The following is a 115,343-nucleotide window of genomic DNA, read 5'->3' on the forward strand; positions in this document are numbered from 1 at the left end:
CCGTCCTTAGCCCATCCGCGTCGACAGGAATGGGGATGGCAATGCCTCCCGCCGCCACGAAGGCGTGGCGTGCCAGCAGATAGCCGGGGTTCTCGATCACGAAGGGGTCGCCGGGATCGAGCAGCAGGCGCGCGCAAAGGTCCAGCCCCTGCTGCGAGCCATTGACGATGACGATCTGGTTGGTCGTGCAATTGATGCCGCGCGCCCGCCAGAGATAGGCCTGAAGCGCGTCGCGCAGAACGGAAGACCCCTGAGGATCGCCATAGCGCAGCCGCGCGGGGCGCCGCAGGACGGCCTTGCTCGACGCCCGCCGCCAGGCCAGCACCGGGAAGTCCGCCCCGGACAGGTCGCCATAACGGAAATCCGCAATCCTGGCCGGCTGCGCCAACGCCGTCGGAGGCAGGGCCAGCAACCGTCGTGCGAAGGCCGAGAGGTTGCGTGGCGAAGCGGCTGCGACGGGCGCTTCTCCCGACGCCTTCTCCAGCCCGGGAGCGACTATAGCACGCGTGCCATGCCGGATGATCAGATAGCCTTCGGCGTCGAGCTGATTGTAGGCGGCTGTCACCGTGGTTCGCGAGGCACCCCATTCGGCGGCAAAGGCCCGCGTCGACGGCAGGCGGTCGCCCGGCCGATAGGCGCCGCTGTGGATCTGCTCCTTGATCGCCGCGATGATCCGCCGCGCGACGCCGTCCGGCTCCAACTGGACCACACAAAACCTTCAAAACTGGATATTCCAAGCAAGCCAGATATCCGGCATCTTTCCTTTCGACGCAAGGAGCTTTGCCATGTACATCCCGCCCGCCTTCCGTGACGACGACAAAGAGAGCCTCACGGCCACGATCCGCGCGGCACGGCTGGCAATTCTGGTCACCGCCACGACGGAAGGCCCGCTGGCGACGAATTTGCCGCTTCTGCTGGATGAGAATGAGGGCGAGCACGGCGTGATCTACGGCCATGTCGCCAAGGCAAACCCGCATTGGCGTGTGCCTCCGGTCGGCGAGGCCCTTGCGATGTTCATGGGGCCGGACGCCTATGTGACGCCGGTCTGGTACCAGACCAAGCAGGAGACCGGGAAGGTGGTGCCCACCTGGAACTATGTCGCCGTCCACGCCCATGGGCCGATCGAATTCTTCGAGGACGCCGACAGGCTGCTCGAGGTGGTGACCCGCCTGACCAACCTGCACGAAGGCGAGCGCGCCGCGCCCTGGGCCGTGTCGGACGCGCCGGCGGATTTCATCCAGTCGCAGCTCAAGGGCATTGTCGGCCTGCGCATGCCGATCACGAAGCTCGAAGGCAAACGCAAGATGAGCCAGAATCGCAACGCGGCCGATCGCGCCGGTGTCGTGTCCGGCCTTTCATCGAGCGCCCGTCCGTCGGACCGCGAGGTCGCGCCGCTCATTCCGGTGTAAGCGGCGCGAGAGCCGAGCTACTCTCGCAGACGCTGAAACTCCGCAGAAAGGTCAAGTGCAGACCCACTCGCGGACCTTGCACTCCTTCCCCTCGCCTCCGCACTGGGCTGTCGCCTTGTCCTCGGCTTCGCGGCGGGTCGTGGCCGACGCCGCACCCCAGAACGGGGTTGCCGGGCCATGGTGCTTGCCGACCGAGAGCGCAGCGCAGTGCTCATAGGGAAAGCCGGTGCCGTCGTCATCGTCCCAATGGCGATGGTTGCGGAACACTTCGACCACCTGGCAACCCTTGCCGTCCGCATTCTCGCAATGCTTGAGCGCGATGTCCTCCGCTTCCTGCCGCTTGTCGGCACCCCAGAAGAAGCCGTGACGGCCATCGGCCGGCGAATAAGCGATCGCGCCCCAGATGCCCTTTTCCTCGTTCGCCGGCTCTGGCGGCGGCGATGGCGCGATGAGGTCCGCGGCGTTGCTCGCAATCGTAAGCCCGGCGAGAGCCGCAAGCAGCAGGATAGAAAAGCGGGGATTGATCGGCATTCTCGTGCTCCAGATTTGAGCTGTTCAGCAATCCACCTCGGTTCGCGGTGCTAGCCACCCATGCGGGCGACCGAGACGACGATGCAGGTGTTGCCGGTGGGGACCAAAAGGGCCTGGCCGCCATTGTTGGCCAGGTTGAAGAGCATCGTGTTCGAAAGATTGTCCGCCAGAAGGCTGCCCTTCGGGAGCGTCCCGGCGACTTCCTGACAGGAGCGCTGGAACGGCGCCACGCGAACGAAGCCACCCTCGCAGGTCTGACCGACGGGCGAGGCAAAGACGACGCCGGCCGCCTGCGTTTTGTAATCCGGCAGATTGTAGCTCATCCCGGCGAGGGCCTGCACGGCATGCGCATCGGGTGAGGTCTTGTCCCATTGCGTCTGGACCGCATAGGTCGATCCCGCGGTCAGAGCCTTTCCGAGCGTGGCAAAGAGATTGGCGCAGGTGCGGAGGCCTGCCTGGGCGACATGCGCCTGAAACGGATTGTTGTTCGCCGAGGCATCTGCCGGCGCAGGCGCGGCTTGCGCCGGCTCGCCCTGCACGGGCGCTTGCGCTTGCGCGGAGGCCGTGCCCGCGACGAATGTCCCGAGCGCGGGATAGAGTCGGAACGACAGGATCACCGCCGCCGCGACCAGGGCCGCGAACGCGCCGAGCAGCGCCGTGTTTCGCACCAGGCGCCATGCTGGCGAGCGCCGTGGCGGCGAGCCAACCGGCGGCTCGGACAGCGCAACGGGCTCGGCGCGCGCCAGGATTCTGTCCTCGATGGATTGGCGTGTCATCTTGCTAAGTCTTTCTATTTGATGGTCGAAAGCGCGGTCCTGAGCCCCTTGAAAGGAGCATCCAGGCTGACGGTCGCGCCCGACGGCAGGGAATAGGAGACCTGCGCGGTGGTCTCCTTGCCGATCTGCTCGCGGAGCACAGGGCCCACGGGCATATAACCGACGCAGACCGACGCGTTGCAGCCCTGCAATGGAATGTCGACCGCCTGTTTGCGGCCGGCAAATCTGAGCGAAAGCTTGCTGCCCGCGCCTGTCGCGCTCGGGGTTCGCAATATCATGAAGGGTTTGCCTTTCTCGTCGGCCGCGAGCGACCAGCTGAAGACCACGGCCTGGCTCTGGTCGACGAAGGACTGGCTGATGTTGCAGACCTTCTTCCTGGCCTGCAGGTTTTCGTCGCAGATCAGCGTCCAGTTCTCGAACGGGCGCGTGGTGCGCTGATACTGGCCGAGCTTGACGTCCGGAGGCACCGCGACATCCGAAGGCTTTATCCGATAGGCAGACGGGGCCGCCTCCTGTCCGGCCGCGCGCGGGCCGGACAGGAGCAGGCAAGCCATGCAGAATGCGACAGCAGCGACCGCGTGCCTGGGCATGGAGAGACTTATTGTTGGAACGTGATCTTTCGGAAAACCGCTACACACTTTTCGGGATCGCGTTCTAGTTCAACGTAAAGCTGACGCCCGCGCCGACACCCCAGTGCCCGCCGGCCGTCGTGCCGGACAGATTTGCCCGGGCTCTTCCGTCCTCGCTGGTGTAACCGGCGCCGAACGCGACAGCCCCCTCGCCGCGCCAGTAGCCGCCGCCTGCCGCCACGCTCAGCTTGCCGGGACGGTCGTCGTAGCGCAGCGAGGCGGCCGCAAGGCCGATCGCCGCGGCCTGCCGTGCCTCGCCCCGAGCCTCATCCATATCCATGTTGAGCTGGCTGAGCTTGGAGTCGGTGTAGGCATTGGCTTGCTGCAGCGTCGTGGCCGCAACTTGATTGGTATACGTCTTTGAGTTGTCAAACGTGGTCGCCAGTCCTTGATTGAGCTGCTGCACGTTGACCGCATCGGTGTTAGCTGTGCCGGCGCCGACATTGTGGATGACGACAGGCGCGTTGACATCACCGCCGACGAGCGTCACCGAGTTCGACTTCGAGCCGTCTCCATTCTTGTCGTACTGGATGGCGAACTCGTTCAGGTCGCCGACACTCCCCTTCACAGCTTCGACAGCCTGGTTGGTGGCGTAGAGCTGGCTGCCATTGATGGCGTCGGTCGAAGTCTGGCTGATCTGCCCGGCCGCTACATTGGTAATGGTCCGCTCATTGCCGACGCTGCCGACGCTCACGGTGCTCGTCGGATTGGTGCCGGCGAAGGTGTAGGCGACGCCGTTGATCGTCGTGCCGGTGGTCTTGACTGCCACTGCCGTCGTCGAGCCTGCGCCAAGTGCTACGCTGCCAGGTTCGTTGGCCGTGGCGCCGGCGCCAAGCGCCATCGACTGGGCGCCGTTGGCCGTCGAGTTGGTGCCAAGGGCGATGCTGTCGGCCTGGTTGACGGTGGCCGTCTGGCCGATCGCAATGCCGCCGGGCGCCGTCTGCTGGACGATGGCGCCATTGCCCATGCCGATGCCGTTGTCGCCGTTGACGGTGGTGCGCGGACCGATCGCGACCGACTCGGCGCCGACCGCAAGCGAGTCCGAAGCGGTCGAATTGGCATGGAAGTACATGGTCCCTGTCACCGCGAAGGAGCTCAGCGCGCCCTTCAACTGGCGAAGCGTCACCGCGTCCTGGTCCTCGGTGCCGTCGGCCACGTTGATGATCTGGCGGTAGGATGTGGAGGTGCCGACCGAGACGGCGCCGAGCAGGCTCATGTCCGCAGTGTTGTAGGGGATAAGGCCGGTGCCGGAGAGGATCGACCCTGATACCGGCGCCACCGGACGATCCGAGACCGAGCCGGCGCCGAGTGCCACTGAGCCGAGGATGGTGGCCTGGGTGCCGCGGCCGAGGGCCAGCGAATCGCCAGCGGATGCCGTAGCCTGGTAGCCGAGCGCGGAGGAGCCGACACCTTGCGCGAATGCGTCGGTGACCGGGAGCGTGCTGTCATTGGTGCGGACATAGCGGATGCCTTCGCCATTGGCGTCGGTGTAGACGGTCGACGTATCGCCGGCGAAATTGTTGATCGTGTTACCAAGGTTGGTGATGTCGGCGGTGTTGGCGGCGATGTCGGTCGTGTTCTGCGTCACCTGCTGGTTGGTGGCGAAGAGCTGCGAGCCGTTGACGGCATCGGTCGACGAGCCGCTCAACTGCCCGGCCGCGACGTTCTGGATCTGGCGCTCGGCACCCACCGAGCCGACCGAGAACGCACCGGCCGGCGTCCCGCCGGCGAAGGTATAGTTCACACCGCCGATCGTAGTGCCCCCAACCGGGGTCGTGGTGCCGGTTACGGAATTGAGGCCGATCGCCACGTCACCGGCGTTGGTCGCTACGGCATTCGGGCCGATCGCGACCGAATTGACGCCAACCGCCTGAGAATCCGGCAACGTCGAATTGGCGTGGAAATACTTGATGCCCGCGCCGCTGTTTATGTCGGTGATCGTATTTCCGATATTGGCGATGTCGGTGGTGTTCTGCGTCACCTGCTGGTTGGTGGCGAAGAGCTGCGAGCCATTGACCGCATCGGTCGAACCGCCGTTGAGCCGTCCGGCGGCGAGATTGGTCAGCGTCCGCTCCGCGCCTGGCGCGCCGATGCTGACGGTCGAGGTCGGCGTCGTTCCGGCAAAGGTGTAGGCGGTGGTGCCGATCGTCGTGCCGCCGGTGCCGACGGCAGTGGTGGTCACCGAGCCCGAGCCCAGCGCGACATCGCCGGAGCTTGCCGTCGCGGTCGCGCCATTGCCCAGCGCGACATTGCCGACGAAGCCGGCGGCGCCCGCGGTTGAGCCATTGCCCAGCGCCACGGAGCCCTGTCCGATCGCCCTGTTGTTGTTGCCGATAGCGACGGCGCCGGCGGCCTGGTTGGCGGCGGTGGCGGTCGCCGTGCCGTCTGAATTGGCGATGTTGTTGGCGCCGCCGGTGAAGGCGCCGGTGCCGCTGGCATAGCTCGGATCGCCGATGGAGACCGCGCCATCGCCAAAGGCCGTGTTGCCGGAGCCGATCGAGACGGCCTTGCCGCCGGTCGCGACCGCATTCGTGCCCATCGCGACCGCCTCGGCCGAATCGGCCTTGGCGTTGGTCCCGATCGCGGTGGCATTCGTGGCGCTGGCCGCTGCACCCAATCCCATAGCGTTTGCGTTCGCGGCGGTCGCCGTGGCGTTGTTGCCCAGCGCCGTGGCGGAGGTGCCCGTGGCCCGGGATCCAGAGCCCGCCGCGACCGAGCCTACGCCGCTCGATACGGCTTGGTTGCCCAGCGCGAGCGAGAAGTCTGCCGAGGCATTGGCGACGTTGCCGAGCGCTTGGGAGTTCAACCCGGCGGCGCTGGATTGGGTGCCAATCGAAACGGCATTGGTCCCGGCGGCTTTGGCGAGGTATCCCATGGCTGTGGTTCCGACACCGGAAGCAGTTGCCCCGTTGCCGACCGCCGTGGATTGGTTCGCCGACGCTGTGGCGGAGGTTCCGAACGCGCTGGCCCCGGTCCCGGTCGCAGAAGCGGTCGAACCGACGGCGGCCGACCACGCCCCGGTCGAGGTTGCGGCCGTGCCGAGCGCAACGGCCTCGAACGTGAAGCCGGCGGGAGCGGTGCCGCTTGCATTGGCATTCGTGCCAATGGCAACGGGAGAACCGCCGCCCGTTCCGGCGTTGGCCTTGGCGCCGACTCCCATCGCTATCGCGGAACCATTTGAAGACGAGGCGTTGGAGGACAATCCAATGGCCACCGAGGCGCCCCCTGAAGCGCTGGCCGTCGAGCCGAGAGCGAGGGAGTTCGCGCCGTTTGCAGTGGTGTTGACACCAAAGGCCGATGCTCCATCCGCGAGTGCGTGGGCGTTCCCGCCCACGGCAAGGGCATTGACGCCGGTCGCGTTCGCGAAGACACCCACGCCTATGGCGTTGAGGCCATTGACACCCATCGTATAGCCGATGGCGATCGAAGCATTGCCCGTTGCTGTGACACCGGTACCTAACGCCACGCCGTTGTCGCCATTCACTTTGGCACCATCGCCGATGGCGGTTGAGGCGGAACCGGTGGCGGTGCTGGCACAGCCGATGGCTACGCTTTGCCCCCCTGCAGAGGGTGTCGTGCAGTTCGCGACATTGGTCACAACCCCATTGCCAATGGCGACCTGCGCGAATGCCGCCTGCGGGATCATGATCCCCGCGGTGGCAAGCAGCGCTCCCGCCGCCCCGCCGGTTCCCAGCGCGCCCAACCCAAGGCGGCTTCGCTTGAAGCCGAGCACGCGATGCGCGCTGCGCAGCGCCGCCATGAGGCGGCGACGGAGCGAACGGCTGTCGGCGGCGCCGGAAACCCAGTTTCCAGCGAAGCGGGCCGATCCGCGCCTGATGGTTCGTTGCCTGAGAGTCATTGCGAGAGTGCCTCCTTTGGTGGGTCGCGCTCGATAACGGCAGGTTCCGCCGACCCTGCCGCTGAAGCGTGTCTGCTCGAAAATGGAATGACGACGTCGGCACCATGCGCGAGCAGCACATGGCCCTGTTTCTCACCGATCGCCTCGACGCGATCGAGCGTGTTCCCAAGCCAGGCGTCGCCCGCCTCGGGCACGGCCGTGAGCGCCCTCGCGACCCGCTCGTCCGGTATCAGTCGGCCGAGATAGGACCGCAAGGCGGCCAGGTGGACGGCAGGCGCATCACCGGCGTGGACAACGGCGGTGAGGCCGTAGAGATAATGGGCGAGCAGGACATCCTGCTTGGCGAGCGGCACGCTGTTTCCGTAGCGCTTCTCGAGCGTCCTCGACGCCGACTCGAGCCAATAGCCGATCTCCTCGGAAAGGCTTCGGCCGATGGCCGTACCGTCGCTCATGCCCCCTCGCAGCCGCCTCAGAATCCGGAAATAGTCGGACTTGCTGGAGAAAGACAGGTTTTCGGAGTTTCGTATTTCAGCAAATTGCTGTTTATTTAAAAATATACAGCAGCTCGCCCAGAGGTTAACGCAAAATTACTTTAGGAAATTCTTTTATAAGCAGATTTATAATTGAGATATTGCTAAATCAACAATTATCTAACCGGGCTGCGAACGAGCCTGCCTCGCCCGCAACTGTTGCGGAGTCGCGTTGCGATACTTCTTCATCGTCGTGGTGAAGTGGCTCTGGCTCGAGAACCCGCTCAAATCGGCAATGTCCGTGATCGACATGCGCCTGTCGGCAAGCAGCGTTTCGGCAAAGTCCAGGCGAAGAATGAGAATGTATTGATGCGGCGGCACGCCGAACGTCCTGGAGAACGCCCGGGTGAAATGATAGGGGGAGAGATCGCATACCGCCGCCATCTCCGCGAGCGAAAGCTTTCGCGAAAAGTTCTTGCTCAGGAATTGCAGCACCAGCCGGGTGCAACTGATCGACAGCCCGCCTTTGGCGTTCAGCAGCGGCCGTCTCTCGGGAGGGATTTCTGCCAACCAGGCCGGCAGATCATCATTGCGCCGCAACTCGGCCTCCTGACGCTCAGCCCTCCTTGGTTTTCGCTCAACCTTAGAGAGTGCTTTCGGTTCCTTGGCCACGACGATTCGTGATCGCACATGTGATGTCGGCACCACCGGGCCCGGCCTGACGGCAAGCGGCTGCGTAGGTTGCGGCACCAGAGCAGGCTCCTGCTCCGCATGGGCCAGAGAGCGCGATCCAGACGCAATGCAGGGAGATGGTTCCATCTCCGCTTCGGTGATCTGGCTGGCACATTGGCGCCGCAGGACAGCCCAAGCTGTTTCGACCTTCGGGACGACGATGTTGATTTCCGCGAACTGGGTGTCCGAGGACGATCCAACACGCGGCATCGAACGGTCGTCGGAAAGCCCCATCGCGCACCGAATGATTTTTCGCGGCGAAAATGGGGGCATTCGTGGCCGGCGTATCTTGGAAAATACCGGATTCTTTGTAAGAAACTCCGGCCTCCGATCGCCGGGCGGCAAGAGTAGCCGCCTTGCCACACCAGAGCTTCAGCTTTTGAAGGAAGCGGGGCCGGCCTTGGTTGGCGTTCTGCCCCGGTACTTCTTCATGGTGACGGCCAGGTGGCTTTGGTCGGAAAATCCTGCCACGAAGGCGACTTCGGCAATCGTCATCTTGCCATCGGCGAGCAGCTTTTCGGCCAGATCCAAGCGCAGATTGATCAGGTACCGATGGGGAGGCATTCCAAATGTCTTGGTGAACCTCAATATGAAGTGGTTCGGTGAAACGCCCGCCACCGAGGCGAGCTCGGCGATGAGCACCTTTCGCGTGAAACGCTCATCAAGATATTCCCGCACGCGTCGGGCACTGTTGAGAGAGAGACCACCTTTGGGCAACACAGGCTGTTTCCCGCGGCCAGTGTAGGTGCGAAGCATATGAACGCCGAACACCGTCACCAATGAATCCAGATAAAGTTCGTTCGGAGTTGTTTCCGCAGCCAGCTCGGCGGCGATCCTTTGAGCTATGCTGAGGGCCCAGAGATCGACCGTGCCGAACGCGGGCGGTTGGAGCTCAGCGTGGCCGAGATCGAATTCATGGGCGGCCAATTCCGAAAGCGCGTCGGGAGATATGGAGATGATGGCGTTTTCCCTGGTCGTCGACCAAGCGAGGGTGCTGTCGACGCCTGCCGGATTGACGGCAATACAGCCGACCGGCGCATCGTATTCTATGATCCTGTCACTGCCGAGCGAGGCTCTCAATTTGCGTGTGGGCGCCAGCACGATCCCCACGGAGTGCTCCTTGGCCAGGAACCTCTGCGACCCTGGACCGCCACGGACGGAATGTATGACGCTGCCCCGTGCGGTGGCTCTTCTCGGACCCGCATTGTCGGGAATTATGTCCAGGACATGCCGAGCCAACCGATCCCTGTGGGCGCTGCCGCCATCCTGAGCCTCGCCCGCATCCGCCATCGCGCCTTGCCCCAGTCGCTTGCCTGTCGATTCAGTCCCACATCCTGCGAGCAGGCAAGCAGGGATTGAGACCGCAATCTTCCTTTAGCCCGAAGCTTCCCCAAAGTCAGCGAGCTGCGCGCGCCGCAAGTAGAGAAACCACCGCATGCAAAGGAAGAATTATACGTGAGTTAAAAAAAGGGAAATACCGCGATGAAGGAGGTCGGCACAATCTTCGGTTCGCTCAGCGCAGCCTTCTCCACGGGGCTGTCGAATCCGAACCCTCGGTCACCTGGCTTCGCGCTCTATGGCAATCGGCCGTCCGGCAGGTCGGCAGTTCGGGCCTGGTCGCCTCGGAGAAGCCATCCGGCTCGCGGCCGGCTGCTATTGATCAGCGCGACGTGTCTCGTGGAGATCCCATGCAAGTTCCACCAGGGCCAGAAGAACATCGTCGCGGTTCCATCCGGCCGCGACCGCTGCCTCGACGATCTCATTGACCAGAGGCATCAGTCGGCATCGGCATTCAGCCGAGATGTCGGCGGCGCCACTCATGGGCGGCTCATCGAAGCCGAATTTCTCCATTTGGCTTCCCCTCCGCCGTCAGCCAATAGACTACATCGTTAATTTTATTCGCGCTAAAATACAATAAATCTGGAAACGCGGCGAAAGAACAGGTGGCTCGAATCGAACCACAGGGCGATTCTGATCGTTTCGGGCTTGGCGAGCCACCCGATTCTGCTTGTCCCAGTGAAACAGATCGCCAATGTGATCTTCCGAGCGGGGCTGGCGCCTCTACCGTCCCCGCGCCAAGCTCCCCAGGATGCCGCGCACGATGGCGCGGCCGACGGAGGAGCCGACCGAGCGCACCACCGACTTGATGGCGGCTTCGGCCACGGTCTGGCGGTTGGAGGACCGACGGTTGCCTGTTCCCAGGACATCGTCGAAACCGGGAATGGTCCAGCGCGAGCCACCGCTGTTCTGCTGCTTTGCCTGCGCCTCGGCGTCCTGCGCCTCCTTGGTCTTCTTCTGCAGGATCTCGAAGGCCGACTCGCGGTCGACGGCCTCATCATACTGGCCGGCGACCGGGCTCTCGGCGATGATCTTGCGGCGCTCGTCGGGCGTGATCGGTCCGAGCCGCGATGACGGCGGCCTAATCAGCGTGCGCTGGACCATGGCAGGAACGCCCTTGTCCTCCAGCATAGAGACCAGCGCCTCGCCGGTGGCAAGCTGGGTGATCGCGGTGGCGCAGTCGAAATCGGGATTGGGCCGGAAGGTCTCGGCCGCCGTGCGCACCGCCTGCTGTTCGCGCGGCGTATAGGCGCGCAGCGCGTGCTGGACGCGGTTGCCGAGCTGAGCGAGCACCTTTTCAGGGATGTCGAGCGGGTTCTGGGTGACGAAATAGACGCCGACGCCCTTGGAGCGGATCAGCCGCACCACCTGCTCGACGCGGTCGATCAGCACCTTCGGCGCGTCCTCGAACAAAAGATGCGCCTCGTCGAAGAAGAACACCAGCTTCGGCCTGTCGAGATCGCCCACTTCGGGCAGTTCCTCGAACAGCTCCGACATCAGCCAGAGCAGGAAGGTGGCGTAGAGCCTGGGATTCATCATCAGCTTGTCGGCAGCCAGAACGCTGATCGCGCCGCGGCCGTCGCGCGTCGTGCGCATCAGATCGGCGATGCGCAGCGCCGGCTCGCCGAAGAAGTTCGCTGCGCCCTGTTGCTCGAGCACCAGGAGCGTGCGCTGGATTGCGCCGACGGAGGGCTTGGTGACATTGCCATATCGGGCGCTGAGCTGGTCGGAGCGGTCGGCCATGTTGGCGAGCAGCGCCTGCAGGTCCTTGAGATCGAGCAGCAGAAGGCCCTCTTCGTCGGCGATGCGGAAGGCGATGTTCATGACGCCCTCCTGCGCTTCCGTGAGATTCATCAGCCGCGACATCAGCAGCGGTCCCATCTCGGAGATGGTGGCGCGGATCGGGTGGCCCTGCTCGCCGAACAGGTCCCAGAAAATGACCGGGAATTTCTGGAACTGGTAAGGATCGAGCTTCACCTGCTCGGCGCGCTTGACCAGAAAATCCTTGGCCTCGCCCATCATGGATATGCCGGAAAGGTCGCCCTTGATGTCGGCGCAGAAGACAGGCACGCCGGCGTTCGAAAAGCCCTCGGCCAGGATCTGCAGGCTGACCGTCTTGCCAGTGCCGGTGGCCCCGGTGACGAGGCCATGGCGGTTGCCATAGCGCAGCAACAGCTCTTCGGCGCGCTGGTAGGAATCGTCGGGCTTGCGGCTGGCGCCGATGAAGATGCTGGTCTCGTCAACCATATCCGGTCTCCGCAATCTGTTCCGCTCAAGGCCTCAACCCGAGGTATAGTAACGCCAGCCGCATGCGGCAATGCCCGGTATCGATTTTGCGGCACAGCGAATTTGGCCCTTGGCGCTTGCGGATTCCGCGCGTGTTTGGCAATCGATTGGCTGGCCGAGAAAGAACCCGGCCGGATGACGCATTGTGATATACGGTTCCTGACCTTAGATTGGCTGGACCGGCTGATGCGGCCGAGAAGCGAGGAGAGCGATGGGCGCCGGCGCCTTGACCAGGGATGTCGACCTTCCGAACCCGGACGCCAAGCGTTGGCGGGCGCTGGCGGAAAAGGCGCTTGCCGGCGGTTCCTTCGAGGAAAAGCTCGTCTCGCACACCGATGACGGAATCCGCATCGAGCCGCTCAGCCAACGCTCGACCGCCGCCGAGCCATTGCCGCGCACAAATCCGACCGCGCCCTGGATCGTCAGCCAGCGTGTTGACGATCCGGACATCGCCCGGGCCAGCGCGCAAGCCCTGGAGGACATCGCCCAGGGCGCCACCGGCCTGTCGCTTGTCTTCGAGGGCGCGCCGAATGCCTTCGGCTACGGCCTGCCGCGCACCGCGGACGCCTTGGAAAGGGTGCTCGATGGCGTGCCGCTCAACCACGTGCAGGTGCGCATCGACGCGCATCCCTGGAGCCGCGCCGTGGCCGACTGGCTGCTCGCCTTCTTGAGCAAGCGCCGCTCCGATCCGACCAAGCTCAACCTTTCCTTCGGCATCGACCCGGCGGCGATCTTCGCCGGCACCGGGCGGCTGCGCACATCGATCGAGGCGCTGCAGGAATCGATGCCGCAGTCGCTGGCGCATTTCTTCTCGATGGGCGTGCCGGGCGTGCTGCTCGAGGCCGACGGCCGCGTCTTCCACAATGCCGGCGCCACCGAGGCGCAGGAGCTCGGCACGATGATGGCGTCCGTCGTGTCCTATCTCAGGATGTTCGAGAAGGCGCGCCAGCCGCTGGTCTATGCGGCACCCCATATCGGCTTCGCGCTCAGCGTGGACCAGGACCAATTCATCTCAATCGCCAAGGTGCGGGCGTTGCGCCAGCTTTGGGCGCGCATCCAGGAGGCCTGCTCGATTCCGGCCTCGACCGCCAGCATCCATGCCGAGACGTCCTATCGCATGATGACGATGGCGGACCCGGAGACCAACATCCTGCGCACGGCGATCGCGGCGTTCGCGGCGGCAGCCGGCGGCGCCGATTCGATCTCGATCCTGCCGCACACGATCGCGCATGGCTTGCCGGCCGGCTTTGCCCGCCGCATTGCCCGCAACGCCCAGCTCATCATGGCCGAGGAGAGCCATCTCGGCCATGTCGCCGACCCCGCCAGCGGCTCGGGCGCGGTCGAGGCGCTGACCGACGATCTCTGCGCCGCAGCCTGGCAAGAATTCCAGCGCATCGAGGCCGAGGGCGGCGTGCTCGCTAGCCTGCAGCAGGGCTATATCCAGAATCGCGTGCAGACGGCCGCCGCCAAGCGCAATGGCGCCTACCGGTCGGGCGAACGCGGCCTTGTCGGCACGACGCTTTACCGCGTCGGCACGGAACGCTCGGTCGAGACACTGCCGCAGGAGCGGCGCCCGGCGCTGACCGAAGGCGTTGCGACCTGCGAGCCGCTGTTTCCGGTGCGCATCGACCAGTCGATCGGAGCCGGATCATGATCCCGGATTTCAGCCAGATCGGCTGGTCGGCGCCGCGTCGCGCGCCGGTCGAGGTCAAAGGCCAGCGGATGACGCCGGAAGGCATCGCCGTAAAGCATCTTTACGGCCAAGGCGATCTCAAGGGGCTCGCCAATCTCGATACCTATCCGGGCATGCCGCCCTTCGTGCGCGGCCCCTACCCCACCATGTATGTCCAGCAGCCCTGGACGATCCGGCAATATGCCGGCTTCTCGACAGCCGAGGAATCCAACGCCTTCTACCGGCGCAACCTCGCGGCCGGCCAGAAGGGCCTGTCGGTCGCCTTCGACCTCGCCACGCATCGCGGCTATGACAGCGACCATCCGCGCGTCGCCGGCGATGTCGGCATGGCGGGGGTGGCGATCGATTCCATCCTGGACATGCGCCAGCTTTTCGACGGCATTCCGCTCAACGAGATGACCGTATCGATGACCATGAACGGCGCCGTGCTGCCGATCATGGCTTTGTACGTCGTCGCGGCGGAGGAACAGGGCGTCGCGCAGAAGGATCTGGCCGGCACCATTCAGAACGACATTCTGAAAGAGTTCATGGTCCGCAACACCTACATCTATCCGCCGAAGCCTTCGATGCGGATCGTGTCGGATATTTTTGCTTACGCCTCGCACAACATGCCGAAGTTCAACTCGATCTCGATCTCCGGCTACCACATGCAGGAAGCCGGCGCGACCGCCGATCTCGAGCTCGCCTATACGATCGCCGACGGCATCGAATATGCGCGCGCAGGCGTCGCCGCCGGCCTCGACATCGATCGCTTCGCGCCACGCCTGTCCTTCTTCTGGGCCATCGGCATGAACTTCTTCATGGAGGTCGCCAAGCTCAGAGCCGCAAGGCTCCTCTGGTCGAGCCTGATGAAGAAGAATTTCGCGCCGAAGGACGAGCGCTCGCTGTCGCTGCGCACCCATTGCCAGACGTCGGGCTGGTCGCTGACCGCGCAGGACCCCTACAACAACATCACCCGCACGATGATCGAGGCGATGGCCGCGACGCAGGGACATACCCAGTCGCTGCACACCAACTCCTTCGACGAGGCGATGGCCCTGCCGACGGACCATTCGGCGCGGATCGCGCGCAACACGCAGCTCATCCTGCAGAAGGAATCCGGCACCACGCGCATGATCGATCCGTGGGGTGGCTCTGCCTATGTCGAGCGGCTGACGCATGATCTGGCGGCGCGCGCGCTCGCCCATATCGAGGAGGTGGAAAGCCTCGGCGGCATGGCGGCGGCGATCGAAAAGGGCATTCCGAAGCTGCGCATCGAGGAAGCCGCCGCCCGCACCCAGGCGCGCATCGATTCCGGCGAGCAGGTGCTCGTCGGCGTCAACGCGCACCGCCCTCAGACCGACATCGAGGTCGATGTCTTGAAGATCGACAATGCCGAGGTGAAGGCCAGGCAGTTGGCGAAGCTGCAGCGGCTCAAAGGCACCCGCGACGTCGCGGCGCTGGAGGATGCGCTTGCTGCCCTTTCCCGCGCGGCCGAGGGCAACGAGAACCTGCTTGAATTCGCGATCCGCGCGGCGCGCGCCAACGCCACGGTCGGTGAGATTTCGCTGGCGCTGGAAAAAGTGTTCGGCCGCCACACGGCAGCTGTGCAGACGATCTCCGGCGTCTATCGCGACGCGCTCGGCGACAACCCGGCGCTCGAGCCGCTGCAGGAGAAGATCAAAGCGTTCGAGACAAAATCCGGCGGCAAGCCGCGCATCCTGGTCGCCAAGATGGGCCAGGACGGTCACGACCGCGGCCAGAAGGTGATCGCCAGCGCCTTTGCCGATCTTGGCTTCGACGTGACCGTCGGGCCGATGTTCCAGACGCCGGACGAGATCGCGAAGCTCGCGGTGCAGCACGACGTCGACATCATCGGCGCCTCTTCCTTAGCCGCCGGGCACTTGACGCTGATCCCCGAGCTCAAGGACGCGCTGAAGAAGCTCGGCCATGCCGACATGCTGATCGTCGCCGGTGGCGTCATCCCGCCGCAGGACTATGACGCGGTGCTGGCGGCGGGCGCCGCGGAAATCTTCCCGCCGGGGACGGTCATCCCGGACGCGGCGAACCGGCTGATGGATCGATTGCTGGCGGCTCGGTGAGCGCCGTTATAATTCTTGTTGTAACGTCCGGCGCTACACGTTATAATTAGCGTTGCAACAGGACGATCCGTCATGAACACCACCATTCGAAAGATCGGCAACTCCGACGGCCTAATCCTGCCGAAAGAGCTTCTCGATCGGTTAAACCTGAAGACCGGCGACAATGTGGTTGTCGTCCAGGAGGGCCAGGAGCTTCGTCTGCGCCGCTTGGAAGACTCTGCCGAAGAGTTCGAACGCAAGATGAAGATCGCGCGCGAACGGATGAAGAAATACGAGGTTGCCTACCGCGCGCTCGCGAAATGACCGAGCATCATTCGCGGGAATTCGTGGAGGCGATGCACGCCGAGCAATTGCGCCTCCACGGCGGAGCGCCGGGGATTCGCGACGAAGGGATGCTGGAGTCGGCGCTCGCCCGACCCCAGCAGAAAGAGGCCTACGGCGAGCCCGATCTTTGCGAACTGGCAGCCGCTTATCTCTTCGGCATTGCGAAGAATCACCCGTTTGTAGACGGCAACAAGCGCACGGCTTTTGCTGCAGCCGACCTGTTTCTCTATTTCAATGGTTTGAGCATCGAAGCTGAGCAGCAGGATGTCATCCAGTTAGTCATGATGGTCGCCGCCGGTGAAATCGACGAGGCTGGCGCTGCGGCCTTCTTCCGCGACCATACCGTCAAGCTCGAAGACTAATTCTCGGCCTTGTCCGAGAGCTTGACGATTTCCCATTCCTTGCCGTTGACGGTGACGACCTCGCCGACCTTCTTGCCGAACAGGGCCACGGCCATCGGCGAGACATGGGAAATACTGCCCTTTGACGGATCGGCCTCGTCCTCGCCGACGATGCGCCAATGCACCTTTTTGCCGTCGTCGCCTTCCAGCGTCACGCCCATGCCGAAGCGCACCACGTCGCTGCCCGGCTCGGGCACGGAAAGCTCCGCGCTCTCGCGCCGCGCGGTCCAGTAGCGCAGGTCGCGGGAAACCACCGCAAGGCGCTCGCGATCGCCGCGCCTCTCGGCTTTGGCCATCACGTCCCGCAGATCCGCCAGATTCTCCTCGATCATCGCAAGGCCGCGCTCGGTCACCAGATTGCGGTGCGTGCTGATCGGCCGTTCACCGACGCCGGCAATGGCATTTTCGCTGTCTTCTTCGCGGGTAAAAGCTCTGCTCATACGCTGAACTTAGGCTTGGCGGGGCCACGGCACAAGCGGTTTGGCAATAAGCCGACCCTGGCACGATTCCTGCGGCAGACAGGGTGAAACGCCAGGACCTGTGCCGATGTTGAACAGACGAACGCTGCTAGCCCGGACCGCCGGCTTCGCCGTTGCCGGCGTCTTTGCCGGCAAGGCTGCGGCGAAGTCACTGCCAGGCATCGAGATGGCCGCGATGCGCGGCTCGATCAACGCTACCGAGATCGGCGTCCAGCCGGGAGCGGTCGACGACCAGAGCAAGGTTTTTGCCAAGATGCTGGCCGAGGCCAGCGACCGTGACCAGCCGGTGTTCCTGCCGCCGGGCACCTATCTCGTCTCGAACCTCAAGCTGCCGGCCCGCGTGCGGCTTTCGGGCGTGCCCGGCGCGACGCGCATCGTCTATGGCGGCAACGGCCATCTGATGATGGCCGAACAGGCCGAGCATATCGAGCTCACCGGCCTGGTGTTCGACGGCGCCAACCGCTGGCTGGCCGATTACGCACAAGGCCTGCTCGATCTGCGCCGCGTCGGCCATCTCGTCATCGACAATTGCCAGGTGACCGGCAGCGGCAAGAACGGGCTGGCGCTCGAGCACGCTGTCGGCCGTGTCGGCCGCTCCGATATTTCGGGCGCCGCGGATGCCGGCATCTATTCGGTCGAGGCCGGCGGGCTGGAGATTTCCGGCAACACCGTGTCCGATTGCGCCGACGGCGGCATCCTGGTGCATCGCTGGCAGGCTGCGGAAGACGGCACCATCGTCAGCGGCAACCGCGTGCAGCGCATCGGCGCACGCAGCGGCGGCACCGGCCAGAACGGCAACGGCATCAACGCCTTCCGCGCCGGCAATGTGATAATCTCGGGCAACGTCGTTTCCGACTGCGCCTTCACCGCGATCCGCGCCAACAGTTCCAGCAACCTACAGATCACCGGCAACACCTGCTCGCGCTCGGGCGAGACCGGGATCTATTCTGAATTCTCCTTCGAAGGCGCGATCCTCAGCAACAATCTGGTCGACGGCGCGGCCAACGGCATCTCGATCGTCAATTTCAACGAAGGCGGCCGCATGGCGATCTGCTCGAACAACATCGTGCGCAACCTCTCCACCACCGGCCCTTACACCGCCGACCCGCCCGGCTTCGGCGTCGGCATCAGCGCCGAAGCCGACACGACGGTTTGCGGCAATGTCGTCGAGAACGCGCCGCTCTATGGCATGCAACTCGGCTGGGGGCCTTATCTGCGCAATGTCGTGGCAACCGGCAACATCATACGCCAGGCAGGCACCGGCATCGTCGTTTCGGTCGTCGAAGGCTCCGGCACCGCCGTCATCTCGGACAATGTCATCGACGGCGCCAAGAACGGCGCCATCATCGGCCAGCGCTGGGCCGATCCGGTGACCGGCGACCTCACTCGGTCAACCGATACCGGCTACGCGCATCTCACCGTGGAGCGCAATAAGGTCAGCTAGACCGAGGCCACGATGATGTGGGCCTGGATCTTGGCGGCAACCTCGCCACGGCCGTGTTTGTCAGCGATCACGGATTCGGCATAGTCGGTCGCGGATGCCAATCGTCCGGCCTCCCTGGCCTCGATCTCGTTGCGAAGCAGGGTGCCCTGGCAATAGGCGACGGCCGGAACGCGCGGCGAGGATGCGCGGCTCTGCTCGGCAATGGTGTCGATCGCCACGTCGGAGAATCCGGCGGCAGCCAGATCGCTACGGATCAGCACCTTGTCGTGATAGCCATGCGGCGTGCGCGCCAGGAAGCGCGGCGGATCGTGCGGAAAGATCGTTGCCAGGGCATTCGTCACGTCGTCGGCGAATATATTCTCCTCGATGCGATCCCAGACGCTGAACAGGAAATGTCCGCCGGGCTTCAGGACCCGCTTTGCCTCGCGATACGCAGCGGGGCGGTCGGGAAAGAACATCGCGCCGAACTGACAGCAGACGAGGTCGAAGGCCGCATCCTCGAAGGGCAGCTTCAGGGCATCCGCCTGGCGCCATGTGATGCGGCTGTCAGGCCCTTGGCGCGAGGCCGCATAGTCGAGCATCGGCTGGTTGAGGTCGGTTACGGTGTAGCTGGCGCCGGGAGAAAGCCGTGGCGCCAGCGCGCGGGTGACAGCCCCGGTGCCCGCGGCGGTTTCCAAAACGGCCAGCGGCGAGAAGGAAGCCGCCCGCCGTACGGTCTCCGCGGCATAGGCCTCGAAAATCAGCGGCACCATATGGCGATCGTAATTTTCCGGGATCGACCCGGCAAACACCTTGTCCGCTTCATGCATGGTCAGCACCCGCCCGTCCCGTTGGATGGTGGGGAGACTAGCAAAAAAATGAACTCGTTGCTGTCCGGTTTTGTCGTGGGCAGCGTTTTTCCGGGTTGTCGGCGGCCAAATCTCGCAGCATTAGATTTAGATACACATTGTGTATGCAAAAATGCTATCGGTGATGGAAGGATTCATCGCCATGGCCACTAAAAACCAGGACAACCACGCTAAGCCCGTCAATCTGCGCATCCGCGAAGACGTCCGCATCCTGATCGACCGTGCCGCGAAGATCCGCGGCAAGACCCGCTCCGACTTCATGATCGACGCCGCCTACCGCGCAGCCGAAGACACGCTGCTCGACCAGACGCTCATCAAGGTCGATGCCGAGAGCTATCAGCATTATCTCGATATCCTCGACCAGCCACCGGGCGGCGAGGGATTTGCCCGGCTGATGAATGCGCCCAAGCCCTGGCGGGACTGATGCTTTCGGCGCCAGCCCTTCTCGCCGATCGTCACGAACTCGACCTTTTTCAAAGCGGGACCGACAGCCTCGACCAATGGCTTCGACGGCGGGCGCGCGCCAATCAAGTCAGCGGAGCGTCCAGAACCTATGCGGTTGCGGAAAGCACGAGGGTCGTTGGATATTATTGCCTTTCATCAGGCGGACTTGACCTCACGGATGCACCCGGTTCGATCCGCCGCAACATGCCTGATCCCGTGCCCATGGCTGTGCTTGGCCGTCTGGCTGTCGATGTGAGCTGGCAGGGCAAGGGCCTGGGCGTCGCCCTGTTGCAGGACGCGGTGCTGCGGACCGGTCAGGCGGCAGCCATTCTCGGCATTCGCGGTCTCCTGGTTCATGCCATATCGGATGAAGCCAAGACGTTTTATGAGCGCTATGGCTTCCAGGCTTCCCCAAAGAATCCGATGACTTTGGTGCTGTCGCTGAAGACGGCTAGTTGAATGCCGCTGTCGGCCGCAGCGAGCCGACCTTGGCGCCGACGCGGCTTTCGACTGGAGGATGGGCGAGTTCGGCGAGCTTTGCCGCAACCGCCTCATCGCCGCGCAGCAGCTTCGTCAGGACCGCGGCGATCATCACCTCCGCACTCCTGCCGGCGCCGTCATCGCATTTGAGCGCAATGCCGAGACCAAGCTCGGGCAATGCCGCGCAGTAGACGCCTTCGGCGCCGGTCTTGACGAAGATGCGGCCGGGCGCGGCCTGCATCAGCGCGACGTCGGCCTTGCCGGTGCCTGCGACCAGGAACGGCTCGGCCATGCAAGCCGAGAGAAGCCGCTTCGCGGCCTTGGCGCGCTCGGGCGCAATGCCCCTGCCCGTCGCCATGCGGGCAAAGCCCAGCGCAAAACTCTTCAACGGCACGGCATAGGTCGGGATCGAGCAGCCGTCGACGCCGCAATGGTCGACGTCATGCGCCGCGCCCGTCACGGATTGCATAGCGTCGCGTACCATCTCCTGCAACGCATGGCCGGCCTTGACGTAGCCGCCATGCGCGATGCCCGAATGGACGCAGGTGCAGAGGAAGCCGGAATGCTTGCCGGAGCAATTGTTGTGCAAGGCGTTCGGCACACCGCCGGCGCGGGCGAGCGCGATGGTGGCCTCATGGTTCGAGGGCCAATGCGCGCCGCATTCCAGCGCCGTCCTGTCGAGGCCTGCCTTGGCGAGCATCGCGGTGGCCAGCTCGACATGGGCAGGCTCGCCCGAATGCGAGGCGCAAGCCAACGCCAGTTCGCGGTCGCCGAAGCCATAGGCGTCGGCAGCGCCCGATTCGACCAGCGGCAAGGCCTGGATCGCCTTCACCGCGGAGCGCGGGAAAACCGGACGGTCGGTGTCGCCGATCTCAAGGACAGGCTTGCCGTCGGCATCGAAGACGCTGACGGCGCCGCGATGGGCACTTTCGACCACCGCGCCACGTGTGACTTCGACCAGAACTGGGTTTGCCATCTTGCCTCCCGCACGCGCGCCCATTGGTGGGCGCGCCGCTTCAATGCGGGCCGCTTCTAGCGAATCCTGTCGAGAATGGAAACGTAGTTGGCGACGGCCGCGCCGCCCATGTTGAAGATGCCGCCGAGCTTTGCGCCCGGCACCTGGATGCCGCCGGCTTCGCCGGTCAGCTGCATGGCGGTGAGCACATGCATCGACACACCAGTGGCGCCGATCGGGTGGCCCTTGGCCTTCAGGCCGCCGGAGGGATTGACCGGCAGGCGGCCGTCCTTCGCCGTCGTGCCATCCAGCGCCAGCCTGGCGCCCTCGCCCGGCTTGGCCAGGCCCATCGCCTCATATTCGATCAATTCGGCGATGGTGAAGCAGTCATGCGTCTCGACGAAGGAGAGGTCGTCGAGCGTGACGCCGGCCTTCTTCAGCGCCTGCTCCCAGGCGCGCTCGCAGCCCTCGAAGGATAAGATGTCGCGCTTAGACATCGGCAGGAAGTCCTGCACATGCTCGTTGGCACGGAAGGTCACGGCACGGCGCATCTTCAGCGCCGTCGCGGTGTCGGTGAGAATGAGCGCCGCGGCGCCGTCGGAGACCAGCGAGCAATCGGTGCGCTTCAGCGGACCGGCGACGAAGGGGTTCTTCTCGCTCTCCTGGCGGCAGAACTCATAGCCGAAATCCTTGCGCATCTGGGCGTAGGGATTTTCGACGCCGTTCTTGTGGTTCTTGGCCGCGATCATGGCCAGCGCATCAGACTGATCGCCATAGCGCTGGAAATAGGCCTGAGCGATCTTGCCGAAGACGCCGGCAAAGCCGGCCGGCGTGTCGCCATCCTCAGGCAGGTAGGATGCTTTGAGCAGGTTCTTGCCGATCTCGGGTCCGGGCGTCGTCGTCATCTGCTCGGCGCCGACCACGAGAACGATGCGGGCGGCGTTGGCGTCGATGGCGCGGATGCCTTGCCGCACTGCCGCCGAACCGGTGGCGCAGGCGTTCTCGACGCGCGTCGCCGGCTTGAAGCGCAGCCGGTCGTCGGCCTGCAGCACGAGGCTCGCGGTGAAATCCTGGGGCGAGAACCCGGCGTTGAAATGGCCAAGCACGATCTCGTCGACGTCATCCGGACCGATGCCGGCATGGTCGAGCGCCTCGACGGCAACCTTGGTGATCAGGCCCTCCAGCGTCTCGCCTTCGAGCTTGCCGAAGCGCGAATGCGCCCAGCCGACGATGCATGCGGTCATGGCAACCTCCATTTGCGCCGCAGCCTAGCACGATCCTTCGCGGCACGTGATTCAATGTTGTTCAACAATGAACCGTTTTCCAGCCCAAGGCATGGGCCAGAACAACACGATCGGTTGATCCCAGCATCAATTTTTTATTGATTGACGCGTCAATAAAAAATAATCTCCCTTCGAAACGGACCCTCAAAATGCCGAAAATCGGAATGGAGCCAGTGCGCCGCAAGGCGCTGATCGACGCAACGATCTCGGCGATCGGCGAGCGCGGATCGCTGGACGTGACCATGTCGGAGATCGCGGGGCGCGCCGGCGTGTCGTCGGCGCTGGCGCATCACTATTTCGGCGCCAAGGACGAGTTGCTGTTCGCGACGATGCGGCACATCCTTGCCGAGCTCAACAGCGACACAAGGCGCGCTCTTCGCCTTGCCGTCACGCCGCGCCAGCGCGTGTCGGCCGTGGTTGCGGTGAACTTCTCCGACGATCAGTTCCAGCCTCAGATCATCGCCGCGTGGCTGGCCTTCTATGTCGAGGCGCAGAAATCGACCGAGCTGCGGCGGCTGCTGCGCATCTATGCGCGGCGGCTCAATTCGAACCTGATGAGCGGGCTGACCGGCATCCTGCGTCGGACCGAGGCCGACCGCGTGGCGGAAGCGACCGCGGCGCTGATTGACGGGCTCTATATCCGCCGCGCGCTGAAGGACGGCACCCCCAACGCGCAGAGCGCCATCGCGCTCATCGAAGACTATCTCGAAACCAAGCTCAACGGACGGAACCTGCCTTGACCACCCGACGACCCAATTTCCTGATCGTCATGGTCGATCAGCTCAATGGCACGCTTTTCCCGGACGGCCCGGCCGAGTTCCTGCATGCGCCATATCTGAAGGCGCTGGCCGCGCGTTCGGCGCGCTTTGCCAATAACTACACCGCCTCGCCGCTCTGCGCCCCGGGGCGCGCCTCTTTCATGAGCGGGCAATTGCCGTCGCGCACGCAGGTCTATGACAACGCCGCCGAGTTCGCCTCCTCGATCCCGACCTACGCGCATCATCTGCGCAGCGCCGGCTATCACACGGTGCTCTCCGGCAAGATGCATTTCGTCGGCCCCGACCAGTTGCACGGTTTCGAGGAGCGGCTCACCACCGACATCTACCCGGCCGATTTCGGCTGGACGCCGGACTACCGCAAGCCCGGCGAGCGCATCGACTGGTGGTATCACAATCTGGGTTCGGTGACCGGCGCCGGCGTCGCCGAGATCACCAACCAGATGGAGTATGATGACGAGGTCGCCTTCCACGCGATGCAGAAGCTCTATGAATTCTCACGCGGATCGGACGGTGCGGCGCGCCGGCCCTGGTGCCTGACCGTTTCCTTCACCCATCCGCACGACCCCTATGTCGCACGGCGCAAATACTGGGACCTCTATGAGGACTGCCCGGCGCTGGAGCCGGAAGTCGGCTTCATTCCCTTCAACAAACAAGATCCGCATTCGAAGCGGCTCTACAAGGCATCCGACTACGACAGTTTCGATATCACGCCGGAACAGATCCGCCGCTCACGGCGCGGCTATTTCGCCAACATCTCCTATCTCGACGACAAGGTCGGCGAGTTGCTGTCGGTGCTGGAGCGCACCCGCATGGCCGACGACACGATCGTGCTGTTCTGCTCCGACCATGGCGACATGCTGGGCGAGCGCGGGCTGTGGTTCAAGATGTGCTTCTACGAAGGTGCGGCGCGCGTGCCTCTGATGATGGCCGGCAAGGGCATCGACGCCGGGCTGATCGAGGTGCCTGTCTCCAATCTCGACGTCGCGCCGACGCTCTGCGACCTCGCCGGCATCGACATGAGCGGGATTTCGCCATGGACGGACGGCCAGTCGCTGCTACCGCTTGCCGCCGGTAAGGGGCGCTCGGCGGCGGTGCTGATGGAATATGCGGCCGAAGGCTCCTATGCGCCGATGGTGGCGATCCGCGAGGGCAAATACAAATTCGTCCATTGCGAGCTCGACCCGCCGCAGCTCTTCGACCTCGATGCCGATCCGCGCGAGCTCGACAATCTCGCCGCCAACCCGGCCCACGCCGATCTGGTCTCGGCCTTCATGGAAAAGGTCCGTGCGCGCTGGAACATGGCGAGCTTCGACGCCGCCGTACGCGAAAGCCAGGCGCGCCGCTGGGTCGTCTACCCGGCGCTGCGCAACGGCGCCTATTACCCGTGGGAGTTCCAACCGCTGCAGAAGGCGTCGGAACGCTACATGCGCAATCACATGAACCTCGACAATCTCGAAGAGAGCAAACGATATCCGAGAGGCGAATGATGGCAGACATTCTCGTCCCTACCCTCGACCACCTGAAACACGCCTATGCCGTCACCTCGACGGCCACGCAGGTGACGCCGCTCCTGGAGTCGGCGGCTTTGGCCAAGGAGACCGGCGCCGCGCGCGTCTTCGTCAAGCCGGAGTCGCTGCAATGGGCCGGCTCCTTCAAGGTGCGCGGCGCCTATTGGCGGCTGAGCCGGCTTTCGGCGGATGAAGCGAGGAAGGGCGTGGTGGCCTATTCCTCCGGCAATTTCGCGCAAGGGCTGGCGGCCGCCGGCCAGGCGCTGGGTATTCCCGTCACCATCGTCATGCCGATCGACGCGCCCGCCGCCAAGCGCGACGCGACGGCCGGTTATGGCGCGCGCGTGGTGCTGACCGACCATGGCGACCGCGCCCGCGAGGAAGTCGCCGCCGCCAAGGCGCGCGAGATCGCCGAGACCGAGCACCTCACCTTGCTGCATCCCTTCGACGATCCGGAGATCGTCGCCGGCCAGGCCGGCGCCGGACTGGAAGCGCTCGACCAGTTGGCAACGAAGAAGGCGCATGCCGACCTCGTGTTCTGCTCGGTCGGTGGCGGCGGGTTGATCGGCGGCGTCTCGCTCGCCTTCCATTACGTGTCGCCCAAGACCGAGATCATCGCGGTCGAGCCGGAGGGTTTCAACGGCATGGGCTCGTCGCTGGCGCATGGCGCGATCGAAACGATGCCGATCGGGCCGAAATCGATCTGCGACGGGCTGATGGCGCGCAAGCCCGGCGACGCGCCCTTCGCGGCGGTGAGTGCTGCCGGCGTGCGCGGCGTCACCGTCGACGACGCCGCGGTGCGGCGGGCGATGAAGGTCGCCTTCGAGCGGATGAAGCTGGTGCTCGAGCCTTCGGGCGCGGCATCGCTCGCGGCGCTGCTCGGCGGCAAGGTGGATGTGGCGGGCAAGACCGTCCTCGTGGTTGCAACCGGCGGCAATGTCTCGCTCGCCGATTTCATCTCGCATATGAACGATGGGCGCATATGAACGATGCTTGAAGCGGATTTCGTCATCATCGGCTCCGGCTCCGCCGGCTCGGCCATGGCCTACAGGCTGTCGGAGGACGGCAAGCATTCGGTGATCGTCATCGAGTTCGGCGGCACCGACATGGGACCGCTGATCCAGATGCCGTCGGCGCTGTCGATCCCGCTCAACATGAGCCTCTACGACTGGGGTTTTGCCAGCGAACCGGAGCCGCATCTCGGCGGCCGCGTGCTGGCCACGCCGCGCGGCAAGGTGCTTGGCGGCTCGTCCTCGATCAACGGCATGGTCTATGTGCGCGGGCATGCGCATGACTTCGACCACTGGGCCGAACAGGGCGCCGCCGGCTGGGGCTTCGCCGACGTGCTCCCCTATTTCAAGCGCATGGAGGATTCCGACGGCGGCGAGGAGGGCTGGCGCGGCAAAGGCGGCCCGCTGCATGTGCAACGCGGCACACGCAAGAACCCGCTCTACGGTGCGTTCATGGAGGCCGGCCGCCAGGCCGGTTTCGAGCTGACCGACGACTATAACGGCTCGAAGCAGGAAGGCTTCGGGCCGATGGAGCAGACGATTCTGGGCGGCCGCCGCTGGTCGGCGGCGAACGCCTATCTGAAGCCGGCGCTCAAACGCAAGAATGTTAGCCTGCTCAAGGGTTTCGCACGGCGCGTGGTGATCGAGAATCAACGCGCGACCGGCGTCGAGATCGAAGCTAACAAAAAGATTCAGGTCGTTAAGGCGCGGCGTGAGGTGATCGTCGCGGCGTCGTCGATCAATTCGCCGAAGATCCTGATGCTGTCCGGCATCGGTCCGGGCGCGCATCTCCAGGAGAACGGCGTCCAGGTGATCGCCGACCGTCCGGGCGTCGGCGCCAATCTGCAGGATCATCTGGAGCTTTATATCCAGCAGGAATCGACCAAGCCGATCACGCTGAACTCGGTGCTCAATCCTTTCTCAAAGGCACTGATCGGCGCGCAGTGGCTGTTCTTCAAAAGCGGGCTCGGCGCCACCAATCATTTCGAGGCGGCCGCCTTCGTGCGTTCGCAGGCCGGCGTCGACTACCCCGATATCCAGTATCACTTCATCCCGGCGGCGGTGCGCTATGACGGCAAGTCGGCGGCGAAGTCGCACGGCTTCCAGGCACATGTCGGGCCGATGCGCTCGAAGTCGCGCGGTTCGGTGAGCCTGCGCTCGCCTGACCCGAAGACGAAGCCGGTGATCCGCTTCAACTACATGTCACACCCGGACGACTGGAGCGAGTTCCGCCACTGCATCCGGCTGACGCGCGAGATCTTCGGCCAGAAGGCGTTCGACGGCTTTCGCGGCAAGGAGATCTCGCCGGGCAGCCATGTGCAGACCGACGACGAACTCGACGCCTTCATCCGCGACCATGCCGAGAGCGCCTATCATCCCTGCGGCACCTGCAGGATGGGCCGCGCCGACGACCCGACCAGCGTCGTCGATCCGGAATGCCGGGTGATCGGCGTCGAGGGCCTGCGCGTCGCCGACTCCTCGATCTTCCCGCGTGTGACCAACGGCAACCTCAATGCGCCCTCGATCATGACCGGCGAGAAGGCATCCGACCACATCCTTGGCCGCACCCCGCTGGCGCCCTCCAACCAGGAACCCTGGATCAATCCGCGCTGGCAGGTGGCCGACAGATAGCGCATGATCGGGCGGGCGCCCTCGCCGCCCGGCGATTACGAACGGAGAAGACCATGCGCGCCCAACCGACGGCATCGCACTACGTCAACGGCCGCTACATCGAGGACGAAGGCGGCGCGCCACTGCCGGTGATCTATCCGGCGACCGGCGAGACCATCGCGACGCTGCATTCGGCGACGCCGAACGTGCTGGAGCTCGCCATCGAGGCCGCGCGAGCCGCCCAGCCCGCATGGGCGCGGCTGAAGCCGGTCGAGCGCGGCCGCGTCCTGCGCCGCGCCGCCGACATCCTGCGGGCCCGCAATGCCGATCTCGCCCGCATCGAGACACTCGACACTGGCAAGGCGATCCAGGAGACGCTGGTGGCCGATGCGCCTTCGGCCGCCGACTGCCTTGAATATTTCGCCGGAGCGGTCGCCGCCTTCAATGGCGAGATGATCGATCTCGGTGGACCGTTCGCCTACACGCGCCGCGAGCCGCTCGGTGTCTGTGTCGGCATTGGTGCCTGGAACTACCCGATCCAGATCGCCGGCTGGAAGTCGGCGCCGGCCTTGGCCATGGGCAACGCCATGGTGTTCAAGCCGTCGGAGAACACCCCGCTGTCGGCGCTGGCGCTGGCTGAGATCTACTCGGAGGCCGGCCTGCCCGACGGGTTGTTCAACGTCGTGCAAGGTTATGGCGATGTCGGCGCCGGCCTTGTCGGCCATGACGTTGTCGCCAAGGTCTCGGTGACCGGCTCGGTGCCGACCGGCCGCAAGGTGCTGTCGCTCGCCGGCTCGAAGATGAAGCACGCGACGATGGAGCTCGGCGGCAAGTCGCCGCTGATCGTCTTCGACGACGCCGATCTCGAGAACGCCATAGGCGGCGCCATGCTCGGCAATTTCTACTCGACCGGTCAGGTTTGCTCCAACGGCACGCGCGTCTTCGTGCAAAAGGGCCTGCATGACCGCTTCGTCGAGCGGCTGGTCGAGCGCACCAAGAAGATACGGATCGGCGATCCGCTCGATCCGGACACGCAGATGGGGCCGCTGGTCAACAGGCTTCAGCAGGAGAAGGTCGTCTCCTACATCGCCGCCGGCAAGCAGGATGGAGCCACGCTCGCCTTCGGCGGCAACGTGCCGTCGCTGCAAGGTTTCGAGGGCGGCTTCTTCATCGAGCCGACGGTGTTTACCGGCGTGACGGACGGCATGCGGATCGCGCGCGAAGAGATTTTCGGGCCGGTGATGAGCGTCTTGAAATTCGACAACGAGGACGAGGTGATCGAGCGCGCCAACGACACCGAGTTCGGGCTGGCCGCCGGCGTCTTCACGCGCGACTTGCCGCGTGCGCATAGGGTGATCGCCGAGCTGCAGGCCGGCACCTGCTGGATCAACGCCTACAATCTGACGCCTGTGGAAATGCCCTTCGGCGGCGTCAAGCAGTCCGGCATCGGCCGCGAGAATTCGCTTGCCGCGCTGGCGCATTATTCGCAGCTCAAGGCGGTCTATGTCGAGACCGGGGATGTGGCGAGCCCGTATTGAGAATTTGACAGATAGCGAACGTCGGCGGGAAGGAATGAGGCCTACGGTCTCTTCTGCTTCTGGCTCACCCCTTCCCTACCGTCCCGTCCAGATACTGCGTCAGCGCGCAGACCAGATGATAAAAAATGCTCGCCGGCACCTCGGTCGCCAGTGAGCGGCCGCGCTCATCGATGCGGTCGATCCAGAGGCCGAGCGGTGCCGGGTCTATGTGCCAGCGGAACAGGCGGCCGACGCGAGCCTCGATCTCGGGCTTGAGGTCCGGGCCGACAGAGCCATCAAGCGCGATCGCCGCCTTGATCGCCTCGGCCTGCGGCCAGCTTCGCGAGACCGTGTTGAGCGGCAGGCCCTGGCGCGAGACCGCGCCATAGGCAAGGCCGGTAGCACGGTTGAGCCCGTTGGCAATGGCCGAGGCATAGAGCTTGCGGGCAAAGGCCGGGAGCTCGCCCTGGCCGCTGCGGGCGGCGAAATCGACCAGCAGCGAGGCCCATTCGAAATGGTGGCCAGGCTCGGTCCAGGTCCCCTTCTCACCCGCCGCCGGCTTCCAGCCCTCGTCGAAATATTCGCCGAGCGCCCAGCTTTCGGCATCGAAGAAATGGCTGCGGAAGAGGTCGATGATGCGCGCCGCGCGGCGCAGATAGGCGCGCTCGCCCGTCGCCTTGTGCCAGGCCAGGAAAGCCTCGAGCAGGTGCATGTGCGGGTTGGAGCGGCGTTCCTCCGCGCCGTCGGAGGTTTCCAGAAAGCCGGTCATGCGGGCGTCTTCCAGATGCGCATCGAGGAAGATGAACGTCTCCTCGCCGAGCCGCAACGCGTCGGGATGGCCTGACATATGAGCGTGCGCGAGCGCCAGAAGCACGCAGGAATGGTCGTAGGCATCCTCGACCGGATCGGCGACCGAGCCGTCTATGTTGAGCGTGCGCACCCAGCCGCCACGCTCGGTGCGGCCCTGCCCCACCATGAAGTCGATGCCGTGCGCGATCAGCCTGTCGGCTGGACCGTCCCAGCCGCGCTCCTTGGCGACCGCGAAGGCATAGACCTGGCGCGCCTGCGTGCGCATGCGCTTTGGCTTCATCAGCGGCGAGGCATCGAAGCCCAGCGCCTCGTGGAAGCCGCCATGGCGCTCGTCGACGCCAATGGTCGACCACAGCGGCAATGTCTCGTCGAACAGCCAGTGATGCACGCGTCGTTGCCAGGCGCCGCTCTCGATGACGCGGTCGGGCGCCGGCGTGAACCTGGTCTCCAACCGGCCGGATTTCTCCAGCTGCTCGACGATCTTCTTGACATGCTGGCTGTGGCTGACAGGGGCGACGAAAGTCGCGTCGGCGGTTGAGACGATCGCCACATCCTTCATGCCGATGGCCGACAGCAGGCGGCCTTCGCTGCGGATATACGAGTTCTCGCAATCTATGGCCACGACGTCCCCAACGATGACATTGCCCTGCCCATCAGACGGGCCGACATCGAGCAGCGACTGCCAGGAGCCGAGATCGTTCCAGCGGAAGCCGGCCGGCACCATGGCGATGTCTTTCGCACGTTCCATGATGGCGTAGTCGATGGAGGTCGACGGGATTGCGGAATAAAGCTCCAGCGGCATATAGAGGCCGGACAGGTCGCTGGTCGCAGCCTTGTAGGCGGCCTCCGTCGCCCGCCAGATTTTCGGCTCGTAGGCTGCGAAGGCGTCGCGCATGGCGCCGGCGCGGAACAGGAAGATGCCGGTGTTCCAGTAGAAGCCGCCGGTGTCGAGATAGGCCTGCGCAGTGGCGAGATCGGGCTTCTCGACGAAGCGCGAGACGTCGAAGACGCCGTCCCTGCCGGCCCCGACCTCGATATAGCCATAGCCGGTCTCGGGCTGAGTCGGCTTGAGGCCGAAGACCACGAGCCGGCCGGCATTCGCCGCGCCGGCGCCCGCCTCGACGCTTTGCCAGAACTGGCCGGGCGTCGATATTTCGTGATCCGACGGCACCACCAGCACCAGCTCGTCGCCATATTCGGAGAGCGTGCGCAGGCAGGCCAGCGCTACCGCCGCCGCCGTGTTGCGGCCCGTCAGCTCGAACAGCGGTCCGCCACCGGCCAGATCAAGACCGGCAAGGTCGGCATGGACGCGCTCGGCATGACGTTCCGCGGCGATCAGGAAAATCGGCGTCTCGCCTTGCGGGCGCGCCGCCAGACGGCGCAAGGTTTTGGCCAGCATCGAGCCGTCGCCCGAGAAGTCGTGGAATTGCTTGGGATTGTCCTCGCGCGACAGCGGCCACAGCCGCGACCCAACGCCTCCGCTCATGACGAAACTGACGATGCGCTGGCTCATGAACGACCCTGTCAAAAGTCCGGCTCCCCAGGGTCGGACTTACGGCAAAAGCCTTTAAGCCCGCCTTTACCCGACAGCCAAATCCTATGCCATTCGGGCAAGCTTCGCGAAAGAACGGAAATGCGACAGAAGTGCTGTCATTGCCGCTTGCAGGATCGGAAAGTGGCAGCTATAAGCCCGCGGTCTGGTCACGGAGTGTAGCGCAGTCTGGTAGCGCACCTCGTTCGGGACGAGGGGGTCGCAGGTTCAAATCCTGCCACTCCGACCAGATCGAAGCTCCCCGACAATCGGCCTCAATCCCTTGCGTTGCAAGGCTTTGCGCATTTCTCGTCTCTGAAACAAGACGAGAACATGAGATGGCCGTGAGACAACGCATTGGCTATTGCCGAAATCTCCTTTTAGGGAATGCTCACGGAAACTATCGCTTCCGCCACGAATTTCTTAACATCGGCGCCGGCGGCGACGAACCGCGTTGGGGATGGCCCGAAGGGTCGGGCAAAGGCCGTGCGGGCGGCTTGGGGGCGGGAGAATCGTGTGGAGTGATGCAACCGATGCAAGACTGGGGTTTGTCATCCTGGCCCACCGCCAACTCGGCCACACCGAGCGGCTGATCCGAGCGATCCGGCGACCGCAGGACAGGATCGTCGTCCACCTCGATACAAGGGTTGGCGCTCCGGCAATTGCCGGCTTCCGGAGCCGGCTTTCCGACCTGCCGAACGTAGACGTGTTCAGCATGGTGGCCTGCCGGTGGGGAGGCTATTCTATCGTCGAGGCGACCCTCCAGGCCCTGCAGCGCCTGCTCGACCACCCATTTCTGTATGGTTCGCTCCTAAGCGGGTCCGACTACCCCGTGCGAAGCATCGACGACTTCGCGACATATCTTCACCAGAACCATGCTCAAGAATACGTCTCGGTGACGCATGAAGGACTGCCGGGCGAAACACCCGACGACCTCAGCAACAGGTTCTCCTGCTATTGGCCATATGAACGGCTGGTATCGTCCCGCCGCAAGCGCCTATCGAGCATTCGCCTGCAAGGCGCGCTGGGCGTCGACCGGAAGCTCCCCGCCGGCCTGCTGCCCACATTCGGTTCGCAATGGTTCACGCTGACCCGCGAAGCGATAGAGACAATCGTGCAAGGGATGCTCGACCCCGAGATCAAGAGGTTCTTCGCGCGGACGGCAATCCCTGACGAGATGGAGCCCCACATGCTTTTGCGCAACAGCAAATACTGGGCCAACCGCGCGACCGATAATCTGCGCTACACCGCGACGGATGAGAAAGGCCGCTTTCCCAAGCTCCTGACCCGCACCGATCTTGCGGATATCCTCAAGTCCAGCGCGTTCTTCTGCCGCAAGATCGAGCACGGGGAAGATGCCGGACTCTGTGATCAACTGGATGACCTCCGGGCGCGCAGCAGAGGATTTGAGGCCGCCAATTGAGACAGACGGGCCCGAGGCGGCTATGCTGAGCCTGTCGCCGTCACCGCGTCGAGCGAGGAGCGAGAATGAAATTCATGCCGACAACGGCCTTGCCGCTCATTTTGACCGCCATTCTGCTGTTCGCGACAGCATGCTCGTCGACCACCGCATCGATCAGCCCGGCGAAATACGACAAAATGACCTGCCCCGAGCTCAACAATGCGGTCGGAGACACCGCCACCGATATTTCACGCACCGCAATCGCTCGCGGCAAGGTCGCCAATACGAGCGTGCCGAACTGGCTGCTCGGCGGCGAGCGTGTGAAGACAGCGGTGGCCAATCGCGAAACCGCCCGGATCGACAGGCTGCAGCAACAGCAGCAGGTGATCGTCGCGACGCGGAGGCAGAGGTGTCCAGCCGCCCAGTAAGCCAAGCGCGGCACGACGGCTTCAGGCACTCATGCGAAACCGTGTCGAATCGATCGCGGCGTTCATCAGCGTCTGGGTGTAGGCTTCGCGCGGATTGTCGAAGATCTCCTGCGTCGGCCCTTCCTCGACGATCTTTCCCTGCTTCATGACGATGATGTAGTCGGCCATGGCGCGCACCACCGCGAGGTCGTGGCTGATGAAGAGGTAGGACAGTTCGTGGTCGGCCTGCAGCTTGCGCAGCAGCTCGACGATCTGCTTCTGGACGGAGCGGTCGAGCGCCGAGGTCGGCTCGTCCAGCACCACCACTTTCGGCTTCAGGATCATCGCGCGGGCGATGGCGATGCGCTGGCGCTGGCCGCCGGAGAATTCGTGCGGGTAGCGGTTGCGCGCATTGGGATCGAGCCCTACCTCCCGCAGCGCCTCGACGGCGCGCTGGTCGCGTTGCTTGCCGGTGAGCGACGGCTCGTGCACCAAAAGCCCCTCGGTGATCACCTGGCCAATGGTCATGCGCGGCGACAGCGAGCCGAACGGATCCTGGAAGACGAGCTGCAGTTCACGCCTGAGCGGCCGCATCGCCTGGCGGTCGGCCTCCGAGATATCGCGGTCGCCGAAGCGGATGACGCCGTCGCTGGGCAAGAGCCTGAGCAGCGCGCGGCCGAGCGTCGACTTGCCCGAGCCGGACTCGCCGACGATGCCGATCGTCTGGTTGCGCTTCAGCCGCACCGATATCTTGTCCACGGCGCGCAGCATCAGCGGCTCGCCGCCGAGGAAGCCACCGCCGATCTTGAAGACGACTTCGACATTCCTGCCTTCGAGCAATACGGGCGAATTGGCCGGCGGAGCCGCCTTGGTGCCGGTCGGCTCGGCCGCGAGCAGCATTTTGGTGTAGGCGTGCTGCGGGTTGGCGAAGAGCGCCTCCGCATCACCCTCCTCCACCACCTCGCCCTGGCGCATGACATAGACACGGTCGGCGAAGCGCCGCACGATGCCGAGGTCGTGGGTGATGAAGACGATCGCCATGCCGAGCTTGCACTGCAATTCGGCGAGCAGCATCAGGATCTGCGCCTGGATGGTGACGTCGAGCGCCGTCGTCGGCTCGTCGGCGATCAGGATGTCGGGATCGTTGGCCAGAGCCATGGCGATCATGACGCGCTGGCGCTGGCCGCCCGACATCTCGTGCGGATAGGATTTCATGCGCCGTTCGGGATCGGGGATATGCACCAGCCTGAGCAGCTTCAGCGCTTCCTCACGCGCGGCCTGCGCGTTCAGGCCGCGATGGCGGCGGATCGGCTCCATAAGCTGGTTGCCGATGGTGTAGAGCGGGTCGAGCGAGGTCATCGGCTCCTGGAAGATCATGCTGATCTTGCGGCCGCGCACCTTGTTGAGCTCGCTCTTCGACATGGTCAGAAGGTTGTGGCCGCGATAGTCGACCTGGCCGGTCGCCTCGCCATTGGAGGAAAGCAGGCTCATCGCCGCCATCATCGTCTGGCTCTTGCCGGAACCGGATTCGCCGACGACGGCGACCGTTTCGCCGGCATTGACCTTGATGTTGATGCCCTTGACCGCTTCGACGGTGCCGTCGAGGGTCTGGAAGCGGACGCGAAGGTCCTTGACGCTGAGGATCGTTTCGGAAGCAGTCATCTCAGCGATCCCCATCTTTATCGATCTTTTGGGTCAAGCGCGTCGCGCAGGCCGTCACCGACGAAGTTCAGCGCGAACAGCGTCGAGACGAGAAAGAAGGCGGGGAACAGAAGCAGCCAGTTGGCGTAGCCGATGTTCTTGGCGCCGACCGAGATCAGCACGCCCCAGCTGGTCATCGGCTCCTGCACGCCGAGACCGAGGAAGGAGAGAAAACTCTCCAGGATGATGACCTGCGGCACCAAGAGCGTCATGTAGATCACCACCGGCCCGAGCAGGTTGGGGATGACGTGGCGCAGCAGGATGCCGCGCTGGCCGACGCCCATGGCTTCCGCCGCCTGGACATATTCCTGCCTGCGGATCGACAGCGCCTGGCCGCGCACGATGCGCGCCATGTCGAGCCACAGCACCGCGCCCACAGCGAGGAACATCAGCACGAAGTTGCGGCCGAAGAACACCACCAGCATGATGACGAAGAAGATGAAGGGCAGCGAGTAGAGCACGTCGACGATGCGCATCATCACCTCGTCGACCCTGCCGCCGGCAAAGCCCGCGGTGGCACCGTAGATGACGCCGATGACGCCGGCGACAACGCCGGCAAGCAGGCCGATGGCCAAGGAGATGCGCCCGGCCATCAGCGTGCGCGAGAGCAGGTCGCGGCCGGTGTTGTCGGTGCCGAAGAAGAAATATTGCTGCTTGATGGCGGAACTCATCGTCATCTCGAGGCCGTCGGGCGACTTGCTTTCAATCCTGGTGTCGTCGAAGGCGTCGGAGCGGTCGAGATAGCGGATGTTGCGGTCGTCGACCGGCTTCTTGGATGTGACGGTCACGATCACGCGGCTGCCATCCTGGTGCCACTCCTTGATGTCGACGCGCATGCGTTTGATGGCGTCGGTGAGCGCGCCCTGGATCATGTCGGGCTTCGGATAGGCCGAAAGGCTCGGCGGCGTGCGCACATAGTCGCCATAGATGGTGGTGTATTCATGGGGCACAACCATCGGGCCGAACACGCTGATGACGGCGATGAACGCCAGATAATAGAGGCTGAACATGGCGGCGCGGTTGCGCTTGAGCCGCGCCCAGGCGTTGCCCCAGAGCGAGCGGCCGACGATCGGCTCGGGCACGGCGACGGCAAGGTCAGTCATAGCGCACCCTCGGATCGACGACCGCATAGAGCAGGTCGACGATCAGGTTGAAGACGATGGTGAAGAGCGCGATCACCACCACGGTTCCCATCACCAGCGTGTAGTCGCGGTTAAGCGCCGCATCGACGAAATAGCGGCCGACCCCGGGGATCGAGAAGATCGTCTCGACGATGATCGAGCCGGTGAGCAGCGCCGCCGCCGCCGGACCGGTGAAGGACACGATCGGCAGCACGGCGCCGCGAAGCGCATGCTTGACCACCACCGACCAGTCGGAGAGGCCGAGCGCGCGGGCGGTGCGGATATGATGCGAGCGCAGGCTCTCGATCATCGAGCCGCGCATAAGGCGGGCGACGATCGCGATCTGCGGCAGAGCGAGCGTCAGCACCGGCCCGACCTTGTTGATCAGGGCACCGTCACCCCAGCCGCCGATCGGCAACAGCTTCCAGGACAGCCCGAAGAGGAGTTGGATCAACGGCGCGGTGACGAAGGTGGGGATGGTGCTGCCGGCGGTGGCTAAAGCGATCACCGAGTAGTCGGCTATTTTATTCTGGTTGAGTGCCGCGATTGTGCCGAGGATCGAGCCCAACAGCAGCGCCAGCACCAGCGCCGAGGTGCCGATCTGCACCGAGATCGGCAGGCCCTTGGCGAAGAGTTCGGTGACGGTGAAATCCGGCAGATTGTAGCTCGGGCCGAAACTGCCGCGCAAAAGATTGCCGAGATAGTGGACATATTGCAGCCAGAGCGGATCGTTGAGGCCGAACTGGGCTTCGAGATTGGCCCTGATCTCGGGGCTCAGGCCACGCTCCTGGTTGAACGGGCCGCCAGGCGCGACGCGGATCAGGAAGAACGCCACTGTCACGATGACGAACAGCGTGGGGATGGCGGTCAATAGCCGCCGGAAGACATAACGCAGCATCGGCGCCCCGCTTCAGCCAGGGCGACAGGCTCTCCAGTCGAAGATCCGTGGCGCGCTGGCATCTCTGATCTTCGCACCCGACCCGACGAAATTAAATCCGACTTTCGGCCCGGCACGACGACAGACCGCGACCGCCGCTCCCAAAAAGAGAAAGCGGCGGCACGGCCAAGGTTGATTGTCAGTCCTTGGAGATGAAGCGGGACGGATGAATGTCCATGACGTTGTCGTCGAAGCCATGCAGCTTCGAGGACACGATGTCGTGGTAGCTGTAGTAGAGCAGCGGGATCTCACCGACATCGTCGACGAGGATACGCTCGGCCGCGGCGAGGTCCTTCATGCGGTCTTCCGGCTTGCCGCCGGCGGCGGCTGCCTTGTCCATCGCGGCTTCATAGGCAGGGCTGTCGTAGTTCGAGTAGTTGTTGCCGCTTGCCTTGCGCGAGATGCCGAGGAACGTCTCCGGATCCTTGTAGTCGGCGATCCAGGCGGCGCGGGCGACGTCGTAATTGCCCTTCTGCTCGAGGAAGCCGTAGTGGGTCTTGGTATCCGTGTTGAGCAGCGTCACCTCGACGCCGAGCGGCTTCAGCTGTTCCTGGATGGCGACCGCCGTGTTCTTATGGTTCTCCGAAGTGTTGTAGCGGATCTCCATCTTCAGCGGATGCTCGGGCGTGTAGCCGAGCTTCTCCAGGATCTTCTTGGCCTCGTCCTCGCGGTCGATCTGCGGCATGTCCGCATATTTGGCCAGCGCTGGCGTGTAGCCCTCGATGCCCGGAGGCACCATCGAATATCCAGGCAGCATCGAGTTCTGCCAGACCTTCTCGGCGAGGAAGTCGCGGTCGATCGCCATCGAGATGGCGTTGCGCAGCTCGACGTTGTTCCACGGCGCCTTGTCGGTCTTGATCGCATAATAATAGGTGCCAAGATACGGCCCCACACGGATCTGGTCGCCGAACTTCGTCTTGAGATCGGCGAGCTGCTCGGTCGGCAGGTCGCCATAGCTGTCGAGCTCACCGGCCTCGAAACGCTTCATCGCCGACGAGCGATCTTCGGTCGGAATGTAGTTGACCACGTCGAGCTTGACGCTCGCAGCGTCCCAGAACTTCGGGTTCTTGACCAGTTTCATATGGTCGTTGGGAACCCACTCCGCCAGCGTATAGGCGCCGTTGGAGACCAGCTTGCCCGGCTTGATCCAATCGGCGCCGAGCTTGTCGATGGAAGCCTTGTTGACCGGATAGGTCGCCTGGTGGGTTAGCATCTCCAGGAAATATGGCGTCGGAGCCTTGAGCGTGACTTCAAGCGTGTTGGCGTCGATCGCCTTCACGCCCATATCCTCTGCCTTGCCTTTCTTGGTGTTGAAGTCCTCGGCGCCCTTCACCGGATAGAGCATCGAAGCGTATTCTGCAGCAGTGGCCGGATCTTCCAGCCGATGGAACGAATAGACGAAGTCGTCGGCCGTCACCGGGCTGCCATCCGACCAGAGACCGTCCTTGCGCAGCTTGAAAGTGTAGACAGTGCCGTCGTCGGAGACAGTCCAGCTTTCGGCGGCGCCCGGAATGAGGTTCGTCTTCTGGTCATGCATGACGAGACCCTGGAACAGGTCGCGTATAATATCGGCTTCGTAGACCGTCGACGTCTTGTGCGGATCGACCGTCTCCGCTTCGGCAGCGGCCCCGCGGTTGTAGACGGTTTCGGCAAAAGCATGCGTGTAAAAGGAGCCTGTGGCCAGAGCCATGGTGGTGGCGAACACCGTCGCCTTCAGCATGTTTTTCAGCATGAAGTTTCTCCCTGTCGGCGCAGCCCCTCAGCCGCGCCTTTTTAAGTTTTGACACCCCGGAACCGTTGAAACGGCCCCGTTTCAGGCGTGCCGCCGGTCCCTTCCGGCGGCTGGTGGCAGGAGACTAGACAGACGGAAATCTTATTTCAACCACTGCCTGCTTGACGCAAAGTGAGCGTCATCACGCTAAAACAGCGAAAACTAAAGCTTAAAGCTTGTCTTCAACTTGGCACACCTGCCGGTTGTTCGACGCGTTTTCTGTTTTTGCAGGCAGGTTTTGGCATTCTCCGCATCATGCTGAAAAACCGAAAATTCCCCGCTTCGTGGTGCCGTTTCCGGGTTGACGCCACGGGCACATCAGCAATCGAATTCGCCATGCTTGCGCCGATCTTTATCCTGCTTCTGCTCGGCATGGTTGCATACGGAATCTATTTCGGCGCCAGCCACTCCGTGCAGCAGATCGCCGCCGATGCGGCGCGCACGGCGATTGCTGGTCTGAATCAGACCGAGCGACAGGCGCTGGTCAGCGATTTCATCGCGCACGACGTCTCGGGCTATCCCTTCGTCGATCCCAACAAGCTGACCGTCAACGCGCAGGACAGCGCCGCCGACGGCAGCCAGTTCGTCGTCTCGGTCAGCTACGATGCGCGCAACCTGCCGATCTGGAACCTGTTCCAGACCCTGCCGCTGCCGGGCACGACGATCCAGAGCCAATCGACGATCCGCGTCGGAGGCATATGATGCGGGCCAAGGGGGGATTGATGGCGGCGACGCGCAAGCTGCTCGCCGACCGCAGCGCGAATTTTGCCGTCATGACGGCGCTATGCACGCCGGTGGCGCTGGCGCTGACCGCTTTCGCGGTCGACGAAGGCTCGCTCTACAACGAGCGCCGGGCAGCGCAGTCGATCGTCGACCTTGCCGCGATCACCGCGGCCGCCAATATCAACAATGCGCAGCAGGCCGTGCTGACGACACTGAAGGACAACGGACTCAATTCAGTAACCGTTCAGCAGCCCGGTACAAACATCGCTCCAACTTCCAGCCAGGCGGTCGTACAGATCGTGCAGGGGCGTTACACGGGCACGAGTTCCATCGCCACCGGAAGCCGGTTCGAGGCCGGCCAACTTCCCTACAATGCCGTCCAGGTTTCGCTGAAGAAGCAGGGCACGCTCTATTTCGCCGGCTCAATCATGTCGCCGCCCACCATCGGCACGACGGCAATCGCCAGCGCGCAACCGCAAGCGGCCTTTTCGATTGGGTCGCGGCTCGCCAGCCTCAATGGCGGGATTCTCAATGCCCTGCTAAGCGGCCTGCTGGGCGGGAATATCTCGCTCAGCGTGATGGACTACAATTCGCTGATTTCCGCTGACGTCGATGTGCTGTCTTTCGTCAGCGCCCTGGCAACGCAATTGAACATCTCGGCGGGTTCTTACTCAGATGTGCTGGCTTCGAAAGCGACAGTCGGCCAGATCGCAACGGCGATGGCCAATGTGCCCGGACTTGACGGCACCAGCAGCCTCGCGCTGCGTTCGATCGCGAGCAAGGCCACCAGCACGATCAAAATTCCGCTCAACACCCTCGTCGACCTCGGTTCTGTAGGCAATCTTGGCCTGGGACAAAAGCCCGCGGGCCTTTCGGTCACCGCCAGCGCGCTCAGCATGCTGACGGCGGCCGCCTCCCTGGCCAACGGCACGAACCAGGCCACGGTCAATCTCGGCGCGACCATACCGGGGCTGACATCGACGACGCTTGCTATCGCGATCGGCGAGCCCATGCAGAATTCGCCCTGGCTGGCGGTTGGGGAGGCCGGCACCGTGGTGCGCACCGCTCAGACGCGCATCAAGCTCAACGCCAGCGTTACCCTTGGCAATTCAAATCTCGGCGGCGGCATCAGCCTGCTTGCCGTCAACCTTCCGCTGAATGTCGAAGTCGCCTATGCGGAAGCCAAGCTGACCGATATCACTTGCCCGACCGGTCCCTCCAGCATCCAGGTTTCGATCGCCGCGCAGCCGGGCGTGGTCGCAGCCCATCTCGCCAACAGCAGCGCAAGCGGCTTCGCGGACTTCACCAAGCCGCAATCCTTCTCCGATGCAGACATTGCGGACGTCAGCCTGAAGCTGCTGCTCATCAACCTCAACCTGCTGCAGGTCACCGGATCGTCGGCCTTCTCGGTCACCAACATGACACCGACCAACCTGACCTTCAACGCCACCGACATTGCCAACAAGGCGATCAAGACGGTGTCGACGAAGAACCTGACGCAGTCGCTGACGACATCGCTGGTCAACAATCTGTCGCTTTCGGTCAATGCGCTGGGGCTCGGCATTGACGTGACCGCCCTGCTCGGCACGGTGAAGCCGGCGGTGACGACGCTGCTCAACGGCGTGACCGCGCCGGTCGACAGCCTCGTCTATAACGTGCTCGGGGCGCTTGGCGTGCGCGTCGGCGAGGCCGATGTGCGGGTGACAGGCGCCACCTGCGGACGCTCGGTGCTGGTCCAGTAAGTCAACGGTCAGCCAATCCTGCCGATAAAACTGCCCAGAGGCGGCAGCGCCACCGCGCTCTCCTCGACGACACCGGTAAGAATGCCGGCGGCGTCCACATCAAAGGCCGTTATCTCAGCCTCGCCGATCTCCGTGGGCAGCGCCCAGCCTGTCGCGTCGGCCGAGAAATTGAAAACACAAAGCAGCCTTTCGCCGTCGCGCTCGCGGAGGAAAGCGAGCACATCGCCTTCGGCATCGAGAAAGCGGATCGAGCCCTGGACCAGTGCCGGATGGTCCTTGCGCAGGGCGAGGATCGACCGATAGGCGGCAAGCACCGATCGCTCCTCGCCATTCTCGACGTCGACCGCCCGCACGCGGTGCGCCTGCGGCACCGGCAGCCAGGGCTTTCCCGTCGAGAAACCGGCATTCTCGGCGCCAGCCTCCCAGACCATCGGCGTGCGGCAGCCGTCTCTGCCCTTCACGCCCGGCCAGAAGCGGATGCCGACCGGATCGCGCAGATCCTCATAGGCCAGTTCCGCCTCCTCGAGGCCGAGTTCCTCGCCCTGATAGAGACAGATCGACCCGCGCAGGCATGACAGCAGCGCGATCGAGAACTTCGCCACCGCGTCCGGGCTCTCGCCGGGTCGTGTCCAGCGGCTGACATGGCGCACGACGTCATGGTTGGAGAAGGCCCAGCAGACCCAGCCGTCCGGGGCGGTCGTCTCGAACGCCTCCACGCAGCCGCGCACATGGGCGGCTGAAAATTGCGGGCCGAGCAGATCGAACGTGTAGCACATCTGCAATTTGTCGCCGCCTGAGACATAGGCGGCGAGCGTCTGCAGGGAACGCTCCTCGTCGCCCACCTCGCCGACCGCGGCGCGGCCCGGATATTCGTCAAGCAGCGCGCGAAAGCGTTTCAGGAAATCGAGGTTTTCAGGCCGCGTCTTGTCGAAGAGATGCTCCTGGAAGGCATAGGTGCTGGTGGCAGCATTGGTGCCGGCGACGCTCGAGGCCAGCGGCGGGTTGTCGCGCAGCCAGCGGTCTTGGACATAGTAGTTGACGGTATCCAGCCGGAAGCCGTCGACGCCGCGCTCGAGCCAGAAGCGCACGGTGTCGAGCAGCGCGTCCTGGACCTCAGGATTGTGGAAGTTCAAATCCGGCTGAGCGGCCAGGAAATTGTGCATGTAATATTGCCGGCGGGTGGCGTCCCACTCCCAGGACGGGCCGCCGAAGACGGACAGCCAGTTGTTGGGGGCATTGCCGTCCGCCTTGGCGTCGGCCCAGACATACCAGTCGGCCTTGGCGTTGTCGCGGCTGGCGCGGCTTTCGACGAACCATTCGTGCTTGTCGGAAGAATGCGAGATCACCTGGTCGATGATGAACTTCAGGCCGAGCCTATGCGCCTCGGCGACCAGCGCGTCGAAATCCTCCAGCGTGCCGAACATCGGATCGACGTCGCGATAGTCCGACACATCGTAGCCCATGTCGGCCATCGGCGACTTGAAGAAGGGCGAGAGCCAGACGGCATCGACACCCAGCGAGGCTATATGGGCGAGCCGCGCGGTGATGCCCTTCAAGTCACCGCTGCCGTCGCCGGTCGTGTCCTGGAAGGAGCGTGGATAGACCTGGTAGATGACGCAGCCGCGCCACCATTCGCTCCCTTGTCCGGAATTGTCGCCAGCCATCACGAGCCCTTCCTGTTGCCCGATCCAGCGGCACGCCGCTCGATCATGAAACCGACACTGCGGCCGGGCAGCGGCCGCGCAAGATCGACCGGCTGCGTCTCGACTGCCGGGAGCCACTCAAAACCTTCCCGCGCGGGCAAGGTGAAGACGCATTGCCGACGATCGCCATTGATCATGATGGCAAGGCGGCCGCCACCGCCATCGCCGAGCATCATCACGAGGCGATGGCGTCCAGGATCGTTCCAGTCGGCCTCGCCGAGCGGCGCGCCGGTCTCGGTCAGCCAGGCCACGTCGGGAATGTCCGACTCGTCGACGGGCTCGCCGGTCAGGAAGCGCGTATCCGCCAGCGCGGGAAAGGCCCGGCGCAGCGTGGCGAGCGACGATGTATATTGCTCGAGCGCGCCATCGCGGCCGGCCCAGTCCAGCCAGGTGATGGCGTTGTCCTGCGCATAGGCGTTGTTGTTGCCTTTCTGCGTGCGGCCGAACTCGTCGCCGGCGGTCAGCATGATGGTGCCGCGCGAGGCAAAAAGCGTCGCGAGCAGCGCGCACTGGTCGTTGAAGCGGGCCCTGGCGATTTCAGCATCGCCGGTCTCGCCCTCGGCGCCGTTGTTCCAGGACAGATTGTCGTTGTGGCCGTCGCGGTTCTGCTCGCCATTGACCTCGTTGTGCTTGCGCTCATAGGCGACGATGTCGGCCAAGGTCATACCGTCATGCGCGGCGATGAAATTGACCGTGCGGCTCGCCGGTTGGCCGTCCCTGCCGAAGACATCGGAGGAGCCGGCAAGCCGCGTCGCGAGCGAGCCGACCGCACCAGCGTCGCCGCGCCAGAAGCGCCTGACATCGTCGCGGTAGCGGTCGTTCCATTCGAGATATGGCGGGCGGAAATTGCCGAGCTGGTAGCCGTTCGGACCGATATCCCAGGGCTCGGCGATCAGCACGCGGTCGGCGAGCACGGCATCGCCGGCGATGGCCTGAAGCAGCGGCGCGTCCGGATCGAAGGCGCCATCGACACGTCCCAGCACCGGCGCCAGATCGAAGCGGAAGCCGTCGACGCCGGCGAAGCGGACGAAATGGCGGAGCGTGTCCAGCACCATCTCGCGCACGACCGGATGGTCGCAGGCGATCGTATTGCCGGTGCCGGTGTCGTTGACCAGCCTGCCGTCGGACTGGTGCCGGTAGTAAGCCTGCGCATCGAGGCCGCGCAGCGACAAAGTCGGCCCGAGCCGGTCGCTTTCGCCGCTATGGTTGAAGACGAGGTCGAGGATGGTGCCGATGCCGGCCTTGCGCAGCGCCGCGACGGTGTCGCGCAACTCCTTGAGGCCGCCGGGAGCGAGGCGCGGATCGAGCGCCATGAAGGTGACGGGATTGTAGCCCCAGGCGTTGCTCAGCCCCAGCGGCGGCAGATGCCGCTCGTCGATCGACGCGGTGACCGGCATCAGTTCGACGGCCGACACGCCGAGACGCTTCAGGTGCTCGACGACAGCCGGATGGGCGAGCGCCGCGACGGTGCCGCGCTCAGCTTCCGGCACGTCCGGATGCAGCCTGGTGAAGGAGCGGACATTGAGCTCGTAGATCAAGCCGCCGGGCCGGAACAGTGGCGGCTGGGGCGGAACCGGCTTGGACAGGGATCGCGCGACCGCCTTCGGCATCAGCGAGGCGGTGTCGGAGCCTTCGTTGCGTTTGGCGGCAAGTCGCCAATGATATTGGTATAGACGGTCGAGCTCGATGGCATAGGGATCGGTGAGAAGCTTGTTCGGGTCGAACCAGAGGCCGCGCTCCGGCGCATAGTCGCCGTCGGCGCGAAAGCCATAGCGGGTGCCATCGGCAAAGCCGGGGACAAGGAGCGCGTGCACGCCCTCGCCTTGCGGGCTCAGCTCCTGCCGGTCGAGTTCGCGCGCGCCGGTATCGTCGAAGATCGAGACCCACAGACGCCGGGCCGATGAGGACCAGACGGCGAAGCGGATGCCTTCGGGGGTGATGGCGGCGCCGAGGGTCATGCGGGCTCCCCCTTCTCCCCTTGTGGGAGAAGGTGTCGCCGAAGGCGACGGATGAGGGGTGCTCCAGCTTGGCGATGCCGGCGATCCGGCCAACACCCCTCATCCGTCTCGGCGCTGCGCGCCGATCCACCTTCCCCCACAAGGGGGGAAGGAAAGGCGCGCGCCACCACCCTCAAGTAATCACGCTCGGCTTGTTGCGGCCGGTGTGGCTCTTGATGCCAGCGATGTCGTCAGCGGCGGCGATGAGATCGGCGAGTGCTTCCTGGGTGTCGAGATCGTGCCTTGCCTTGTCCGGCTCGTAGCGCTCGATATAGACGCGCAGCGTCGCTCCCGAGGTGCCGGTGCCGGAGAGGCGCAGCACGACGCGCGAGCCGCCCTCGAACAGTATCCGGATGCCCTGGTTCTTGCTCACCGAGCCGTCGACCGGATCGTGATAGGCAAAATCGTCGGCCTTGGCGATCTTCAGCCCACGCACGCTGGTGCCTGCCAGCGAGCCTAGCTTGGCGCGCAGCTCATCCACCAGCGCGTTGGCGCGGTCGCTCTCGACCTCCTCATAATCATGGCGCGAATAGTAGTTGCGGCCGTAGGTCGCCCAGTGCTTGGTGACGATGTCCTTGCAGCTCTCGCCGCGCGCGGCGAGGATGTTGAGCCACAGAAGCACCGCCCACAGCCCATCCTTCTCGCGCACATGGTTGGAGCCGGTGCCGGCGCTTTCCTCGCCGCAGATCGTCGCCATGCCAGCGTCGAGCAGATTGCCGAAGAACTTCCAGCCGGTCGGAGTCTCGTAGATGCCGATGCCGAGCTTCTCGGCGACGCGGTCGGCAGCCCCGCTGGTCGGCATCGAGCGGGCGATGCCCTTCAGGCCGTCCTTGTAGCCCGGCGCCAGCTTGGCATTGGCGGCAAGCATCGCCACCGAATCCGACGGGGTGACAAAGATGCCTCTGCCGATGATCAGATTGCGGTCGCCGTCGCCATCCGAAGCCGCGCCGAAATCCGGTGCGTCCGGGCCCATCATCTCGTCATAGAGATGCTTGGCGTGCACCAGGTTCGGATCCGGGTGGTGGCCGCCGAAATCCGGCAGCGGCTTGAAGTTGCGGCAGGTGCCGTCCGGCGCGCCGAGCCGGCGTTCAAGGATCTCCTTGGCGTAGGGACCGGTCACCGCGTGCATGGCGTCGAAGCGCATGCGGAAGCCCGACTTGAAGAGCTTACGCAGCGCCTCGAAATCGAACAGGCTTTCCATCAATTCGGCATAGTCCTTGACCGGATCGAAGATCTCGACCGTCATGTCGCCCGCCTTGACGGTGCCGATGGTGTCGATGTCGATCTCGCCGATGTCGGCGATCTTGAAGCTCTTGATCTCCTTCGACTTGGCAAAGATCGCATCGGTGATCTTTTCGGGCGCCGGGCCGCCATTGCCGGCATTGTACTTGATGCCGAAATCCTCATGCGGGCCGCCGGGATTGTGGCTGGCCGACAGGATGATGCCGCCGAAAGTCTTGTATTTGCGGATGATGTTGGAGGCGGCGGGCGTCGAGAGAATCCCGCCCTGCCCGACCATCACCTTGCCGAAGCCGTTGCCGGCGGCAATCGCGATGGCCTTCTGGATGACCTCGCGGTTGTAGAAGCGGCCATCGCCGCCGATCACCAGCGTCTTTCCTTCAAAACCGTCGAGCGCATCGAAGATCGACTGGATGAAGTTCTCGGCATAGTGCTCCTGCTGGAACACGGGCACCTTCTTGCGCAGACCGGAGGTGCCGGGCTTCTGGTCGGTATAGGGTTTGGTGGGGATGGTTTTGATCATGCCTCAGGCAGCCCTTTTCGAAAGCAGCAAGCGATAGAGTTCAACGTATTTTTCGGCGCTCTTGTCCCAGGAGACATCGGCCTTCATGCCCTGGCGCTGGATCGAGGCCCAGACCGCCGGCCTGGCGTGAACCTCGACCAGACGCTGGATGGCATGCAGCATCGCGCCGCCATTGTTGGGCGCAAACTGGAAGCCGGTGGCGACACCGGCCGACAACGCCGCTTCATTGGCGTCGATGATGGTATCAGCCAGGCCGCCTGTCCTGGCGACGACCGGCACGCAGCCATAGCGCAGGCCGTAAAGCTGGGTCAGTCCGCAGGGCTCGAAGCGGGACGGGATGATGATGGCGTCGCAGCCGCCCTGCATGGTGTGCGAAAGGCCTTCGTCATAGCCGACGACGACGCCGACGCGGCCGCGATGCCGCGCCGCGGCAGCAAGCAGCGTGCCTTCGAGGCCGGCGTCGCCCGAGCCAAGGATGGCGAGGCGCGCGCCGGCGGCGACGATGCCGTCGACGACCGCGGCCAGGATGTCCATGCCCTTCTGCCAGGTCAGCCGGCTGATGACGCAGACGATCGGGCTGCCGTCCGCCTCGAGGCCGAAGCGCTCTTCGACCGCCTTGCGGTTCTTGGCCCTTGCTGGAAGCGTTTCGGCTGAATAATTGGCGACCAGATGCTTGTCGGTCTGAGGATTCCAGATGTCGACATCGATGCCGTTGACGATGCCGTAGAGGTCGCTGGCGCGCATGTTGATCAGCCCGTCGAGGCCCATGCCGAATTCCGGCGAGCGTATCTCCTGCGCATAGGTCGGGCTCACCGTGGTGATCGCCCAGGCCGCCTGCAGGCCGGCCTTGAGAAAGCCGACGCCGCCATAATATTCGACGCCGTCGAGCTGCATCGCCACGCCCGGCAGGCCGAGCTCGCCGAAGATGGCGGCGCCGAACTGACCCTGGAAAGCAAGGTTGTGCACGGTGATCAGCGATGGCACGCCGACCGCCTTGCCGTAGCGCATATAGGCAAGCGTCATCGCCGACTGCCAGTCATGGGCATGCACGATGTCGGGCTGGTAGCCGGAGATGGCGCCGCCCGCTATGTCGCCGCCGGCCTGGCTGAGCGCCGCGAAGCGCCGCCAATTGTCCGGCCAATCGGCGCCGGAGGCGGTGCCGTAAGGACCGCCCTGGCGATCGAAGAGATGCGGCGCGTCCAAAACGAAGAGATCGAGGTCGCCGATCTTGACGGCATGGATCGCAGCCTTGCCGCCTTGCAGCAGCGGGTACTGGTAGACGGGTTTCTTCTTGGCGAAAGCCGCCATCACCACGGGATAGCCGGGGACCAGCGTGCGCATCGCCACGCCCTTCCCGGCCAGCGCGATCGGCAGCGCGCCGGTGACGTCGGCAAGCCCGCCGGTCTTGATCAGCGGGAAGATTTCGGGCGTGACCGACAGAACCTGCATGCGCCTAACGATCCACTGCTAAAGTGACAGGTTGGTGATGCTTGCTGATCAAATTGACAGCTTGTTGATCAACCTTGTCAGGTCGACAACTTGGTGATCGACCTTATCAGGTCGACAGCTTGTTGATCATGTCCTGCGTGATCAGGCAGATGCCCTTTTCCGACACGCGAAAACGCTTGGCGTCGAGCGCCGGGTCCTCGCCCACCACCAGCCCTTCCGGAATGTGGACGCCGTGGTCGATGACGACGCGCTTCAGCCGGGCGTTGCGGCCGACCTGGACGTCCGGCAGCATCACCACCTCCTCGAGCTTGGAATAGGAATTGATGCGGGCGCCGGTGAAAATCAGGCTGCGGCGCAGCGAGGCGCCGGAGACGATGCAGTCGCCCGACACCAGCGAGGAGATCGCCTCGCCGCGGCGGCCGTCCTCGTCATGCACGAACTTTGCCGGCGGCTTCAATTCGGCATAGGTCCAGATCGGCCAGTCGCGGTCGTAGAGGTCGAGCTCGGGTGTCACGTCGGTCAGGTCGATATTGGCCTCCCAATAGGCATCCACCGTTCCGACATCGCGCCAATAGGGCTCTGCCTCATGCGAGGAACGCACGCAGGATTTGGCGAAACGGTGAGCGATCGCCTTACCATGCTCGACGATATAAGGGATGATGTCCTTGCCGAAGTCGCGGCTGGAGCCGGGCTCGGCGGCGTCGCGGCGCAGCTGCTGCATCAGGAACTTGGTCTTGAAGACATAGATGCCCATCGAGGCCAGGGCGAATTCCGGCTTGTCGGGAATGCCAGGCGGATCGGCCGGCTTTTCGACGAAGGCGATGATGTTGTCCTTGGCATCGACATGCATGACGCCAAAGCCGGTCGCCTCCATGCGCGGCACTTCCAGACAGCCGACGGTGACGTCGGCGCCTGCGTCGACATGCTGGCGCAGCATCAGCTCGTAATCCATCTTGTAGATGTGGTCGCCGGCAAGGATGACCATGTATTCGGGGCCATAGGCCTCGATGATGTCGATGTTCTGGTAGACGGCGTCGGCCGTGCCTTCATACCACTGCGTTTCCGAGACGCGCTGCGATGCCGGCAGGATGTCGAAGCTTTCGTTTCGCTCGGGCCGCAGGAAGTTCCAGCCGCGCTGCAGGTGGCGGATCAGCGAATGCGCCTTGTACTGGGTGGCGACGCCGAGGCGGCGGATGCCGGAGTTCAGCGCATTGGAGAGCGCAAAGTCGATGATGCGCGTCTTGCCGCCGAAATAGACGGCTGGTTTGGCGCGCCGGTCGGTCAGTTCCTTGAGGCGGCTGCCGCGGCCGCCGGCCAGCACATAGGCCATGGCATCGCGTGCCAGCGGCTGGGTTCTTTTGATCTCTGCCATTTTGTTACCCTCCCAAACAAGCTGCCCGGATCGTTGCAAGAGCAGGAGACATCATCTGCTTCAATCCGCGACCAATTCCAGCATGATCGTCGACAGCGGTGGCAGAAGCATCGTCGCCGATACGCCGCCCCCTTCGCCGCTCGCCTCGACCATGCCGCCATTGCCCATGCCGGAGCCGCCATAGACCTCGGCATCCGTATTGATGATTTCGCGCCACTTTCCCGCCTTTGGCAGCGGCACGCGATAGTTCTCGCGCGGCACCGGCGTGAAATTGGAGATGACGGCGATCGGGTTGCCGTCCGGCGCGCTGCGCAGCCAGGCGAAAACCGAATTGTCGCGGTCGTCGACGATCAGCCAGGAGAAGCCTTCCGGCTCGCAGTCGCGCGCATGCAGCGCCGGGCGCGAGCGGTAGAGGTAGTTCAGGTCGCGCACCGTCTGCCAGACGCCGCGATGCGGCGCGAATTCGAGCAGGTTCCAGTCGAGCGCGCGTTCCTCGCTCCACTCGCGGCGCTGGGCGAATTCCTGGCCCATGAACAGGAGCTTCTTGCCGGGATAGCCCCACATGAAGGCGTAATAGGCGCGCAGCGTCGCGAACTTCTGCCAGTCGTCGCCGGCCATCTTGTGCAGCAGCGTGCCTTTGCCGTGCACGACCTCGTCATGCGAGAGCGGCAGCACGAAATTTTCCGAGAAAGCGTAGACCAGGCCGAAGGTGATGTCGTTGTGATGGTGCTTGCGGAAGATCGGCTCCTTGGAGAGATACTCCAGCGTGTCGTGCATGAAGCCCATGTTCCACTTGAAGCCGAAGCCGAGCCCGCCTTCATGCACAGGGCGCGACACTTTCGGCCATGAGGTCGATTCCTCGGCGATCGTCATGACGCCGGGGTGGTGGCCGTAAAGCTCCTTGTTCATCTTCTGCAGGAAGCTGACGGCCTGCAGGTTCTCGCGCCCGCCCTTCTCGTTGGGGATCCACTCGCCGGCCTTGCGCGAATAATCGAGGTAGAGCATCGAGGCCACCGCGTCGACGCGCAGGCCGTCGACATGGTATTTCTCCGCCCAGAACAGCGCGTTGTTGACGAGGAACGACACCACCTCGCGGCGGCCGAAATTGTAGATCGCGGTGTTCCAGTCCGGGTGAAAACCCTGGCGAGGGTCGGCATGCTCGTAGAGCGCGGTGCCGTCGAACTTCACCAGCCCATGCTCGTCGATAGGGAAATGCGCGGGCACCCAGTCGAGGATGACGCCGATGCCGGCGCGATGCGCGCCGTCGACGAAACGGGCGAAGCCGTCGGGGTCGCCGAAACGGGCGGTCGGCGCATAGAGGCCGGTGGTCTGGTAACCCCAGGACGGATCGTAAGGGTGCTCCGAGATCGGCAGGAACTCGATATGGGTGAAGCCGGTGTCGACCACGTAGGGGATCAGCCGCGCCGCAAGCTCGTCCCAGGAGAGGAACGTGCCGTCGTCGCGGCGCTGCCAGGAGCCGGCATGGACCTCGTAGATCGAGATCGCCTCGCGCCGGGGATCGGCTTTCTGCCAATAACCGCGATGTGCCTCGTCGCCCCATCGATGCGCCATCGGCGGTGCCGTCACGGAAGCGGTCGCGGGACGCAGCTCCGACTCGAAGGCGAACGGGTCGGCCTTCAGCGGCAGGCGCACGCCGTCCGGTCCTATGATCTCGAATTTGTAGGGCTGGCCCGCGCCGAGATCGGGAATGAACAATTCCCAGATGCCGGTGTCCTTGCGGTCACGCATGGTGTGGCGGCGGCCGTCCCAGTCGTTGAAGGCGCCGACCACAGAGACGCGCCTGGCATTGGGCGCCCAGACCGCGAAATGCACCCCGGTGGCGCCTTCATGATCGATGATGTGGGCGCCGAGCTTGTCGAAGAGCCTTAAATGCGAGCCCTCGGCCATATAGTAATCGTCCATCGGGCCGAGCACCGGACCGAAGGAATAGGGGTCGGTCAGCCACCATTCGCCACCGGCATTTTTGGCTCGATAGCGCAATGGCTGGCGCTTGCGGATCGAGACCTTGCCCTCGAAGAAGCCGGCGTCGTCGCGGCGGGAGAGCTCGCCCGCCTCCTTGCCGGTCAGTGTATAGGCGGTGACGAATTCGGCGTTGGGCACGAAGCAGCGCGCGACGAAGCCCTTGCCGGCCTCCTGCACGCCCAGGACCGCGAAAGGATCGCCATGCGTTCCGGCGACAATCGCCGCGACATCACCGGCTGGCGCCAGTCCATCCGGCCCGCTTGTCGCAGCGGTCGCGCGCGGCTTCCTCATCAAGCGGGTTGCCCTCCCCGGGCACCTTGTTCCGGCGCATGCCTTGCTCCGGCATGCGCTGCTCCTTGTCTTGGTGCATGTCGTGGCCCCAAACCGCTACGCACTTTTGGGCGACATGCACTAATCTTTGTTTTGGTGCATGCCGTGATCCCAAAACCGCTACGCACTTTTGGGCGACATGCACCGGGGCCACATTCTTTGTGGCTTATGCAATCATATCAGACGGGCACGTTCCAGATGTCTTTCGCATATTGACGGATCGTGCGATCGGATGAGAACCAGCCGACGCGAGCGACGTTGTGGATGGCGCGGGCGTACCAGTCGGGGCTGTTGCGCCACACGGCGTCGACCTCGCGCTGGCAGGCGGCGTAGGAATCGAAATCGGCGGCCACCATGAACCAGTCGCTCTGGTAAAGGCCGTTCATCAGGTCGCGATAGCGGCCCGGATCGTCGGGCGAGAAGACGCCGGAGGATATGGCCGACACCGCCTGCGACAGCTCCGGAGAGGCCTCGATCACGCCGCGCGGATTGTAGCCATTGTTGCGCCGCTCGGCGACCTCAGCCGTGGTGAGGCCGAAGATGAAGATGTTGTCGTCGCCGACATGCTCCTTGATCTCGACATTGGCGCCATCGAGCGTGCCGATGGTGAGCGCGCCGTTCAGAGCGAATTTCATGTTGCCGGTGCCCGACGCCTCCATGCCGGCGGTCGAGATCTGCTCGGAGAGGTCGGCGGCGGGCATCATCACTTCGGCCAGGCTGACATTGTAGTTCGGCACGAACACGACTTTCAGCAGGCCGCGCACCGACGGATCGCCGTTGATGACTTTCGCGACGTCGTTGGCCAGTTTGATGATCAGCTTGGCGTTGTGATAGCTGGGCGCCGCCTTGCCGCCGAAGAATTTCACGCGCGGCATCCAATCCCGCTCGGGATGCGAGCGGATCTGGTCGTAAAAAGCGATCGCCTCGAGGATGTTGAGCAGCTGGCGCTTGTATTCGTGGATGCGCTTGACCTGGATGTCGAACAGCGCCGACGGGTCGAGCCTGATGCCGAGACGGTCGGCGACGAGGTTGGCGAGGCGGGCCTTGTTTTGCCGCTTCACGCCGGCGAACTTTTCTCGGAAAGCCGCGTCATCGGCGAGCGGCTCGAGATCCTTGATCGCCTCGATGTCGTCCATGAAGCGGTCGCCGATCGCCTCGCGGGCAAGCGCAGTCAGGCCGGGATTGCACTGGATCAGCCAGCGCCTCGGCGTGATGCCGTTGGTCTTGTTGTTGATGCGGTCGGGATAGAGCTTGTGGAGATCGGCGAACACCGTCTCCTTCATCAGCTCGGTGTGGAGGGCCGAGACACCGTTGATCGAATGCGAGCCGACAAAGGCCAGATTGCCCATGCGCACCCGGCGGTCGCCATTTTCCTGGATCAGCGAGATGCGGGCGATCTGATCGCCCGAGAACTGGTTGGTGGCGCGGGCCTCGAGCAGCACCTGCGCATTGATGGCGTAGACGATCTGCATGTGGCGCGGCAGCAAGCGCTCGAACAGCGGCACAGGCCAGCTTTCCAGCGCCTCGGGCAACAGCGTGTGGTTGGTATAGCCGAAAGTGCGCCTGGTGATGTCCCAGGCCTGGTCGAAGTCCATGCCGTGAACGTCCATCAGGAGCCGCATCAGCTCCGGCACGGCGACCGCTGGATGGGTGTCGTTCAAGTGGATCGCCGCCTTGTCGGGCAGCGATTTCAGGTCGCCATACTGGCTCAAATGACGCTGGACGATGTCCTGCAGCGAGGCGGTCGAGAAGAAATACTCCTGCCGCAGCCTCAGCTCCTGGCCGGCCATGTGGGAATCGGCCGGGTAGAGCACGCGCGACAGCGCGTCGGCCTTGTTGCTTTCGGCCAGCGCGCCGATGTGGTCGCCGGCATTGAACTTGTCGAGCAGGATCGGGTCGATCGGCATGCCGGACCAGAGCCTCAGCGTGTTGACGCGCCTGGCGCGCCAGCCGGCCACCGGCGTGTCGTAGGCGACGGCAAGGACATGCTCGGTCGGCTTCCAGACATGGCGTTCGAGCCGGCCGTCCTTGGAGGTGATCGATTCCACCGAGCCGCCGAAGCCGACCTCGAAGGAGCGCTCGCGCCGCTCGAATTCCCAGGGATTGCCGTGATCGAGCCAAGTCTCGGGCAGCTCGACCTGCCAGCCACCCTGGATTTCCTGGCGGAACATGCCGTTGGCGTAGCGGATGCCGTAGCCATGGGCCGGGATGTCGACGGTCGCCATGCTTTCCATGAAGCAGGCGGCGAGACGCCCGAGGCCGCCATTTCCGAGCGCGGCGTCCGGTTCGAGGCCGGCGATCAGGTCGAGATCGACGCCGAGCGAGGACAGCGCCTCGCGCATGTTCTCCATCAGGCCGAGATTGGAGAAGGCGTCGCGCATGAGGCGCCCGATCAGGAATTCCAGCGAAAGGTAATAGACGCGCTTTTCCTGCTGGTCGTAGGCTTCCTTCGTCGCCTGGATCCAGTGGTCGACGATGCGGTCGCGCACCACCTTGATCGAGGCTGTCAGCCAGTCATAGGGCGTGGCGACGGTGGTGTCCTTGCCGACCCGGTATTTGAGCGACATCAAGACCTCTTCGGCGAGCGTCTTGGGGTCCGGATTGTCGAGGACGGGAACTTCGATCGTCATGGCGGATGTCATTTCGCCTCTCGTTCAACTGGCCTGATCATAGCGGCTTTCACCGTTCCTCCCAGTCCATCTTAGTGCGTTGCAGCATAGATTCAATCGATTTAAGCAAGCCGCGCTCCGCATCCGCGCGACAATGCGGGGCGATCAGACCTCCAACACCTCCGGTGGAGCCTTGGCACCGGTCATGAAGGCGACGGCATCGGACATCGTATACTGCTTGGGATCGATGACGGCGAGGCGACGGCCCAGGCGATGGATGTGGATGCGATCGGCCACCTCGAAGACATGCGGCATGTTGTGCGAGATGAGCACGATCGGCAGCCCGCGCTTTTTCACATCGAGCATCAGCTCCAGCACACGGCGGCTTTCCTTGACGCCGAGCGCAGCGGTCGGTTCGTCCATGATGACGACGCGGCTGCCGAAGGCGGCGGCACGCGCCACCGCGACACCCTGGCGCTGGCCGCCCGACAGCGTTTCGACCGACTGGTTGATATTCTGGATGGTCATCAGCCCGAGCTCTGACAGTTTCTCGCGGGCTATGCGCGCCATGGCCGAGCGGTCGAGCCGGCGCAGCCATTGCCCGGCAAAGCCGGGTTTGCGCAGCTCGCGGCCGAGGAACATGTTGTCGGCGATCGACAGCGCCGGCGACAGAGCCAGGTTCTGGTAGACGGTCTCGATGCCGGCCATGCGCGCCTCGATCGGCGAGCGGAAATGCACGGGGCTGCCGTTGAGCTCGATCGTGCCGGAGTCCGGGATGACCGCGCCGCACAGCGCCTTGACCAGCGTCGACTTGCCGGCGCCGTTGTCGCCGATGACGGCAAGGATCTCGCCCGGCATCAGGTCGAAATCGGCATTGTCGAGCGCGACCACTCTGCCGTAGCGCTTGTTGAGGCCTTTGCCTTGAAGAATGGGCTGCGTGCTCATGCCGAAATCTTCCTGATCCACTGATCGATGGTGACGGCGAGGATGATGAGGATGCCGACGGTGAACTCCTGCCAGAGCGAGTCGACGCCGGCGAGCGCGAGACCATTGCGGAAGACGCCGACGATCAGCGCGCCGAACAGCGTGCCGACCAGCGAGCCGCGGCCGCCGAACAGCGAGGTGCCGCCGATCACCACGGCGGTGATGGCATCGAGGTTGGCGGTCTGGTTGCCGAGCGGGCTCGCCGCACCGATGCGGCCGATCAGCGCCCAGGCGGCGACGGCGCAGATGAAGCCGGCCAGCGTGTAGACCGCAATGAAGACGCCGCGCGTGTTGATGCCGGCCAGCCGAGCGGCTTCGTCGTCGTCACCGGTCGCGTAGACATGCCGGCCGAAGGCGGTGCGGTTCAGCACATACCAGATGATCAGCGCCGTCAGGATCATGGCGATGGCGCCGTAGGTCAGCACCGCGCCGCCACCCAGTCTGATCGTATGGCCAAGCCATTGCAGCAGCGGTCCCGCCGCCTCGATGTCCTGGGCGCGCACGGTCTCGGAATGCGAGACATAGATGACCATCGCGCCGTAGACGCTCCAGGTGCCGAGCGTGACGATGAAGGGCGGCAGCTTGATCACCGCCACCAGAACGCCGTTGATCAGGCCACAGACAAGGCCGGTGAGCAGGCCCAGCACGAAGCTCAGTTCGACCGGCACGCCGTAAGTGACGGTCAGCCTGCCCATGACGATGGACGACAGCACCATCATGGCGCCGACCGAAAGATCGATGCCGGCCGTGAGGATTACCAGCGTCTGGGCGATGCCCAGAAAGGCGATGATGGTGACCTGCTGCAGCACCAGCGAAAGATTGAACGGCGCAAAGAACCGCCCGCCTGCCGCGATCGAGAAAATCAAAACGCCGATGACCAGGACAATGAACGGGACGGCCGTGGGGTATTCATGCAGGAAGCGCTGCAGGGTTTTGAGAAATGAACCCCGGTCCTCATCAAAGCTTGCCACGGACTGGTCGTGGCCGTGAAGGCCGCGCTCGGCCGAGACCGAGCCGGTTGCGTCGTCGCTCATTTTATCCCCTCCCAGGATCCCGTGTTTCGGGAAAGGGCGGCCGGAGCCGCCCTTTCAGCGAGTTTAATCCGTTGTCGTGGGTATTAGGAAGGCATCAGCCCCAGCAAAGTTCCGCGCCCTTCTTGCTGTCGATCGACTCGACGCCCTTGACGGGCTTGTCGGTGATCAGCGTCGCGCCGGTGTCGAAGAACTCCTTGCCGGGGGTCGGCTTCGGCTTCTCGCCGGTCTTGGCGAACTTCTCGATCGCCTCCATGGCCATGGCGGCCATCTTCAGCGGATATTGCTGCGAGGTCGCGCCGATGACGCCGGCCGCGACGTTCTTGACACCCGGGCAACCGCCGTCGATCGAAACCACCAGCACCGAGCCGTCATCCTTGCCGGCCGCCTTGAGCGCCTGATAGCCGCCGGCCGCCGCCGGCTCGTTGATCGTGTACATGACGTTCACGTCCGGGCATTTCTGCAGCAGCGTTTCCATGGCGGTACGGCCGCCATCCTCGGCGCCGCCGGTCATCTCATGGCCGCAGATGCGCTTGTCGTCCTCGTCGCCGTATTTCTTCGGATCCTTGATGTCGATGCCGAAGCCCTTCATGAAGCCTTGGTCGCGCAGATAGTCGACCGTCGGCTGGTTGGTGGCGAGATCGAGGAAGGCGATCTTGGCGCTCGAGGCCTTGTCGCCCAGCGTGCCCTTGGCCCACTCGCCGATCAACTCGCCGGCCTTGAAATTGTCGGTGGCGAAAGTGGCATCCGCGGCACTGATCGGATCGAGCGGCGTGTCGAGCACGATGACCAGAAGGCCGGCGTCGCGCGCCTTCTTGATGGTCGGCACAATGGCGCTGGAATCGCTCGGCACGATGGCGAAGCCCTTGGCGCCGGCCGAGATCAGGTTCTCGATGGCCGCGACCTGGCTGTCATTGTCGCCGTCAAACTTGCCGGCAAAGGTCTGCAGCGTCAGGCCGAGCTCCTTGGCCTTGGCCTGCGCGCCCTCGCGCATCTTGACGAAGAACGGATTGCCTTCGGTCTTGGTGATCAGGCCGACGATGTCGGCGGCATACGAGGCCGTGGCCATCGCGCCGTAAAAGGCGAGGCCGGCGACGGCCGCCTTCAGGATAGTCCATTTACGCATGATTTCCTCCCAGTGAACCACTCCGGCGCCGGCCAACCGGCACCTGCGGAGCGCCCATCGAAGTTCTCCCAGCGTGGGCGCAATGTCAAAAAGACACCAGTCCGCAACGGCTGTCAATAAATAAATCACTCTTATTTATTATTGACACTCTTGCGCTGTTCACTCATTCTGAACGAAAAGCATCGAGGGGAAACAGACGGGAGGAACAGGGTGGAGACCGGCATTGCGAGGCACGGTTCGCCCGAGGCTTTGGAAAGCCGGCTGCATCGCGGCACCAACCAGAGCGGGATGCGCGACCATAATGAGCGGCTCGTGCTGTCCTTGGTGCGCCAGCATGGCAGCCTGGCCAAATCCGACATCGCGCGCATGACCGGGCTGTCGGCCCAGACGGTGTCGGTGATCATGCGCGAGCTCGAGGAAGACAAGCTGCTCCTGCGCCAGGCGCCGTTACGCGGCAAGATCGGCCAGCCTTCGATCCCGATGGCGCTCAACCCGGAAGGCGCCTTCTTCATCGGCCTCAAGATCGGCCGCCGCTCGGCCGAGCTCGTGCTGATCGATTTCCTCGGCAAGGTGCGCGCCATGCTGCAGCATTCCTATCGCTATCCCGCGCCGCGCGAGACCGTCGAGTTCGTCACTGCCGGCATCAAGGCGATGCGAAGCGAGCTTACGCCGGCTCAGGACAAGCGCATTGCCGGGCTCGGCATCGCCATGCCGTTCGAGCTGTGGAACTGGGCCGACACGGCCGGCGCGCCGCGCGAGATCATGGACGAATGGCGCCATCGCGACATCCGCGCCGACATCCAGGCGCAATGCGAGTTCCCCGTCTACCTGCAGAACGACGCGACCTCGGCCTGCGGCGCGGAGCTCGTCTTCGGGCGGGCGGGCGGAGCGCGCGATTTCGTCTATTTCTACATCGGCGCCTTTGCCGGCGGCGGCATCGTGCTCAATGGCCGCCTCTACAGCGGGCCGAAAGGTAATGCCGGCGCGCTGGGCTCGATGCCGGTGCCGGGGCCGGACGGCAAGCCGACGCAGCTCATCGATGTCGCCTCGATCGCGATGCTGGAACGGGCGCTCTCCGCCAAGGGCATCGACGGCTCCCGTCTTTGGACCTCGCCGCAGGAATGGGGCGAGATCGGCGCCGATCTCGACGAGTGGATCGCCAGCGCGTCGCGGGCGCTCGCCTATGCCATTGTCGCGGCCTCGTCGGTCATCGACTTCGAAGCGGCGGTCATCGACGGCTGGATGCCGCTCGACGTGCGGCGCCGGCTGGTCGATGCCGTGACGGAAGCGATTGCCACCATCGACGCCGAAGGGCTGAAGCTGCCTGTCGTTCGCGAGGGGACGGTCGGCATCCACGCACGCGCCATGGGCGGCGCCAGCCTGCCGCTCTCCGAGCGCTTCCTGATCGGACCGAACACGTCCGGGGGCGCCTGACATGCTGATCGGCATCCCGTCGCTGCTCGGGCCCCAGTTCCTGGCGACGCTCAGGGCAATGGGTCATGGCGACGAGATCGCGATCGTCGACGGCAATTATCCGGCCGAGGAACAGGCACGGCGGCTGATCCGGGCGGACGGCCACCCGATCATCCCCGTTCTTGATGCCGTGCTCAGCGTGCTGCCGGTGGACGAAGCGGTGCCGGAGGCACTGTTCCGGGCCTCGGTGCAGGGCGACCCTGCGCTCGCCGACCCCGTGCATCGCGAGATGGAAGCGGTTTGCGCCAGGCGCGCGCCGGGCCATAAGGTGATTGCGCTGGCCGGGCCCGACTTCTATGCACGCGTCAAGGCCGCGCACGCGATCGTGGCGACCAGCGAACCCAGGCTCTTTGCCAACATCATCATCCGCAAGGGCGTGATCCATCCGCCGGAGACCAAGACGACATGATCCTTTGCTGTGGCGAAGCCCTGATCGACATGCTGCCGCGCACGACCACGGAAGGCGAAGCGGCCTTCGCGCCCTATGTCGGCGGCGCGGTGTTCAACTCGGCGATAGCGCTCGGCCGGCTCGGCGCACCGGCCGGCTTCTTCTCCGGCCTTTCCTCCGACCTGTTCGGCGGGCAGTTCCGCGAGGCGCTGGGCGCCAGCAAGGTCAGCTCCACCTATGCGCACACCTCCCCTCGCCCGACGACGCTCGCCTTCGTGCGGCTCACCAACGGCCAGGCGACCTATACTTTCTATGACGAGAACACCGCCGGGCGCATGCTGACCGTCGAGGACCTGCCGAAGCTCGGCGCCGAGATCGAGGCGATGCTGTTCGGCGCGATCAGCCTGATCTCCGAGCCGGCCGGATCAGCCTATGAGGAATTCATGCGGCGCGAGCATGGGAGCCGGGTGATGATGCTCGATCCCAACATCCGGCCGAACTTCATCCCGGACAAGGCGAAGCATCTCAGACGCATCCGCGAAATGATGGCGATGGCCGACATCGTCAAACTCTCGGACGAGGATCTCAAATGGTTCGACGAGGCCGGCTCGCATGAGGACGTCGTGCGCAACTGGTTGGATCGCGGACCGAAGCTGATCGTCGTCACCCATGGCGGTGAAGGCGCCGTCGGCTACAGCAAGGCGCACAAGGTCACGGTCATGCCGCAGAAGGTGAAGGTGGTCGACACGGTCGGCGCCGGCGACACCTTCAATGCCGGCATCCTGGCTTCCCTGCATGAGCAAGGCCTGCTCACCAAGGCGGCGATCGGCGACCTTGCAGAAGAAGCGATCCGCAAGGCGCTGGAACTCGGCGCCAAGGCGGCGGCGGTGACGGTTTCACGGGCCGGGGCCAATCCGCCCTGGCGGCACGAAATCGCCTGACCCGGCGCGAAGACGGACGTGAGCCCGGCCTTCGGGGCCGATCACTTTATGTTTCCCATCGGTGGAACGACGCGATAAGAGAGGCAGGAAAACGCCTCTCAAAGCTCGGATTTCCGGCTTTTTCAGGCATTGCGCCGGCAAAATCGGTAACAGGCTGCAGCACATAAGCAATTTGCGCTGGCCGCCACCGGCTTTCTCAGCCGGTTCAAGTCTGTTACCAGCGAGCCGGTTTCACAGGCAGTTTCGAGGCCGACATGCAGTTCATCGATCTTGGCGCGCAGCGCGAACGTATCCGCGACCGGCTGAAGGCCGCGATAGACCGGGTCGTCGAGGACGGCCGCTACATCCTCGGCCCCCAGGTCACCGAATTCGAGAACAAGCTCGCGGCTTATGTCGGCGTCAAGCATGTGGTCGCCTGCGCCAACGGCACCGACGCGCTGCTCCTGCCGCTGTTTGCCGCCGGCATCGGCCCGGGCGATGCTGTGTTCGTGCCGAGCTTCACCTTCGCCGCGACGGCCGAGGTGGTGGCGTTGGCCAAGGCCGAGCCGGTCTTCGTCGACGTCGACCGCGATACCTACAACATCGACATCGCCAGCCTCGAGGCGGCGATCGAGATGATCAAGAAGGAAGGAAGGCTGAAGCCGAAGGCGATCATCCCGGTCGACCTGTTCGGCCTTGCCGCCGACTATGAGGCGATCATGGCGATCGCCAAGCGCGAGAACCTCCTGGTGATCGAGGACGCCGCGCAGTCGATGGGCGGTTCCGCCGACGCCAAGATGTGCGGCGCCTTCGGCCATGTCGGCTCGACCAGCTTTTATCCGGCGAAGCCCCTTGGCTGCTACGGCGACGGCGGCGCGATGTTCACCAATGATGGCGCGCTGGCCGACAAGCTTCGTTCCTTCGCCTTCCACGGCAAGGGCGAGACGCAGTATGACAATGTCCGCGTCGGCATCAATTCGCGCCTCGACACGCTGCAGGCGGCAATCCTGATCGAAAAGCTCGCCATCCTCGAAGAGGAGATGGTGGCACGCCAGGCAGTCGCCGACCGCTATGCCAAGGGCCTCGGCGACATCGTCAAGGCCTCGCGCAATCTTGGCCATGGCCGCTCGGCTTGGGCGCAGTATGCGATCGAGACGCCGAAGCGCGACGGGCTCAAGGCCCATCTTGGCGAAAAGGGCATCCCGTCGGTGATCTACTACGTGAAGCCGCTGCACGAGCAGGTCGCCTACAAGCACTATCCGCGCACGCCGACCGGCCTTGCCGTCTCGGAAGCGCTGCCGAAGCAGATCCTCTGCCTGCCGATGCACGCCTATTTGAGCGAGGCCGATCAGGACCGCATCATAGAGACGATCCGCAATTACATAGGGTCGAACTCGGCGCATGTGGCTGCGGCTTAGAGGCGCTTGATCTCCCCCTCTGAGGGGGAGATGGCCGGCAGGCCAGAGGGGGTCGCCGCGCGTGAGGCGCCAGCCTCCTTTGGCCTTCGAGGGCGTCAGCGCTCTACGCGAGACGACCCCCTCTGTCGCCTTTGGCGACATCTCCCCCTCAAGGGGGGAGATTACCCGCTCTTCCCCCTCGCAATGAAATGCGGATTGGCGAAATCGCTGTCGCTGGCCTGGTTGCGCTTGCCGTAGACCAGCGGCCGGCCGTCCAGGGTGCGGGTCATGCCGCCGGCGGCGCGCAGCACCGCATCGCCCGCTGCCGTGTCCCATTCCATGGTGCGGCCAAAGCGCGGATAGACATCGGCTTCCGCCGCGGCGAGCAGGCAGAATTTCAGCGATGAGCCGATCGAGACGATCTCCGCGGCGCCGAGATCGCGGATGAATTCCTCGGTTTCCGGCGTGTTGTGCGAGCGGCTGGCCACGACCGCGAGCGGCGTGCCGCCTTCGCGCACATTGATCGGCCGGCGTTCAGTGATGCGATAATCGGCATCGACCTCCAGCGCCTCGGCTTTGCCGGGCCGTCCGCTGAAGAAGCGTCCGGTGCACGGCGCGAACACGACGCCGACTTCCGGCACGCCGTGACGGACCAGCGCGATGTTGACGGTGAAATCGGTGCGGCGGTTGACGAATTCCTTGGTGCCGTCGAGCGGATCGATCAGGAAGAAGGCGCCGTCGAGGTCGGGCGTCGCGACACCCGCCGCAACCTCCTCCTCGGCCACGCATGGGATATCCGGATAGGCGACGCGCAGGCCGGCCAGGATAATCTTCTCGCTTTCGCGGTCGGCTTCCGTGACCGGCGAGGAATCCGCCTTGCTGTCGACGGCGCCGCCTTCGTGGAAGACGCGCATCACCTCGCGCCCCGCTTCCAGCGCCAGGCGCTCGAAGACGCCCAGCATCGCCTCGTCGTCAGATGCCGCCGCCATTGTCATACTGCTCCTCGGCAATGTCGCGCTCGGTCAGCCAGTGTTCCAGGGCTTCCGCCATTTCCTGCGGGCTCCTGCCGAGGGTCTCAAGATGGATTTCCGGATTCTGTGGCGCCTCATAAGGGGAATCGACGCCGGTGAAATTCTTGATCTCGCCGCTCAAGGCGCGCGCGTAGAGGCCCTTCGGATCGCGGCGGGCGCATTCCTCGAACGGCGTGTCGACGAACACCTCAACGAACTCGCCCTCGGCCATCAGCTCGCGCGCCATGCGCCGCTCGGCGCTGAAGGGCGAGATGAAGGAGACGATGACGATCAATCCGGCATCGGCCATCAGCTTGGCCACTTCGGCGACGCGGCGGATGTTCTCCACGCGGTCGGCGTCGGTGAAGCCGAGATCGCGGTTCAAGCCATGACGGACGTTGTCGCCGTCGAGGATGTAGGTGTGGCGCCCGGACGCGAACAGCTTCTTCTCGAAGAGGTTGGCGATGGTCGACTTGCCGGAACCGGACAGGCCGGTGAACCAGAACACGGCCGGGCGCTGGTTCTTCAGGTCGGATCGGCCGCGCTTGCCGACATCGAGCGACTGCCAGTGGATGTTCTCAGCACGGCGCAGCGAATGCAGGATCATGCCGGCGCCGACCGTGGCATTGGTGATGCGGTCGATCAGGATGAAGGCGCCGGTGGTACGGTTCTCGGCGAAGGGATCAAAAGCGATCGGAGCCCGCGTCGAGAGGTTGCAGACGCCGACCTCGTTGATGTCGAGCGACTTCGCCGCCTCATGCGCGAAGTCGTTGACGTTGACCCGGTATTTGAGCTCGGTGACGGTGGCGCTGACCTGATCGGTCTCGGTGCGCAGGATGTAGGAGCGGCCGGGCAGCAGCGCCTGCTCGTCGAACCAGACGATGTTGGCGGCGAACTGGTCGGCGACCTGCGGACGTGCCGCCGGCGACACCAGCAGGTTGCCGCGCGACACTTCCACCTCGTCCTCGAGGACGAGCGTGATCGCCTGGCCAGCCACTGCCTGCTCGAGGTCGCCGCCCTGCGCGACGATGCGCTTGACCCGGGACGCCTTGCCCGACTTGGCGACGACGACCTCGTCGCCTTGCGAAACGGTGCCCGAAGCAATGGTGCCGGCAAAGCCCCGGAAATCGAGGTTGGGCCGGTTCACATACTGGACCGGAAAGCGGAACGGCAGCTCGACGGCGGCCTCGTCGACCGACACGGTTTCGAGATGCTCGATCAGCGACGGCCCGGAATACCAGGGCGTGCGCTCCGAGCGGCTGGTGACGTTGTCGCCGAAGCGCGCCGACATCGGGATCGGCACGACGCTCACGAAGCCCAGTTCCCGCGCGAACTCGTCATAGTCCGCGACGATCCGGTCGAAGACAGTCTTGTCGAAGCCGACGAGATCGATCTTGTTGACCGCGAGCACGATGTGCCGGATGCCGAGCAGCGAGGCGATAATGGAATGGCGCCTGGTCTGGCGCAGCACGCCCTGGCGCGCATCGATCAGCACGATGGCGAGATCGGCGGTCGAGGCGCCCGTCGCCATATTGCGCGTGTACTGCTCATGGCCGGGCGTGTCGGCGACGATGAACTTGCGCTTGGGCGTGGCGAAGAAGCGATAGGCGACGTCGATGGTGATGCCCTGCTCGCGCTCCGCCTCCAGCCCGTCGACCAGCAGCGCGAAGTCGATGTCGTCGCCGGTGGTGCCGTGCTTGCGCGAATCCTTCTCGAGCGCAGCGAGCTGGTCTTCGAAGATCTGCTTGGTGTCCGAGAGCAGCCGGCCGATCAGCGTCGACTTGCCGTCGTCGACCGAGCCGCAGGTGAGGAAGCGCAGCAGCGACTTCTTTTCCTGCGCGGCCATGTAGTCGCGGATGCCGTCGGTGGGGGCGAGGCTCTTGGCCATGATGTGGCGCATTATCAGAAATAACCCTCGCGCTTCTTCTTTTCCATCGAGCCGGCCTCGTCGCGGTCGATGAGGCGGCCCTGGCGCTCGGACGTGCGGGCGGTCAGCATCTCGCCGACGATGGCTTCCAGTGTGTCGGCATCCGATTCGATGGCGCCGGTCAGCGGATAGCAGCCAAGCGTGCGGAAGCGCACGAGACGGTTCTCGGTGGTCTCGCCCGGACGCAGTTGCATGCGCTCGTCGTCCTTGAGGATAAGCATGCCGTCGCGCTCGACCACCGGCCGCTCCTTGGCGAAATAGAGCGGCACGATCGGGATGTTCTCCTGCAGGATGTATTGCCAGATGTCGAGTTCGGTCCAGTTCGACAGCGGGAAGACCCGGATCGACTCGCCCGGCGCGATGCGGGTGTTGAAGATCTTCCACATTTCCGGCCGCTGGTTCTTCGGATCCCAGGAATGCTGGGCGTTGCGGAAGGAAAAGATGCGCTCCTTGGCACGCGACTTCTCCTCATCGCGCCGGGCGCCGCCGAAAGCCGCGTCGAAGCCGTATTTGTCGAGCGCCTGGCGCAGCGCCACAGTCTTCATCACATGGGTATGGGTGTTGGAGCCGTGATCGAAGGGATTGATGCCCTCGCGCACGCCATCCTCGTTGACATGGACCAAAAGGTCGAAGCCGAGCTTCTGCGCCATCTGGTCGCGAAAGGCGATCATCTCGCGGAATTTCCAGGTGGTGTCGACATGCAGGAACGGGAAAGGCGGCTTGGCCGGATAGAAAGCCTTCATCGCCAGATGCATCAGCACGGAAGAATCCTTGCCGACCGAATAGAGCATCACCGGCTTGGAAAAAGACGCCGCGACCTCGCGGAAGATGTGGATGGATTCGGCCTCGAGCCGCTGCAGATGCGTGAGCGCGATAGTCATGGAGCGTCGAGCGTTCTCTCGTGCCGTCGAGCGGAAATTTTGCATTGCAGGCGCAAATTTATGCCGCCCGGGCGCAAAATTCACTTCGGACAAACTGTTTCGTGCGGGCGTTCTAACAGATCGGCGACGCCGATAACAATGCAAGACCCGCGCAGCGCGAGGTCATTATAGAACGAATTTTCCAAGCATGGCCGGTAAAGCGGAAAATCCTGCCAGAGCTGCCGAAACGCAAAAGCGGGGAAAGGCCGCGGCCTTCGGGGGGAATTCCGGGCTCCCCGATCTTTGCCGGATCGAAGGTTTTCTGTCGGAACATGGCCAACTGCACTATCGCAGGGCGGCGCCAGCCGCTATACGGGCTCGGGGAACGGGCAAGGCGCGGCAAACGGAGATCGGCGAGGCGGCCTCTGGCTGGCTCGATGAGATCCGGGCGCAACCTGGAAAATTGCGAAGCAAGCATTTGAACCCGTTTACAACGCTCCGGCGCCACCTCACGCCCGCCCAGATCAACATCTATTTCTCGATCGTCTGCTTTTTTTCGCCGCCGGTGCTTGGATCGCTGGTCAGCGTCACCTTCAACGCCGGCGGCGTGTGGTCCGTGCTGCTGCTCGCCATAAAACGCAGGCGTTTCAACATCGACCGGCCGATGCTCGCGTTGACCGCGGCGATCTACGCCTATTGCGCGGCCATGGTTCTCGCTTCGATCGTCAACGGCACGCTGGCCGCCGATTTGCGGCTTTTCCTGCCGCTGATCACCTTTCTGCTTTTCCCCGTCTCCTATTCGACCTGGAGCATCACCGAGAAGACCGCGCTGGCACGTATCGCCATTCTGGCGAGCACCGCGGCCTGCTTCGGCGCGCTGGCGATCGCCATCGTCCAGTACCACTGGCTCGGCGTGAGGGCCGAGGGCGGCGCCGGAAACCCGATCGTCTTCGCAACGGTTACCTGCCTTGCCGCCATGACATGCCTCGCCGGCACGCTGTCGGGCATCGAGAAACGCTGGAAGCTGCTGGTCCTGGCGGCAATCGCCGGAGCCATGGCGATCATCTATTCGGGGTCGCGCATGATCTGGGTGGCCGTGCCGATTGCCGGCATCGTCGTGCTTCTCATCAACCGCCGCCGGTTCACCGGCGGCAGCATGGCACGCTTCGTGGCGATCGGCGTCGTGGCCGCCCTTGTAATCGCCGCCATCGGCTCTCACGTCATCCTGGATCGAGCCGACATCCTGGTCACCGACTGGGACGCGCTGAACGCCAATGGCGACCATTCGACGGCGCTCGGCCTGCGCGTGGCGATGTGGGAAATCGGCTTCAGCGCATTTCGCGAGATGCCGATTTTCGGCCATGGCATCGCGGCCAGCCGCGCGCTGATGAAGCAGGGCCTTCAGGACCAGTTCGGCCTGAGCCAGGGTTTCAGCCATTTCCACAATGGCTTCCTGACGGCGCTGGTCGAGGCCGGCCTGCTGGGGGCGCTGGCCCTGGCGTCGATTTTCGTCGTCGCCGCCTGGAACGCCGCACGCACGCTGCGCCTTAGCGTCGATCCGGTGGAGCGGTTCGGTGCGACGATGGTCCTCGTCGCGGTCGTCACCTATCTCACCGCCGGAATGGTCGGTATCCTCGTCGGCCACGACATTCTCGACGCGACGCTGATGGTGTTCCTGATCTCGGGGACCTATCTTGCGTCCGGGCGGACGGTGGCACCGACCGGCAAAGACGCGCCCACGACGACGCCAGGCGCCAACCCGCGACCATGAAGATCCTGGTCACCGGCGCGACAGGTTTCGTCGGGCGCCGGGTCGTCAGCCGGTTGCGCGAGACCGGATTCGACATACGGATCGCTTCGCGCCTGCCGCAACGGCTTGCCGGCGCGGATGACGCCGTCGCGCTGCCCGGCGCGGATGCGCAGCAGGAAGCCTTCCTGGCACTGATGCGCGACGTGACGCATGTCGTCCACTGCGCGGCGCTCAACAATGACCGCAGCGCCGGCGCGACCGACTTCCGGACCGTCAATGCGATGCTGACCGGGCGGCTCGCCCAGGCAGCCGCCACGCGCACCGACGGGCGCTTCATCTATCTCTCCTCGATCCGCGCCGTGGCGGGTGCCGGCTTCAGCGGCACCATAGGCGAAGCCACACCCCCTGCCCCGCAATGCGCCTACGGGCGCTCCAAGCGCGAAGGCGAGATCGCAATGCTGGAGGCCTTCGCAGCGGCCGGGCGCGACGGCGCGACGGCGCTGCGGCTGCCTCCTGTCTATGGCGAAGGCACGAAGGGAAATCTACACGGATTGATGCGGTTGGCCGCCACCGGCCTGCCGTTGCCGACAGCCGCCCTGACGGCGGTTCGTTCGCTCGTCTCGCAAGACGCCGTGGCCGGTGCCGTGACGCATCTTTTGACCCGCCCGGCGCCGCCGCGCCCGACCTATGTGCTCGGCGACGCTTCGCCGGTTGCGATGTCAGAAATCATCACCGCGTTCCGGCGTGGATACGGCCGGCCCGCCCGGCTTCCCCCCATGCCGGCCTGGCCGTTCCGGATCCTGGCCACGCTCGCCGGCAAACAGGCCGCGTGGCAGGCTCTGGTGGCGACGCAGGTCTGCGATTCGTCGTTGCTCGCCTCGGAAGGCTGGGCACGTGAGGCCGATACGCTCGGCCGGCTTGAGGAACTGGCTCGACAAGAGAGCCGTTCGCCGTTTCCGTGAACGGTCAACCGCTCTAAGCAGATATTCGTGGGATACCCCACGAATATCTGCTTAGGTTCCCTGGTTTCTCACAGGTTTTGATCGCAAAACCGTGGGACACTTTTGCGGAACCTGCTTAGGCGCGGAAGAACGTGCCCAGCAATATCTTGAAGTCCAGGCCGGTCGAGGCGGCCTTGATATAGGCCGCGTCGGTTTCCGCGCAAAGTTTTGGATCAGACATGTCGATCCCCTTGATCTGCGCCAGCCCGGTGATGCCTGGAAGTGCGGTGAGCACGCCCAGTTCCTTGCGGCGTTGGACCAGCTCCGCCTGCGTCGGCAGGCATGGACGAGGGCCGACAAGGCTCATCTCGCCCTTGAGCACGTTCCAGAGTTGCGGCAATTCGTCGACCTTGGTTGCGCGCAGCACCTTGCCGACCACGGTGACCGAACCGACCGGCGCCTCGTGCGTGGGCAAGGAAGGCGTTGCGAGATACATCGTGCGCAGCTTGCGGCAGACAAAGGGGGCTCCTCCCCGGCCGACGCGGATCTGCGAGAAGATGGCCGGACCGGCCGACGTTGCCCGGATTGCCAGCATCGCGACAAGCAGGACGGGCGACGACAGCGCCAGCATCACGGCTGCGATCATCAGGTCGAAGGCGCGCTTTTCCGTCACGGCTCAGAACCGCCGACGAAGGCCGCGCCATCCATAACGACCCGTGTGAACGGCCACGCGCTGATCTTATCTGGCCGCGGCTTCAGAATCATTCAATTGCGGGCGTTGGAGCAGGCTTCAATGGCCAATTGCGGGCGCGCGACACAGGTCTAACCGATCTGTCCGGCCGCTTTCGGCGCCGCTTCTTCGCGCGGGCCGCCAATGTCTTCTTCCGCCCTGTAGAGCCCGGCCAGGATGGCAAGCGCGGAGGCCTTGTCGCGATCGTGCATGGCGGCCACCAGCGCCGGCAGGGTCGTCTCGATCTTCGGCCATTCGACGACGCCTGTCCTGAGGCCGAAGATCTTGGCGATGTCGAGCTTGACCACCTCCTCGTTCTCGGCACGCAGCGTCTCGTGCAGCTTCTCGCCGGGCCTGATGCCGGTGAAGCGGATCGGAATATCGGTGTAAGGGCTTTTGCCGGCCATGCGGATCATGGTTTCGGCGACTTCGAGGATCGGCACAGGCTTGCCCATATCGAGCATGTAGATGGCATAATCATCCCTGCCCTGGCGCTGCTCGGCATCGGCGGCCGACATGATGACGAGATCGACGGCCTCGGCCACGGTCATGAAATAGCGGGTCATGCGCCGGTCGGTGATGGTGACCGGCCCGCCGGCCTCGATCTGCGCCTGGAAGATGGTCGCCACCGAACCGTTGGAGCCGAAGACATTACCGAAGCGCACGGCGATGAATTTCGTGCCCGAATGACGTGAAGCGGCGGCGCCGGCATGGCCGTTCGCCGCGCCGGCATATGGCGAGGCCGCCTGGGCCTCATGCAACGAGGAGACGATCTGCTCGGCCGCCCGCTTGGTGACCCCCAGCACCGAAGTCGGGTCGACGGCCTTGTCGCTGGAGATCAGCAGGAACTGCGGCACCCCGCATTCGGCGGCGATCTCGGCGCAGGCGAGCGTGCCGAAGACATTCGTCTCGATCGCCGCTTCCCAATTCTCCTCCAGCAGCGGCACATGCTTCAGCGCCGCGGCATGGAAGATGATCGCGGGTTTGAACTCGTTGACGAGGCGCGTCATGTGAGGCCGGTCGGTGACGTCGACGATGCGGCTGGTCAGCCGCCCGCGGTCGGCGTCGTCGGTCTGCTGATCGAGCTGGAAGATGCCGAACTCGGAATTGTCGGCCACCAGCACCGCCTCGGCGCCCAGCTCCAGCGCGCGCTTGACGAGCACGCGGCCGATGGAACCGGCGCCGCCCGTGACCATCACGCGCTTGCCACCCACGAAGGCGCCGATGCGCGTGGTGTCGGTGGCGACCGCCGAACGGCGCATGATGGTTTCCATCTCGACGGCATCGAGAACCAGCTTGCCGCCCTGCCCCAGTTCCGACAGGCCGGAAAACTGGACGACGCCGATGCCGCTGTGGCGGGCGATGCGCACCAGCTCGGCATAGTCCTCGATCTCGCGCTCGACCCCCTGGCCGAAGATCAGAAGGTCAAGGCTTTGCGTGCCCTTGACATAGTCTTCCAACACCTCCACCAGGCGCGGCCTGAGCGCCACGACCGGAACGCCCTGGATCTGCGTGCCGAGCGGCGCTTCGCTCTCGGTGGCCATGATGCCGGAGATGGCGTATTCGGCTGGCTGGGCCGCCCGGGTGAAGCGGACGATTACGTCCGCCTCGCTCAACCGGCCGATGAACAGCGCCTGCTTGGTCGAGGCATCGCCGGCGGCGCGGCGCAGGATGCGCCAGCTCGCGCCGTCACGCAGGAAGCGATAATAGAGCCTGGGCGCCGAGATGATGGTGAAGGAGACCAGGAAGAAGACGATGAACTGGCGCTCGTTGAGGCCCATGACCGGCTGAAAGAAGAAGCGGAAGCCAAGCGAGGCCAGATAGAGGACCACCGTCAGGCTGCCGCAGCCCTTCAGAATGTTGAAGAAGTCGGGCGTGGAGGCAAAGCGCCAGACGGTGTTGTAGAGTCCGGAGGTGCGAAACAAGAAATGGGCGATGAGCACGATGAGCGCCCAGCAGGCCAGCCCGCCGGCGGAGAACGCATCGAAGGAAAGCCGCGACTGCGACAGGATGAGGCTGAGCGCCACCGCGACCAGGACCATGACGAGGTCCTGGACCATGATGATGGCGCGCCGCATCCTCGGTCTGAGTTCCGATACGGCTTCGACGTAGGCGGTCATTGGGTAGCACTGAACTCCAGGCGTGGGGACATGCATACCAGAATCGCGCCGGACCGACCATTCGTCCGCCACCACTCTGGGTTGTAAAATCCCCAACCCCCGTCGCCCGGCTACCGCATTAGCGCGGAGTTAGAAGTATAGCCAGACTTTTTTGGGGAGTACCGACCCGCCAAGTGTCATGAACTCAGCGGGCGATAATGCGACAGTAAAATGCCAGGCTCTTCATTGAACCGGGCAGACGGTGCTCGGCGTTGCCGTTCAACCTTTGCGGTTCTCGAGCTGTCGGTAGAGTTCGGCATAGGATTTCCCCATCCTGTCGGCGGTGAACAGGCGAACGTAGCGCTCGCGCGCGGCTCGTCCCCAGTTCGCCGCCTCAACCGGCTGCTCGACCAGCCGGTTGATCGCTACGGCAAGGTGTATCGGATCCGATGGGGGAACGATCAGCCCAGTCCGGCCAGCCTCGTTGACATAGCTTGTGCCCGTGCCGATTTCGCAAGAAATCATCGGTTTGCCGCACATGGCCGCCTCAATCAGCGAAAGACCATAGGCCTCCGATCTCTGATTCGAAGGAAAGACAAAGCCGAGGCAGTTGCGGAGCAGCGCCATCTTGCGCGGCTCGGATATCTCACCGAGGAAAATCACGTTGTCGTGACCCAGCGTCTGCGCCTGTTGTTTAAGTTCGCGCTCGACCGGGCCCGAACCGGCAATGACGATCTTGCACCGCGCCCGGCCGGAGGCATGGACCAGAACATCCAGTCCCTTATAGTAACGCAGAACGCCAACGAACAGCACGAACGGTTCCGGGATCGTCGATCGGCACCAGGCGTCGTCGGCCTCGCTTGGCGTCGGATAGGCGCCCTCATCGATGCCAATGGGGATGACCTTCGATTTGGCCTTGAATGCCCTGAGAATGGGGCTCGACTCGAGATAGTTCGGCGATGTCGCCACGATCGCGTCGACGTTCCTCAGGAAGCGCGTCATCAAGGGCCGGTAGAAAGGCAGGATGAGCCGCTGTTTGACGATGTCGGAATGATAGGTGACGATAGTCGGTTTGCCGTGGCGGGACTGAAAATGCACGATATCCATGAGCGGCCACGGAAAGTGGTAATGGACCAAGTCGGCTTGTCTGGCCATCGCACTGAACTTTCGAAAGACATCGCGCGAAAACCCCGTCGATGCCAGTTCGAAATCCAGCCTGGCTTTCTGGGCCACATGGCCGTCAAGACGTTGTGTGTTTTCTTCCGGCGTGCGGCTCAACGAGAGCACCTGCGTTTCGACGCCGTGCCGGGCCGTGCTCTCGGCGACGGCATGGATCGTCCGTTCCACCCCGCCAAACGTATCGGGCCAGTATGTCTTGAAGAAATGCAGGACTTTCACGCGCTGGTGTCCCGTCTTTGCCCGATGGCTTGCTCGAAGATCCGCAGCATCCCCCTGGCGTGATTTTCCCAGGTGAAACGCCCGGCATTGTTGCGCGCGCCGGCGGCGATCCGGTTGCGGAACTCGGCATCCGTACTGAGCCGGTCGAATGCATCGGCGATCGCCGCGGAATCCCTCGGGTCAACAAGAACGGCATTGTTTCCGGCGACCTCGGGCATCGACGACGTGCTTGACGTCAGCACCGGCTTGCCGAACGACTGCGCCTCGACGATCGGGAAGCCGAATCCCTCATAGAGGGACGGCATCGCCAGGAACAGGCAATTCGCGTACAGCGTGGCGAGCACGCTATCGTCGACGAAGCCGGTAAACCTGATATTCGTCTCGAGCCCGCTGCCGCGCACGAGATCGGCCAGACCGGTCTGCTTCCATCCCTTGCCGCCGACGATGACAAGATCGCAGCCCGCGCGGGTGCCGGCAGACAGTAGGCCATAGGCCCTTATCAGATTGGCGAGATTCTTCCGCGGCTCGAGCGTGCCGACAAAAAGCGCGTAGGGCCTGGTGATGCCGAGCGGCTCGAGGCTCGAGACATCTCCCGGAGCCGGCAGCGAGGCCGTGCCAGGGGCGACGGTGGTGACCGACGATCTCAACCAAGGAAATTCAGCCGTTAGCGCGCTCGCCGTGGCCGTCGAATCCGCGACCACGACATCAGCGGTCCGCAACGCCGGCTTCATCAGCAAGCGGTCGCCCATCCAGGTGCGAGTTCGCATGGTCCGCGCGGCATGCAGCCAGACGAGATCGTGGATCGTGACCACCCGTGCGATGCGGCCATCGAGAATGAAGGGCAGCCGATGCGAAGGCCCCCAGAGAACCTCCACGCGGTCGCGCCGTGCCAAGGAAGGCAGCACCGACTGTCCCCAGAAGGTCCTGGCGAGAGGCCCCTTGAAGCCGGCAAGCTGCACGGAAACGCCAGATGGAATGTCGTAGCCCGAGTTGACGGCACTCGGCGCATAAACCATCACGTCGCCGCCCTGCGCCGCCAGAGCCTTGATGGCATTGTGGACGAACCGGCCGATTCCATCGGTAGCCGATGCGAGGTTTCTGCCGTCGATGGCGATTTTCAACCGCGTCTCCGGGATTTTGTCTTTCTTGGTGGGACCTAAGGACGGTCGCTAGCTGGGCATATCAACAGCGGTCGCTCGCGAGAGGGACTCGCCTGAACAACTCAGACAATCCGTATTTGAAGTTATCATATGCGAATTTTCGGGACGCGGCTTCTTCGGCCTCTTTCTGCCGTAGCACTGCTGCGGCGCGATCTTCAAGAACCGACATCACGCGGTCCGCAAACCCCTCGCAATCGCCGACATCGACCAGATCCAGGCAAGCAGATGCCTCTGCGAGCTCCAGTGTAATGAGCGGGATATTCGTCGCCACCACAGGCACGCCCAGATGTAGCGCCTCGGTTATCTGGGTCGGGAAATTCCCTTCCATTTCAGACGTGAACAGCAGACAGAGCGCATTCTTGTACAAATACCCGAGTTCCGCATCTGTCAGCTCTGACAACGAGACCAAATGCTCTTCCGCCCCAGATGCCGACTTGCCCACCAACGGGGTAGTCAGAAGACCAATGAGTTGGTCCTCGCTGCCGGTCGCCTTAAGCCGCTCGTTTACAATCGCCACGGTTCTCGCAAAGTCCGCGAGCCGCTTCGAGGGCCGATCCCGAGTAGGATAAAATGCGTAATATTTTGGCAGTACCCCGAACCGGCCGGAGACCTCCGCGTTGCCTGGACTGCCATTCAGATATGGCAGGGGGACGTGCACGATGTTTTCCGGGCGTGCGGCCAACGTGGTCTTCGGCAGATACGATGCAGTGAACGCGGAGTTCGTCAGAATGCGGCGAGCCTTGGCGACCATCTTTCTGCCGATCATCGCCGACTGCCATGTAGCACCCATCTCAACCGAGCCTTTGTAGAAATGGGGCATATAGTCTGGGAGATATAAGACGACGTTCTTACCCTCAAGGTGGGCAAGTTCGGGAAACATGTGGTAGTGCGATATCAGCACATGGCCGATGTTTGAGTCTGCATTTATCAGGTCAACATATTCGGCACGCGGCGTGGCGCCACTCGCAAGTTTGAAATTGTCGACCTGTTGCTCCACTCTGCGCAGTGCCTTGAAAATCGCCACCGCAGCTGTCGATGCGAGCGCGCGGGGTATGTTCTTGATATCTCTTGCTCGGCAAAGCCCCTTGAGATGGTCGATATTGGCTGAAAATGGTCGAGCCCGGGCAATCTGGCGAAGGCGTCCCATCGCCGTTATCGCCCGGTTTCCGACGGGAACGTCCTTGTCAATCACCATGATCTTCAGGTTGCGGTCGGCGGCGGAATTGAGGAAGCCGTGGATGCGACCGACGTCTTCTTTCCGCGCCGTGACGACGACCCTCAATCCAAGGTCGGCCAGCGCGCGAATGACTTGGCGGACGACTCGCGCGATTCCCTCCGCACAATGGTATTCGCCGTTTTGGCGAACCACGAACGGCCCAAAGCCATGGAAGGCCACAAGAACGGTTTCGGCGGCGGGCGCCTCAATCTTTACCGTTGGCGTATAAATCAACTCAGGCGCCTGGTTCGCTCCCGTTTCGCCGAGAACCCTGGTTATGGCGTCGTCGAATATGGGCCACACATATTCCGGCTGGTACAGTTTCCGGACTTCGACCTGGCTTTCGATGAGTTCGCGAGAGAGAGCACGGTCGCCCTTCCGCAACTGCTCCGACCGCTTTACCAGCTCTTCAATTCTGTTGGTTCTGCCGGGTGCCGTCGCGGAGAAATACCGGCAAAGCAAAGACCCCTTTTGGAACAGCACAGGACCGCCAAGCGTCATGAACTCTATTGGCGGCAGATAGCAAACGGTGGGCTCCTCATAGTGATACGCAAATCCGCGCATCTGGGACAGCCGTCTTATGAACTCGGATCGGTCGACCGTGCCTATCACCTGCTCATCGCGCACAGGCACGTTCTGCGCACCGAAAATCCTGTAACCTTTCGCGGGAAAATAGTGCTTCAGGTGGCGGTAATTGGTGGTGTAGTAAGGAATGTCCGCAACCCTTGGGCAGAGCAATCCCAGTTCAGTCCCCGACGCTTCGATATCCCACGTATCTCGCAGATCGACGACGTCCTGCGTGAGGCAGTAGGGGACGATCATCATGCGTGATCGCAGCCAATCGTCCTCTATATCCGTCACCTTTTCCGAATGCGGCATGAACCAGAAGTCGTTCCGCTCGGTGACAAGCGGCAGCGCTCCCAAATTGGCCAGTTCATCCGACAGACTGTGAGGCTGGCCATAGGTGCGATAGATGACTCGGCCATGATAGGCTTTCAGGAAATGGGCCAGCCATAACGGGTTGATCGTTACAATCGCGGCGTCGAAATATGCATTCAGAACTTCCGCTGCCGCCGGCGGAATCTCATCATAGAAGAAATTGGTCTTTGCCAGGATCCCCAGAGCCTCTTTCGGCAGACTGGAGTCGGGCGCAACCCAATCGTAGACGGCGGACTGATCGTAGACGTCGCTCAGATAAGGTGGATTGAACACCTCGTAACCAAGCGCTCGCAAGCGGGGGAGTTCGGTTTGCGACAGCACTTTGTGCATGCCCAGCCAGAAAATTCGCTTCTTCTTGATCATTCCGCTTCCGATTCCAGGGGGCGATGTCTGGTATTGCAGTGCACCATCGCTTGTCAAATTCGTGACCCCGATGGTCGGCAGCGGTGAATGCACAGAAAAATGCACCATGGAGACGGCAGACAGCCGAGGAGCAGGGTGAAGCCATTTGCTGAAGGCGAGGCGGAGGCTATGATGCCCGTCGTTTGTGTATGACGTCACCTCGTTGGTGGCTCATTTCCGAAGATGGCTGCAGCTTCATTCCGCATGACCTCGATCGCACGCTGAGGCAGAGTTCTGTGTTCGACGCATTTCATGTTGCAATGGAGTTCAAATCCGCTATGCGGGAAAGAAGAGTCGAAGGCTGCAATTATGAACTTGAAAGCCCACTGATAGCCTCATCTGAATGGAGAGCGTAGATCATTTTCAGGTCGCGGCGGCACAGAAAATCGTGGAAGGATTACACGTGCTACGGGGTTTACTGGACAAAATAGAGCATAGCTACTCGATCGCCTTTACACCGCGATGCGGCAGCAACCATCTCTGCGATTTGTTGACGCTGGCCGGGATCGGCCGTCCGACGGAATATTTCCAGTATGAGCTTCCCCACTGGAAGGTTGCCGATCTTAACGCGGCCATATCGACGGTTCTCCGAGAAAATACGGTCAATGGTGTTTTTGGCGTGAAGATCGCCCATGATCATTGCGCCTGGTTGCGTAGTGCGATCGCCAGAGCCACCGGGCAGGACAGGACCCTTGGCGACGTGTTTCCGAACCATCGGTGGATAAGGCTGGTGCGAAGAGACAAGATCGCGCAGGCGATATCCCTTTATAGGGCGCAGGTGACACAGCAATGGCTCATATGGCAGGACGATAGCAAGTCGAACGTGACAGTACCCTACGATTTTCCGGCGATTGTGACTTGCTATCATACGGTTCTCACTGCCGAATTGGCGTGGGACGTCTATTTTTCGGAACATCGTATTGAGCCGCTAGTCATCATCTATGAGGAACTAGTGGAGCGCCCGCACGAGACAGTCTCGGCAATAGCGGAATATCTGAGCTTGAAGAACTGGCACTCGGATAAAAGAGCGGAAGCGAACCTCCGAATCCAGCGTGATGAGCACACGGCTTCGCTTATTGCGCAGTTCCGTCACACCCTGATCGATATCGGAAGCTTGCAAGGTTAAAAAACCTGGCGACTGGCATGCGTCCTTTGAAAATCAGGCCGGTATCGCAGTCAAATCGAGTGTTTCTCTCCCCGCCAGTCGCAAGAGGCGTTCGCGCGTCCGAGCCGCGATGCGCTCAAAGGTGAATTCCTGCACCCATTGTTGCGCCAGGTGGTCGAATTCATGAACCGAGGTCGGCCCGCGATCGAGGGGCAGAACCGGATCGTCAGGCTTGGCCATGCCATCCAATTGGGCGAGAACGAGTTTCGACAGTCCTGCGGCAAGAGCTTCCACATCCCCCGTCGGCACCACGCAGCCAAGCCGATTGGCGATGTGGGGCAGATTGTAGGCGTCATAGACCAGTGGGACGCAGCCGGCGCGGAAGCCCTCGGCAACGGGGCGGCAGAAACCCTCGTGATAAGAGGGGATAGCGACGATGTGGGCGTCTCGGAACAGCCGATCTCGCTCCACGTCATCGATCGTGCCGGTAAAGGAAACTACCGACTCCAGATGATGCTCTCCGACGAGGGATTGCAACTCACGGACATAGGCCGGATCCGACCAATGCATATTGCCGGCGATGGTCACCCTCAGCATTTTCCGCACTGCTGACGCGCGAGCGATGGCCTTGATCAGGTCGTGAATGCCCTTTGACGGCGCAATGCGGCCGACGAACAAGACGGATATGTGATCCTTGGCCTTCTCGGCAAGGCTGGAACAGGCCGGATCTTCGACCACTAGCGGTATGACCCGGATCTTGTCGGGGTCGAAACCCCGCTCGAGCAAATATTCGGCATTGCTCGGGCTATCGGCCCAAATCTCGTCGGCGCGGCGCAGTATCTCAATTTGGCGCAGCGATCGTTCCACCACGGGTATGTCGACCGGTCGCACCAGATGGGGAGGCGTAACATTGTGAAAGCGGACGATCCTGGTACGAGGCCCTCCGCCAAGAAGTGCGTCGAACAGACCGTGATGAATGCCGAAGTGAAAAACGGCCGCGTCGGCAGCGTAATAGCTTGGATCGAGAAGCAACTCGCCAGAGGTGTTGCGCTGGCGATGCGCAATCTCGGGATATTCGCAGGCATGTCCCAGGTGGATGGCCTCGAACCCGGCTTTCTTGGACAGGAAACGCATCGTGTCGCGTACGGCAAGCGAAATTGCATCACGCCGAACCATGATGGGCGCCACCACTGCAACCCGCAACGGCTGTCCGTCAATTCTCATCATCCCCCCTTTTAGTAACTACTAGCTGGTTCTGGCTTCGCATGCCTTGCGCAGCAGCGTAACGAGCCCGCTTGCGGCTGCCTCGACCGAAAAATGTTGTTCATAGCGGCGGCGTCCAGCATCGCCCAGCGAACGGCGCAGCGACGTGTCGGCGACAAGCCGCTCCAGACAGCCTTCCAGGGAGACTGGATCGCCTGGCTCAGCAAGTAGGCCTGTCTCGCCGGGTTCGACAATCTCGACCATACCGCCTGCGCGGCAGGCTATGACCGGTTTGCCGTAGATCATGGCCTCTACGAGCACTTGCCCGAAGGATTCGAAGCGGCTGGGCGCCACAAAGATATCGCAAGCGCCGTAGAAACCTCGCAACTGTTCTTCGGAAACCTCACCATGGAAGCTCACATGCGCGCGGGCATCCGCCGTCGCGACGGCCTCGAAGGCGGCGCGATAGGTGGTATTGCCGTCCGGCCCAGGGATTTTGTCATTGCCTACGATATCGAAGTGGAGGTTAGGATGCCTCACGAGCAGTTTATGGATGACGTCTAGCAACACGTCGATGCCCTTGCGCGCTTCGAGCCGACCGATGAAGACGACGCGCAATGTTCCCTGCGGTAGCGATGCCGGCGGCACTTCTGGAAGTGCCGAGAAATCTTCTAGGCCCAGGGGCACCATGGCGGTGCGCGCATCCTCGAGCTCGACGTCATAGACCGCCGATATGTCGCGGCGGATGGCCTTGCTGATAGCGTGGATGCCGGCTGAGTCACGTAGCAGGCGCGTCTCCAGGGCCAGCATTGGTTTGGCGAAGCCCTGCATGAATTGCTGGTCGTTCCTGTGATGGTGATGGCTCTCAAGCCAGAAATGCAAGGTTGTTTGTAGGCCGGTCACGAGCGGAAAGCGATTGTCGAGCAGTATGGCCGCGCCTTCGCAATCCCAGATCGGCGCGTAGACAGCATCGACCTGCTGGCGCTCAGCCAACCGACGCAGCTCCTGCAGCATGAGCGTCGAATGCGCCCATATATGCGCCGGAATAGTGACGCCCGCCGGCGGAGGCTCGCTCGGCTGTCGCGACGCGATACGGTGGACCCATACTCCTTCCTCGAAATCCACGCGGTCATGTCCCTCCCCTCGGGTAAGCACATGGATGTTGTGGCCGATTGCTGCGGCAGCGCGCGCCAGTTGGTTGATATATCGTCCGACCCCACCGACGACGCCGGGCGGATATTCCTGGCTGAGAAAGACGAAAGTGTTGCGCCCGCCCGAAGGGGTCAGGCGCGAGAAAGGCAGGAAGGGCGCGGTCATCCGTGAGGGAAGCTCAGGGTCCATCAGGCGACGGGGACCGCTTAGGCCGCGTTTAAGGCCGACCTCCCATGCTCTCTTTTCATCGGCGCCGAAAAGATCGAGATCCGCCTGGGCCAGCAGGCGACTGGTTTCGACATGATAACGGACGTCCGCTTCTTGTTCCCGAACAAATGACAGCATGTCCTCTACTGCGCGCCTAACACTATAATGGCCGCAGTTGTTGATGAGCGAGAAGTAGAGCTTGTTCTTCAGCACAGGATAGCGGATACGGGTTACGCGATCGGGCGTGCGAATGGCACTGGGCAAGAATTTGTGGTGGACAACGGCATTCGGCAGTTGCCGTATCGTCCAACCAGCGTCGTTGACGCGGCAGCACAGGTCGGTTTCATCAAGATAGAATTCATATTCCTCGTCGAAGCCGCCCAAAGTGAGCAGGACATCGCGCCGGAAAGCCGAGTTCGTTCCCTGCAGGTATGGAAAATTGTAGGATCGGGGAAAATTGTATTCGTCCGCCGGTGCCTTGCGCTGCCAGTCGGCGTTCCCCAGCCTGTCGGCCGAGGAGTAGAGATATTGCTGCCGTGTGCCGGTATGGTCCATGACAATACCGCCTGCCGCAGCGACTTGCGGATCGTCGAAAGCGCCGAGCAGATCGGTCATCCATTGCGGCTCGGGCATGCCGTCGTCGTCGATGAAGGCAACGATCTCGCCGGCTGCCAGTGCAATGCCGATGTTTCTGGAAACCGAAAGGTTGCGTTCCGGGTTCTTCGCCACCTTGATGCGACCATCCCACTCAGCAAGCACCTCGGCGATACCGTCTTCTGTCGGACCACGAACTACACAGACTTCGTATTCCGGCCCGTCGAGGAATTGCAAGCATTGGAGATTGCTGGCGAGCGCATCGGCACGGCCGTCTGTACATATGACGATCGAGAACCTCAGACTCGACTCTTTATCGCCAGTTATCCGATCGGGTTCATTTTCATGCATAAGTAATCGTTTTCACCCTCGGAGATAATGGGGTCGCCTGAGGCAAAGTATTCGACACGACCGGCGGAAGGGCATCATGGCCTTCCGCACGGTTACCAGTTCCGTACGAGGCAGATGTCGCAGAAGAGCATTCTCTGCAGGGCAAGGTAATGCACGCGCCAGCCCAGATTGGCGCAGAACCAGTTGACTACCTGAACGATGCCATATGGCGAGTTGGATGCCGGATCCGCCATGATGTAATCGTTAAAGACAAGATAGCCATACTTCGAAAGCTTCCGGGCTGCGATTTCCGCGTCGCGCAGAACCCCTTCAAGCGTGTGATCCCCGTCAATGTAGATGATGTCGTAGAGTTCATCAGGCTGCTGAGCCATGAGTTGACTGCTGTCGCCCTCAAAAATACGCATCCTGCCGCTTGCCAGGTCACTGGCGAAGCGCCTTTCATAGAATTGTCGGTGCGTTTGGCCGCGAAATGTCTCGGCGGAAGGCCGTCCCCAGATCGTCTCGATTTCGTGCAGCCGGAAAATATCGAATGCATCGAAGCGGGTTGGTTCCAGCGTGCGAAGGACGCGCTCTGAAAAATCTCCGAACGCCACGCCGATCTCCGCGAACTTTCCGCCTCGAGGCAAGGTAGCCAATGCATCCTCGCGTGTCGCAAAGACCCGAGCATTTTCCACGTGCTCCTGAGCTAACGAAACGGGATCGTTGGATATTTTGGCGGGACTGTCGGAAGCCGGCATGGACACTCGCTTGCTCTTGCCCTCGTTGGCGGATGTCAAACGAGGATTCCTCCAAATCTGGGCACCATCGACCTCGGCCATCAGTTCCAGGGACTCTTTGCTGGGATCGAAGGCGAAACGAGTCGGTTTTTCGTTCTCCAGAACCCACCCAGCCCGGTGAAGCGTTCCGATTAGTGCGCCGTCGAGCAGGCGGGAGTGCGTGCCGATGACCAACCACTTTGCGCGCTCGTTAAGGTGTTCGACACTACCGGCCACGAGATCCGCTTCCCAGCCCTGCACATCGATATGGACAAGATCCCAGACCGGCCGGCGAGCGAGAAGATCTCGGAGCGGGAGAACATCAACGTCGATATAATCATTGACGGCGTGAGGGATGTAATCGGCGTCGTCCTTATTCACTACGCCATCACTATCGCGGATGGGCCGACCGCCGCCAGCATTGGCCGCGTCGCTGATCCTAGGCCAACGGGCATGCCCTCCTTTGGCACCCACCGCAGCGCGAAACAGACTATGCGCCTCAGGATCGAGACCATTGTCGATGAAATGCTGACGCATCAGTTCGAACCGGCCAGGATCAGCCTCGATCCCGAGCAGATGAACATCCTTGACACCGAGGTGCGAGCAGGCAACGGCACCTGCCGCCAGCCAAGGGCCCCAGCCGGCGCCGAGTTCCATCATGGAGAAACTATCCCTGGCAGAGGCAACGGCTTTGAGCAGGCCAATCCACTCGACCGCTTCGAACAGGTCATGCGGAACGGGTCGCCCCAGAACATGTCCGTCAAACTGCCGGGCAATGTTCCAGAGCGAGGTGGTCCGCGTGCGCGTACCGAGGAAGTCCGTCACGAAGCCTGGTTTCGGCTCCGGCCTCACATCCTTGAAAAGATCGAAGACCCACAGGTCCTCGGCGGTGTAGCCCGCGTATACTTCTCCCGGCGTGGGGGCGAGCGGCGTACCTAAGATGCTCGCCGGAGCTGATGGAGGTTGAGGCGCCAGCCTGACCTCCAGGGCGGGGACCGGCGCTGCAATAGCCGTTCCAGCACCTCTGCTTGAGGCATCGGCAAGAACAACATCAAGCTGGCGCAGTCGCTCTAGGGTCTCCGTCGCTGTGTGAGGAAGGTAAATCAGTCTCTTGAAGTAGCGAAAGGCCTTGGTCGGCAATGAGGAACGTTGAGTCATGGTGCTGTCGCTTCAATCTCGAATTCAAAACATTTGCCATTCCGGCGCCCCGCGACCGGAACCGATATTTCCTTGAAACCCGCTTCGTGCAAGAGCGCGCGGAGACTTTCAGGTGTGAACAGGTTAAAATGGTAGTCACCATCATAGTCTTGCGCGCCGTAAGTTACCTCGCGAAAGTCGTCGAACGACATCGTACCGGCCGCCGTTGCCTGCACCATGGCAGCTGCATCCGGCGTCACGACCTTGAACGCTCCACCCGGGCGAAGCCGGCTGCGCCAATAAGGGAGTAGCTGCCGACGCATGGTCTCAAGAGGGAAATGCTCGATCAAATGCGCGGAAAAAATTTCGTCCACACTAGACTCTTCGAACGGCAGAGCACCGACGTCAGCAACGACATCGACGCCCGGCAGATCGCGTGAATCCACATTGATATAGTTTGGAAGCGCTATGTGGCCACAGCCTAGGTTGAGGCGCAGTCGCCTTTCGACGCGCGCCGTCTCATATTTATCGGCAGAAATGATCCGAGGCTCAATCTTCCGAGTTCCCGTACCAGTTGGAGCCGAATTCCTTCCAGATCCGTGATTGAACTCGAAGAGCACTTCACGGCGAACGAATTCCATGCGCTCCCACAGCGAGCCGATGGCCGCATCGGCGTTATTGGCGCGCGTCTCTGCCGCGTCGGCGCGCTGCGACAAGGTGGAGGTGATCTCCTCTAGCCGCTTTGAGAGGGATGCGATTTCGTCGCTGGTGCACCGCGAGCGCGTCTCGGCCAATTCGTCCATGCGCTTGGAGAGCGCAGTGACTTCATGGGAGACGGCCGGGACGCTCGCCATCGCATTCAGGAAGGAGGGGATGTGTTTTTGCCAAGCCTGCTCGATCTGGGCCGTCCGGGCATCGAGCGGTGCAGCCTTGGCTTCAAGTGACGAGAGGCTACCCTCAATCAGTGCAAGGCGACCCTCAATCGGTGCAAGGCGACCTTCAATACGAAACCATATCCTCCTCCAAAAAGGCCGTATAAGTGGGAGCAAAATTGTCTTAACGGTCTGCTTCATAGCGCTATCGATCTCCACACCGTCGCCCCAAAATTGCTGTCAAATCCGAGATTGCACATCTGCGTCCGCAGTCGTTCGTGTTAATTGGAAGACTCTTAACCGAAATAAGCGGGTATGACCGTATCCGCAGACCCATCCATCCGCACACGACCGTGTTCCATCCACAGAATACGGTTGCAATTTTTCTGCAGCAACTCGCGCGAGTGGCTGGCAAGGACCAGTATCTTGGTTGTGTCGACGATCTCGCGAAGTCGCTTGTCGGCCTTGTGCTTGAAATCCTCGTCGCCGGTGGAGAGCCATTCATCCATGACAAGTATTTCCGGCCGGATCGACGTGGAGGTCGAGAAAGCCAGGCGAAGCTGCATGCCGGACGAGTAGGTCCGGAATGGCATATCGAGGAATTCGCCCAATCCGGTGAACTCGGCGATCTCGTCGAATTGTTCCCGCAATTGTTCCGGCCGCATGCCCATCATGGCCGCACGCAGCTTGATGTTTTCGCGGCCTGTCGCTTCCGGATCGATGCCCAGCGAGATGTTGATGAGCGAAACGCACTCGCCGTGAACAACCGCGGATCCGCTTGTCGGCCTATAGATGCCAGACAGCACGCGCAGCAGCGTCGTCTTGCCCGCCCCGTTGTGGCCGACGAGGCCGATCCGGTCTCCCTCCTTCAGGGAAAGACTGACATTCTCGAGCCCGCGCACGATGACATGGCCGTCCCCCCGACGGTCGATCGCGCCTCCGGTCGCGACGCTAAGCACCCGGTTCTTGAGAGAGCGGCTTGCCGCGTTGAACACCGGAAATTCGACCGAGACGCTGGTCAAAGTGATGGAAACCATAGGAACTCAAAGCCAATAGGGAATACGGTGACGGTAGCGGCCGAACAGGAGCAGCGCGACCGTCCAGCCGACGACCGCGAACGCCATGCAAGCCACCCAGCTGGTTGTAGGCGGTAGCTCACCCAGAAGCGGTTCCCGCACCACGCCGATGAGATGGTAGAAAGGGTTAAAATCCAGAAACAGCTGCGAAATTCCTTGCGGGAGCGTCCGTGCCATCCACATGACCGGGGTCAGGTACATAATGACCAGTAGGAGATTCTGCATCACTTGCGTCATGTCGCGGTAGCGGGCACACAGCACGCCGAGGGTGAGCATGATCCAAAGCAAATTAAGCGATAGAATGACAAAGCCAGGCAGAGCCAAGAGAACGTGCCATGACGGCATGCGCCCGACGGCCAGGAGTACGATAGGGTATATTACGATGTTGTGGCCAAGAATGATCGCGTTGCGGTACAGCGTCCGCAACACGTGAGTGAACAACGGCATGCGCACCTGGAGGATGATGCCCTCGGCGCCAATGAAGGCGGTGCACCCCTCATTGATCGAGGTCGAAATGAAACTCCAGAAAATCAAACTGACGCAGATGTAGGGAAGAAATTCCTGCATCGGAGAACGGAAGAGCGTGCCGAAGACGAACCCGAGCGCGCCGATCAGGACACCCATGTTGACGGTCAGCCAAAACGCTCCGACCCGAGAGCGCCGGTAACGCTGCGCCACGTCCTGCCAACTGAAAGTCGTCGCGAGGTGATGCTTCACCAGCGCGGCGCTTATGTCGGCAAGGGCTTCTGCAAGGAAGCCCGTTTTGGTTGGCGACATGTGTTGAGATGTCCCGATCGTGTGTTCCTGAGCCAAGCTGTGCGTGACAGGTCGATCCATAGGCGCTCTGATTGCCTCGCTATATGATCTCTATCTCCGGGAACGGGAAGATGAACTTGCCCCCGTCCGCAAGGTATTCGCGTTCCCGGCGCAGGATGCCGTCCTTGAAATGCCAGGGCAGGACCAGAAAATAATCCGGCTTCATCGCCCGCGCTTCCGCTTCGGAAATGATCGGTATGTGCGTTCCGGGGGTCATGCGACCGAACTTTTCCTGGTTGACTTCGGCAATCGCCGGGATTTCGGCCGCCGTGAAGTTGCAGAACTGCAGGACGACATTGCCCTTGGTCGAGGCACCATAGCCCAGCACCTTCTTGCCGTCGGCCACCAGTGCCCGAATGAGGCGCGACAGGTCGTCCCTGTGCCGGAACACGCGCTCCTCGAAGTCGCGGAACGGCCGCGGCGTGGACAGCCCCATGCGGTCTTCCTGCTCCAGCAGCCAATCGATGACCGCTTGGTCCGTTTTGAGGCTCTTGTTGCCCTTGTGGGCGGCGGTGACGGCAAAACTGCCGCCGTTGATGTTGTTCATGACGACATTGACGATCTTGAGGCCGGCCGCCTCCAGGATCCTCGCGACGACTCCGAGAGAATAATATTCGATATGCTCGTGGCAGATCGTGTCATAGGAGTTGAGGCGAAGCATGGAGGGCATGTAGCTCTGCTCGAAATGCCAGATACCGTCCTCGGCGAGCACCTCGGAGACCTGGCGGGCAAAAGCGATGGGATCTTCGAGATCATAGAACATCGCGATCGACGTGACGATTTTGGCGCGCTTTTGCGAGGCACCACGGTATGCTACGGCGGAGAAGAAATCCGGCACCAGCTTCACATCGTCCGGATAATACTGCGCAAACTTCTTGCCGGTCGGATCGATACCGATTCGGGTCAGCCCCGCGGTCGAGTAGGCCTTGAGGGTCGTACAGTCGTTGCTCCCGATATCGAGAACGACGTCACCACCACTCGGAGAGGCAAGCCTTTCCAGGAACCTAACCTTGTGCGTCAGATGATCGACCATCGACTGGTTGAGGCCTGAGCGATAGCCGTAGTTGTCCCCGTACATTTCGCTCGGCTCATAGGAATGTCTGAGCTGCAAGAGCCCGCTGGAAGGAGACCAGACCAATTCGAGCGGCCCTTTGGTAACGGGCTCGGAGGCCGATTTCGGAAACACGCCTGTCAGCGCCTGCTCGCCGAGATTGAGCACTGAGACGAGATCCTTTTCCTTGCCGACACGGCAGGCCTCGATGGCGTGATAACTTACCTCGTTCATGATTTCTGTACTCTCAAGTCGTTGACCGGGGGGCGGGTTGCCTGGCTTGCTGTAAGCCAATCCAACGCCGTTTATGCTTGGGTCACGCGTGCACGGCAGTTACTCAGAACCGCATCAAGGGTCGCCTCGAAGCGGTGTATCGGCGCCCAGCCAAGTTGCTCGCGAGCGCGGGTTGCGTCTCCGACGACGCGCGGCAGGTCGCTCGGCCGCAGCCGCAGGTGGTCTTGCTCCGTGGCGATCTTGACGCTGCTTTGCGCCAGGAGCCGCTGCAAAATATTTCCCATCCGCCACGATATGCCGGATGCCACATTGAAAATCGTGTTCGGTGCGAGATCGGCGCTTCTCAGCACCACGCGCGCATAGGCGCTGGCGACATCGCGCGCGTCCAGGAAGTCCCGCTCCGCATCCAGATTGCCGACCCGAATGACCCGGGGAGCGAGGCCTGCTTCGATCCGCGCGATCTGCATGGCAAAGGCCGGCACGGCAAATGCTTCCGTTTGACCCGGCCCTGTGTGATTGAAGGGGCGCAGGCGAATACATTTGAGACCGCGACGCGAGAGCGCCCCCAACGCGAGATCGGCCGCTGCCTTGGTGACGGCATAGTCATCGACAGGCGCAAGCAAAGCGTTCTCGTCGAGGGGCAGGCCCGCTTTTGCACTTTCACCGTACACCAAGCCCGATCCTACGTGGAGCAACCAGCATTCCGGTGCCTTCTCGAGGATGGCGTGCGCTACGTTGAGCGCGCCCTGCACATGGATGCGCCAGGTGTTTTCAGGGTCTGCCTGCGCGGCTCCAAGCGCCGCGACGGCAGCCAAATGGACGACATGCGTTGGTCGATGACGAACGATCGCGTCTTGGACAGCAATCTTGTCAGTCACGTCCAACGCTTCGATCTGGCCGAGCACGGGATGTGATCCTCCATCCTTGGAGGTCGCAATCACGGCTATGTCGCTGCCGCAAATGCTGCGCAGCGCAACGAAAACATAAGGGCCGACAAAGCCCCTCGCGCCCGTGATCAAAACCCGCATGCCGACCTCGTTACCCTCGGCGCATTGCGTATGCCAGCGGACATCGTGACTACCGCCAGATGGATCAGCGCAATGGGACGCACCTGATGGACAACCGCCTCGACCACATCACCGCCCGACTGGCCGCGTATGACGTTCCAGATCCGCATCCACCATCTCGCAGATCATTTCTTCCAGCGAGATTATGGCTTCCCAGCCCAGCTTCGTTTTTGCCTTGGCCGGGTTGCCGAGCAGCACTTCGACTTCCGCCGGCCTAAACAGGTCGGGATCGATGACAAGGTGGTCATCCATCTTCAGGCCCACATGCTCGAACGCGATCCGGCACATGTCACGCACGGTCGTCGTCCTGCCTGTAGCGACAACATAGTCGTCGGGTTTGTCCTGTTGCAGCATCAGCCACATGGCGCGGACATAGTCCTTCGAATGGCCCCAGTCGCGCTTGGCGTCGATGTTGCCGAGCCGTAATTCCTTGGCCATGCCTTTCTTGATCCGCGCCACCGCGTCCGTCACCTTGCGGGTCACGAATTCGATGCCGCGAAGCGGCGATTCGTGGTTGAACAGGATGCCGCTCGAGGCGTGAATACCGAAGCTTTCACGATAATTGACGGTGATCCAGTGGCCATAGAGCTTGGCGACCGCATAAGGGGAGCGGGGGTAGAAGGGCGTGGCCTCCGACTGCATCGGCTCCTGGATAAGACCGTACATCTCTGACGACGAGGCTTGGTAGAAACGCGCTTCGGGAATTTCGAGGCGTAGCGCTTCGAGCACATTGGTGACGCCCATGCCGGTGACGTTGCCCGTCAGGATCGGCTGCTGCCAAGACGATTTGACGAAGGATTGAGCGGCAAGGTTGTAGACTTCGTCCGGCCTTACGTCGCGCATGGTTCGCGCCAGACCGGACAGATCCGTCAGGTTGCCGTCGACGATCCTGACATCCTTCTCGATGCCGAGCCATTTCAGGCGCGTGGTGTTGACGTCGGCCGTGCTCGAGCGCCTTGCAAGTCCATGGACCTCATAACCCTTGGCAAGCAAAAGCTCCGCCAGATAGGCGCCGTCTTGCCCGGTAATGCCGGTTATCAATGCTGTCTTTGTCATCAACGCTCTCGATATCTTTGTTCCGCTCCGGCCCTGCGAGCCGATGAACCGTCAGGCCCGGCCATAAACGTCATCGAACCGCACGATGTCGTCTTCGCCGAGATATTCCCCGCTTTGCACCTCGATCATCACGAGCGGCAGGATGCCCGGGTTTTCCAGGCGATGCTTGTGGCCGCAGGGGATGTAGGTGGACTGGTTGATCGTGAGCAGGATCTCGCTTTCGCCGTTAACGACCTTGGCGGTTCCGCTCACCACTACCCAGTGCTCGGAGCGGTGGTGATGAGCCTGGAGGCTCAGGCGGGCATTTGGCTTCACTTCAATCCGCTTGATCTTGAAGCGGTGTCCTTCCTCCAGCACGGTATAGGTGCCCCATGGGCGATGCACCGTGCGATGCAGCGTCGCCGTCTCGTGGTTCGCCGCCTTAAGGCGGGTGTAGAGGTCCTTCACCTCCTGCGCCTTGTCCTTGTGCGCGACCAGAAGCGCGTCCGGCGTGTCCACGATCAAAAGATCCGAGACGCCGACAAGACCGACCAGCCGGTCCTCGCTGTGCACATAGCAGTTCGCCGCATCGTGCAGGATTGCCTCGCCAGTGGCGCGGTTGCCCTTGTCATCGGCCGCAACAAGCTCCGACAGCACGGACCATGAGCCGATGTCCGACCAATCGAAACCGCAGGGCACGAAACCCACGTTACTTGCTTTCTCCATCACCGCATAGTCGATGGAAACGGCGGGAACGGCCGCGAAGCTGTCCCTATCCACCTCAACGGTAAGTCTGTCGGTGCTGTCCGCTGTCCTGCCTTTCTCGAGAGCCCTGCGCGCATTAGACAAGATGTCCGGGCACAGGTCCTGCATGGCTTCGAGCATCGAGCGGGCCGTGAAACAGAACATGCCCGAGTTCCAGAAGAAACGGCCGCTGGCGATGAATTGGGCCGCCGTGGCCGCATCCGGCTTTTCCACGAACCGAAGCACTCTATCCCCCTCGGCCTCGACGTAGCCAAAGCCCGTCTCCGGGCGGTCAGGCTTCACGCCGAATGTGACGATCTGGCCGGAGGTCGCAAGCGCCGCCGCTTTCGCGACGCTCGCACGGAAGCCGGCCTGATCAACTATCAAGTGATCCGCGGGGAGCACGACCAGGATGGCGTCCGGATTCTCATGCGCGACATGCAATGCCGCGAGCGCAACCGCGGCCGCGGTGTCGCGGCCGAACGGCTCCAGCAGGAAAGTGCTCTTCACGCCCGGAGCCGCCACCTCCAAATATTCATCGGCGGTGAGAAACAGCAGGTCGCGGTTGGTGACCGTCAAAATCTGATCGACGCCTTCAAGCTCCACGGCGCGCGCGTAGGTCTTTCGAATGAGCGTCCCGCCGTCCGGCAGCGGGATAAAGGGCTTGGGATGCAATGCGCGGGAAATCGGCCAAAGCCGGGAACCGACGCCGCCGCTTATGATGACAGGGACGAGATTGATCAACTTCAACTTTCCAAGATTTGAGCTCGGCCAAGGCTGAGGCCCCAATCGAGCAATTCGTCTGCGCGGGATTCGGCTTTTGCTTCGACATAGCAACGCAACTCGGGTGCGTTACCCGATGCGCGAAAATGCACAACCTCACCGTTGTGGGCGGTGATACGCACACCATCACGGTTGTCAATATCGGCAACGCCCCCAAGAGCCGCAAAGATCTCGCCGGCATAAGCTGCATCACTCGCCAACTTGCCGAGGAAGGACGCGCTGTTTTCTGTCGGCACGCCTTCGAGCCGACCGCTTGCGCCGGCGAGAAAGCGAAAGTCGGCCGCTATCTCCGCGAGCGGGCGGCCGGTCTTTGCAATCGCCGAAAGCATGCAAAGGATTGGCAATACCGAATCCCGTGTCTGCAAAGCCGGAAGGGTGCGCCCGCCTTTCTCGACGGGCGAGCCGAGCAGAACGCCGCCATTCGCCTCGAACCCGACGACACATTTTCCGCCCTCGGCGAGAGCGGTCGCGATACCTTCAATGACGTAGGGCGAACCCACGCGCGTGCGGACCACTCTGGCAAAATAACCGCAACGTTCCAGGCTTGAGTTGGAACTGACCGGCGTGACAACGCAATCGGCACTCAAGAAATGCGCAGTGATGGCACCTACAAGATCGCCGCGAACGAAACTACCGTCGGCGTCCGCCACGAGCGGCCTGTCGCCGTCGCCATCAGTAGACACGATCGCGTCGAGCGGTTCCGCCGCCGCCCAGTGCTTGAGCAGCGCTACGTCTTCCTGCCTGAGCGCCTCGGTATCGACCGGAATGAAATGCTCGGCCCTGCCCAGAGCAACCGTCTCGGCGCCCAGTCCGCGAAGAACATCGACAATGATGTCTCTGGCCACGGAAGAATGCTGATAGACGCCGACGCGTAGACCAGAAAGACTGCCTTTTTCAAAGAAGCCCAGAAAGCGATCGATGTAGCCCTGGGACGGCTCGGCGCCTAACCGCACGGCATCAACCGCCGACAGTGACGAAACGGCATTTCCCATGGCTGCATGGATTTCGATGATGTCGCGTTCATCACGCTTGTCGATCTCGCCGTCCGCCCGGTAAAATTTGAGGCCATTTCTGTCGTCGGGAATGTGACTGCCAGTCACCATTATTGCTGGAGCGTTTTCGCTGCTGGCGTGAAGCGCGAGCGCGGGCGTAGGCAAGACGCCGCAGTCGACCGGCACCAACCCGGACGCGGCGATCGCCGCATGAACAAGCTGCGCGATGTCGGGACTGGACGCACGGAGATCACGCCCGACATAGACCTTCGAGCCTTCCTTCAACGCGCCCCGATCCTGCAGCATGCGCGCGAAGGCGACCGTGTAAGTGTACACCGACGGTCCCCGAAGCTCGCTGACGAGACCGCGCAGTCCACTGGTACCGAATTTCACAGTCACCGTCTGCCCTCCCTTTCGAGGAAACTCGACGCGGCGAAAGTTAGGCAAACTGACATCGTTTTCGTGCGGCCTGCGACAGCACTTCGGCGGATGCGGAGCATCGGACAATGCATCGCTATAGATCAAAGCCGCTCGAGCGACTTGCCGCATATTCTGATTCAATATTAGATATATCTAATATCAATTGATAGAGGAAGGTTCCTCTATCTTCAGCAAGGATAGTGCCTTTCAAGAAGGTCTCCTTGAGTTGCCGAGCCCCCCGGCCCCGCAAGCTGCCCGTGCTTAGGTTTCGCGGCGTGGCTTGTCAATCTCTGCCTGAACCTACGCACAGCCGGGCTGACCCTAAAGCGCGTCGCGATCTTTCAGATTCGCTCCACGCGCTTCAGGTTTTTGATTTTACGCATGTCTTTATCCCGAAACCGGTTCCCACTTTCGGGAGACATGCTTTAAACAACGCAGGCTGAGACAGCGGATACACGGCCTCGTCCGCTATTCCGCAGGGATCCAAGCCATTCCAATCGGAAGATGTCCTATAACGACCTCGACCGATGCTCGCCAATGCGGCGCCTGCCATCCGAACACGCCTGCGAACTTCGCGCTCGACAGCCGCGAATTGGCCGGGCGCCTGGCTTTCGTCGGATAGTCCGCCGTCGCGATATCGCGCACTTTCGCGTGCGGGCCACCAAACGCCCGGCTTGCGTCGAGGATGTGACGAGCAAAGCCGCTCCAGTTGGTCTCGCCCTCGCCCGCCAGATGGTAGACGCCGAAGGCGGCGAAATTCCTGTCCGCTTGCAGCCTCGCGCCCGCGCGCAGAATCGCGTCGGCAATGTCGAGCGCCGATGTCGGATTTCCCCACTGGTCGGCGACGACCGAAATCTCGTCGCGGTCGCTGGCCAGCCTCAGCATGGTCTTGACGAAGTTCTTGCCGAAGGGGCTGTAGACCCAGGCCGTGCGCAAGATGAGGTGGCGCGGGTTGGCCGCAGCCACGGCCTCTTCGCCGGCGAGCTTGGAGGCGCCATAGACGCCGAGCGGCGCGGTCGGGTCGGTCTCGACATAGGCGCCGTCCTTGGTGCCGTCGAAGACATAGTCGGTCGACAGATGGATGACGGACACGCCGAGCCGGGCCGCGGCTTCCGCCACCTTGCCGGCGCCGGTCGCGTTCACCGCGAAGGCCAGGTCCTTCTCGTCCTCGGCCTGGTCGACGGCGGTGTAGGCGGCGGCGGAAACGACGATGTCCGGCCTTGCCGCTTCGAGTGCCGCGAGCACCGTGTCGGGCCGCGCAAGGTCGAGCGCCGGCCGGCCGACGGTGACGACCTCGACGCCGTCGCGGCCCCGCGCCGCCTCGACAAGGCTTGCGGCGACCTGGCCCTCGCGTCCGGTGACGGCAAGCCTCACGTGGCCACCTTCCTGCTCTCGGCCGCGTTCCCGGCCGGGCTGCTTTCGATCCTTGCATTTACGATCGGGGCGTTTTCGACCGGGGCGTTTTCGATCGGGCGTGTCTCCGCCGCGGTCCGGCCCAGCCGCTCGCCGGCGTAGCGCTGCTCGCGGATCGGCCCCCACCACCATTTGTTGTCGAGATACCAGTCGACGGTCCTTGCCAGGCCGCTGTCGAAATTCTCCCGCGGCGCCCAGCCGAGGTCGCGCGCGATCTTGGAGGCGTCGATCGCATAGCGGCGGTCATGGCCAGGGCGATCGGTGACGAAGGCGATCAGATCGCGATAGCGCTTGCCACCGGCGCGCGGCCGCCTCAGGTCGAGAAGATCGCAGATCGCCTCGACGACACCGAGATTGGTGCGCTCGGAATTGCCGCCGACGTTGTAGCTCTCGCCCGGCCGGCCCCTGGTGGCCACCAGCTCCAGGGCACGCGCGTGATCCTCGACGAACAGCCAGTCGCGCACATTGGCGCCGGCGCCGTAGACAGGCAGCGGCTTCTCGTCGAGCGCGTTGAGGATGACCAGCGGGATCAGCTTTTCCGGGAAATGATAGGGGCCGTAATTGTTCGAGCAGTTGGACAGCACCACCGGCAGGCCATAGGTCTCGTGCCAGGCCCGCACCAGATGGTCGGAAGCCGCCTTCGAGGCCGAATAGGGCGAGGACGGCGCATAGGGCGTTTCCTCCACGAACATGCCGCCATCGAAAGGCAGGTCGCCGAACACCTCGTCGGTCGAGACATGATGGAAGCGGAAGCCGGCCTTGCGCTCCTCGGAAAGGCCGCGCCAATATTCCAGCGCCGCGTTCAGGACGCGGTAGGTGCCGACGATGTTGGTCTCGATGAAGGCGCCGGGACCGTCGATCGAGCGGTCGACATGGCTCTCGGCGGCGAGGTTCATGACGATGTCGATGTCGTCGCGGCGCAATATTTCCAGCACCGCGCGCTCATCGCAGATGTCGGCCTGCTCGAAGCGGTAATTGTGCGCGTTCTCGATCGGCCTCAGCGAAGCGAGGTTGCCGGCATAGGTGAGCTTGTCGAGATTGGTGACGCGGTAGGCCGGATTGGCGCACAGATGCCGGCACACGGCCGAGCCGATGAAACCTGCACCGCCGGTGACCAGAAAATTCATGCCGCCGTCCCTCCTCACGCGAACACCTCCGCCAGGCCGAGCAGGGGTGCGTTGCGGTCCTTGTCGGAAAGCTGAAAATCGCCGGCGAGCGACGGCCACCCAATGCCAATGGCGGGGTCGTCGAAACGGATCGACCGGTCATGCTCCGGCGAATAGGTATCGGTGACCTTATACAGAATCTCGGTGTCCGGCACGAGCGTGACGAAGCCGTGCGCATATCCCTTGGGCACCAGGATCTGGTTTCCTTTCTCCGCCGAGATTTCCAGCGCCGACCATTGACCGAAGGTGGGCGAGGAGCGGCGAATGTCGACGACGACGTCGAACACGCTGCCCCGCACGACCCGCAGCAGCTTGTCCTGGGCGCGGGGCGGCAGCTGATAGTGCAGGCCGCGCAGGACGCCGGCGGCCGCGGAATAGGAATGGTTGTCCTGCACGAAGGTCAAGCCGATGCCGGCCTGCGCAAACCGCTCCGCGTTCCAGGTCTCGCAGAAAAAGCCGCGCGCATCGCCATGTCGTTTCGGCACGATCTCCAGCACGCCCTCCAGGCCGAGCGTCCTGACCTCAAGCACGTTGATCCTCCATCAGATCCGCGACTCGCCTGCGCAGATAGGCGGCATATTCGTTCTTGCCGAGGCGCGCCGCCCGTTCCAGAACCTTGTCGGCGTCGAGCCAGCCCTGCTCGAAAGCGATTTCCTCGGGGCAAGCGACCTTGATCCCCTGGCGGTGCTCGATGGTGCGCACAAAAAACGATGCTTCATGCAGGCTGTCATGCGTGCCGGTATCGAGCCAGGCATAGCCGCGGCCGAGCCGATGGACGTGCAGTTCCCCACGCTCGAGATAGGCGTTGTTGACTGCTGTGATCTCGAGCTCGCCGCGCGCCGATGGCCGGATCGTGGAAGCGATGTCGACGACCCTGTTGTCGTAGAAATAGAGACCGGTGACGGCCCAGTTGGATTTCGGCTTGAGGGGCTTTTCCTCGATCGTCAAAGCCATGCCGGTGGCCTTATCGAACGAGACAACACCGTAGCGCTCAGGATCCTCGACATGATAGGCGAAGACCGAAGCCCCGCTTTCGCGCGCGGCCGCCGTCCGGCAGAGCTTGGACAGGCCGTCGCCGAAATAGATGTTGTCGCCGAGGATCATCGACACGTTGTCCTTGCCGATGAAATCGCGACCGATGATGAAAGCTTCGGCAAGGCCATTGGGCTGCGGTTGCTCGGCATAGGACAGCTCAAGGCCGAATTCCGAGCCGTCGCCGAGCAAAGCCTGGAAAACCGGCAGGTCGCGCGGTGTTGAGATCACCATGATTTGGCGTATCCCTGCGAGCATCAGCACGCTCAGGGGGTAATAGATCATCGGCTTGTCGTAAATCGGCAGGATTTGCTTGGAAACCGCTATTGTGAGCGGATAGAGGCGTGTTCCGCTGCCCCCGGCCAGGATTATTCCCTTCAACAGGCTCTCCGTCGAGCTGCCGGGGCGCTCAGATATCAAGATGCCCGCGGTCGCGTTTCGTGTGTCGGCTCGTCCGTTTATGCCCTAGCATGTACTAATATCGGATTTAACGCCGCCACTTGCAGCCAAATGCGATTGGGCGCTTGCGGACGCGAAAAAGCCGGCGGGCGTTCGGCCCGCCGGCTTTTTCTTGGTTCAGGCTCAGCCGCGCTTGAGCAATGCCCACACGGCCGGCACGAGGCTGGCGGCCAAGGCCACCTTGATCAGGTCGCCGACGACGAAGGGCAGGACGCCGAACTGCCAGGACTTTTCCGGCCCGATGAGGATCGCCAGCCAGGCAAAGCCCATGGCCATCATGACGACCTCGGCGGTCAGCATGGCGCCGAACAGCTTCAAGGGATTGCGGTCCCAGCCGCGATCGGCAGCCCAGCCGACGATCGCCGCCATGGCCACGAAGCCCGCAAGATAACCGCCCGTAGAGCCCAGCATATAGGCGATGCCGATGCCTTTTTCCGGCGTGCCCTGGAAGACCGGCAAGCCAAAAGCGCCCTGCGCGAGGTAGAGAAGGAGCGTCGCGACAGCAAGGCGCAGGCCGAATGCCGAGGCGATCAAAAGCACGGCAAGCGTCTGCAGCGAAATGTCGACCGGGCCGAGCACCACCTTGGTCTTGGCCGAGAGCGCCAGCAGCAGCGTTCCGACGAGCGCCAGGAAGAGCTGGGTCGCGAGCCGGGCAGCACCCCGATCCGGCAAGGTGAGAGAAACAAGCGGACGCATCGTGGTTGCAATTGCCATGGTCTTCCCCGTTGTGGCTGATTTGCCGGCTGAAGCGCGCCGCGGAGAAACGGATTTCAGGCAACGCGCTTCAAAATTTGTCTTGATGCATGGCGTTCTCCCGAAACCGCTGCGCACTTTTGGGCGACATGCACTTATTTTCCTATATTGGCTTCCGTGACGGGCGGCAATCACTTTGCCGCATTGCAACGGAGCACACCGGCATGGCCCTTGAATTCGACACCAGTTTCGATCCGGCCTATGGCCGGGCGGTCGCGGTTGCGCCTGACGTGCTGCGCATCACCGCCCGAAATCCGAGCCCTTTCACCTTCCACGGCACCAACAGCTATCTCGTCGGCCGCGACGTACTGGCGGTAATCGACCCAGGACCGGAAGACGATGCCCATCTCGAAACGCTGCTTACGGCGATCGCTGGCCGACCGGTGAGCCACATTTTCGTCAGCCACACGCATCGCGACCATTCGCCGCTCGCGGCGCGATTGAAAGAGCTGACCGGCGCGCCGACGCTTGCCGAAGGTCCGCATCGGCCGGCCCGCGCTTTGCGCATAGGCGAGGTCAATCCGCTCGACGCCAGCGCTGATCTCACCTTCGTTCCCGATATCGTGCTGGCCGATGATGCGCTGACTGAGGGCGACGGCTGGGCAATCCGCGCCGTGCTCACGCCCGGCCACACCGCAAACCATGCCGTGTTTGCCCTCGAGGGAACCGGCAGCCTATTTTCAGCCGACCATGTCATGGCCTGGTCGACCTCGATCGTCGCGCCGCCGGACGGCGCCATGGCCGACTATATGAGTTCCCTCGACAAGCTCTTGGCGCGCGACGATCGCTTGCTGTTGCCGGGCCATGGCGGAGCTGTGACCGCGCCTCAAAGGTTCATGCGCGGCCTGAAGACGCATCGCAAGATGCGCGAAAGGGGGATCCTGGAACGTATCCGCGCCGGAGACCGGACGATCACGGAAATGGTCGCGGCGATCTATCGCGACACCGACCCGCGGTTGCACGGCGCCGCCGGGCTGTCGGTGCTTGCCCATCTCGAGGATCTGGTCGCGCGCGGACTGGTCGTAACGGAGGGCGATCCGGCCATAGACGGCGTTTTCGCGCCCGCCGCGTGATCACTCTGCCGGCGCCGCGCCGACCTGCCCGGCGACCTCCTGGTCGAGCTCGCCAAGGAAATTCGTGATACGGGCGGCATTGTCGCCGAGGTCGTAGCGGCCGTAGCGCGAGGCCGAACGCATGTCGACGATCACCTGGTCGCCGTCGTCGGTGACGCGGATGGCGACGTCGGCCGGCAGTCCGAGCACGAATCCCTTGGCCAGCGCGTTGATCGTCGCCTCGCTCTGCCCGTTGATGTCGGGATAAGGCGCCGTCAGTTGCCAGTCGCGGCGGTCCAGCACGGTTTCGACGGCGTCGACCACGGTTTCGAAAGGCAGATTGTAGCTGCGCCCGTTCACCAGCGGATAGGCATCGGCCTGCAGGCTCTGTTCGCCCGGCGTCGGTGGCGACAGCTCGTTCATGTCCCCGGTGCGGTCGCTGGTGTCCAGCGCCGGCGGATCGTCGAGATCGGTCGAGATGTCGCGCAGCGGCGGGTAGATCGTCGCCCAGTAGACTGCGACGCCGTAGGGCACCAGCACCAGCAGCGCCAGCAATGCGCCGATGCTGAGATCGCGGCCGCCGCGATCGCCGAAGCTCCAGACCCGCGACAGGGCAAGGCCTGCCAGCAACAGGGCAAGCGCCGCCAAGAGCGCCACGACCGCCAGCACCCACAGGAAAGGCGGCGTCTCGACGAGACCCAGCCTGTAGGCGGCAACGACGGTAAGCAAAAGGACTAGAGAAAATGCCCCGATCCGCCGCGACCAGCCGGCCGCCCTCGACATCTGCCGTTCAGGAATTGTAGCCATCGTCTGCCGCATTACCCCAGTCCGAACCGAGACTTAGAGGTTTTTGGCGCGGGCTTGAAGCCGAAAGATCGAACATTTTTCGTCAATCCGTCGGCAGGCGGTAATCCTTGAACTGAGCGCGCAAACTGGTCTTCTGGATCTTGCCGGTGGCGGTGTGCGGAATTTCGCCGACGAAGGCTACGTCGTCGGGCATCCACCACTTCGCCACCTTGCCGCTCATGAAGGCGAGAATGTCGCCCTTGGTCGGCTCCCTGCCCGGCTTGCTCACGATGACGAGCAAGGGCCGCTCGCCCCATTTGGAATGCGGGATGCCGATGGCCGCCGCCTCCGCCACGTCCGGATGGCCGACGGCGAGGTTCTCGAGATCGATGGTCGATATCCACTCGCCGCCGGATTTGATGACGTCCTTGGCGCGGTCCGTGATCTGCATGTAGCCGCTGGCGTCGATATGGGCGACATCGCCGGTGTCGAACCAGCCATCGGCATCGAACTGCTCGGCGCCGGCGCCGCCATAATAGGCGCGGGCCACCGCAGGGCCGCGCACCTTGAGATGCCCAAAGGTCTTGCCGTCCCAGGGCAGCGCGTTGTTGTCGTCGTCGGTCACTTTCATCTCGACGCCGAAGGGCGAAAAACCTTGCTTGGCCTGAACATCGAGCCGTGCCTCGCCGGTCAGCGTGTCATATTGCGGCTTCAAGGTGCAGAGCGTGCCGAGCGGCGACATCTCGGTCATGCCCCAGGCATGCACCACCTGCACATCGTAATCGTCCTGGAACTTGGCGGTGATGGCACGCGGACAGGACGCCCCGCCAATAACGACCTTCTTCAGATAAGGCAGCTTCCTGCCGGTCTCCTCCAGATATTGCAGCAGCATCATCCAGACAGTCGGCACGGCTGCGCTGAAGGTCACCTTTTCGGTGTCGAGCAATTCGTAGATCGAGGCGCCGTCCATCTTGCAGCCGGGCATTACCAGCTTTGCGCCGATCATCGGTCCGCTCTGGCCGAGCCCCCACGCGTTGGCGTGGAACATCGGCACCACAGGCAGGGCGACATCGCGCGTCGAGAGGCCCATGGCGTCGGGCATGGCGGCAATCATGGCGTGGAGGACATTGGAGCGGTGGCTGTAGAGGACACCCTTCGGGTCGCCTGTCGTGCCCGAAGTGTAGCACATGCCGGCGGCGGTGTTCTCGTCGAAGGTCTTCCAAGCGAAAGCACCGTCAGCCTCGGCCAGCCATTCCTCGTAAGCGACGGCATTTGCCAGCGACGTTTGCGGCATATGCGCCCGGTCGGTCAGCACGATCACCCGTCGCAGCGATCGGACCGCGCCGGCGATCTTTTCCAGGAGCGGCACGAAGGTAAGGTCGACGAAGATCGCCTTGTCCTCGGCATTGTTCATGATCCAGGCGATCTGCTCGGGAAAAAGCCTCGGATTGAGCGTGTGATAGATCGCGCCGATGCCCATGATGCCGTACCAGGCCTCGATATGGCGGGCCGTGTTCCAGGCAAGGGTCGCGATGCGGTCGCCGAGCCGGAAGCCGTCGCGCTCCAGCCGTTGTGCCACCTTCAGCGCCCGGTGATGGATTTCGGCAAAGGTCGTGCGCACGATCGGGCCTTCGATCGACCGCGACACGACCTCCCGGCTGCCGTGCTGGCGTTCGGCATGGTCGAGCAGCTTGTGACAAAGCAGCGGCCATTCCTGCATCAATCCGAGCATCAGTTCCTCCCCTTTGCGCATTCGCGTCATCTGTTTCACGCATTGTGGAACGAACCGGCGGTTTGTCCAGCCGCCATAAGTCGAAGCTCGTGGATGGATCGAAGAACCGGAAAAACCGCCATAATCCGGCCATCGTCGCCGTTAAGTTTCATTAACGGGCTGGGTGAGATTGGCGAATGGAGTGGTTCGCATGGACGCGCAGCTCGACGATAAAGCCCTCGAAAGCACGCTTGCCGAAAGTCTGGACGATCTGGCGCCGGACACCAAAACCGTTTCCGAAGATGAATTTGCCGAAGTCGTCGGCGGCGCGCTGGAGGCCGTCGGCGGAACGCTGCTGTTCAAGATGCGCGTTGAAAACGGCGCAGAGGGCGAACATGTCGCCGCCGCCTGCATCGGCGAGGCCGGCAACCGCCAGTTCCTGCTGCTCACGCTGCCGACGAGCGGCGGCGCGCTCAAGGTCGAAACCGCGGCGCGGAGCACCAATCCGGTCGCGGGCATTGCCGCCGCCTATGCCGGCCTCATGGATGCCTTCAAGACGGCCGCCTGACGCCTGGAAACGGACGTTCAATGAATGGTGATGAAGCCAAGCGGGGTCGCGCGCTTGCGCGATAGGCTTGGCCGACACATGTAAGTCTTTCCCGAGAACGTTTCACCGTTTCATGGAAACGACGAAACGCTCTCTTTTTGTTTGATACAATTCCGGACGGAAAGGCGCTTCGCACTTTTCTTGGAATTGCTCCAGGAGACCATTCATGGACAAGCCCGCCAACCCCGCCCCCGGCTTCCAGCGCAACCCGGACAAGGTGATCACCGTCGAACCCTACCGCGGCCGCGTCACCGTGCGCGCGGGCGACACCGTCATCGCCCGGTCGACCCGGGCCAAGGTGCTTTCGGAGCCACCCTACCCGGCCGCCTTCTACATCCCCTTCGACGACATCGACTTCAGCAAGCTCTCCGGCACCGAGCACTCCACGCATTGCCCGTACAAGGGCGATGCCAGCTACTGGAGCGTCCAGTCGGCCGGCGAAGCCGGCACGAACGCGATGTGGGCCTATGAACGGCCATTCGACGAGATGGCCGAAATCCGCAATCACGGCGCGTTCTACACGAACAAGGTGACGGTCGAAGCCACGCCGGGCTGAGCCCTTGGAGTGGCCGCCGGGCAGTGCGATCAGTCCGTCGTGCCGTCGTTGCCCACGCCTTCGGCATCGTCGAGGCGCACGAAGGTCATGCCCTTCTGCTTCAAGGCGAGCAGGCCCTGAACCACGCCCTCGCCCGCGGCATGGGTCGGCTGGTTGATATGGGCGATGATGACGTCGCCGTCCTTGGCGGCGCCGATGCGGCGCGCCGTTTCCTTGGCGCCGAGCAACGAGCCGCCGTCCCCATTGACCGAGAAGCCGGCGATCTTGAAGCCCAGCTTGCGGATCATGGCGATCGCCGAGGGGCTATATTCGGCGGTGGCGCCGCGGAACCATTTGGGCGCCGGCCCGCCGGCATCGGCCAAGGCGGTGGCGCCGGATTGAACCTCGGCCTGCACGGCGTCCGGACTGCCGGCGCTGCGGATACCATAGATCTTCCGCGGCGTATCGACCGCTGGAATGTGGCGGCCGCCATGGTTTTCCAGTTCGAACAGGTCGGGATGCGCGCGCATGATCTCGAGGGCTTCGGCATTGCGCTTCAGCCAGATGCCGGTCACGAAGATCGTCGCCGGTATGCTGTTGTCGACAAGCGCCGAAAGGATCCTGGTGTCGGTCTTGCCGCCGCAGGCATCGAGCGTCAGGGCGACGCGACCGCCGCTGCCTTCAACGCCCTGCGGCTTCAAATGCAGCGTCGGCTCGAGCAGCGTGGCGGCATTGGCCGCTGACGCGGCGAACAGCGCCAGCGCGCAAAGGGAATTTCGAAGCAGACCCATCATCCGTTACAACCGCCACGTTCGCGCATTCTCCGCGCCGCGTCAAAAACCTGTCTCTACAAGACCGGCATCTAGGCGAAAATCGGGACGGCAAACAGTGCAAAAAGCAGTCGTCGCGGAAATTTGCTTTCGCCTTATACGGCGGCCTCCAGCGGCATCTCCGTCCGTGCCAGGAGTTCCAGCGTGGCCTCGACGACCGGATCGACCTCCAGGCGCCAGACACAGCACGCCTTGCTCGGATCGGTCCGGCGGCACAGATCGCCGCCGACGCAGTCGCAGGGCATGGATGGCCGCAACGAGATGCTCGGCACGCCGACCGGCGCCCAACGGACCGGGTTGGTCAAGCCGAACAGGCCCACCACCGGCGTGCCTGCCGCGGCCGCTATATGCATGGGCCCGCTTTCATTGCCGAGAAACAGCCGCGCTTCCCTGAGCAGCGCCAGCAGGGTTTCCAGCCGCAGCATGCCCGCCAGGTTGACGACACGCGTCTTCGCCGCCGCGATGATCCTGTCGGTCGCCTCGCTCTCGTCCGGACCGCCGACCAGAACCACCTGCAGGCCGGTTTCCCGCGCGATCCTGTCGATTGCTTCGGCGAAGCGCTCCGGCTGCCAGCGCCGGCCCACGAAGCTTGCCCCCGCATGAACGGCAATGAAGGCGTTTGGCTGAATTTTGTGCCTGGCGAGCAGCGCCAGGGCGCGCGACGTCTCGAAGGGCAACGGTCGGATGGCCGGGATCCTGACGCGCAGCGCGATGCCAAGCGCCTCCAAAGGAGACAAGTAGCGATAGAGATAGTGCTTCTTGCCGAATCCGAAGGGCTTCATCCTGACATTGGCGGGCTGGCGCTCATGCCAGCGCAAAGGCCGCTCCGTCGGAAAATGGCCGACCCGGACCGGAGCGTTGACCAGCTCGGAAATGATCCGCGAGGTCTTGGAGTCGGTAATGTCGATGGTCATGTCGAAGCGGTGCCGCCGCAAAGTCCGCACCGTGCGGAAGAGCTCGCGCGCCCGCTCGAGCGGCGAGCCCCGCATCCTGGCGCGGCTAAAGGGGACGACCTCGGTGGCAATGCCGTGCGCCATCACGAAGCCGGCGAAATGCGCCTCGCAGAGAAACACGATCCTGACACCTGGATATTGAAGCTGCAGGTTCTTCGCCAGCACCGAGGTAAGGACGATGTCGCCGATGAACTTGGTCTGCACGATCAGAATCGATCGGAGAGCGGTGGGGGAAATCTGCAACATGGTTTCTGGCACCAATAGATTCGGTGTCGGAAACTGCCTTGGAACGGTGTCGAGATTCAGGGCCGTCACGCGCACGTTCGCGTGACATTGCATACAAAACCGTAAGGTATCGGAGCGCCGCGCGCCGAAGCCCGTCAGGCGGGTTTTGCCGCGCTCTTCGCCGCGGCCACCGCAGCCTGCGCGGCCGCCAGCCTGGCGATCGGCACACGGTACGGCGAGCACGACACATAATCGAGGCCGACCTCCTCGCAGAAACGGATCGAGGCCGGATCGCCGCCATGCTCGCCGCAGATGCCGAGCTTGATAGCGGGCCGCGTCGTCTTGCCTTTTTCAGCCGCGATCCGCACCAGCTCGCCGACGCCGTCGACATCGAGCGACACGAACGGATCCTGCTCGATGATGCCCTTCTGCCGGTATGTTTCGAGGAAGGACGCGGCATCATCGCGAGAGATACCAAAAGTCGTCTGCGTAAGATCGTTGGTGCCGAAGGAGAAGAATTCGGCCGCTTCAGCAATGACATGGGCGCGGATCGCCGCGCGCGGCAGCTCGATCATAGTGCCGGTGAGGTAATCGATCTTGGTGCCGGTCTCCTGCATGACGCTTTGCGCCACCGCATCGATGCGTGCCTTGACGTATTCCAGCTCCTTCACCAGGCCGACCAGCGGCACCATGATCTCCGGCACCACCAGCGCCCCGGCCTTGCGGCCGGCCTCGACCGCCGCCTCGAAGATGGCGCGCGCCTGCATCTCGGCGATCTCCGGATAGGAGACGGCGAGCCGGCAGCCGCGATGGCCGAGCATCGGGTTGAATTCGTGCAGCGCCTCCGTGCGCTGCCGGAGCTTGTCGGCCGAGACGTTCATCGCGGAAGCGACCTCGGCGAGCTCGGCTTCGGTCTTGGGCAGGAACTCATGCAGCGGCGGGTCGAGCAGACGGATCGTCACCGGCAGGCCGGCCATGATCTCGAACAGCTCGAGGAAGTCCGAGCGCTGCATCGGCAGAAGCTTGTCGAGTGCTGCGCGCCTGTCCTTCTCGGTGTCGGCCAGGATCATCTCGCGCATGGCGACGATGCGGGCTCCGTCGAAGAACATGTGCTCGGTGCGGCAAAGCCCGATGCCTTCGGCGCCGAAGGAGCGCGCCATGCGCGCGTCGACCGGCGTTTCGGCATTGGTGCGCACCTTCATGCGGCGCGCGGCGTCGGCCCATTCCATGATGGCTGCGAAATCGCCGGATAGTTCCGGCTGCAGCATGGCGACAGCGCCTTTGAGCACCTGGCCGTTGCCGCCGTCGATGGTGATGATATCGCCCTTGCGGAAGGTCTGGCCCATCGAGATCAGCGTGCCGGCCTTGTAGTCGACGCGCAGCGAGCCGGCGCCCGACACGCAGGGCTTGCCCATGCCGCGCGCCACGACCGCGGCGTGGCTGGTCATGCCGCCACGCGTGGTGAGGATGCCTTCGGCGGCATGCATGCCGTGGATGTCTTCCGGACTGGTCTCGATGCGCACCAGGATGACTTTACGCCCTTGCGCCTTGGCGTCCTCGGCATCGGCGGACGAAAAGACGATCTCGCCTGTCGCCGCGCCCGGCGAGGCAGGCAGGCCCATGCCGATGACGTCGCGCGCGGCCTTCGGATCGATGGTCGGATGGAGCAGTTGGTCGAGCGAGGCCGGATCGATGCGGGCTACCGCCTCCTCCTTGGTGATCAGCCCGTCCTTCGCCATCTCGACGGCGATCTTCAGCGCAGCCTTGGCGGTGCGCTTGCCGGAGCGGGTCTGCAGCATCCACAATTTGCCGCGCTCGATGGTGAATTCGAGATCCTGCATGTCGCGATAGTGCTTTTCCAGCCGGTCGGAGATATCGACGAAAGCCTGGAAGGCATCGGGCATAAGCTTCTGCAGCGACGGCTTGTCGGAGCCGGCGGCGATACGCGCCGCCTCGGTGATGTTCTGCGGCGTGCGGATGCCGGCCACCACGTCCTCGCCCTGGGCGTTGACCAGGAACTCGCCATAGAGCTGCCTGTCGCCTGTCGAGGGATTGCGCGTGAAGGCGACGCCGGTCGCGGACGTGTCGCCCATATTGCCGAACACCATGGCCTGGACATTGACGGCCGTGCCCCAGCTTTCCGGGATGTCATGCAGGCGCCGATAGGTGATGGCGCGATTGTTCATCCAGCTCGAGAACACGGCGCCGATCGCGCCCCAGAGCTGCTCCTGCGGATCCTGCGGGAAAGGCTTGCCGAGCTCTTCCTCGACCTTGGCCTTGTAGAGCGAAATCACACCTTGCCATTCTTCGGCCGTCAGCTCGGTGTCGAGCTCGCGGCCGAGGCTCGCCTTCTCGTCCTCCAGGATTTCCTCGAACACTTCGTGGTCGAGACCCATGACGACGTCGGAATACATCTGGATGAAGCGGCGGTAGCTGTCATAGGCAAAACGCGCATCGCCGGAATCGGCTGCCAAAGCCTCGACCGTCTCGTCGTTGAGGCCGAGATTGAGCACCGTATCCATCATGCCCGGCATCGAGGCCCTGGCGCCGGAGCGCACCGAAACCAGAAGCAGCTTCGAGGGATCGCCGAAGCGGCGGCCGGTGATGCGGCCAATATGGTCGAGAGCCGCGACGACATCCTTCTCAAGCGCGCCGGGATAAGTGCGGCCGTTGGCGTAATAGGCGTTGCAGACGTCCGTGGTGATGGTGAAACCGGGCGGCACCGGCAGCCCGAGGCTGCACATCTCGGCCAGATTGGCACCCTTGCCGCCGAGAAGGTTGCGGTCGCTGGCACGGCCTTCGGCGGCACCGTCGCCGAAGGTGTAAACCCACTTGGTCATGCTTGCCCTCCAGTTCGTGGAAGATAGAAACATCCGGACCATGGTCCGGTTCCCCGCCTTCGCGATCCGAGCGATAGGATGCTGCAGTGCGAAAGGCAAGCACCGGCCGCGCGGGCGCCGCAACTACAATCGATTAAGCAAAAGCTGCGTCAAAAAGACTTGCCGGAGGGGGTGGCGCGGATATAGAACATAACAGGAACAAGATGGAGTAGCGTGATGAAACTCAACGGAAAACTCGACTATCTTGAACTGCCGGCGACGAGCGGCACGCTGGACAGTGTCAAATCCTTCTACAGCGCCGCCTTTTCATGGTCGTTCACGGATTACGGCCCGACCTATTCCGCCTTCGCCGAAGGTCTCGACGGCGGCTTCCAGGCGGATGCGGGCGAAGCGCCGGCCAAGCCTCTTCCGGTCATCTACTCCAAAGATCTCGAGGAAACGCTGGACGCGGTCGAGAGCGCCGGCGGCACCATCGTCAAGCCGATCTTTTCCTTCCCGGGCGGCAGGCGGTTCCACTTCACCGATCCGGCCGGCAACGAGCTGGCCGTTTGGGGACGTTAAAGCGCGTCGCGATCTTTTCAGATTCGCTCCATCGCCGCCATCGCTTTTAGTTGATCTCCCGGCATTGAGCTTTGCTTCGGCCCGTCCTATAAGGCCGCGCGCAGCGGGGCATGCCCCGCCTGCTGGGGCGTCGCCAAGTGGTAAGGCATCGGTTTTTGGTACCGACATTCCCAGGTTCGAATCCTGGCGCCCCAGCCAACTGCCATCACGCAGATCTGGCCGGTCAGACGGACGCAAATGGTTGATGTTGGCGTGGTGGCTTCCACCCGAGCGTTTCACCGTGTCACGGAAACGGCGAGCCGCCCTACCTCTTTGTTCCGACGCGAACGGAAAACCGCCCTTTCCTGCATTTGCCCGTCAGCCGACGGAGGCCGGCTTGGGAAGCCATCGCTTTTCGATAAGGCAAACCATCGTGTAGGCAGGGTCAAAAACATTGCCGACGTGATACCGGACAACTTGTCCCATCAGATGCGACGCGGCCTCGGCGGACAAGCCATAGTCACTGGTCAACCAGTTGAGCATGTCCGTGGTCGCGTGCTGCAGGGCCTGATCGAGCGGGCGGGCGTTGCCAACCGAAAAAATGTGGTTCTCGTTCTCACCGCGGGGCCATACCAGCCGCCTGTTTTTCTCCACGGTCAAGCGAAGCTCGATTTCAAAACAGGTTTCGATCCCGGTTCCAACGATCTCGCCATCGCCCTGCGCGGCATGACAATCACCGGCGAAGAAGAGCGCGCCGTCGACCGAGACGGGGAACCAAACGGTCGCGCCCGGCCGAAACCCGCGGTAGTCCATGTTGCCGCCATTCTCCGCGCTTGTCGCGGTGGAGAAAGCCTGGCCCAGCGAGGGCGCCACGCCAAAGCAGCCGATCATCGGTTCGACCGGCAACACGAAGCTCTGAAGCTCTGATGGCGGCTCCTGCAGCATCACCGTTCGCGATTCGAGGTCGATCCGCCAAGTGACTGTATCCCGTGCCGGAAGCCCACGGGCAGCCTCCGGATCGACGACGTTTGCGGCCAAGGACGAAATCGTCCAACCGGTGGGACGGATCGGGTCCATGCGCAAGATGTCCACGCGCAACGCGTCGCCAGGCTCGGCTCCCGTCACGAAGACCGGACCGTTCATCGGGTTTGGACCATGAGCCGGTCGGGCACCGTTCTTGTCGAAGCCCCGAGCGTCCAGCGTCTCCGTGATCACGACATCGCCGGAGGCAATTGTCAGCGCCGGCGGGACCGTGCCGAGGACATTGTGCCAGGTGGTGTTGACGAGCTTGTGCGTTGCCATGAGTTGGAAGTAGCGAAGGCGTTGCCGCGCGGCAAGTGGGCGAATTGAGCTCTGGCGCGCTATCGTTTCATCGCATGGGCGAGTTGGCCGCTACGATGCACGATGAGCCTAGCTCTGGCCCGATAAATCCGGTGCTCGACCTAAACCTTTTCCGCCTCCAGGCGTTGGTGTCCGCGGAGCCGGTTCTCCCGGCGAGCGCCCCGGAGAGGCTCAATCGATGTATTTCATGGCATTGGCCACCGATTATGACGGCACGCTGGCGCATGACGGGCTGGTCAACGCCAGCACGGTCTCGGCGCTGGAGAAGCTGAAGAAATCCGGGCGCAAGCTCATCCTGGTCACCGGGCGGGAACTGCCCGACCTGAAGCAAGTCTTTCCCGAACTTTCCCTGTTCGACAAGGTGGTCGCGGAAAATGGCGCGCTGATCTATACGCCGGCCAGCGAGGAAGAGCGCACGATCTCGCCCGCGCCTTCCGCCGATCTCATCGACAGGCTCAAGAAGCGAGGCGTGAAGCCGCTCTCGGTAGGGCGCTCGATCGTCGCCACCTGGGAGCCACACCAGGCCACCGTGCTCGATGTCATCAAGAAGTTAGGGCTCGAGCTGGAGATCATCTTCAACAAGGGCGCGGTGATGATCCTGCCTTCCGGCATCAACAAGGCGACCGGGCTGGCGGCGGCGCTCGAAGACCTGAAGCTGTCGCCGCATAATGTCGTGGCCGTCGGCGACGCCGAAAACGACCACGCCTTCCTCCGGTCATCGGGCTGCAGCGTCGCGGTGGCCAACGCGCTGCCCGCCGTCAAGGAAACCGCCGATATCGTCACCAAGGAGGCGCGTGGCAAGGGCGTCGAGGACCTGATCCGCAAGCTGATCAAACGCGATCACCTGATTGCCAGGAAGCGCTCGCGCGGTGTTTTGCTTGGAGCCTCGCGCGGCAAGGACATCTACTTGTCGCCGATGGAAACGGTGCTGATCGCCGGAAGCTCCGGCATCGGCAAATCGACCTTGGCGACGGCGCTCACCGAGCGGCTGGTCGAGAAGGGTCTGCAATTCTGCATTTTCGACCCCGAGGGCGACTATGACGGACTGAAAGGCGCGGTGCCGCTCGGCAACGGCTCGACCGCGCCGAACAAGGAGCAATTGCTGGAATTGATCGAGAGGCCGCGGACCAATGTCGTGGTCAACGGGTTGGCGTTGAAGGTCGACGAACGGCCCGACTTCTTCGCCGAATTGCTGCCCGGCCTCGGCAATGTCCGCTATCGCACGGCAAGGCCGCACTGGCTGATCATCGACGAGGCGCATCATTTGGTGCCCAAGCGACGCGAGGATACCCGATCCGTGCTTTCGATCGAGCTGCCCGGCACGGTGCTGATCACCGTCCACCCCGAAGCGATCTCCACCGACGCGTTGCGGCTGGTGACGGCAGTGATCGCGCTCGGACCCAAGGCCAAGGGCGTCATCAAGACCTTCTGCAAGGAAACCGGGCTCCAGGCACCGAAGGACATTCCGCTGCCCAAGGGCGACCGGGTGCTGTTCTGGCGGCCGCACGACGGCAGGAAGCCAGTTACGGTCAAGGCGATCGAGCCCGACCAGTCACTGAAGCGGCACAGCCGCAAATATGCCGAGGGCGAACTCGACGAGGCGGGCAGCTTCTATTTCACCGGGCCGAAGAAGGCGATGAAGCTCAGAGCCCATAATCTCATCATCTTCGCGCAGATGGCGGAAGGCATCGACGACAAGACATGGGAATACCATTTGCGCGCCGGCGACTATTCCAAATGGTTTCGCCAGCAGATCAGGGACAAGGATCTCGCCCGAGAAACGGCGGAGGCGGAAAAGGACAAGACATTGTCGGCCGACGAAAGCCGCAAGCTGGTGATCGACGCGGTGCGGAGACGCTATACCGCGCCGGCATCCGCTCCCGAAACGTAGATTGGCCCCTGAAGCCCGACCGGGTTTAAGCTCAGCTCGCCTCGCGCATCGCTTCGGCCGCCTGGAGGTCGACCGAGACCAGCTGGCTGACGCCCTGCTCGGCCATGGTGACGCCGAACAGCCGGTCCATGCGCGCCATGGTGATCGGGTTGTGGGTGATGATGACGAAGCGCGTCTCGGTGGTCTTCGCCATCTCTTCCATCAGATTGCAGAAGCGCTCGACATTGTGGTCGTCGAGCGGCGCGTCGACCTCGTCGAGCACGCAGATCGGCGCCGGATTGGTGAGGAAGACGGCGAAGATCAGCGACATCGCCGTCAGCGCCTGCTCGCCGCCGGACAACAGCGTCATGGTCTGCGGCTTCTTGCCGGGCGGTCGGGCGAGGATTTCGAGGCCGGCTTCGAGCGGGTCCTCGGACTCGATCAGTTGCAGCTCCGCCGTGCCGCCGCCGAACAGATGCGAGAACAGCCGCTGGAAATGGCCATTGACCACCTCGAAGGCCGACAGCAGGCGCTCGCGCCCCTCGCGGTTGAGGCTCTGGATGGCCTGGCGCAGTTTTCTGATCGCCTCGATGATGTCCTCGCGCTCGGAAACGATCGTCTCCAGCCTGTCGGACAGCTCCTTCTGCTCTTCCTCGGCGCGCAGATTGACCGCACCCAGCCGCTCGCGCTCGATCTTCAGCCGGTCGAGCTGGCGTTCGATCTCGGCCATGTCGGGCATCGGATCGTCGGCTTCGAGGCCGGTGTGCTTGATGACCAGGTGCGGCGGCGTGTTCAGCGCCTCCTGGATGCGCGCCTCGACCTCCGCGCGGCGCTCGTCGGCGGCGGTGAGCCGTTCTTCGGCGCGGACGCGGGTCTCGCGCGCCTCGGCGAGCGACTGGATGGCGGCGGTGGCCGCCTTGTCGAGCTCGGCCTGCTTGTTTTCCGCTTCCTGCAGGCGGTCGCTTGCAGCCTGGCGCAACGCCTCGGCCTCGGAAAGCTGGGTCAAGAGCGCACGGCGCTTGGCGTCGATCTCGTCAGGCGCATCGGCCAGCCGCTCGCGCTCGGCTTCGGCCTCCGCCTTGCGCTCGCCGAGCGCGGCGATCTGCGTCGATGCGTTTTCGGCGCGCTCCAGCCAGTTTGTGCGCTCGGCGCCGATGGCATCCAGCCGGCGCATGCGCGCCTCGGCCTCGCGCCGCAGGCCTTCATGCACGGCGCGCGCATCGGCAAGCGTGGCGCGGTCGCGCGAAACATTGGCGGAAGCCTGCTCGAGCTGCAGCTGCAGATCGCCGAGATCGGGCGCGTCTTTCAGCATCTCCTCGGCTTCGATGAAGGCGGCCTGCGTTTCCTCATGGCTTTCGACGATACGCGCGCGGGCGTCATCCAAGGCAGCGCGGCGGCTGACCAGCTCGCCGCCGGCCCTCTCGGCCTCGGCCAGCGCGTTGCGGGCTGCATCCAGCGCATGCTGGGCGTCGCGGCCGGCCTGGCGTGCGTTGCGCTCGGCCTCGCTTGCCTGGCGCATCGCCTGCTCGGCATGCGCCAGCGCTTCCTCGGCCTCGCGCACGACGCGCGTCGCCTGCACGGCTTCGGCATCGAGCTCAGCCAGACGGTTCTTCTGCGCCAACCGCAGCGCGGCGGCGGTCGGGGCGTCGGCGCTCGCGGTCAGGCCGTCCCAGCGCCAGAGCGCGCCGTCGCGGCTGACCAGACGCTGGCCCGGCGCCAGAAGCGCCTGGAGACGGCGGCCGTCGGCGGCGTCAACAATACCGATCTGGGCGAGGCGGCGTGCGAGCTGCGCCGGCGCACGCACGACGCTGGCCAGGCTCTTCACGCCTTCGGGCAGCGACGCATCGCCCGGCTGCACCGCGCTCTCGCCCCAATGCACCGGGGCGCTTCGGTCGAGCGGGACGTCGAGATCCTCGCCAAGGGCCGCGCCAAGCGCGGTTTCGTAGCCGCGCTCGACGCTGATCTGCTCCAGCACCGACGGGAAAAGATCGCCGCCGCTGGTGGCGTTGAGGATCTTCGCCAGCGTGCGCGCTTCCGTCTCGATGCGCGCCAGTTCCGCCCTGGCGTCCTGCAGCGGAGGCCTTGCGGCGGTTTCGGCCGCGCGCGCCTCGGCAACGGCCTGCTCGGCGGCGATAGCGCCGGCCTCGCTCTCTTCCAGTCGGGCAAGCGCATCCTCGACCAGAAGCCGCTTCTCGGCCGGATCGGGCAGACCCGAAATGCGCGCGACGATGTCGGAAAGCTCACGGTCTACCTCGGCGAGCTGGCGGGCGAAGCGGTCACGGCGCTCGGCGGTCTCGCGCAAGCTGCGCTCGATCTGGTGGCGCGAGGCGGCCGCCTCGGCGCGTTCGGCGGTCAGCGCGGCAAGTTTTGCCTCGCTCTGCGAGAGTGTCGCGCCGGCCTGCTCGAAAGCTGCGCGCGTGGTCGCCTCGCGTTCGGCGGCGCCCGCGTTGTCCGAGTTGAGCTCGGCCTCCTCGGCGCGCAAGCGCTCCAGTATGTCGGCATTGTCGCGCACCATCCGCTCCTCGCGGGCGATGTCCGCGTCAAGCTGCTGCAGCCGGCGTTCGAGCTCGGTCTGGCGCGCGCGGATGCGGCCGGCCTCTTCTTCAATCTGCGTCTTTGCGATCGACAGGCGCTGGAAAGCCGCGGCCGCGGCGGCTTCCGCATCGCGCAAATCCGGCAGCCGATGCGCAGCGATGCCCTGCTCTCGTGCCGCCGCCATCTGGGCGGCGGCACGGTCGCCGACCAGCGTGGTGGCGACCGCAAGCGCGGAACGCGCCTCGCCTTCCTGGGTCTTTGCCAACGTCCAGCGCAGATGCAGCAGCGTCGCCTCGGCCTTGCGGATATCGGCCGAGAGGTTCTTGAAGCGCGAGGCCTGGCGCGCCTGGCGCTTCAGGCTGTCGATCTGGCCTTCCAGCTCGCCGACGACGTCGTCCAGCCGCTCGAGGTTCTGCTCGGCCGCCTTGAGCCTGAGTTCCGCCTCATGGCGGCGCGTGTGCAGGCCGGAGATGCCCGCGGCTTCTTCGAGCAGCGCGCGGCGCGCCTGCGGCTTGGCCTGGATCAGCTCACCGATGCGGCCCTGGCCCACCATCGAAGGCGAACGGGCGCCGGTCGACTGGTCGGCGAAAAGCAACTGCACGTCCTTGGCGCGCGCTTCCTTGCCGTTGATGCGGTAGAGAGAGCCCGCTTCGCGCTCAATGCGGCGCGAAACCTGCAATTCGTCCGCGTCGTTGAAGGCGGCGGGCGCGGTGCGGTCGGTGTTGTCGAGGAAAAGCGTGACTTCGGCGGTGTTGCGGGCCGGGCGCGCGCCGGAGCCCGAGAAGATAACGTCGTCCATGCCGGACGCGCGCATGTTCTTGTAGGAGCTTTCGCCCATCACCCAGCGCAAAGCTTCGACGAGGTTCGACTTGCCGCAGCCGTTCGGCCCGACAATGCCGGTCAGCCCGCGTTCGATGACGAACTCGCCGGGCTCGACGAAGGATTTGAAACCGAGGAGGCGAAGGCGCGAAAATTTCATTCGCGCCGCCCAACACTACAGGCGCGCGCGCCGAAGCCGGACCGCTTCGGCGCGGCCTGGATGTCAGAGCAGAGGGTCGATGATGGCCGACATTTCCTCAATCGACATCGCCCCTTTGTAGGTCTTTCCGTTGATGAAGAAGGTCGGCGTCGAGTCGACCTTGAACTCGTCCGCTCCGCGTTTCTGGACTGCTCTCACATCGTCCAGAAGTTTCTGGTCCGTCAAGCAGGACTCAAAGGACTCCTGTGTAAAACCGGCGAGCTTCGAGATCTGCAGCAGCGCTTCCTTGGTGTTGTTGACGCCAACCCAGCTCGGCTGCTGCTTGAACAGCACATCGACCATGGCGAAGTAATTGTCCTTGGAGCAGCGCGCCAGCATGAAGCCGGCCTCGGCGCTCGGGTCGAAGGGGAATTCGCGCAGGATGTAACGGACCTTGCCGGTGTCGATATACTTCTTCTTCAACTCAGGGAAGGTCGTGTCGTTGAAATGCGCGCAATGCGGGCAGGTCATCGAGGCGTATTCGACGATGGTGACCTTGGCGTCGTCCTTGCCGAGCTGCTTGTCGGGCAGCGCGCCGGGCTTCAGCAATTCCGCCATGTCGACGGTGCCTTGCGCCTCGGGCACCTGGACCGCAGCCGGGGTCGCCGCCGGCTTGGCAGGCGTCGACGGGTTGGCAGGCTTCACGTCGGCGGCCTTCGCCTCCTCGCCGGAATTGCTGCACGCGGCAAGCAACGCCACCGCAGGAACAGCGGCCAGCGTGGTCAGAAGGTTTCTGCGGGACAGACTTTTGCCAAACGGGGCGCGGTTCATGCGAATCACCTGATATGAGTTGGATTTTGCAATGCAAGGGCTAGAAAAGGCGAGAGTTGGCGCGAATTAAGGCATCGCGATCCCCAATCCAATCGCGAAACCTGATCATAAGCATCACGAATGCGCGAGATTGGTGACGCATTCATGACGCTTCTTACGACCCTTTGCGCTTCCTTTCACCCATAATCGTGGCGCCGAGCCGCTCCAGCGAAGCGCGCAAGCCGTCATCCTCGATCTTGCCGACCAGATGCGAAAGCCTCGATTTCTCGGCCTCGTTCAAGGGTAGCGGCGCCGGCTTCGGCCGCGCCTTTTGCGAAAGCACCGGCTTTTGCAGGATCTTGATGCGGCCGATGGCGTTGAAGCCCAGGAAAGCGTTGACGCGGTTGATGACCTCGCCGGCCTCATGCTGCAAATGCAGCGCCGCCATGCCTTCGCAGGCGATGATCAGCGTCGCCGGCTCGAACGGATCGTCCTCGTGCAAGCGGCGCGGCCACTGGATCTTTTCGGGCCGCGAATGGTTGGCAAGCCGCGGCCCCGCGATCTCCTCCCACGATTGCACCAGCCCGATCGAGATGCCGGCGCGCTTCTTCAGCACCGGATCGAGGATCTCGGTCGCGAGATCGCTCACCGGTACGGGATTGCCGAAGGGCCTTTTCCCTGCCATGTGCGTTCTCCAGTCCCCCAGTTCATCCGATCAATGGCACCGCTAGACCAGACCCGCAAGGCATCACAGCAGGCCGTATCCGACGACATCGGATCCGGAGATACCAGCAAAGCTGGATCCCGGGATATCGCGTCCCGCCTGCTCGCCTGGTATGACGCGCATCATCGCGACCTGCCCTGGCGCGTCACCCCCGGCGCGTTTGCGCGCGGCGTGCGGGCCGATCCCTATCGCGTGTGGATGTCCGAGGTGATGCTGCAGCAGACCACCGTCGAGGCGGTGAAAGCCTATTTCCGCAATTTTGTCGAGAAATGGCCGACAGTCGAGGCGTTGGCGGCGGCGCCCACCGAGGACGTGATGAAGGCCTGGGCCGGGCTCGGCTATTATTCCAGGGCGCGTAACCTGAAAGCCTGCGCGGACCTCGTGGCGCTGCGAGGCGGCCGCTTTCCCGACACAGAGGCCGGCCTGCGCGAACTGCCGGGGATCGGCGCCTATACGGCGGCGGCAATCGCGGCGATCGCCTTCGACCAGCCGGCGGCGGTCGTCGACGGCAATGTCGAGCGGGTCATGACCCGGCTCTATTCGATCGAAACGCCGCTCAGCGAAGCCAAGCCGCAAATCCGCGCGCTGGTCGAGAAGCTCGTGCCGCAGGCGCGGCCCGGC

92 protein-coding genes and 2 tRNA genes (2 of these 94 running past the window's edge) are annotated in these 115,343 nt (G+C 63.4%); 32 read left to right on the forward strand and 62 right to left on the reverse strand.

What is annotated here, in order from left to right; genetic code table 11:
* A protein-coding gene (gene pdxR / locus RFM41_RS04965) for a MocR-like pyridoxine biosynthesis transcription factor PdxR (protein ID WP_320246550.1) crosses the window boundary here: on the reverse strand, nt 1–709 show its beginning. Its footprint begins 719 nt before the window's first position; only the first 709 of its 1,428 coding nucleotides appear in the window; its start codon is at nt 707–709; its stop codon lies off the left edge, out of view.
* Nucleotides 710–785: 76 nt separating this feature from the next.
* Here pdxR and RFM41_RS04970 point away from each other — a divergent pair, with 76 nt between their 5' ends.
* Complete coding sequence (locus RFM41_RS04970; RefSeq protein WP_320246549.1) at nt 786–1,409, forward strand: FMN-binding negative transcriptional regulator; 624 nt, start codon at nt 786–788, stop codon at nt 1,407–1,409.
* A gap of 51 nt (nt 1,410–1,460) precedes the next feature.
* On the opposite strand, the gene RFM41_RS04975 is transcribed toward RFM41_RS04970, so the two are convergent.
* The 9 genes from RFM41_RS04975 to RFM41_RS05015 all read right to left on the reverse strand — a co-directional run bounded on the left by RFM41_RS04975 (nt 1,461) and on the right by RFM41_RS05015 (nt 11,991).
* Entirely contained in the window at nt 1,461–1,940 is a 480-nt protein-coding gene (locus RFM41_RS04975) for a DUF4189 domain-containing protein (protein ID WP_320246548.1), read from the reverse strand.
* A gap of 50 nt (nt 1,941–1,990) precedes the next feature.
* Nucleotides 1,991–2,716, reverse strand: coding sequence for a hypothetical protein (locus RFM41_RS04980; protein WP_320246547.1), 726 nt, complete (start codon nt 2,714–2,716; stop codon nt 1,991–1,993).
* Between the two features lie 14 nt (nt 2,717–2,730).
* Nucleotides 2,731–3,183, reverse strand: a complete 453-nt coding sequence (locus tag RFM41_RS04985) for an invasion associated locus B family protein (protein ID WP_320246546.1) — start codon at nt 3,181–3,183, stop codon at nt 2,731–2,733.
* Nucleotides 3,184–3,370: 187 nt separating this feature from the next.
* Nucleotides 3,371–7,204 carry a YadA-like family protein gene (locus RFM41_RS04990; protein WP_320246545.1) on the reverse strand — a complete coding sequence of 1,278 codons (3,834 nt, stop codon included), beginning with the start codon at nt 7,202–7,204 and terminating at the stop codon, nt 3,371–3,373.
* Nucleotides 7,201–7,656: a hypothetical protein gene (locus tag RFM41_RS04995; protein ID WP_320246544.1), complete on the reverse strand. Its 456-nt coding sequence runs from the start codon at nt 7,654–7,656 to the stop codon at nt 7,201–7,203. The genes RFM41_RS04990 and RFM41_RS04995 overlap by 4 nt, the downstream gene beginning before the upstream one ends.
* A gap of 198 nt (nt 7,657–7,854) precedes the next feature.
* Nucleotides 7,855–8,640, reverse strand: coding sequence for a helix-turn-helix domain-containing protein (locus RFM41_RS05000; protein ID WP_320246543.1), 786 nt, complete (start codon nt 8,638–8,640; stop codon nt 7,855–7,857).
* A gap of 138 nt (nt 8,641–8,778) precedes the next feature.
* A complete protein-coding gene (locus RFM41_RS05005; protein ID WP_430691502.1) occupies nt 8,779–9,516 on the reverse strand; it encodes a helix-turn-helix domain-containing protein in 738 nt (245 codons plus the stop codon).
* 543 nt (nt 9,517–10,059) lie between these two features.
* Nucleotides 10,060–10,257: a hypothetical protein gene (locus RFM41_RS05010; protein WP_320246541.1), complete on the reverse strand. Its 198-nt coding sequence runs from the start codon at nt 10,255–10,257 to the stop codon at nt 10,060–10,062.
* Between the two features lie 210 nt (nt 10,258–10,467).
* Nucleotides 10,468–11,991 carry a helicase HerA-like C-terminal domain-containing protein gene (locus RFM41_RS05015; protein WP_320246540.1) on the reverse strand — a complete coding sequence of 508 codons (1,524 nt, stop codon included), beginning with the start codon at nt 11,989–11,991 and terminating at the stop codon, nt 10,468–10,470.
* A 250-nt stretch (nt 11,992–12,241) separates the two neighbouring features.
* On the opposite strand from RFM41_RS05015, the gene RFM41_RS05020 reads away from it, so the two are divergent.
* From RFM41_RS05020 to RFM41_RS05035, 4 genes are all read left to right on the forward strand, one after another.
* Nucleotides 12,242–13,684, forward strand: a complete 1,443-nt coding sequence (locus RFM41_RS05020; RefSeq protein WP_320246539.1) for a methylmalonyl-CoA mutase subunit beta — start codon at nt 12,242–12,244, stop codon at nt 13,682–13,684.
* The gene (gene scpA / locus RFM41_RS05025; protein WP_320246538.1) at nt 13,681–15,804 is read left to right on the forward strand and encodes a methylmalonyl-CoA mutase; all 2,124 of its coding nucleotides are present in this window, start codon (nt 13,681–13,683) and stop codon (nt 15,802–15,804) included. Before RFM41_RS05020 ends, scpA begins: the two co-directional genes overlap by 4 nt.
* A 72-nt stretch (nt 15,805–15,876) precedes the next feature.
* Nucleotides 15,877–16,107 (forward strand): AbrB/MazE/SpoVT family DNA-binding domain-containing protein, encoded by a 231-nt coding sequence (locus RFM41_RS05030; protein WP_320246537.1) that lies wholly within the window; start codon nt 15,877–15,879, stop codon nt 16,105–16,107.
* Entirely contained in the window at nt 16,104–16,490 is a 387-nt protein-coding gene (locus RFM41_RS05035; RefSeq protein ID WP_320246536.1) for a type II toxin-antitoxin system death-on-curing family toxin, read from the forward strand. Before RFM41_RS05030 ends, RFM41_RS05035 begins: the two co-directional genes overlap by 4 nt.
* Here the strand turns inward: RFM41_RS05035 and greA are convergent.
* The gene (gene greA / locus RFM41_RS05040; RefSeq protein WP_320246535.1) at nt 16,487–16,969 is read right to left on the reverse strand and encodes a transcription elongation factor GreA; all 483 of its coding nucleotides are present in this window, start codon (nt 16,967–16,969) and stop codon (nt 16,487–16,489) included. The two genes, RFM41_RS05035 and greA, sit on opposite strands and share 4 nt — an antisense overlap.
* A gap of 106 nt (nt 16,970–17,075) precedes the next feature.
* On the opposite strand from greA, the gene RFM41_RS05045 reads away from it, so the two are divergent.
* On the forward strand, nt 17,076–18,452 hold the full coding sequence (locus tag RFM41_RS05045; protein WP_320246534.1) for a TIGR03808 family TAT-translocated repetitive protein: 1,377 nt from the start codon (nt 17,076–17,078) through the stop codon (nt 18,450–18,452).
* Here the strand turns inward: RFM41_RS05045 and RFM41_RS05050 are convergent.
* Nucleotides 18,449–19,261 carry a class I SAM-dependent methyltransferase gene (locus RFM41_RS05050; RefSeq protein WP_320246533.1) on the reverse strand — a complete coding sequence of 271 codons (813 nt, stop codon included), beginning with the start codon at nt 19,259–19,261 and terminating at the stop codon, nt 18,449–18,451. The genes RFM41_RS05045 and RFM41_RS05050 overlap by 4 nt on opposite strands.
* A 181-nt stretch (nt 19,262–19,442) precedes the next feature.
* Between RFM41_RS05050 and RFM41_RS05055 the strand changes: the two genes are divergently transcribed.
* Both RFM41_RS05055 and RFM41_RS05060 read left to right on the forward strand, forming a co-directional pair.
* On the forward strand, nt 19,443–19,724 hold the full coding sequence (locus RFM41_RS05055; RefSeq protein ID WP_320246532.1) for a type II toxin-antitoxin system TacA family antitoxin: 282 nt from the start codon (nt 19,443–19,445) through the stop codon (nt 19,722–19,724).
* Nucleotides 19,724–20,203 (forward strand): GNAT family N-acetyltransferase, encoded by a 480-nt coding sequence (locus RFM41_RS05060; protein ID WP_320246531.1) that lies wholly within the window; start codon nt 19,724–19,726, stop codon nt 20,201–20,203. Before RFM41_RS05055 ends, RFM41_RS05060 begins: the two co-directional genes overlap by 1 nt.
* Here RFM41_RS05060 and RFM41_RS05065 read toward each other — a convergent pair.
* Nucleotides 20,196–21,200 (reverse strand): asparaginase, encoded by a 1,005-nt coding sequence (locus tag RFM41_RS05065; RefSeq protein ID WP_320246530.1) that lies wholly within the window; start codon nt 21,198–21,200, stop codon nt 20,196–20,198. The two genes, RFM41_RS05060 and RFM41_RS05065, sit on opposite strands and share 8 nt — an antisense overlap.
* 56 nt (nt 21,201–21,256) lie before the next feature.
* Nucleotides 21,257–22,423 carry an acetyl-CoA acetyltransferase gene (locus RFM41_RS05070; protein WP_320246529.1) on the reverse strand — a complete coding sequence of 389 codons (1,167 nt, stop codon included), beginning with the start codon at nt 22,421–22,423 and terminating at the stop codon, nt 21,257–21,259.
* 188 nt (nt 22,424–22,611) lie between these two features.
* Between RFM41_RS05070 and betI the strand changes: the two genes are divergently transcribed.
* From betI to betB, 5 genes are read left to right on the forward strand one after another with little or no spacing between them, the layout of a single operon-like run.
* A complete protein-coding gene (betI, locus tag RFM41_RS05075; RefSeq protein ID WP_320246528.1) occupies nt 22,612–23,202 on the forward strand; it encodes a transcriptional regulator BetI in 591 nt (196 codons plus the stop codon).
* Nucleotides 23,199–24,728: a choline-sulfatase gene (gene betC / locus RFM41_RS05080; RefSeq protein WP_320246527.1), complete on the forward strand. Its 1,530-nt coding sequence runs from the start codon at nt 23,199–23,201 to the stop codon at nt 24,726–24,728. Before betI ends, betC begins: the two co-directional genes overlap by 4 nt.
* Complete coding sequence (locus RFM41_RS05085) at nt 24,725–25,735, forward strand: threonine/serine dehydratase family protein (protein ID WP_320246526.1); 1,011 nt, start codon at nt 24,725–24,727, stop codon at nt 25,733–25,735. The genes betC and RFM41_RS05085 overlap by 4 nt, the downstream gene beginning before the upstream one ends.
* 3 nt (nt 25,736–25,738) lie before the next feature.
* Nucleotides 25,739–27,391 carry a choline dehydrogenase gene (gene betA / locus RFM41_RS05090; protein ID WP_320246525.1) on the forward strand — a complete coding sequence of 551 codons (1,653 nt, stop codon included), beginning with the start codon at nt 25,739–25,741 and terminating at the stop codon, nt 27,389–27,391.
* 53 nt (nt 27,392–27,444) lie between these two features.
* Nucleotides 27,445–28,908: a betaine-aldehyde dehydrogenase gene (gene betB / locus RFM41_RS05095; RefSeq protein WP_320246524.1), complete on the forward strand. Its 1,464-nt coding sequence runs from the start codon at nt 27,445–27,447 to the stop codon at nt 28,906–28,908.
* A 64-nt stretch (nt 28,909–28,972) separates the two neighbouring features.
* Here the strand turns inward: betB and RFM41_RS05100 are convergent, their stop codons facing one another.
* Nucleotides 28,973–31,210, reverse strand: coding sequence for an AGE family epimerase/isomerase (locus RFM41_RS05100; protein WP_320246523.1), 2,238 nt, complete (start codon nt 31,208–31,210; stop codon nt 28,973–28,975).
* A 191-nt stretch (nt 31,211–31,401) separates the two neighbouring features.
* Here RFM41_RS05100 and RFM41_RS05105 point away from each other — a divergent pair.
* The 3 genes from RFM41_RS05105 (at nt 31,402) to RFM41_RS05115 (ending at nt 33,058) form a co-directional block, all read left to right on the forward strand.
* Nucleotides 31,402–31,478 (forward strand) — tRNA-Pro (locus RFM41_RS05105).
* A 264-nt stretch (nt 31,479–31,742) separates the two neighbouring features.
* On the forward strand, nt 31,743–32,651 hold the full coding sequence (locus RFM41_RS05110) for a beta-1,6-N-acetylglucosaminyltransferase (RefSeq protein WP_320246522.1): 909 nt from the start codon (nt 31,743–31,745) through the stop codon (nt 32,649–32,651).
* Between the two features lie 65 nt (nt 32,652–32,716).
* Nucleotides 32,717–33,058 (forward strand): hypothetical protein, encoded by a 342-nt coding sequence (locus tag RFM41_RS05115; protein ID WP_320246521.1) that lies wholly within the window; start codon nt 32,717–32,719, stop codon nt 33,056–33,058.
* Nucleotides 33,059–33,079: 21 nt separating this feature from the next.
* Here RFM41_RS05115 and RFM41_RS05120 read toward each other — a convergent pair whose 3' ends face one another.
* The 4 genes from RFM41_RS05120 to RFM41_RS05135 form a co-directional block, all read right to left on the reverse strand.
* Nucleotides 33,080–34,699 carry an ABC transporter ATP-binding protein gene (locus tag RFM41_RS05120; RefSeq protein WP_320246520.1) on the reverse strand — a complete coding sequence of 540 codons (1,620 nt, stop codon included), beginning with the start codon at nt 34,697–34,699 and terminating at the stop codon, nt 33,080–33,082.
* 17 nt (nt 34,700–34,716) lie between these two features.
* Nucleotides 34,717–35,841, reverse strand: a complete 1,125-nt coding sequence (locus RFM41_RS05125; RefSeq protein ID WP_320246519.1) for an ABC transporter permease — start codon at nt 35,839–35,841, stop codon at nt 34,717–34,719.
* On the reverse strand, nt 35,834–36,757 hold the full coding sequence (locus RFM41_RS05130) for an ABC transporter permease subunit (protein ID WP_320246518.1): 924 nt from the start codon (nt 36,755–36,757) through the stop codon (nt 35,834–35,836). Before RFM41_RS05130 ends, RFM41_RS05125 begins: the two co-directional genes overlap by 8 nt.
* 178 nt (nt 36,758–36,935) lie before the next feature.
* A complete protein-coding gene (locus RFM41_RS05135; protein WP_320246517.1) occupies nt 36,936–38,528 on the reverse strand; it encodes a peptide ABC transporter substrate-binding protein in 1,593 nt (530 codons plus the stop codon).
* A gap of 171 nt (nt 38,529–38,699) precedes the next feature.
* Between RFM41_RS05135 and RFM41_RS05140 the strand changes: the two genes are divergently transcribed.
* Nucleotides 38,700–39,269, forward strand: coding sequence for a TadE/TadG family type IV pilus assembly protein (locus tag RFM41_RS05140; RefSeq protein ID WP_320246516.1), 570 nt, complete (start codon nt 38,700–38,702; stop codon nt 39,267–39,269).
* Between the two features lie 20 nt (nt 39,270–39,289).
* On the forward strand, nt 39,290–41,032 hold the full coding sequence (locus RFM41_RS05145) for a TadG family pilus assembly protein (RefSeq protein ID WP_320246515.1): 1,743 nt from the start codon (nt 39,290–39,292) through the stop codon (nt 41,030–41,032).
* Nucleotides 41,033–41,040: 8 nt separating this feature from the next.
* Here RFM41_RS05145 and bglA read toward each other — a convergent pair whose 3' ends face one another.
* The 10 genes from bglA to RFM41_RS05195 all read right to left on the reverse strand — a co-directional run bounded on the left by bglA (nt 41,041) and on the right by RFM41_RS05195 (nt 57,378).
* Nucleotides 41,041–42,696, reverse strand: a complete 1,656-nt coding sequence (bglA, locus tag RFM41_RS05150; protein ID WP_320246514.1) for a beta-galactosidase BglA — start codon at nt 42,694–42,696, stop codon at nt 41,041–41,043.
* Nucleotides 42,696–44,693: a glycogen debranching protein GlgX gene (glgX, locus tag RFM41_RS05155; RefSeq protein WP_320246513.1), complete on the reverse strand. Its 1,998-nt coding sequence runs from the start codon at nt 44,691–44,693 to the stop codon at nt 42,696–42,698. The genes bglA and glgX overlap by 1 nt, the downstream gene beginning before the upstream one ends.
* A 172-nt stretch (nt 44,694–44,865) precedes the next feature.
* Entirely contained in the window at nt 44,866–46,494 is a 1,629-nt protein-coding gene (locus RFM41_RS05160) for an alpha-D-glucose phosphate-specific phosphoglucomutase (protein WP_320246512.1), read from the reverse strand.
* A gap of 3 nt (nt 46,495–46,497) precedes the next feature.
* Nucleotides 46,498–47,943, reverse strand: coding sequence for a glycogen synthase GlgA (gene glgA / locus RFM41_RS05165; RefSeq protein WP_320246511.1), 1,446 nt, complete (start codon nt 47,941–47,943; stop codon nt 46,498–46,500).
* 106 nt (nt 47,944–48,049) lie between these two features.
* Nucleotides 48,050–49,315, reverse strand: coding sequence for a glucose-1-phosphate adenylyltransferase (gene glgC / locus RFM41_RS05170; RefSeq protein WP_320246510.1), 1,266 nt, complete (start codon nt 49,313–49,315; stop codon nt 48,050–48,052).
* A gap of 60 nt (nt 49,316–49,375) precedes the next feature.
* Nucleotides 49,376–51,589: a 1,4-alpha-glucan branching protein GlgB gene (gene glgB / locus RFM41_RS05175; protein WP_320246509.1), complete on the reverse strand. Its 2,214-nt coding sequence runs from the start codon at nt 51,587–51,589 to the stop codon at nt 49,376–49,378.
* A 218-nt stretch (nt 51,590–51,807) separates the two neighbouring features.
* Nucleotides 51,808–54,270, reverse strand: a complete 2,463-nt coding sequence (locus RFM41_RS05180; RefSeq protein ID WP_320246508.1) for a glycogen/starch/alpha-glucan phosphorylase — start codon at nt 54,268–54,270, stop codon at nt 51,808–51,810.
* A 132-nt stretch (nt 54,271–54,402) separates the two neighbouring features.
* A complete protein-coding gene (locus RFM41_RS05185; protein ID WP_320246507.1) occupies nt 54,403–55,182 on the reverse strand; it encodes an ATP-binding cassette domain-containing protein in 780 nt (259 codons plus the stop codon).
* Nucleotides 55,179–56,255 (reverse strand): ABC transporter permease, encoded by a 1,077-nt coding sequence (locus tag RFM41_RS05190; protein ID WP_320246506.1) that lies wholly within the window; start codon nt 56,253–56,255, stop codon nt 55,179–55,181. Before RFM41_RS05190 ends, RFM41_RS05185 begins: the two co-directional genes overlap by 4 nt.
* Nucleotides 56,256–56,349: 94 nt before the next feature.
* Entirely contained in the window at nt 56,350–57,378 is a 1,029-nt protein-coding gene (locus RFM41_RS05195; protein WP_320246505.1) for a sugar ABC transporter substrate-binding protein, read from the reverse strand.
* A gap of 210 nt (nt 57,379–57,588) precedes the next feature.
* Here RFM41_RS05195 and RFM41_RS05200 point away from each other — a divergent pair, with 210 nt between their 5' ends.
* The 4 genes from RFM41_RS05200 to RFM41_RS05215 all read left to right on the forward strand — a co-directional run bounded on the left by RFM41_RS05200 (nt 57,589) and on the right by RFM41_RS05215 (nt 61,577).
* Nucleotides 57,589–58,812 carry an ROK family transcriptional regulator gene (locus RFM41_RS05200; protein ID WP_320246504.1) on the forward strand — a complete coding sequence of 408 codons (1,224 nt, stop codon included), beginning with the start codon at nt 57,589–57,591 and terminating at the stop codon, nt 58,810–58,812.
* A gap of 1 nt (nt 58,813) precedes the next feature.
* Nucleotides 58,814–59,260 carry an RbsD/FucU family protein gene (locus RFM41_RS05205; protein ID WP_320246503.1) on the forward strand — a complete coding sequence of 149 codons (447 nt, stop codon included), beginning with the start codon at nt 58,814–58,816 and terminating at the stop codon, nt 59,258–59,260.
* Nucleotides 59,257–60,180, forward strand: coding sequence for a carbohydrate kinase family protein (locus RFM41_RS05210; protein WP_320246502.1), 924 nt, complete (start codon nt 59,257–59,259; stop codon nt 60,178–60,180). The genes RFM41_RS05205 and RFM41_RS05210 overlap by 4 nt, the downstream gene beginning before the upstream one ends.
* Nucleotides 60,181–60,434: 254 nt before the next feature.
* Complete coding sequence (locus RFM41_RS05215; protein WP_320246501.1) at nt 60,435–61,577, forward strand: DegT/DnrJ/EryC1/StrS family aminotransferase; 1,143 nt, start codon at nt 60,435–60,437, stop codon at nt 61,575–61,577.
* Nucleotides 61,578–61,738: 161 nt separating this feature from the next.
* Here RFM41_RS05215 and cysQ read toward each other — a convergent pair whose 3' ends face one another.
* Genes cysQ through cysD form a run of 3 tightly spaced genes read right to left on the reverse strand, consistent with a single transcriptional unit; the run spans nt 61,739 to nt 65,374 of the window.
* Nucleotides 61,739–62,518, reverse strand: a complete 780-nt coding sequence (gene cysQ / locus RFM41_RS05220) for a 3'(2'),5'-bisphosphate nucleotidase CysQ (protein ID WP_320246951.1) — start codon at nt 62,516–62,518, stop codon at nt 61,739–61,741.
* 10 nt (nt 62,519–62,528) lie between these two features.
* Complete coding sequence (gene cysN / locus RFM41_RS05225; protein WP_320246500.1) at nt 62,529–64,466, reverse strand: sulfate adenylyltransferase subunit CysN; 1,938 nt, start codon at nt 64,464–64,466, stop codon at nt 62,529–62,531.
* Nucleotides 64,467–64,468: 2 nt separating this feature from the next.
* Complete coding sequence (cysD, locus tag RFM41_RS05230; protein WP_320246499.1) at nt 64,469–65,374, reverse strand: sulfate adenylyltransferase subunit CysD; 906 nt, start codon at nt 65,372–65,374, stop codon at nt 64,469–64,471.
* Between the two features lie 457 nt (nt 65,375–65,831).
* Between cysD and RFM41_RS05235 the strand changes: the two genes are divergently transcribed.
* On the forward strand, nt 65,832–67,124 hold the full coding sequence (locus RFM41_RS05235) for an O-antigen ligase family protein (protein WP_320246498.1): 1,293 nt from the start codon (nt 65,832–65,834) through the stop codon (nt 67,122–67,124).
* The gene (locus RFM41_RS05240) at nt 67,121–68,065 is read left to right on the forward strand and encodes an NAD-dependent epimerase/dehydratase family protein (RefSeq protein ID WP_320246497.1); all 945 of its coding nucleotides are present in this window, start codon (nt 67,121–67,123) and stop codon (nt 68,063–68,065) included. The genes RFM41_RS05235 and RFM41_RS05240 overlap by 4 nt, the downstream gene beginning before the upstream one ends.
* 115 nt (nt 68,066–68,180) lie before the next feature.
* On the opposite strand, the gene RFM41_RS05245 is transcribed toward RFM41_RS05240, so the two are convergent.
* The 5 genes from RFM41_RS05245 to RFM41_RS05265 all read right to left on the reverse strand — a co-directional run bounded on the left by RFM41_RS05245 (nt 68,181) and on the right by RFM41_RS05265 (nt 75,949).
* Nucleotides 68,181–68,717 (reverse strand): sugar transferase, encoded by a 537-nt coding sequence (locus tag RFM41_RS05245; RefSeq protein ID WP_320246496.1) that lies wholly within the window; start codon nt 68,715–68,717, stop codon nt 68,181–68,183.
* A gap of 149 nt (nt 68,718–68,866) precedes the next feature.
* Nucleotides 68,867–70,894: a UDP-N-acetylglucosamine 4,6-dehydratase gene (locus RFM41_RS05250; protein ID WP_320246495.1), complete on the reverse strand. Its 2,028-nt coding sequence runs from the start codon at nt 70,892–70,894 to the stop codon at nt 68,867–68,869.
* A gap of 258 nt (nt 70,895–71,152) precedes the next feature.
* Entirely contained in the window at nt 71,153–72,271 is a 1,119-nt protein-coding gene (locus tag RFM41_RS05255) for a glycosyltransferase (protein WP_320246494.1), read from the reverse strand.
* A complete protein-coding gene (locus RFM41_RS05260) occupies nt 72,268–73,392 on the reverse strand; it encodes a glycosyltransferase family 4 protein (protein ID WP_320246493.1) in 1,125 nt (374 codons plus the stop codon). Before RFM41_RS05260 ends, RFM41_RS05255 begins: the two co-directional genes overlap by 4 nt.
* 61 nt (nt 73,393–73,453) lie before the next feature.
* The gene (locus RFM41_RS05265; protein ID WP_320246492.1) at nt 73,454–75,949 is read right to left on the reverse strand and encodes a glycosyltransferase; all 2,496 of its coding nucleotides are present in this window, start codon (nt 75,947–75,949) and stop codon (nt 73,454–73,456) included.
* A 382-nt stretch (nt 75,950–76,331) separates the two neighbouring features.
* On the opposite strand from RFM41_RS05265, the gene RFM41_RS05270 reads away from it, so the two are divergent.
* Entirely contained in the window at nt 76,332–77,114 is a 783-nt protein-coding gene (locus RFM41_RS05270) for a Stf0 family sulfotransferase (RefSeq protein ID WP_320246491.1), read from the forward strand.
* A gap of 33 nt (nt 77,115–77,147) precedes the next feature.
* Here the strand turns inward: RFM41_RS05270 and RFM41_RS05275 are convergent, their stop codons facing one another.
* The 16 genes from RFM41_RS05275 to RFM41_RS05350 all read right to left on the reverse strand — a co-directional run bounded on the left by RFM41_RS05275 (nt 77,148) and on the right by RFM41_RS05350 (nt 96,366).
* On the reverse strand, nt 77,148–78,320 hold the full coding sequence (locus tag RFM41_RS05275) for a glycosyltransferase family 4 protein (protein WP_320319248.1): 1,173 nt from the start codon (nt 78,318–78,320) through the stop codon (nt 77,148–77,150).
* Nucleotides 78,321–78,338: 18 nt separating this feature from the next.
* Complete coding sequence (locus RFM41_RS05280; protein WP_320246489.1) at nt 78,339–80,600, reverse strand: glycosyltransferase; 2,262 nt, start codon at nt 80,598–80,600, stop codon at nt 78,339–78,341.
* Nucleotides 80,601–80,692: 92 nt separating this feature from the next.
* The gene (locus tag RFM41_RS05285; protein ID WP_320246488.1) at nt 80,693–82,513 is read right to left on the reverse strand and encodes a class I SAM-dependent methyltransferase; all 1,821 of its coding nucleotides are present in this window, start codon (nt 82,511–82,513) and stop codon (nt 80,693–80,695) included.
* Nucleotides 82,510–83,565, reverse strand: coding sequence for a class I SAM-dependent methyltransferase (locus RFM41_RS05290; RefSeq protein WP_320246487.1), 1,056 nt, complete (start codon nt 83,563–83,565; stop codon nt 82,510–82,512). Before RFM41_RS05290 ends, RFM41_RS05285 begins: the two co-directional genes overlap by 4 nt.
* 95 nt (nt 83,566–83,660) lie before the next feature.
* Nucleotides 83,661–84,401, reverse strand: coding sequence for an ABC transporter ATP-binding protein (locus RFM41_RS05295; RefSeq protein WP_320246486.1), 741 nt, complete (start codon nt 84,399–84,401; stop codon nt 83,661–83,663).
* Between the two features lie 6 nt (nt 84,402–84,407).
* On the reverse strand, nt 84,408–85,217 hold the full coding sequence (locus RFM41_RS05300; protein WP_320246485.1) for an ABC transporter permease: 810 nt from the start codon (nt 85,215–85,217) through the stop codon (nt 84,408–84,410).
* Nucleotides 85,218–85,296: 79 nt separating this feature from the next.
* Complete coding sequence (locus RFM41_RS05305; protein ID WP_320246484.1) at nt 85,297–86,541, reverse strand: class I SAM-dependent methyltransferase; 1,245 nt, start codon at nt 86,539–86,541, stop codon at nt 85,297–85,299.
* 71 nt (nt 86,542–86,612) lie between these two features.
* A complete protein-coding gene (locus RFM41_RS05310) occupies nt 86,613–87,569 on the reverse strand; it encodes an NAD-dependent epimerase/dehydratase family protein (RefSeq protein ID WP_320246483.1) in 957 nt (318 codons plus the stop codon).
* Between the two features lie 108 nt (nt 87,570–87,677).
* On the reverse strand, nt 87,678–88,664 hold the full coding sequence (gmd, locus tag RFM41_RS05315; protein WP_320246482.1) for a GDP-mannose 4,6-dehydratase: 987 nt from the start codon (nt 88,662–88,664) through the stop codon (nt 87,678–87,680).
* Between the two features lie 51 nt (nt 88,665–88,715).
* Nucleotides 88,716–90,128 (reverse strand): mannose-1-phosphate guanylyltransferase/mannose-6-phosphate isomerase, encoded by a 1,413-nt coding sequence (locus tag RFM41_RS05320; protein WP_320246949.1) that lies wholly within the window; start codon nt 90,126–90,128, stop codon nt 88,716–88,718.
* A 5-nt stretch (nt 90,129–90,133) separates the two neighbouring features.
* On the reverse strand, nt 90,134–91,561 hold the full coding sequence (locus RFM41_RS05325; protein WP_320246481.1) for a phosphomannomutase: 1,428 nt from the start codon (nt 91,559–91,561) through the stop codon (nt 90,134–90,136).
* 489 nt (nt 91,562–92,050) lie between these two features.
* Nucleotides 92,051–92,956 (reverse strand): dTDP-4-dehydrorhamnose reductase, encoded by a 906-nt coding sequence (gene rfbD / locus RFM41_RS05330; protein WP_320246480.1) that lies wholly within the window; start codon nt 92,954–92,956, stop codon nt 92,051–92,053.
* The gene (gene rfbB, locus RFM41_RS05335; RefSeq protein WP_320246479.1) at nt 92,953–94,122 is read right to left on the reverse strand and encodes a dTDP-glucose 4,6-dehydratase; all 1,170 of its coding nucleotides are present in this window, start codon (nt 94,120–94,122) and stop codon (nt 92,953–92,955) included. Before rfbB ends, rfbD begins: the two co-directional genes overlap by 4 nt.
* A 14-nt stretch (nt 94,123–94,136) precedes the next feature.
* A complete protein-coding gene (gene rfbC, locus RFM41_RS05340; RefSeq protein ID WP_320246478.1) occupies nt 94,137–94,691 on the reverse strand; it encodes a dTDP-4-dehydrorhamnose 3,5-epimerase in 555 nt (184 codons plus the stop codon).
* Entirely contained in the window at nt 94,684–95,574 is an 891-nt protein-coding gene (gene rfbA, locus RFM41_RS05345; RefSeq protein ID WP_320246477.1) for a glucose-1-phosphate thymidylyltransferase RfbA, read from the reverse strand. The genes rfbC and rfbA overlap by 8 nt, the downstream gene beginning before the upstream one ends.
* Before the next feature lie 201 nt (nt 95,575–95,775).
* Nucleotides 95,776–96,366, reverse strand: a complete 591-nt coding sequence (locus RFM41_RS05350) for a biotin transporter BioY (protein ID WP_320246476.1) — start codon at nt 96,364–96,366, stop codon at nt 95,776–95,778.
* A 203-nt stretch (nt 96,367–96,569) separates the two neighbouring features.
* On the opposite strand from RFM41_RS05350, the gene RFM41_RS05355 reads away from it, so the two are divergent.
* Complete coding sequence (locus RFM41_RS05355) at nt 96,570–97,478, forward strand: MBL fold metallo-hydrolase (RefSeq protein WP_320246475.1); 909 nt, start codon at nt 96,570–96,572, stop codon at nt 97,476–97,478.
* On the opposite strand, the gene RFM41_RS05360 is transcribed toward RFM41_RS05355, so the two are convergent.
* The gene (locus RFM41_RS05360) at nt 97,479–98,264 is read right to left on the reverse strand and encodes a DUF1499 domain-containing protein (RefSeq protein ID WP_320246474.1); all 786 of its coding nucleotides are present in this window, start codon (nt 98,262–98,264) and stop codon (nt 97,479–97,481) included.
* 82 nt (nt 98,265–98,346) lie between these two features.
* Complete coding sequence (locus RFM41_RS05365) at nt 98,347–99,975, reverse strand: fatty-acid--CoA ligase (RefSeq protein ID WP_320246473.1); 1,629 nt, start codon at nt 99,973–99,975, stop codon at nt 98,347–98,349.
* Between the two features lie 190 nt (nt 99,976–100,165).
* Between RFM41_RS05365 and RFM41_RS05370 the strand changes: the two genes are divergently transcribed.
* Nucleotides 100,166–100,522 (forward strand): hypothetical protein, encoded by a 357-nt coding sequence (locus tag RFM41_RS05370; RefSeq protein WP_320246472.1) that lies wholly within the window; start codon nt 100,166–100,168, stop codon nt 100,520–100,522.
* Between the two features lie 205 nt (nt 100,523–100,727).
* A complete protein-coding gene (locus RFM41_RS05375; RefSeq protein ID WP_320246471.1) occupies nt 100,728–101,117 on the forward strand; it encodes a DUF427 domain-containing protein in 390 nt (129 codons plus the stop codon).
* 29 nt (nt 101,118–101,146) lie between these two features.
* Here the strand turns inward: RFM41_RS05375 and RFM41_RS05380 are convergent, their stop codons facing one another.
* The 3 genes from RFM41_RS05380 to ppdK form a co-directional block, all read right to left on the reverse strand.
* Nucleotides 101,147–101,890 (reverse strand): polysaccharide deacetylase family protein, encoded by a 744-nt coding sequence (locus tag RFM41_RS05380; RefSeq protein WP_430708733.1) that lies wholly within the window; start codon nt 101,888–101,890, stop codon nt 101,147–101,149.
* A 131-nt stretch (nt 101,891–102,021) separates the two neighbouring features.
* Nucleotides 102,022–103,083 carry a glycosyltransferase family 9 protein gene (locus RFM41_RS05385; protein WP_320246469.1) on the reverse strand — a complete coding sequence of 354 codons (1,062 nt, stop codon included), beginning with the start codon at nt 103,081–103,083 and terminating at the stop codon, nt 102,022–102,024.
* Nucleotides 103,084–103,259: 176 nt separating this feature from the next.
* The gene (ppdK, locus tag RFM41_RS05390; protein WP_320319249.1) at nt 103,260–105,944 is read right to left on the reverse strand and encodes a pyruvate, phosphate dikinase; all 2,685 of its coding nucleotides are present in this window, start codon (nt 105,942–105,944) and stop codon (nt 103,260–103,262) included.
* Nucleotides 105,945–106,160: 216 nt separating this feature from the next.
* On the opposite strand from ppdK, the gene RFM41_RS05395 reads away from it, so the two are divergent.
* Nucleotides 106,161–106,505, forward strand: a complete 345-nt coding sequence (locus tag RFM41_RS05395; RefSeq protein ID WP_320246467.1) for a VOC family protein — start codon at nt 106,161–106,163, stop codon at nt 106,503–106,505.
* Nucleotides 106,506–106,628: 123 nt separating this feature from the next.
* Nucleotides 106,629–106,703: transfer RNA gene (locus RFM41_RS05400), tRNA-Gln, on the forward strand.
* A 159-nt stretch (nt 106,704–106,862) separates the two neighbouring features.
* Here RFM41_RS05400 and RFM41_RS05405 read toward each other — a convergent pair.
* Nucleotides 106,863–107,786 carry an acetamidase/formamidase family protein gene (locus RFM41_RS05405; RefSeq protein ID WP_320246466.1) on the reverse strand — a complete coding sequence of 308 codons (924 nt, stop codon included), beginning with the start codon at nt 107,784–107,786 and terminating at the stop codon, nt 106,863–106,865.
* A 217-nt stretch (nt 107,787–108,003) separates the two neighbouring features.
* Here RFM41_RS05405 and RFM41_RS05410 point away from each other — a divergent pair, with 217 nt between their 5' ends.
* Nucleotides 108,004–109,716, forward strand: a complete 1,713-nt coding sequence (locus RFM41_RS05410) for an HAD family hydrolase (protein WP_320246465.1) — start codon at nt 108,004–108,006, stop codon at nt 109,714–109,716.
* Nucleotides 109,717–109,747: 31 nt separating this feature from the next.
* Here RFM41_RS05410 and smc read toward each other — a convergent pair whose 3' ends face one another.
* The 3 genes from smc to RFM41_RS05425 form a co-directional block, all read right to left on the reverse strand.
* A complete protein-coding gene (smc, locus tag RFM41_RS05415; protein WP_320246464.1) occupies nt 109,748–113,209 on the reverse strand; it encodes a chromosome segregation protein SMC in 3,462 nt (1,153 codons plus the stop codon).
* 63 nt (nt 113,210–113,272) lie between these two features.
* Nucleotides 113,273–114,019, reverse strand: coding sequence for a DsbA family protein (locus tag RFM41_RS05420; RefSeq protein ID WP_320246463.1), 747 nt, complete (start codon nt 114,017–114,019; stop codon nt 113,273–113,275).
* A 154-nt stretch (nt 114,020–114,173) separates the two neighbouring features.
* Nucleotides 114,174–114,683 carry a DUF721 domain-containing protein gene (locus RFM41_RS05425; protein ID WP_320246462.1) on the reverse strand — a complete coding sequence of 170 codons (510 nt, stop codon included), beginning with the start codon at nt 114,681–114,683 and terminating at the stop codon, nt 114,174–114,176.
* Nucleotides 114,684–114,716: 33 nt separating this feature from the next.
* Here RFM41_RS05425 and mutY point away from each other — a divergent pair, with 33 nt between their 5' ends.
* Nucleotides 114,717–115,343 carry the 5' portion of an A/G-specific adenine glycosylase gene (gene mutY / locus RFM41_RS05430; protein ID WP_320246461.1) on the forward strand. Its footprint extends 531 nt past the window's final position, so the window shows 627 of its 1,158 coding nt (coding positions 1–627); its start codon is at nt 114,717–114,719; the stop codon falls past the right edge of the window.

The sequence above is a fragment of the Mesorhizobium vachelliae genome (assembly GCF_033977325.1).
Lineage (GTDB): Bacteria > Pseudomonadota > Alphaproteobacteria > Rhizobiales > Rhizobiaceae > Mesorhizobium > Mesorhizobium vachelliae.

Bases quoted from the DNA above. Each gene is read 5' to 3' on its own strand.
- glgC (WP_320246510.1), bottom strand. From the start codon at position 49,315: ATGGCAGAGATCAAAAGAACCCAGCCGCTGGCACGCGATGCCATGGCC.
- RFM41_RS05030 (WP_320246537.1), top strand. From the start codon at position 15,877: ATGAACACCACCATTCGAAAGATCGGCAACTCCGACGGCCTAATCCTG.
- ppdK (WP_320319249.1), bottom strand. From the start codon at position 105,944: ATGACCAAGTGGGTTTACACCTTCGGCGACGGTGCCGCCGAAGGCCGT.
- betI (WP_320246528.1), top strand. From the start codon at position 22,612: ATGCCGAAAATCGGAATGGAGCCAGTGCGCCGCAAGGCGCTGATCGAC.
- rfbB (WP_320246479.1), bottom strand. From the start codon at position 94,122: ATGAATTTTCTGGTCACCGGCGGTGCAGGTTTCATCGGCTCGGCCGTG.
- RFM41_RS05070 (WP_320246529.1), bottom strand. From the start codon at position 22,423: ATGACCGCATGCATCGTCGGCTGGGCGCATTCGCGCTTCGGCAAGCTC.
- RFM41_RS05240 (WP_320246497.1), top strand. From the start codon at position 67,121: ATGAAGATCCTGGTCACCGGCGCGACAGGTTTCGTCGGGCGCCGGGTC.
- RFM41_RS05215 (WP_320246501.1), top strand. From the start codon at position 60,435: ATGCAGTTCATCGATCTTGGCGCGCAGCGCGAACGTATCCGCGACCGG.
- RFM41_RS05205 (WP_320246503.1), top strand. From the start codon at position 58,814: ATGCTGATCGGCATCCCGTCGCTGCTCGGGCCCCAGTTCCTGGCGACG.
- RFM41_RS05375 (WP_320246471.1), top strand. From the start codon at position 100,728: ATGGACAAGCCCGCCAACCCCGCCCCCGGCTTCCAGCGCAACCCGGAC.
- RFM41_RS05270 (WP_320246491.1), top strand. From the start codon at position 76,332: ATGGAGAGCGTAGATCATTTTCAGGTCGCGGCGGCACAGAAAATCGTG.
- RFM41_RS05060 (WP_320246531.1), top strand. From the start codon at position 19,724: ATGCTTTCGGCGCCAGCCCTTCTCGCCGATCGTCACGAACTCGACCTT.
- RFM41_RS05185 (WP_320246507.1), bottom strand. From the start codon at position 55,182: ATGAGCACGCAGCCCATTCTTCAAGGCAAAGGCCTCAACAAGCGCTAC.
- RFM41_RS05065 (WP_320246530.1), bottom strand. From the start codon at position 21,200: ATGGCAAACCCAGTTCTGGTCGAAGTCACACGTGGCGCGGTGGTCGAA.
- RFM41_RS05405 (WP_320246466.1), bottom strand. From the start codon at position 107,786: ATGGCAACGCACAAGCTCGTCAACACCACCTGGCACAATGTCCTCGGC.
- RFM41_RS04975 (WP_320246548.1), bottom strand. From the start codon at position 1,940: ATGCCGATCAATCCCCGCTTTTCTATCCTGCTGCTTGCGGCTCTCGCC.
- smc (WP_320246464.1), bottom strand. From the start codon at position 113,209: ATGAAATTTTCGCGCCTTCGCCTCCTCGGTTTCAAATCCTTCGTCGAG.
- cysD (WP_320246499.1), bottom strand. From the start codon at position 65,374: ATGACTATCGCGCTCACGCATCTGCAGCGGCTCGAGGCCGAATCCATC.
- RFM41_RS05360 (WP_320246474.1), bottom strand. From the start codon at position 98,264: ATGGCTACAATTCCTGAACGGCAGATGTCGAGGGCGGCCGGCTGGTCG.
- RFM41_RS05395 (WP_320246467.1), top strand. From the start codon at position 106,161: ATGAAACTCAACGGAAAACTCGACTATCTTGAACTGCCGGCGACGAGC.
- RFM41_RS05370 (WP_320246472.1), top strand. From the start codon at position 100,166: ATGGACGCGCAGCTCGACGATAAAGCCCTCGAAAGCACGCTTGCCGAA.
- RFM41_RS05195 (WP_320246505.1), bottom strand. From the start codon at position 57,378: ATGCGTAAATGGACTATCCTGAAGGCGGCCGTCGCCGGCCTCGCCTTT.
- bglA (WP_320246514.1), bottom strand. From the start codon at position 42,696: ATGGCTGGCGACAATTCCGGACAAGGGAGCGAATGGTGGCGCGGCTGC.
- RFM41_RS05290 (WP_320246487.1), bottom strand. From the start codon at position 83,565: ATGAAGCAGACCGTTAAGACAATTTTGCTCCCACTTATACGGCCTTTT.
- RFM41_RS05380 (WP_430708733.1), bottom strand. From the start codon at position 101,890: ATGATGGGTCTGCTTCGAAATTCCCTTTGCGCGCTGGCGCTGTTCGCC.
- RFM41_RS04990 (WP_320246545.1), bottom strand. From the start codon at position 7,204: ATGACTCTCAGGCAACGAACCATCAGGCGCGGATCGGCCCGCTTCGCT.
- glgX (WP_320246513.1), bottom strand. From the start codon at position 44,693: ATGACCCTCGGCGCCGCCATCACCCCCGAAGGCATCCGCTTCGCCGTC.
- RFM41_RS05425 (WP_320246462.1), bottom strand. From the start codon at position 114,683: ATGGCAGGGAAAAGGCCCTTCGGCAATCCCGTACCGGTGAGCGATCTC.
- RFM41_RS05295 (WP_320246486.1), bottom strand. From the start codon at position 84,401: ATGGTTTCCATCACTTTGACCAGCGTCTCGGTCGAATTTCCGGTGTTC.
- RFM41_RS04980 (WP_320246547.1), bottom strand. From the start codon at position 2,716: ATGACACGCCAATCCATCGAGGACAGAATCCTGGCGCGCGCCGAGCCC.
- greA (WP_320246535.1), bottom strand. From the start codon at position 16,969: ATGAGCAGAGCTTTTACCCGCGAAGAAGACAGCGAAAATGCCATTGCC.
- RFM41_RS05350 (WP_320246476.1), bottom strand. From the start codon at position 96,366: ATGGCAATTGCAACCACGATGCGTCCGCTTGTTTCTCTCACCTTGCCG.
- RFM41_RS05265 (WP_320246492.1), bottom strand. From the start codon at position 75,949: ATGATCAAGAAGAAGCGAATTTTCTGGCTGGGCATGCACAAAGTGCTG.
- RFM41_RS05180 (WP_320246508.1), bottom strand. From the start codon at position 54,270: ATGACATCCGCCATGACGATCGAAGTTCCCGTCCTCGACAATCCGGAC.
- RFM41_RS05085 (WP_320246526.1), top strand. From the start codon at position 24,725: ATGATGGCAGACATTCTCGTCCCTACCCTCGACCACCTGAAACACGCC.
- cysN (WP_320246500.1), bottom strand. From the start codon at position 64,466: ATGCGCCACATCATGGCCAAGAGCCTCGCCCCCACCGACGGCATCCGC.
- RFM41_RS05410 (WP_320246465.1), top strand. From the start codon at position 108,004: ATGTATTTCATGGCATTGGCCACCGATTATGACGGCACGCTGGCGCAT.
- glgA (WP_320246511.1), bottom strand. From the start codon at position 47,943: ATGCAGGTTCTGTCGGTCACGCCCGAAATCTTCCCGCTGATCAAGACC.
- RFM41_RS04970 (WP_320246549.1), top strand. From the start codon at position 786: ATGTACATCCCGCCCGCCTTCCGTGACGACGACAAAGAGAGCCTCACG.
- RFM41_RS05120 (WP_320246520.1), bottom strand. From the start codon at position 34,699: ATGACTGCTTCCGAAACGATCCTCAGCGTCAAGGACCTTCGCGTCCGC.
- scpA (WP_320246538.1), top strand. From the start codon at position 13,681: ATGATCCCGGATTTCAGCCAGATCGGCTGGTCGGCGCCGCGTCGCGCG.
- RFM41_RS05355 (WP_320246475.1), top strand. From the start codon at position 96,570: ATGGCCCTTGAATTCGACACCAGTTTCGATCCGGCCTATGGCCGGGCG.
- cysQ (WP_320246951.1), bottom strand. From the start codon at position 62,518: ATGCTGGGCGTCTTCGAGCGCCTGGCGCTGGAAGCGGGGCGCGAGGTG.
- RFM41_RS05310 (WP_320246483.1), bottom strand. From the start codon at position 87,569: ATGCGGGTTTTGATCACGGGCGCGAGGGGCTTTGTCGGCCCTTATGTT.
- RFM41_RS05115 (WP_320246521.1), top strand. From the start codon at position 32,717: ATGAAATTCATGCCGACAACGGCCTTGCCGCTCATTTTGACCGCCATT.
- RFM41_RS05420 (WP_320246463.1), bottom strand. From the start codon at position 114,019: ATGAACCGCGCCCCGTTTGGCAAAAGTCTGTCCCGCAGAAACCTTCTG.
- glgB (WP_320246509.1), bottom strand. From the start codon at position 51,589: ATGAGGAAGCCGCGCGCGACCGCTGCGACAAGCGGGCCGGATGGACTG.
- RFM41_RS05250 (WP_320246495.1), bottom strand. From the start codon at position 70,894: ATGACCGCCTACGTCGAAGCCGTATCGGAACTCAGACCGAGGATGCGG.
- RFM41_RS05035 (WP_320246536.1), top strand. From the start codon at position 16,104: ATGACCGAGCATCATTCGCGGGAATTCGTGGAGGCGATGCACGCCGAG.
- RFM41_RS05125 (WP_320246519.1), bottom strand. From the start codon at position 35,841: ATGACTGACCTTGCCGTCGCCGTGCCCGAGCCGATCGTCGGCCGCTCG.
- RFM41_RS05285 (WP_320246488.1), bottom strand. From the start codon at position 82,513: ATGACTCAACGTTCCTCATTGCCGACCAAGGCCTTTCGCTACTTCAAG.
- RFM41_RS05045 (WP_320246534.1), top strand. From the start codon at position 17,076: ATGTTGAACAGACGAACGCTGCTAGCCCGGACCGCCGGCTTCGCCGTT.
- RFM41_RS05055 (WP_320246532.1), top strand. From the start codon at position 19,443: ATGGCCACTAAAAACCAGGACAACCACGCTAAGCCCGTCAATCTGCGC.
- RFM41_RS05020 (WP_320246539.1), top strand. From the start codon at position 12,242: ATGGGCGCCGGCGCCTTGACCAGGGATGTCGACCTTCCGAACCCGGAC.
- RFM41_RS05280 (WP_320246489.1), bottom strand. From the start codon at position 80,600: ATGCATGAAAATGAACCCGATCGGATAACTGGCGATAAAGAGTCGAGT.
- betA (WP_320246525.1), top strand. From the start codon at position 25,739: ATGCTTGAAGCGGATTTCGTCATCATCGGCTCCGGCTCCGCCGGCTCG.
- betB (WP_320246524.1), top strand. From the start codon at position 27,445: ATGCGCGCCCAACCGACGGCATCGCACTACGTCAACGGCCGCTACATC.
- RFM41_RS05365 (WP_320246473.1), bottom strand. From the start codon at position 99,975: ATGCTCGGATTGATGCAGGAATGGCCGCTGCTTTGTCACAAGCTGCTC.
- gmd (WP_320246482.1), bottom strand. From the start codon at position 88,664: ATGACAAAGACAGCATTGATAACCGGCATTACCGGGCAAGACGGCGCC.
- RFM41_RS05130 (WP_320246518.1), bottom strand. From the start codon at position 36,757: ATGCTGCGTTATGTCTTCCGGCGGCTATTGACCGCCATCCCCACGCTG.
- RFM41_RS05010 (WP_320246541.1), bottom strand. From the start codon at position 10,257: ATGGAGAAATTCGGCTTCGATGAGCCGCCCATGAGTGGCGCCGCCGAC.
- RFM41_RS05145 (WP_320246515.1), top strand. From the start codon at position 39,290: ATGGCGGCGACGCGCAAGCTGCTCGCCGACCGCAGCGCGAATTTTGCC.
- RFM41_RS05160 (WP_320246512.1), bottom strand. From the start codon at position 46,494: ATGATCAAAACCATCCCCACCAAACCCTATACCGACCAGAAGCCCGGC.
- RFM41_RS05015 (WP_320246540.1), bottom strand. From the start codon at position 11,991: ATGGTTGACGAGACCAGCATCTTCATCGGCGCCAGCCGCAAGCCCGAC.
- RFM41_RS05210 (WP_320246502.1), top strand. From the start codon at position 59,257: ATGATCCTTTGCTGTGGCGAAGCCCTGATCGACATGCTGCCGCGCACG.
- RFM41_RS05050 (WP_320246533.1), bottom strand. From the start codon at position 19,261: ATGCATGAAGCGGACAAGGTGTTTGCCGGGTCGATCCCGGAAAATTAC.
- RFM41_RS05190 (WP_320246506.1), bottom strand. From the start codon at position 56,255: ATGAGCGACGACGCAACCGGCTCGGTCTCGGCCGAGCGCGGCCTTCAC.
- RFM41_RS05300 (WP_320246485.1), bottom strand. From the start codon at position 85,217: ATGTCGCCAACCAAAACGGGCTTCCTTGCAGAAGCCCTTGCCGACATA.
- RFM41_RS05135 (WP_320246517.1), bottom strand. From the start codon at position 38,528: ATGCTGAAAAACATGCTGAAGGCGACGGTGTTCGCCACCACCATGGCT.
- RFM41_RS05100 (WP_320246523.1), bottom strand. From the start codon at position 31,210: ATGAGCCAGCGCATCGTCAGTTTCGTCATGAGCGGAGGCGTTGGGTCG.
- RFM41_RS05000 (WP_320246543.1), bottom strand. From the start codon at position 8,640: ATGGGGCTTTCCGACGACCGTTCGATGCCGCGTGTTGGATCGTCCTCG.
- RFM41_RS05275 (WP_320319248.1), bottom strand. From the start codon at position 78,320: ATGATGAGAATTGACGGACAGCCGTTGCGGGTTGCAGTGGTGGCGCCC.
- RFM41_RS04995 (WP_320246544.1), bottom strand. From the start codon at position 7,656: ATGAGCGACGGTACGGCCATCGGCCGAAGCCTTTCCGAGGAGATCGGC.
- RFM41_RS05305 (WP_320246484.1), bottom strand. From the start codon at position 86,541: ATGAACGAGGTAAGTTATCACGCCATCGAGGCCTGCCGTGTCGGCAAG.